Origin of the sequence: Flagellimonas okinawensis (assembly GCF_029194005.1) — a bacterium.
Lineage (GTDB): Bacteria > Bacteroidota > Bacteroidia > Flavobacteriales > Flavobacteriaceae > Flagellimonas > Flagellimonas okinawensis.
Window position 1 is genome coordinate 1,095,025 of sequence record NZ_JARFVA010000001.1, and the last position, 115,343, is coordinate 1,210,367.

Annotated in this window: 112 protein-coding genes and 1 pseudogene (1 of these 113 running past the window's edge); 60 read left to right on the top strand and 53 right to left on the bottom strand. The window is 41.4% G+C overall.

What is annotated here, in order from left to right:
• The 6 genes from PY091_RS05245 to PY091_RS05270 form a co-directional block, all read right to left on the bottom strand.
• Positions 1-669 carry the start of a hypothetical protein gene (locus PY091_RS05245; RefSeq protein ID WP_275648645.1) on the bottom strand. The gene continues 1,527 nt to the left of window position 1, outside the view, so only the first 669 of its 2,196 coding nucleotides appear in the window; it begins with the start codon at positions 667-669; its stop codon lies beyond the left edge, outside the window.
• Positions 670-798: 129 nt separating this feature from the next.
• Positions 799-1,188: a hypothetical protein gene (locus tag PY091_RS05250; RefSeq protein ID WP_275648646.1), complete on the bottom strand. Its 390-nt coding sequence runs from the start codon at positions 1,186-1,188 to the stop codon at positions 799-801.
• Complete coding sequence (locus PY091_RS05255; protein WP_275648647.1) at positions 1,185-2,084, bottom strand: hypothetical protein; 900 nt, start codon at positions 2,082-2,084, stop codon at positions 1,185-1,187. The genes PY091_RS05250 and PY091_RS05255 overlap by 4 nt, the downstream gene beginning before the upstream one ends.
• A 91-nt stretch (positions 2,085-2,175) precedes the next feature.
• Positions 2,176-2,457 carry a MerR family transcriptional regulator gene (locus PY091_RS05260; protein ID WP_275648648.1) on the bottom strand — a complete coding sequence of 94 codons (282 nt, stop codon included), beginning with the start codon at positions 2,455-2,457 and terminating at the stop codon, positions 2,176-2,178.
• An 86-nt stretch (positions 2,458-2,543) separates the two neighbouring features.
• Positions 2,544-3,488: a hypothetical protein gene (locus PY091_RS05265; RefSeq protein ID WP_275648649.1), complete on the bottom strand. Its 945-nt coding sequence runs from the start codon at positions 3,486-3,488 to the stop codon at positions 2,544-2,546.
• A gap of 1 nt (position 3,489) precedes the next feature.
• Positions 3,490-4,773: a tyrosine-type recombinase/integrase gene (locus PY091_RS05270; protein ID WP_275648650.1), complete on the bottom strand. Its 1,284-nt coding sequence runs from the start codon at positions 4,771-4,773 to the stop codon at positions 3,490-3,492.
• A gap of 392 nt (positions 4,774-5,165) precedes the next feature.
• Between PY091_RS05270 and PY091_RS05275 the strand changes: the two genes are divergently transcribed.
• Positions 5,166-5,432 (top strand): Arm DNA-binding domain-containing protein, encoded by a 267-nt coding sequence (locus PY091_RS05275; protein WP_417956672.1) that lies wholly within the window; start codon positions 5,166-5,168, stop codon positions 5,430-5,432.
• 506 nt (positions 5,433-5,938) lie between these two features.
• On the opposite strand, the gene PY091_RS05280 is transcribed toward PY091_RS05275, so the two are convergent.
• The 3 genes from PY091_RS05280 to PY091_RS05290 are packed head-to-tail and all read right to left on the bottom strand — an operon-like array spanning position 5,939 to position 7,381.
• On the bottom strand, positions 5,939-6,862 hold the full coding sequence (locus tag PY091_RS05280; protein ID WP_275648652.1) for a HipA domain-containing protein: 924 nt from the start codon (positions 6,860-6,862) through the stop codon (positions 5,939-5,941).
• A complete protein-coding gene (locus PY091_RS05285; RefSeq protein ID WP_275648653.1) occupies positions 6,855-7,169 on the bottom strand; it encodes a HipA N-terminal domain-containing protein in 315 nt (104 codons plus the stop codon). The genes PY091_RS05280 and PY091_RS05285 overlap by 8 nt, the downstream gene beginning before the upstream one ends.
• Entirely contained in the window at positions 7,166-7,381 is a 216-nt protein-coding gene (locus PY091_RS05290) for a helix-turn-helix domain-containing protein (protein WP_275648654.1), read from the bottom strand. Before PY091_RS05290 ends, PY091_RS05285 begins: the two co-directional genes overlap by 4 nt.
• Before the next feature lie 449 nt (positions 7,382-7,830).
• On the opposite strand from PY091_RS05290, the pseudogene PY091_RS05295 reads away from it, so the two are divergent.
• Positions 7,831-8,229: pseudogene (locus PY091_RS05295) on the top strand (site-specific integrase); the annotation flags it as partial.
• A gap of 34 nt (positions 8,230-8,263) precedes the next feature.
• On the opposite strand, the gene PY091_RS05300 reads toward PY091_RS05295, so the two are convergent.
• The 9 genes from PY091_RS05300 to PY091_RS05340 all read right to left on the bottom strand — a co-directional run bounded on the left by PY091_RS05300 (position 8,264) and on the right by PY091_RS05340 (position 17,149).
• Positions 8,264-10,117 (bottom strand): SulP family inorganic anion transporter, encoded by a 1,854-nt coding sequence (locus PY091_RS05300; protein WP_275648655.1) that lies wholly within the window; start codon positions 10,115-10,117, stop codon positions 8,264-8,266.
• Between the two features lie 101 nt (positions 10,118-10,218).
• On the bottom strand, positions 10,219-10,620 hold the full coding sequence (locus tag PY091_RS05305) for a hypothetical protein (RefSeq protein WP_220114114.1): 402 nt from the start codon (positions 10,618-10,620) through the stop codon (positions 10,219-10,221).
• Positions 10,617-11,036, bottom strand: a complete 420-nt coding sequence (locus PY091_RS05310; protein WP_275648656.1) for a GreA/GreB family elongation factor — start codon at positions 11,034-11,036, stop codon at positions 10,617-10,619. The genes PY091_RS05305 and PY091_RS05310 overlap by 4 nt, the downstream gene beginning before the upstream one ends.
• A 72-nt stretch (positions 11,037-11,108) precedes the next feature.
• Positions 11,109-12,401 (bottom strand): Glu/Leu/Phe/Val family dehydrogenase, encoded by a 1,293-nt coding sequence (locus PY091_RS05315; protein WP_275648657.1) that lies wholly within the window; start codon positions 12,399-12,401, stop codon positions 11,109-11,111.
• Positions 12,402-12,634: 233 nt separating this feature from the next.
• Positions 12,635-13,237 carry an MCP four helix bundle domain-containing protein gene (locus PY091_RS05320; protein WP_275648658.1) on the bottom strand — a complete coding sequence of 201 codons (603 nt, stop codon included), beginning with the start codon at positions 13,235-13,237 and terminating at the stop codon, positions 12,635-12,637.
• 130 nt (positions 13,238-13,367) lie between these two features.
• Positions 13,368-13,835: a GreA/GreB family elongation factor gene (locus PY091_RS05325; protein ID WP_275648659.1), complete on the bottom strand. Its 468-nt coding sequence runs from the start codon at positions 13,833-13,835 to the stop codon at positions 13,368-13,370.
• A 206-nt stretch (positions 13,836-14,041) separates the two neighbouring features.
• Positions 14,042-15,370 carry a sigma-54-dependent transcriptional regulator gene (locus PY091_RS05330; protein ID WP_275648660.1) on the bottom strand — a complete coding sequence of 443 codons (1,329 nt, stop codon included), beginning with the start codon at positions 15,368-15,370 and terminating at the stop codon, positions 14,042-14,044.
• Positions 15,371-15,375: 5 nt separating this feature from the next.
• Positions 15,376-16,461: a sensor histidine kinase gene (locus PY091_RS05335; RefSeq protein WP_275648661.1), complete on the bottom strand. Its 1,086-nt coding sequence runs from the start codon at positions 16,459-16,461 to the stop codon at positions 15,376-15,378.
• A 256-nt stretch (positions 16,462-16,717) separates the two neighbouring features.
• A complete protein-coding gene (locus PY091_RS05340; protein WP_275648662.1) occupies positions 16,718-17,149 on the bottom strand; it encodes an RrF2 family transcriptional regulator in 432 nt (143 codons plus the stop codon).
• A gap of 114 nt (positions 17,150-17,263) precedes the next feature.
• Here PY091_RS05340 and PY091_RS05345 point away from each other — a divergent pair, with 114 nt between their 5' ends.
• From PY091_RS05345 to PY091_RS05410, 14 genes are all read left to right on the top strand, one after another.
• On the top strand, positions 17,264-17,776 hold the full coding sequence (locus tag PY091_RS05345; protein WP_275648663.1) for a c-type cytochrome: 513 nt from the start codon (positions 17,264-17,266) through the stop codon (positions 17,774-17,776).
• A gap of 5 nt (positions 17,777-17,781) precedes the next feature.
• Positions 17,782-18,363 (top strand): fasciclin domain-containing protein, encoded by a 582-nt coding sequence (locus PY091_RS05350; RefSeq protein WP_275648664.1) that lies wholly within the window; start codon positions 17,782-17,784, stop codon positions 18,361-18,363.
• Positions 18,364-18,402: 39 nt separating this feature from the next.
• A complete protein-coding gene (gene nosZ, locus PY091_RS05355; RefSeq protein WP_275648665.1) occupies positions 18,403-20,355 on the top strand; it encodes a Sec-dependent nitrous-oxide reductase in 1,953 nt (650 codons plus the stop codon).
• A gap of 125 nt (positions 20,356-20,480) precedes the next feature.
• Positions 20,481-21,092 carry a hypothetical protein gene (locus PY091_RS05360; protein WP_275648666.1) on the top strand — a complete coding sequence of 204 codons (612 nt, stop codon included), beginning with the start codon at positions 20,481-20,483 and terminating at the stop codon, positions 21,090-21,092.
• 10 nt (positions 21,093-21,102) lie between these two features.
• Positions 21,103-21,537, top strand: coding sequence for a nitrous oxide reductase accessory protein NosL (locus PY091_RS05365; protein WP_275648667.1), 435 nt, complete (start codon positions 21,103-21,105; stop codon positions 21,535-21,537).
• A gap of 18 nt (positions 21,538-21,555) precedes the next feature.
• Complete coding sequence (locus tag PY091_RS05370; RefSeq protein ID WP_275648668.1) at positions 21,556-21,849, top strand: cupin domain-containing protein; 294 nt, start codon at positions 21,556-21,558, stop codon at positions 21,847-21,849.
• Between the two features lie 97 nt (positions 21,850-21,946).
• A complete protein-coding gene (locus tag PY091_RS05375; RefSeq protein WP_275648772.1) occupies positions 21,947-23,158 on the top strand; it encodes a nitrous oxide reductase family maturation protein NosD in 1,212 nt (403 codons plus the stop codon).
• Positions 23,155-23,868 (top strand): ABC transporter ATP-binding protein, encoded by a 714-nt coding sequence (locus tag PY091_RS05380; protein ID WP_275648669.1) that lies wholly within the window; start codon positions 23,155-23,157, stop codon positions 23,866-23,868. Before PY091_RS05375 ends, PY091_RS05380 begins: the two co-directional genes overlap by 4 nt.
• On the top strand, positions 23,861-24,643 hold the full coding sequence (locus tag PY091_RS05385) for an ABC transporter permease (protein ID WP_275648670.1): 783 nt from the start codon (positions 23,861-23,863) through the stop codon (positions 24,641-24,643). The genes PY091_RS05380 and PY091_RS05385 overlap by 8 nt, the downstream gene beginning before the upstream one ends.
• 20 nt (positions 24,644-24,663) lie before the next feature.
• A complete protein-coding gene (locus tag PY091_RS05390; protein ID WP_275648671.1) occupies positions 24,664-25,866 on the top strand; it encodes a hypothetical protein in 1,203 nt (400 codons plus the stop codon).
• Positions 25,867-26,013: 147 nt separating this feature from the next.
• A complete protein-coding gene (locus PY091_RS05395; protein ID WP_275648773.1) occupies positions 26,014-26,448 on the top strand; it encodes an RrF2 family transcriptional regulator in 435 nt (144 codons plus the stop codon).
• Positions 26,449-26,500: 52 nt separating this feature from the next.
• Entirely contained in the window at positions 26,501-27,229 is a 729-nt protein-coding gene (ric, locus tag PY091_RS05400) for an iron-sulfur cluster repair di-iron protein (protein WP_275648672.1), read from the top strand.
• Between the two features lie 7 nt (positions 27,230-27,236).
• Positions 27,237-27,698, top strand: a complete 462-nt coding sequence (locus PY091_RS05405; RefSeq protein WP_275648673.1) for a hemerythrin domain-containing protein — start codon at positions 27,237-27,239, stop codon at positions 27,696-27,698.
• Between the two features lie 16 nt (positions 27,699-27,714).
• Entirely contained in the window at positions 27,715-28,002 is a 288-nt protein-coding gene (locus PY091_RS05410) for a hypothetical protein (RefSeq protein WP_275648674.1), read from the top strand.
• A gap of 11 nt (positions 28,003-28,013) precedes the next feature.
• On the opposite strand, the gene PY091_RS05415 is transcribed toward PY091_RS05410, so the two are convergent.
• The gene (locus tag PY091_RS05415; RefSeq protein ID WP_275648675.1) at positions 28,014-28,592 is read right to left on the bottom strand and encodes a 5-formyltetrahydrofolate cyclo-ligase; all 579 of its coding nucleotides are present in this window, start codon (positions 28,590-28,592) and stop codon (positions 28,014-28,016) included.
• A 131-nt stretch (positions 28,593-28,723) separates the two neighbouring features.
• On the opposite strand from PY091_RS05415, the gene PY091_RS05420 reads away from it, so the two are divergent.
• The 7 genes from PY091_RS05420 to PY091_RS05450 all read left to right on the top strand — a co-directional run bounded on the left by PY091_RS05420 (position 28,724) and on the right by PY091_RS05450 (position 34,631).
• Positions 28,724-29,104 carry a group III truncated hemoglobin gene (locus PY091_RS05420; protein WP_275648676.1) on the top strand — a complete coding sequence of 127 codons (381 nt, stop codon included), beginning with the start codon at positions 28,724-28,726 and terminating at the stop codon, positions 29,102-29,104.
• A 10-nt stretch (positions 29,105-29,114) separates the two neighbouring features.
• Entirely contained in the window at positions 29,115-29,411 is a 297-nt protein-coding gene (locus PY091_RS05425) for a hypothetical protein (protein WP_275648677.1), read from the top strand.
• 317 nt (positions 29,412-29,728) lie between these two features.
• Entirely contained in the window at positions 29,729-30,670 is a 942-nt protein-coding gene (locus tag PY091_RS05430) for a tryptophan 2,3-dioxygenase family protein (RefSeq protein WP_275648678.1), read from the top strand.
• Between the two features lie 2 nt (positions 30,671-30,672).
• Complete coding sequence (locus PY091_RS05435) at positions 30,673-30,966, top strand: cupin domain-containing protein (protein WP_275648679.1); 294 nt, start codon at positions 30,673-30,675, stop codon at positions 30,964-30,966.
• A 157-nt stretch (positions 30,967-31,123) separates the two neighbouring features.
• Positions 31,124-31,426: a carboxymuconolactone decarboxylase family protein gene (locus PY091_RS05440; RefSeq protein ID WP_275648680.1), complete on the top strand. Its 303-nt coding sequence runs from the start codon at positions 31,124-31,126 to the stop codon at positions 31,424-31,426.
• 305 nt (positions 31,427-31,731) lie between these two features.
• The gene (locus PY091_RS05445) at positions 31,732-32,355 is read left to right on the top strand and encodes an HPP family protein (protein WP_275648681.1); all 624 of its coding nucleotides are present in this window, start codon (positions 31,732-31,734) and stop codon (positions 32,353-32,355) included.
• A gap of 293 nt (positions 32,356-32,648) precedes the next feature.
• A complete protein-coding gene (locus PY091_RS05450; protein ID WP_275648682.1) occupies positions 32,649-34,631 on the top strand; it encodes a monovalent cation:proton antiporter family protein in 1,983 nt (660 codons plus the stop codon).
• A 136-nt stretch (positions 34,632-34,767) separates the two neighbouring features.
• Here PY091_RS05450 and PY091_RS05455 read toward each other — a convergent pair whose 3' ends face one another.
• From PY091_RS05455 to PY091_RS05470, 4 genes are all read right to left on the bottom strand, one after another.
• Positions 34,768-35,181: a DUF4138 domain-containing protein gene (locus PY091_RS05455; RefSeq protein WP_289623473.1), complete on the bottom strand. Its 414-nt coding sequence runs from the start codon at positions 35,179-35,181 to the stop codon at positions 34,768-34,770.
• Positions 35,182-35,415: 234 nt separating this feature from the next.
• The gene (istB, locus tag PY091_RS05460; protein WP_275648684.1) at positions 35,416-36,153 is read right to left on the bottom strand and encodes an IS21-like element helper ATPase IstB; all 738 of its coding nucleotides are present in this window, start codon (positions 36,151-36,153) and stop codon (positions 35,416-35,418) included.
• A 23-nt stretch (positions 36,154-36,176) separates the two neighbouring features.
• Positions 36,177-37,550, bottom strand: a complete 1,374-nt coding sequence (istA, locus tag PY091_RS05465) for an IS21 family transposase (RefSeq protein WP_275648685.1) — start codon at positions 37,548-37,550, stop codon at positions 36,177-36,179.
• The gene (locus PY091_RS05470) at positions 37,547-37,720 is read right to left on the bottom strand and encodes a helix-turn-helix domain-containing protein (RefSeq protein WP_275648686.1); all 174 of its coding nucleotides are present in this window, start codon (positions 37,718-37,720) and stop codon (positions 37,547-37,549) included. Before PY091_RS05470 ends, istA begins: the two co-directional genes overlap by 4 nt.
• 1,491 nt (positions 37,721-39,211) lie before the next feature.
• Here PY091_RS05470 and PY091_RS05475 point away from each other — a divergent pair.
• The 5 genes from PY091_RS05475 (at position 39,212) to PY091_RS05495 (ending at position 43,877) form a co-directional block, all read left to right on the top strand.
• Complete coding sequence (locus PY091_RS05475; RefSeq protein ID WP_275648687.1) at positions 39,212-40,327, top strand: ATP-binding protein; 1,116 nt, start codon at positions 39,212-39,214, stop codon at positions 40,325-40,327.
• Between the two features lie 443 nt (positions 40,328-40,770).
• Positions 40,771-41,487: a VIT1/CCC1 transporter family protein gene (locus tag PY091_RS05480; protein ID WP_275648688.1), complete on the top strand. Its 717-nt coding sequence runs from the start codon at positions 40,771-40,773 to the stop codon at positions 41,485-41,487.
• Positions 41,488-41,764: 277 nt separating this feature from the next.
• Positions 41,765-43,012 carry a type III sulfide quinone reductase, selenoprotein subtype gene (gene sqr, locus PY091_RS05485; RefSeq protein WP_275648689.1) on the top strand — a complete coding sequence of 416 codons (1,248 nt, stop codon included), beginning with the start codon at positions 41,765-41,767 and terminating at the stop codon, positions 43,010-43,012.
• A 24-nt stretch (positions 43,013-43,036) separates the two neighbouring features.
• Positions 43,037-43,345 carry a TusE/DsrC/DsvC family sulfur relay protein gene (locus PY091_RS05490; protein ID WP_275648690.1) on the top strand — a complete coding sequence of 103 codons (309 nt, stop codon included), beginning with the start codon at positions 43,037-43,039 and terminating at the stop codon, positions 43,343-43,345.
• 55 nt (positions 43,346-43,400) lie between these two features.
• Positions 43,401-43,877 (top strand): DsrE/DsrF/DrsH-like family protein, encoded by a 477-nt coding sequence (locus tag PY091_RS05495; RefSeq protein ID WP_275648691.1) that lies wholly within the window; start codon positions 43,401-43,403, stop codon positions 43,875-43,877.
• Positions 43,878-43,993: 116 nt separating this feature from the next.
• Here the strand turns inward: PY091_RS05495 and PY091_RS05500 are convergent, their stop codons facing one another.
• Genes PY091_RS05500 through hypA form a run of 5 tightly spaced genes read right to left on the bottom strand, consistent with a single transcriptional unit; the run spans position 43,994 to position 47,962 of the window.
• Positions 43,994-45,736 (bottom strand): tetratricopeptide repeat protein, encoded by a 1,743-nt coding sequence (locus tag PY091_RS05500; RefSeq protein ID WP_275648692.1) that lies wholly within the window; start codon positions 45,734-45,736, stop codon positions 43,994-43,996.
• Between the two features lie 16 nt (positions 45,737-45,752).
• Positions 45,753-46,433, bottom strand: coding sequence for a leucyl/phenylalanyl-tRNA--protein transferase (locus PY091_RS05505; RefSeq protein ID WP_275648693.1), 681 nt, complete (start codon positions 46,431-46,433; stop codon positions 45,753-45,755).
• A gap of 16 nt (positions 46,434-46,449) precedes the next feature.
• Positions 46,450-46,713 (bottom strand): HypC/HybG/HupF family hydrogenase formation chaperone, encoded by a 264-nt coding sequence (locus PY091_RS05510; protein WP_275648694.1) that lies wholly within the window; start codon positions 46,711-46,713, stop codon positions 46,450-46,452.
• A 12-nt stretch (positions 46,714-46,725) separates the two neighbouring features.
• A complete protein-coding gene (gene hypB / locus PY091_RS05515) occupies positions 46,726-47,604 on the bottom strand; it encodes a hydrogenase nickel incorporation protein HypB (protein ID WP_275648695.1) in 879 nt (292 codons plus the stop codon).
• A gap of 16 nt (positions 47,605-47,620) precedes the next feature.
• Entirely contained in the window at positions 47,621-47,962 is a 342-nt protein-coding gene (gene hypA / locus PY091_RS05520) for a hydrogenase maturation nickel metallochaperone HypA (protein WP_275648696.1), read from the bottom strand.
• Positions 47,963-48,125: 163 nt separating this feature from the next.
• Here hypA and PY091_RS05525 point away from each other — a divergent pair, with 163 nt between their 5' ends.
• From PY091_RS05525 to hypE, 7 genes are read left to right on the top strand one after another with little or no spacing between them, the layout of a single operon-like run.
• Positions 48,126-49,250 carry a hydrogenase small subunit gene (locus tag PY091_RS05525; protein ID WP_275648697.1) on the top strand — a complete coding sequence of 375 codons (1,125 nt, stop codon included), beginning with the start codon at positions 48,126-48,128 and terminating at the stop codon, positions 49,248-49,250.
• Positions 49,251-49,260: 10 nt separating this feature from the next.
• Positions 49,261-50,994, top strand: coding sequence for a nickel-dependent hydrogenase large subunit (locus PY091_RS05530; RefSeq protein ID WP_275648698.1), 1,734 nt, complete (start codon positions 49,261-49,263; stop codon positions 50,992-50,994).
• A 13-nt stretch (positions 50,995-51,007) separates the two neighbouring features.
• A complete protein-coding gene (cybH, locus tag PY091_RS05535) occupies positions 51,008-51,757 on the top strand; it encodes a Ni/Fe-hydrogenase, b-type cytochrome subunit (protein WP_275648699.1) in 750 nt (249 codons plus the stop codon).
• A gap of 10 nt (positions 51,758-51,767) precedes the next feature.
• Positions 51,768-52,322 (top strand): hydrogenase maturation protease, encoded by a 555-nt coding sequence (locus PY091_RS05540; protein WP_275648700.1) that lies wholly within the window; start codon positions 51,768-51,770, stop codon positions 52,320-52,322.
• Between the two features lies 1 nt (position 52,323).
• On the top strand, positions 52,324-54,579 hold the full coding sequence (gene hypF, locus PY091_RS05545; RefSeq protein ID WP_275648701.1) for a carbamoyltransferase HypF: 2,256 nt from the start codon (positions 52,324-52,326) through the stop codon (positions 54,577-54,579).
• A gap of 3 nt (positions 54,580-54,582) precedes the next feature.
• Positions 54,583-55,677 (top strand): hydrogenase formation protein HypD, encoded by a 1,095-nt coding sequence (gene hypD / locus PY091_RS05550; RefSeq protein WP_275648702.1) that lies wholly within the window; start codon positions 54,583-54,585, stop codon positions 55,675-55,677.
• A gap of 2 nt (positions 55,678-55,679) precedes the next feature.
• Positions 55,680-56,705: a hydrogenase expression/formation protein HypE gene (gene hypE / locus PY091_RS05555; protein ID WP_275648703.1), complete on the top strand. Its 1,026-nt coding sequence runs from the start codon at positions 55,680-55,682 to the stop codon at positions 56,703-56,705.
• Here the strand turns inward: hypE and PY091_RS05560 are convergent.
• Positions 56,702-57,406 carry an urease accessory protein UreH domain-containing protein gene (locus PY091_RS05560; RefSeq protein ID WP_275648704.1) on the bottom strand — a complete coding sequence of 235 codons (705 nt, stop codon included), beginning with the start codon at positions 57,404-57,406 and terminating at the stop codon, positions 56,702-56,704. The genes hypE and PY091_RS05560 overlap by 4 nt on opposite strands.
• 293 nt (positions 57,407-57,699) lie before the next feature.
• Between PY091_RS05560 and PY091_RS05565 the strand changes: the two genes are divergently transcribed.
• From PY091_RS05565 to PY091_RS05585, 5 genes are all read left to right on the top strand, one after another.
• A complete protein-coding gene (locus PY091_RS05565; RefSeq protein ID WP_275648705.1) occupies positions 57,700-58,701 on the top strand; it encodes a DUF6340 family protein in 1,002 nt (333 codons plus the stop codon).
• Positions 58,702-58,734: 33 nt separating this feature from the next.
• A complete protein-coding gene (locus tag PY091_RS05570; RefSeq protein ID WP_275648706.1) occupies positions 58,735-59,880 on the top strand; it encodes a helix-turn-helix domain-containing protein in 1,146 nt (381 codons plus the stop codon).
• Between the two features lie 37 nt (positions 59,881-59,917).
• A complete protein-coding gene (locus PY091_RS05575) occupies positions 59,918-61,315 on the top strand; it encodes a S41 family peptidase (protein ID WP_275648707.1) in 1,398 nt (465 codons plus the stop codon).
• A gap of 100 nt (positions 61,316-61,415) precedes the next feature.
• Positions 61,416-63,005 carry a BCCT family transporter gene (locus tag PY091_RS05580; RefSeq protein ID WP_275648708.1) on the top strand — a complete coding sequence of 530 codons (1,590 nt, stop codon included), beginning with the start codon at positions 61,416-61,418 and terminating at the stop codon, positions 63,003-63,005.
• Entirely contained in the window at positions 62,995-63,876 is an 882-nt protein-coding gene (locus PY091_RS05585; RefSeq protein ID WP_275648709.1) for a universal stress protein, read from the top strand. Before PY091_RS05580 ends, PY091_RS05585 begins: the two co-directional genes overlap by 11 nt.
• On the opposite strand, the gene PY091_RS05590 is transcribed toward PY091_RS05585, so the two are convergent.
• Positions 63,877-64,641 carry a 3-keto-disaccharide hydrolase gene (locus tag PY091_RS05590; protein WP_275648710.1) on the bottom strand — a complete coding sequence of 255 codons (765 nt, stop codon included), beginning with the start codon at positions 64,639-64,641 and terminating at the stop codon, positions 63,877-63,879.
• 164 nt (positions 64,642-64,805) lie between these two features.
• Between PY091_RS05590 and trxA the strand changes: the two genes are divergently transcribed.
• Positions 64,806-65,105, top strand: a complete 300-nt coding sequence (gene trxA, locus PY091_RS05595) for a thioredoxin (protein ID WP_275648711.1) — start codon at positions 64,806-64,808, stop codon at positions 65,103-65,105.
• Positions 65,106-65,112: 7 nt separating this feature from the next.
• Here trxA and PY091_RS05600 read toward each other — a convergent pair whose 3' ends face one another.
• Together PY091_RS05600 and PY091_RS05605 are read right to left on the bottom strand one after the other, a co-directional pair.
• Complete coding sequence (locus PY091_RS05600; RefSeq protein ID WP_275648712.1) at positions 65,113-65,973, bottom strand: universal stress protein; 861 nt, start codon at positions 65,971-65,973, stop codon at positions 65,113-65,115.
• 5 nt (positions 65,974-65,978) lie between these two features.
• Positions 65,979-66,824, bottom strand: coding sequence for a universal stress protein (locus PY091_RS05605; RefSeq protein WP_275648713.1), 846 nt, complete (start codon positions 66,822-66,824; stop codon positions 65,979-65,981).
• Between the two features lie 269 nt (positions 66,825-67,093).
• Between PY091_RS05605 and PY091_RS05610 the strand changes: the two genes are divergently transcribed.
• From PY091_RS05610 to PY091_RS05625, 4 genes are all read left to right on the top strand, one after another.
• Positions 67,094-68,167 (top strand): efflux RND transporter periplasmic adaptor subunit, encoded by a 1,074-nt coding sequence (locus PY091_RS05610; protein ID WP_275648714.1) that lies wholly within the window; start codon positions 67,094-67,096, stop codon positions 68,165-68,167.
• Entirely contained in the window at positions 68,167-71,253 is a 3,087-nt protein-coding gene (locus PY091_RS05615; protein WP_275648715.1) for an efflux RND transporter permease subunit, read from the top strand. Before PY091_RS05610 ends, PY091_RS05615 begins: the two co-directional genes overlap by 1 nt.
• Position 71,254: 1 nt before the next feature.
• Complete coding sequence (locus PY091_RS05620) at positions 71,255-72,565, top strand: TolC family protein (RefSeq protein WP_275648716.1); 1,311 nt, start codon at positions 71,255-71,257, stop codon at positions 72,563-72,565.
• A 163-nt stretch (positions 72,566-72,728) separates the two neighbouring features.
• Positions 72,729-73,460 carry an NUDIX hydrolase gene (locus PY091_RS05625; RefSeq protein ID WP_275648717.1) on the top strand — a complete coding sequence of 244 codons (732 nt, stop codon included), beginning with the start codon at positions 72,729-72,731 and terminating at the stop codon, positions 73,458-73,460.
• 56 nt (positions 73,461-73,516) lie between these two features.
• On the opposite strand, the gene PY091_RS05630 is transcribed toward PY091_RS05625, so the two are convergent.
• Genes PY091_RS05630 through PY091_RS05650 form a run of 5 tightly spaced genes read right to left on the bottom strand, consistent with a single transcriptional unit; the run spans position 73,517 to position 81,817 of the window.
• A complete protein-coding gene (locus tag PY091_RS05630; protein ID WP_275648718.1) occupies positions 73,517-75,214 on the bottom strand; it encodes a DUF885 family protein in 1,698 nt (565 codons plus the stop codon).
• 45 nt (positions 75,215-75,259) lie between these two features.
• On the bottom strand, positions 75,260-78,307 hold the full coding sequence (locus PY091_RS05635; RefSeq protein WP_275648719.1) for a beta-L-arabinofuranosidase domain-containing protein: 3,048 nt from the start codon (positions 78,305-78,307) through the stop codon (positions 75,260-75,262).
• A 55-nt stretch (positions 78,308-78,362) separates the two neighbouring features.
• Positions 78,363-79,370 (bottom strand): 4-hydroxyproline epimerase, encoded by a 1,008-nt coding sequence (locus PY091_RS05640; RefSeq protein WP_275648720.1) that lies wholly within the window; start codon positions 79,368-79,370, stop codon positions 78,363-78,365.
• 6 nt (positions 79,371-79,376) lie between these two features.
• Positions 79,377-80,897, bottom strand: a complete 1,521-nt coding sequence (locus PY091_RS05645; RefSeq protein WP_275648721.1) for an aldehyde dehydrogenase (NADP(+)) — start codon at positions 80,895-80,897, stop codon at positions 79,377-79,379.
• Positions 80,894-81,817, bottom strand: a complete 924-nt coding sequence (locus PY091_RS05650; RefSeq protein WP_275648722.1) for a dihydrodipicolinate synthase family protein — start codon at positions 81,815-81,817, stop codon at positions 80,894-80,896. The genes PY091_RS05645 and PY091_RS05650 overlap by 4 nt, the downstream gene beginning before the upstream one ends.
• A 132-nt stretch (positions 81,818-81,949) precedes the next feature.
• Between PY091_RS05650 and PY091_RS05655 the strand changes: the two genes are divergently transcribed.
• A complete protein-coding gene (locus tag PY091_RS05655; RefSeq protein WP_275648723.1) occupies positions 81,950-82,792 on the top strand; it encodes an AraC family transcriptional regulator in 843 nt (280 codons plus the stop codon).
• Between the two features lie 2 nt (positions 82,793-82,794).
• On the opposite strand, the gene PY091_RS05660 is transcribed toward PY091_RS05655, so the two are convergent.
• Positions 82,795-84,372: a M61 family metallopeptidase gene (locus tag PY091_RS05660; protein WP_275648724.1), complete on the bottom strand. Its 1,578-nt coding sequence runs from the start codon at positions 84,370-84,372 to the stop codon at positions 82,795-82,797.
• Positions 84,373-84,634: 262 nt separating this feature from the next.
• Here PY091_RS05660 and PY091_RS05665 point away from each other — a divergent pair, with 262 nt between their 5' ends.
• Positions 84,635-86,011 (top strand): exonuclease domain-containing protein, encoded by a 1,377-nt coding sequence (locus PY091_RS05665; protein WP_275648725.1) that lies wholly within the window; start codon positions 84,635-84,637, stop codon positions 86,009-86,011.
• 62 nt (positions 86,012-86,073) lie between these two features.
• Here PY091_RS05665 and aceA read toward each other — a convergent pair whose 3' ends face one another.
• Both aceA and aceB read right to left on the bottom strand, forming a co-directional pair.
• Positions 86,074-87,354: an isocitrate lyase gene (gene aceA, locus PY091_RS05670; RefSeq protein WP_289623474.1), complete on the bottom strand. Its 1,281-nt coding sequence runs from the start codon at positions 87,352-87,354 to the stop codon at positions 86,074-86,076.
• Between the two features lie 86 nt (positions 87,355-87,440).
• Positions 87,441-89,039: a malate synthase A gene (gene aceB, locus PY091_RS05675; protein WP_275648726.1), complete on the bottom strand. Its 1,599-nt coding sequence runs from the start codon at positions 89,037-89,039 to the stop codon at positions 87,441-87,443.
• A gap of 127 nt (positions 89,040-89,166) precedes the next feature.
• On the opposite strand from aceB, the gene PY091_RS05680 reads away from it, so the two are divergent.
• Positions 89,167-90,642, top strand: a complete 1,476-nt coding sequence (locus tag PY091_RS05680; RefSeq protein WP_275648727.1) for a helix-turn-helix domain-containing protein — start codon at positions 89,167-89,169, stop codon at positions 90,640-90,642.
• On the opposite strand, the gene PY091_RS05685 is transcribed toward PY091_RS05680, so the two are convergent.
• The 3 genes from PY091_RS05685 to PY091_RS05695 form a co-directional block, all read right to left on the bottom strand.
• A complete protein-coding gene (locus tag PY091_RS05685; protein ID WP_275648728.1) occupies positions 90,643-91,419 on the bottom strand; it encodes an aldose epimerase family protein in 777 nt (258 codons plus the stop codon).
• Entirely contained in the window at positions 91,419-92,717 is a 1,299-nt protein-coding gene (locus tag PY091_RS05690; protein WP_275648729.1) for a M20/M25/M40 family metallo-hydrolase, read from the bottom strand. Before PY091_RS05690 ends, PY091_RS05685 begins: the two co-directional genes overlap by 1 nt.
• 65 nt (positions 92,718-92,782) lie before the next feature.
• A complete protein-coding gene (locus PY091_RS05695) occupies positions 92,783-94,024 on the bottom strand; it encodes an ABC transporter permease (protein ID WP_275648730.1) in 1,242 nt (413 codons plus the stop codon).
• A 3-nt stretch (positions 94,025-94,027) separates the two neighbouring features.
• Between PY091_RS05695 and PY091_RS05700 the strand changes: the two genes are divergently transcribed.
• Positions 94,028-95,251, top strand: coding sequence for an exo-beta-N-acetylmuramidase NamZ family protein (locus PY091_RS05700; RefSeq protein WP_275648731.1), 1,224 nt, complete (start codon positions 94,028-94,030; stop codon positions 95,249-95,251).
• A gap of 114 nt (positions 95,252-95,365) precedes the next feature.
• Here the strand turns inward: PY091_RS05700 and PY091_RS05705 are convergent, their stop codons facing one another.
• Positions 95,366-96,196 carry a sterol desaturase family protein gene (locus PY091_RS05705; RefSeq protein ID WP_275648732.1) on the bottom strand — a complete coding sequence of 277 codons (831 nt, stop codon included), beginning with the start codon at positions 96,194-96,196 and terminating at the stop codon, positions 95,366-95,368.
• Positions 96,197-96,217: 21 nt separating this feature from the next.
• A complete protein-coding gene (locus tag PY091_RS05710) occupies positions 96,218-96,712 on the bottom strand; it encodes a YkgJ family cysteine cluster protein (RefSeq protein ID WP_275648733.1) in 495 nt (164 codons plus the stop codon).
• A 72-nt stretch (positions 96,713-96,784) separates the two neighbouring features.
• Between PY091_RS05710 and PY091_RS05715 the strand changes: the two genes are divergently transcribed.
• Genes PY091_RS05715 through PY091_RS05725 form a run of 3 tightly spaced genes read left to right on the top strand, consistent with a single transcriptional unit; the run spans position 96,785 to position 99,006 of the window.
• Entirely contained in the window at positions 96,785-97,495 is a 711-nt protein-coding gene (locus PY091_RS05715) for a class I SAM-dependent methyltransferase (protein WP_275648734.1), read from the top strand.
• Positions 97,496-97,536: 41 nt separating this feature from the next.
• Complete coding sequence (locus PY091_RS05720; RefSeq protein WP_275648735.1) at positions 97,537-98,337, top strand: hypothetical protein; 801 nt, start codon at positions 97,537-97,539, stop codon at positions 98,335-98,337.
• Between the two features lie 24 nt (positions 98,338-98,361).
• Positions 98,362-99,006 carry a hypothetical protein gene (locus PY091_RS05725; RefSeq protein WP_275648736.1) on the top strand — a complete coding sequence of 215 codons (645 nt, stop codon included), beginning with the start codon at positions 98,362-98,364 and terminating at the stop codon, positions 99,004-99,006.
• Positions 99,007-99,067: 61 nt separating this feature from the next.
• Here the strand turns inward: PY091_RS05725 and PY091_RS05730 are convergent, their stop codons facing one another.
• Both PY091_RS05730 and PY091_RS05735 read right to left on the bottom strand, forming a co-directional pair.
• Complete coding sequence (locus PY091_RS05730) at positions 99,068-99,700, bottom strand: 7-carboxy-7-deazaguanine synthase QueE (protein WP_275648737.1); 633 nt, start codon at positions 99,698-99,700, stop codon at positions 99,068-99,070.
• Between the two features lie 34 nt (positions 99,701-99,734).
• Positions 99,735-100,187, bottom strand: a complete 453-nt coding sequence (locus PY091_RS05735; RefSeq protein ID WP_275648738.1) for a Rid family detoxifying hydrolase — start codon at positions 100,185-100,187, stop codon at positions 99,735-99,737.
• A gap of 56 nt (positions 100,188-100,243) precedes the next feature.
• Here PY091_RS05735 and PY091_RS05740 point away from each other — a divergent pair, with 56 nt between their 5' ends.
• Genes PY091_RS05740 through PY091_RS05755 form a run of 4 tightly spaced genes read left to right on the top strand, consistent with a single transcriptional unit; the run spans position 100,244 to position 103,623 of the window.
• Positions 100,244-101,752: a helicase HerA-like domain-containing protein gene (locus PY091_RS05740; protein ID WP_275648739.1), complete on the top strand. Its 1,509-nt coding sequence runs from the start codon at positions 100,244-100,246 to the stop codon at positions 101,750-101,752.
• A gap of 5 nt (positions 101,753-101,757) precedes the next feature.
• On the top strand, positions 101,758-102,306 hold the full coding sequence (locus PY091_RS05745) for a hypothetical protein (RefSeq protein ID WP_275648740.1): 549 nt from the start codon (positions 101,758-101,760) through the stop codon (positions 102,304-102,306).
• A gap of 21 nt (positions 102,307-102,327) precedes the next feature.
• The gene (locus tag PY091_RS05750; RefSeq protein ID WP_275648741.1) at positions 102,328-103,167 is read left to right on the top strand and encodes an alpha/beta hydrolase; all 840 of its coding nucleotides are present in this window, start codon (positions 102,328-102,330) and stop codon (positions 103,165-103,167) included.
• A 33-nt stretch (positions 103,168-103,200) separates the two neighbouring features.
• On the top strand, positions 103,201-103,623 hold the full coding sequence (locus PY091_RS05755) for a VOC family protein (RefSeq protein WP_275648742.1): 423 nt from the start codon (positions 103,201-103,203) through the stop codon (positions 103,621-103,623).
• A gap of 1 nt (position 103,624) precedes the next feature.
• Here PY091_RS05755 and PY091_RS05760 read toward each other — a convergent pair whose 3' ends face one another.
• Complete coding sequence (locus PY091_RS05760) at positions 103,625-104,251, bottom strand: DUF2306 domain-containing protein (RefSeq protein ID WP_275648743.1); 627 nt, start codon at positions 104,249-104,251, stop codon at positions 103,625-103,627.
• Between the two features lie 120 nt (positions 104,252-104,371).
• On the opposite strand from PY091_RS05760, the gene PY091_RS05765 reads away from it, so the two are divergent.
• Positions 104,372-104,524, top strand: a complete 153-nt coding sequence (locus PY091_RS05765; protein WP_275648744.1) for a hypothetical protein — start codon at positions 104,372-104,374, stop codon at positions 104,522-104,524.
• On the opposite strand, the gene folD is transcribed toward PY091_RS05765, so the two are convergent.
• The 4 genes from folD to PY091_RS05785 all read right to left on the bottom strand — a co-directional run bounded on the left by folD (position 104,521) and on the right by PY091_RS05785 (position 109,189).
• The gene (folD, locus tag PY091_RS05770) at positions 104,521-105,408 is read right to left on the bottom strand and encodes a bifunctional methylenetetrahydrofolate dehydrogenase/methenyltetrahydrofolate cyclohydrolase FolD (protein ID WP_275648745.1); all 888 of its coding nucleotides are present in this window, start codon (positions 105,406-105,408) and stop codon (positions 104,521-104,523) included. The two genes, PY091_RS05765 and folD, sit on opposite strands and share 4 nt — an antisense overlap.
• Positions 105,409-105,445: 37 nt before the next feature.
• Positions 105,446-106,774 carry a signal recognition particle protein gene (gene ffh, locus PY091_RS05775; protein ID WP_275648746.1) on the bottom strand — a complete coding sequence of 443 codons (1,329 nt, stop codon included), beginning with the start codon at positions 106,772-106,774 and terminating at the stop codon, positions 105,446-105,448.
• A 105-nt stretch (positions 106,775-106,879) separates the two neighbouring features.
• Complete coding sequence (locus PY091_RS05780; protein ID WP_275648747.1) at positions 106,880-107,371, bottom strand: hypothetical protein; 492 nt, start codon at positions 107,369-107,371, stop codon at positions 106,880-106,882.
• Positions 107,372-107,416: 45 nt separating this feature from the next.
• A complete protein-coding gene (locus PY091_RS05785; protein ID WP_275648748.1) occupies positions 107,417-109,189 on the bottom strand; it encodes a hypothetical protein in 1,773 nt (590 codons plus the stop codon).
• Between the two features lie 114 nt (positions 109,190-109,303).
• On the opposite strand from PY091_RS05785, the gene PY091_RS05790 reads away from it, so the two are divergent.
• The 3 genes from PY091_RS05790 (at position 109,304) to PY091_RS05800 (ending at position 113,341) form a co-directional block, all read left to right on the top strand.
• Complete coding sequence (locus PY091_RS05790) at positions 109,304-109,804, top strand: RNA polymerase sigma factor (protein ID WP_275648749.1); 501 nt, start codon at positions 109,304-109,306, stop codon at positions 109,802-109,804.
• 77 nt (positions 109,805-109,881) lie between these two features.
• Positions 109,882-110,796: a FecR family protein gene (locus PY091_RS05795; protein ID WP_275648750.1), complete on the top strand. Its 915-nt coding sequence runs from the start codon at positions 109,882-109,884 to the stop codon at positions 110,794-110,796.
• A gap of 37 nt (positions 110,797-110,833) precedes the next feature.
• Positions 110,834-113,341 (top strand): TonB-dependent receptor, encoded by a 2,508-nt coding sequence (locus tag PY091_RS05800; RefSeq protein WP_275648751.1) that lies wholly within the window; start codon positions 110,834-110,836, stop codon positions 113,339-113,341.
• Between the two features lie 158 nt (positions 113,342-113,499).
• Here the strand turns inward: PY091_RS05800 and argS are convergent, their stop codons facing one another.
• Positions 113,500-115,278, bottom strand: a complete 1,779-nt coding sequence (gene argS, locus PY091_RS05805; protein WP_275648752.1) for an arginine--tRNA ligase — start codon at positions 115,276-115,278, stop codon at positions 113,500-113,502.
• Positions 115,279-115,343: the final 65 nt, after the last annotated feature.

Sequence of the window (115,343 nt, forward strand, 5' to 3'; positions counted from 1 at the left end):
AATGAAATTGGCCCATGTATCATTAGCAATTCCCCAACGATATTCAAATACACTTTGAAGATCTACCTTATCAGAGTTTTCATAGATATTGAATGGAACCGTTTTGGCTTCGGTAGTATCGCCTCCACTCACTGGATGGTTTACCCTAGTTCCATCTTCAACTTCCATTTTTGAGATTCTCAAGATATCCCTGCCATCCACTTGAACAGTAGTTCTGTTCAAGTCAGGTAAAATCTTTCCGTTTGAGGCCGTATTATCAACTAAATCAAATTCATCAGATTTTTTGGAGTCAATTACTTTATACAAACCTCCTTCTGTTGCCTTCACTTTAGCCGTGTTCCTGTTAAAGCTTAGTTCACCCAGGTTTAAATATGTTTCAGAAATGGTTCTCCAACGTTCATCAAGTCTGTACTTTGATTTAATGTTACGTTGTAGTATCAAATCTTCGGTAACTCCCTTTGATGCGTATTGCCTGATAAGATATTCCCTACCCTCATTATAAAATTCAAGGTTATTGGATTTTGTTTTTAGAAATCCTTTGGAATTACCATCCCTTTCATAAATATTACGGATTCCATCATCATAGTTGATGGGTTCCGGAATAGACACCTTACCCAAGGTCTTGGATATGAATTTGTAATCGACGTTGTTGGAATATCCTTGATTCATATTTCTAATTTTTGATTTAAAGCACGGTTCAATACATCCCGACTATTGTTTACACTATTTATTTCACTAATTTTCAATCTCTTATATTTTTGGTTGACGTTTTAGTGGATATGATTCCATTTTTTAGGGCTATCTATACAAATCATCATTATCACTTTTATTCCATGCAAAGCTCAATTCTATCTCCAGTAATCTTCTTTGTTCCTCCAAGCCTCTTATTTTGGAGCTTACAAGGTTAGTAGCATATCGCTGTAATCGAATAGCAGTATCACTCCTTAACCTAAAACCTATCGCAATCACTTCATTCAAGTCGTAAACTTCCGTTTTGTACTGTTTGCCATCATTAGCAGTATGGCGGATTTTCGCCCCACTGATTAAGCCGTCTTGTTTAAGGGTGTTAATGTTATCTGCTAATGTCTTTCTCGGGACCTCGTACAATTGTTCTATCTGTACTCGAGTAGCATAAGTCTCTTTACCGGACTTGATTCCGAAGTTTTCAAACGCTTTTATCTCCTTCATTTCTCAACTTGCTTTTTTTTGTTACCTACTGTAAGCATATCTATAGGGGTAATGATTGGACTACCTTCTAGAACAATACCTTTATAACCTTGAAACAATCCTCCATAAAGCAAAAAGTCCTTTTCATTTGCTAAAAACTTGGAATCCCTAACATTTGGATATTTCAACTTAAACTGTCTCTCTTGTTTGATCATTCCCAGTTCCATAAGTTTCGTTTTGAAGTTTTTACCACTATTGATATTACAATCCGAAGCTAAAACACTATCTTTGAGTATCTTATGAAAGGACAGATTGGAGATTGTGCTAGTTGAACGGTATTTGTTTTGTAATCCCCTCAACGTTATTCCTTTGCGATACAACTTTTTCCACAACCTGTAATCGCTTTTGGATAGACGTCTGTTCCGGGAACATGCTTCCAGTACCTCTATCCGTTTAGCCTTCTTTCCAATCTGCCTCTCTTGTTTTCTTAATCTTGAATGCACCCGTACATAAGCGACACAAATCTTAGTGTCCGTAAATTTTTCGTGTACCTGGATAGGGATTATTTTCCTCCTTCCTAATCGTGGTAGGTTTGTATCGCTCCATTTTCGGCTTCTTATTGCTATGTTGCCATTTTCATGGATTTGAAGCAGACCAATTTCCTGCAATTGTGGTAGGTACTTACCGATAGTAGTGCGGGACAGACCCGTAACATCTTGTATCAATGCAACCGGGCCTTTCTTCCCCACTTTCTTTATGACTTCGTTTGATTTGTAAGCTCTTAGTGTCGCTAAGAATGCAACTAATCCATCACCACCTTCACAAAAGAGAAAATCATACTCAATATTGGTTAATAAAACCCTTTTGAAATCGAGTTGTTTTTTTTGCGTAAATCCTTTACTATCTGTATCTTGCACTTGTAATTAATGATTTATTAATAACGACTTTACGGGTTTGACCCCTAAGGAATACTAGATGGACACAAAAGGCTGCTTCGGCAGTCTTTTTTTATGCAGTTCGTTTATATTTTAGGGATTTAGCCTCTTTACAGACCCTATTGAATTCTTCAGCGGTTATGAAGTACTTTCTACCCAGCTGTTTTGCGTTAATAACTCCCTCTTTGATTTTCCTGCGGATAGTTTGTACTCCCATCGGAGTATTATCCGCTAAATCCTGTGGTGAATAATGTTTGATTTCTTGTTCTTCGGGAAGCCTATCCACTATTAACTGGATTGAAGATTTTAGGCCCCGGATTTCTTGAAGTAACTCTAAATGTGGATTGTATTCCATTTTTCCTCGAATTTTTGTTCTTATTCGAGGTCTAAAGTATAATAGGGGTTATTGAGTGATTTGTATTTCTGTATTAATACAAAAATTTAAATAAAAGAGAAGTCAAATTTATCTTTATTGTAGAACCATTCACCTTCTTTAAAATCAGAGAAAGGCTTCATGTTGTTCTCTTTGTAGTCTTGATTGAAGTTTTCGTTAATCAATCGAGCATATTCTTTATTGGTAAGATTTACAAGCATACCTTTTTCATGACAAATACAAAGAAATTTAGTCCAAAACATTTTCTTCTTTTTATCAAACCCATCTTTAAAATGATGCTTAATCAAATCAGATTCTATTTTTTCTCCATGTGATGAAAACATATCAGAAAATTTCTCAACTCCTTTCTTAGGCCCACGCCCCACCTTCTTTCTTTTGAATTTATCAGGAAATTTTTCCATTAAATTTTCGATATACCATACAACACATGAATGAAAACCGTATTCATATAATACCTCTGGCATTCCTTTAGTGGGCACATAAGACTTAACAAATACAGAACCTTTTTGAACACCTTCAATTAAACTAACTTCTTTTTTGTTGTAGAAATACAAGATAGATTCTAGATACTCGGGTGAATAGTTCTTAAGAAAACGCTCTTCACTTAATTCCAAATTTTCAATACAATACACCATACCCCTGGTATATCCAGCTACATAGGCTGATTTAAAATATCCTATTGATGATATACTCATATGCCCATCAACAATATCCCCGGAAAAAATGGAATTATCATTCTCAAAAAGACAAGCTACCTTGGGGTGATATATTGGTGTTCCTTTTTGATTATAAGTCTGGGGTTTGCTATTGTTTTGGATATAGTAACACGCCTTTCCTTGAGCATGAAGTTTTTCCCATTCATTATACTTTTCGTTTGTAATATGTTCAGGTCTAGCATAAAATTTTCTCAAATCCACAAAGTGATCAGGGCTTCTCAAAAATGTTGACATTTTTTCATCCATTTCTTTTAAGAGAGGTTCAAACTCTGACATATTAATCCACTTTTTTCAATGGTTCATAACTAACTTTAAATACATCTTTAACCGCCTCTGACCTTGCAGCATCATCTACCTGATAATACTGGTTAAGTGTTTTCATATCGCTGTGGCCGCTTATAGAGGCTATAAGCTTATCACTAAAGCCTTTTTTCTTCATCATGGTAATAAATGTTCTTCTGGCTGTATGTGAGCTTATACGCTTATAAAATGGCATAACTTCTCTAATGCTTTCTTTTCCTTTGGTGACTACCTTTTCAACATCATGGGTGTATCCGGCAGCCTCAAAAACATCCTTAATGTACTCGTTATGTTTTTGATTAGCTATTAACGGCAAATCGTAGTTGTATTTCTTTAAAATGAATAAAGCTAGGTCGTTCAAAGGAATCCTTCTAACTTCTTTCTCTGAATTCTTTTCCTCTTTAAGGTGTACCTGTCCATCAACGATATTTTCCAGTGATATAAGCTTTAATTCACCAAATCGCATCCCTGTAACACAAGCAAAGACAAATACATCCCTTATCCTTTCTAGACTCTTCTTTTTAAAGTCATGTTTCATGAGCTTGTCAAGATCCTTTAAGTCAAGTGCTATTTGGTTGGTTATTACCACTTTCATCTTTTTTAATTTTTTAAAATCATCTTTGTAGGTGTATCCATTACCCAAAGCCCAGCCCATAAATGTCTTAAATAGTCCAACATTTCGGGAAAAGGTATTATTTATCTGATTTTTTTGATTGATGCAATAATCCGTAAACTCAGCATGAAATTTATTATCAATAGAATTAAAGGACAAAGTAAACTTCCTATCCCTTTCAAATTCTTGAAGTATATTTTTGATATTATCATACCTTTTAACTGTGCTTGGCGACCAATCTCCGATTTTCTTCTTAAAGTCCATGAATTCATCATAAGCATCGAAGAATGAGTTCCCCGCATTCTTCAATCGCTTGAATTCTTTATCAAATTCATCCTTTAGGACTTTGGAAGTGAAATCCCTATCCATCGACTTACAAATGGCCTGTAGTTCCTCAAATTTATCCTTGTAACGGTTTATCTGCATCCGAATGGATGAAGCTACCTTTGAGCGGTTGGAACCATGTAAAAGTGGTTGACGGTTCTTAAAGTCCCAACTTTTTGGGGCTATACGTTCACCTGTAGAATAGATAAAACGTTTACCCTCATTCTTGAAGTTACACCTGAAAAGTATTAGTGTTTCTTTGTTTGAGGTTTTCCCCTTGCCCTGTGGTTCCTTTAAAACGAATGTTGATCTTAATGTTGACATACCAGTTGTCTTTTTAGTTGACCTTTTTTTTATAATTAAATATAAAAGCCAACCATAATAAAGATAGTTAAGACCCTGTTTTTAGGCTATTTAAAGGCTTGGTATTTATCAAACCTTTATCAACATTTAAATGTTACAATACCCTCCGGCTCCACTAAAACACCATCAAAACAACACATTAAACCTGTAAATCGCTGATTTGCAGGTTTTTTTATTTTATTTAGTTTCATTTAAACTCAAATGAAATCAGTTTAAAAGGAACCAAATCGATACCCATTCTAAAAATTAAAAAAAGGTATCGATTTCTCTGTAATTTATTCTTTTTTAATAGTTTACAAAACTCCATAGAGTTATTTTTCATACCTTTATTGACATAAATCGATACCCAAAATATGTCAAATTCATTTGCAGTCTTATTTTACCTTAAAGACAAACGGCTCGACAAGAACGGTAAAGCCGGACTATACCTAAGATTAACAGTGAATGGGCAGAGATCTGTCATTAGTCTCCACAGAAAGATTGACCCTGAAAAATGGGAACATAGAAATTTTTGTTGCAAACAATGGAAGTCCCTTACCAGAAGTTTTCCAATATGGCACTGGACTTCAAAACACCATAAAAAGATTGCAAAACCTTTATGGAAACAACTATTCGTTTAGTATCAATAATCAATTGTCCCAAAAAGGGGTAATCACAAAACTTGCATTCCCAATAAAAACCAATGGATAAATTTGGCCTGTTATTTAAGTCCGATTCAAGGAATAATTACAATGCCTTTCAATCTAAAACTTAGATTGATCATTTAACCAAAAACACTTCTTACCTACCCCTTGGTTCTCTTTTGATTTTTTGATGGCATCAGGGTGTTTCTAAAACAAGCTGCCATTATAAATTCCATCTTGCAGAGTGTCCTTATAATTTACAAACCACCTGGACACTGTAGGGATCATGCAAATCCATGAAACCTCATTTTCAAATACATTAAATACATCCTTGCTGATGTACACTTGTTACCACCCTCCATACAGTTGTTACAAAAAGCATACATAATCGGAAAAAATCCGATTATCTAATAATGAAATGACAATGTGAAGTTGTATATATGGAACAAAAACTTCATTGGAAAGTACATCGATTTGATCTTAAGACACCAATAAATGAATCGTTAAAACAATTTCAACCGAAGATCCAGGATTTGCAAATACTTTTCCTTCATGTCATCGGAAAGAAAAGAAATCGATATTAAATCCTTCCATTCCTGTTTTGCCTGAAACACATCCTGAAGTATGGTTTCAATGGTTTTTTCGTTCAATTGCAATCGCTCCTTCGCATAATAATCCGTAAAGTCCGATGCCTTTAAATTACTTTTTTTTCCTTTCAGGGTCAATGCAATTTCTTCTTCAGGACTATTGATCGCAATGGAGGAGTTCAACAAATCGTAAGCAGGTGCCAGCGTCGTTTTGCCATTCTTTGTAATTAGGGAAAAGTTTTTAAGGTGCATGTCCTCGTTTCCAGTCACAAAACAAAAAACTATTCTTTTGAAGAATTCCACTTTCTCAACCACAGGAAACGTACAAAATTCCTCAATAACGGGTACCAATTTCTCCATACTAAAACGATACTTGGTATCTCTGGTATTTCCAGTCAATTGGGCAAAATCTTCCGTTGCATATTTTTTCCCTTGAGCATATCTGTCAAAACGCTTGATAAAATAGGACAGACTGCCATCCTTGCCATAAACCATTCCATGAAAGGGGACATTGATACCAAAAATCTTGGCCATGCGCATGGTCAAGTCCTCATTCTGAGGTAATTCCGGAAAGATATCATTTTGGGGTTTTATGATATAAGTACCAAATTGGTCAACAACTTTAAACTCTTGGTCGACTATGGAAATATTCGCACTTAATTTAGGCTGTACTCCCTGTATGGATAATTTCTTTGCCCTGTTTGCTGCCTCTCTCCTCAATTCCGAGGCTGTATAGGGCAAATCATTTAAACCGGTTAACTTGGCAGCAATCATTTTGAGACCTTTCTCACTATATTTTGCCGTACCGCAAGGTTCATATGTGATAGGGCACCTATTCATCTTCCATAGGTTTTACGGTTACTGCACCTACCAAATCAGCACCGGTGGCCATTAATTGGGAGAAATAATCATTGTGGTCAATTTTGGAAATCTTAAGTAGTCCTTCCAACATAATACCTTCAGGCAACAATCCTTCAAAAAAGGGAGGGAACCCATTAAAACTGAATTCCTTTTGATCAACGGGCATGGTCAATGAAATCGCCTGACCACTGTAATCATCATCATAGGTAAACATATACTCCTGAGGAGAGATTTCCGTTAAAACACCAGCCCTTTTTCCATGGGCATATACCACTGCCTTTCTCATACGTTTTCAGTCAATGGGCTTTTAAATTCCACTTCTATGTTCAATACCTGGAGCACGGCAAGGATGTTGCTCCAACGAACAGTCTCCTTATTTTTTTCGATATCAAAGACGGTTGTCTTACCTATACCGGCCAAATTGGCCAGTTCAAGCTGCGTCAGCCCTGCTTTCTTGCGGTGGTTTTTAACCATCAAACCTAAATCAAAATCCAACATTTTTTACCGTTTAAACAGTAAATATACGTATTTTATCAATTAAACAGTTGTTGAAAACAATTAATTTGATTATATTTACCGTTATAGCAGTAATTTCACCAATTAATATCAAGTTCTCAAGTTAAACTAGTGCAATGGCTAAATATTACCGCTAAAACAGTAATTTTACGAGATACTCATCTTTCCAAATCCTTATTTGAAAAAATTGACTAGAGGGGAAACACTGTATAATCGCACTTCCAGCCAAAGCTTACTATTGAACAGATTATTTATACTGTTTAAATAGACAGCATTTAAAAGAACCAATATTTAGACCATATGAATTCGGTCATTTTAAATCATATTTAATTGATAATTAAATATTTAATAATAAATTAACCTATTCGGTGAGCATAAAATTTCAAATGCCTTGAAACCCCAGCAAATAAAGGGTTTCCAGCGATAGGTTCTGGTGCCTCCGGACCAAAACAAAATCCAGATTGGGAATTCCACTACTCCCAACAGCCTTGGCCATCATTGAAAAATATGAAGATCATCCCAAAGTAGCCAATGGAGGTTGCGTGCTTCCAGTATTAAGCAACCAGAAATCCAATGCATATCTCAAAGAGATTGCCGACCTCTGTGCCATTAAAAAGAATTTGACGACCCATTTGGCCAGACATACTTTTGCTACAACCGTGACACTATCCAATGGCGTACCCATTGAAACTGTTGGGCAAATGCTTGGTCACAAAAATCTTCGTACGACCCAACATTATGCCAAAATCATTGATAGAAAAGTTAGCGAAGATATGGCTGTATTGAAAGAGGTTTTAGGTAAACCAGAATCGCCCTGCCTTGATTTTTAAATCCATGAAGGACAACTATCAACCATATCCTATTCTATGCATTTTTCTTAATGTAGGCAGTACATGCTGCAAAATCATCGAATATTTGGTCCTCGGGAATCAAAGACGGAATCAATTTCACCCGTTCCATCATATACTTGGGTTGTACCAAGACATGTACAAAAAGTACGGTGATACCTGCATTTTTAAGGTCGATCAATAAGTCTTCAAGGATATATAGCCCCGATTGGTCCAAATACTGCATGCGATCCATTCTGATCACTACTGTGGAAGCAGTTTTTGGTATTTGCTTCGCCAACTGTTGAAATTCACTTGTAAAGCCAAAAAACAAAGGGCCTTTCAAATGCTTAATAAAGACCTTTTTTTTGAGGTCCTCCGGAAAATCGACTTCGTCCGCCCAACCCTTTTCTTCCAACAGAGTTTTGACATCCGATCTTTTTGCTGTTAAGTCTCCCATTTTTTTCATGAACATTAAGGAAGCGATAACCAGGCCGATGCCGACGGCATATACCAAGTTCCATATGGATGACAATACCATGACCACCAACATGATCACTACTTCAGAACTAATTTTCAAAGGTCCGAACTTGATATCCCTCGGCAAATATGGCATTGCCCTAAGTCCTTTATAATCAATCACCCCTATACCTACGGTCACCAGAATACCCGCAAGTACAGCTGCAGGAATCTTGGATGCCACCGGGCCCAGTGCCAACAATACGATCAGCAAGAGAATCCCGGCAATCATACCCGACAATCTGGTCTTACCACCGGCATTGATATTGACCACGGTACGGATAGTCGCACCTGCACCGGGGATACCTCCAAAAATGGCAGCTATACTGTTACCTATACCTTGCCCCATCAATTCCTTATTGGGCTTATGCTGTGTTTTGGTCATGTTGTCCGCGACCACGGAAGTCAACAGTGAATCTATGGCTCCTAAAAGAGCCAGGGTCAAGGCCGTGAAAATATAGGGAGTTACCGAGGTCAATTTAAATTCACTAAAGATGTCCAAATGGGGAACGGGAAAACCGCTGGGGATTTGTTGGATAGGCCTGTAATCCAATCCAAATCCATAGGCCACCCCTGAAACGACCAACAAGGCCACTAATGCACTGGGAATGGCAGTCGTAATTCTTTTAAAGCCATAGATAATCAAAATAGTGGCCAAAGCCAGGGCAAGTTCCAACCAATCTATTTGCTGTAAAGCCCTTGGCAATACCTTGATCGTACCGATGACCCCGGAAGCATCTTTATTGGCCAAGGTTTGGGCCTCTTTCAGGATATTTTCCTCAGAGACCTCCCCGGCCCTATCCAGCGTTTCTTGAAAATCTTCAAGGACCAGTATACCTTCGTTCGATTCCTCATTTAGAATATTCTTGAGGATAACCTCTTCCGCCCGAGGTCTAAATTGATCTACAAATGCGGCATCCTCCTTTGGATAATAGCCAATGGAAGGTAACATTTGGGTGACAAGGATAATCACTCCGATGGCCGTCATAAAACCTGAAACCACGGGATATGGGATATAGCGAATGTATTTTCCAAGCCCTGCAAGGCCCAATATAATCTGTAGTAGTCCGGCCAATAGAAATACCAACAAAATGGCCGGCAATGCTTTCTCAAGATCACCATCGTTCATGGCTACGATACTGGCTACCACCACCATACTCACGGCGGTCATAGGTGCCGTGGGACCAGATATCTGGGTATTGGTACCACCAAACAAGGCGGCAAAAAAACTAATGAATATGGCACCGTACAGACCTGCACTGGGGCCCATGCCCGAGCTGACCCCAAAGGCCAGAGCCAAGGGCAGGGCCACAATGCCCGCCGTGATACCACCAAATAAATCTCCTTTAAAATTGGAAAAAAAATGCTTCATAAATATTTTGATTGTTTATCTAATGGACGAATGCCGCGGATATTTTTCCGAAGGCCTATCCCCCGGACATTCAAATTCTTGCTATCCGCTTATCAGTCCTTTTATTTTGGTCTTCTGTTAAACCGTTCCAAGATCTTGGAGAACAGCAATAATTTCATTTGTGCATAGCTTTTTAAATGCCCCATATAACCATCTCGATTTTTCTCATGGGTATTGAGATAATAGGCATCACATTCCATGGTATCGCATTCGATGGCATTCAACATGGTACGTTCGTAGCGGTACAATGTCCCCAATCGAAGTTGATTCTCCCTTTGGATCACCAAAAGCCTCTGATGCATGGAGGGATTCCCTAAAAACCGTTTTTCCAATTGGATCAAGTACTGCAGTTCTTCATTTATCCCTTCCATGGTCTCGGTCCAATTGGTTATTTCCAATTTGTCCTTTTTACTGATAATCCGGCTTATGGATTCATGAAAGTAGGGTCTGTTCACTGATTTCATAATACCATATTTATGTTGATGGACTCATTTTCCTGTTCGATATGCTCAATGGTCAATTTCTGGTTTCCCGATGGAAACTCCCATACCAAGGAATCCCCTTTGGCATAACCCATCACCGCGGCCCCCATAGGGGTCAAAATGGATATACGATTGTTCTTGACATCGCTTTTGCTGGGCAGGACCAACTTGAATTTCTTATGCCATCCATTTTCAGAGACAATGGTGACATTTGAGTTGAACCGTATGACATCCTTGGGCATATCATCCTCGTCTAAGATCTTGGCAGCCTCCAATTCACCAGCCAGCTTCCTTACAGATTTTCTCCACGTATTGTCCTGATGGTACCCAGAAAGGTTCATTAACCTTTTGAGAAGGACATATTCTTTTTTTTCAATCAACAAACTACTGTATTTCATAGTATCAATTTTAAAGCGTTATGGGATTTTGCCGATGTACTCCAGCCCTACCCTTGTTTTTTTATAAGTCCATTATGGAAAAATCCCCCTTTGGACATAGGTATCCTCTAGTCGCTCTATGGCAATGACAAAGGCAGCCGTACGCATGTCCAGATGCTTTGTTTCTGTTTTCTGTATAACCTTATTGAACGACTCCCGCATTTTTCTTTCCAGTTTCTCCAATACTTCGTCCAAATGCCATATTTCACCATTGCGGTTTTGCAACCATTCAAAATAACTACCTATCACACCACCAGAATTGCATAGGATATCCGGTATGATATCAATTCCACGCTTTAGTAAGATCTCCTCTGCCTGAACATCTGTTGGGCCATTGGCACCTTCGGCAATCAGGCTGGCCTTAATATGATGAGCATTGTTCACTGTGATTTGGTTACCCAAGGCCGCTGGAATACAAATGTCACAGTCCAAACCAAAGAACTCGGAATTCTCTATGGGACTTGCCCCTGCAAAGCCAGAGATACTGTCCTTATTTGCCTTTGCATAATCCAAGAGATCCTCCGGAGAAATGCCCTCATCGTTGTGGATACTTCCATAAGCGTCCTGTACGGCTGTCAGTATAGCTCCTTCTTTTTTCAGGAAATGAGCCGCCCAATAACCCACATTTCCAAATCCCTGTACAATGAATTTTTTATCCTTTAAATCAATCTTTTTATGTTGCGCCCAAAATTTTATGGTCAAGAAAACACCATAGCCCGTCGCCCGATCCCTTCCTTCGGAACCGCCGGCACCAATGGGTTTTCCCGTGACCACATGCAAGTTTTTCGAGCGTTCATTGGGAGATTTGGTAGACATATAGGTATCCAAGATCCAAGCCATGGTCTGAGGGTTGGTATTTACGTCCGGGGCAGGAATATCGAGTTCCGGTCCAATATTGTCCCCCAAAGCATAGGTAAACCTTCTCGTGATTCGCTGCAGTTCATCCTGGGAATATTTGGTGGGATCCAATTGTATCCCGCCCTTGGCCCCACCATAGGGCAAACCGGCCAAGGAAGTCTTCCAGGTCATCCACATGGCCAATGCCCTGGCAGCGTCGATATCCACTGTAGGGTGGTAACGCAATCCACCCTTATAGGGACCCAATGCATTGTTGTGCTGAACACGGTAGCCGGTAAAGATCTTTACCTCCCCATTGTCCATACGCACTGGAAAATGCACCACGAATTCACTGTTCGTCACTTCAAGGATCTTTCTAATGTTGGTGTTCAATTCAATAATATCCGCGGCATTGTTGAATTGGCGCATCACGTTGTCCAACATCCCTTGTTTTGGTTGCTTCTTTTTCGATGTTAACGTTGTTGTCATATTCAAATATTTAAGGGTACTGTGTACCTTTTTTTTATCATTAATACATTTCATCCGAAACCACTATGGTAGGTTCATTACCATCATCCATATGTTGGCGATATTCGTTACATAAGTTGATATTTGATCTATTACGGCTCAAAGCGCAATACGATCGGTGCGTACAGGTGGAGCATAAGCTCCGTACAAATTCATTCATGGGACTGTTTTTCATGTTTACTTTTAATTATTGATCAACGAATGGGATACAGTGTTTTGATGGGCTGAAAAACCAACATCAAAATAGACACCCCTATGACAATCATAAAGGCGATTTCCAGATTGGACAACATCTTATTGACGCTCAATGATTTTTCTGAGATCTGGGTGAGGTGTCCACTTTCTTCAATTTGAATTTCCTCAAGGGCATCCAAGGTTTTTTTGGTGCTGTGGATATGCACCAAAATTTTTGATTCGTTATCCTCCCCGTATATGCTCGATAGGCCTGCGGGACCATAAAATTGTTGACGCAAGCGCTTTAAAAAAGTTGCTTCTTCACGGGTCAGTTCGGTCGCGGCAAAATCGTCAAGGATGGCCTTGATTTGCCTATCCTGTTCATTGCTTTTTTCAATGTTTCCCGTTTCCAGCACCTCCACTTCCGTATCGTGCAGAAAATTTCTCAACTGATAGATATAGTCCTGAACGACCACACGATCGTCATGGATGGATTCAATCATTTTTTGTATCGTCGAAAAATGCCTACGGTCCACCAAATTGGATCCCAGCACCAAGAAAAAAGCCAATGCCAGTACAAACCCTACCAGTATGCGTTGTTTTAATGTCAATTTTGCGCTCATATCTTCCTTTTTTTTTAGGTACATCCTTTGTTTACAACTAGAGAACAACTACTTCCAGTATTGATCTTTCCAATGACCAATGTCAATTACACCTCCGGTTCATCAAGTGTTTCTTCCGTCGAATCCCATTTCAAAATATCACTAATTCCTTCTCGGAAATCGTCAGTCCGTTCCTGGCATCAACTTGCTGGACCTTGGTCAAACGCAAGGAAACAACATCGCTTGGCACCCCAAACCTAATAGTATCCCCTTTTGATAATCCCATCACGGTGCAGCCCAAACTGCTGAGTACTGAGACCTTGTCCCTCTCCAAATCAACTTCATCCGGTGGCACCAATTGAAAACACGCTTCGATACCCGATGAGCTGACAATCGAAACAATGGAATACAGTCGTACAATTTCGGATGGCATATTTGTTTCATTCATAATAGTGGCTTTCTGTAAATTTTCCCGCAACAAGGCCAATACATTGTCATGGGTATAATCTTCCACACCCAGTCCTCCTAGCAAGTACTTTTTAATCATCAAGAAATCATCCCTTTCCAAAACGAGGTTACCATATTTCAAAGAGTTTCTGACCATCATAAGTGTTTTCATATTACAGTGGTTAGGGAGGTTTTACCTCTGCCCAATCTGACTTAAAACTATTTGGTACACTACATGGCAAATGACATGCCTCAACGGACAAAAAGAAATAAACTCAATGTACACCCTTGATTATCAAGGATGAACGGGATTGAATAAAAAAGAATAAAAAATGAGTATCGGGTAATTTCTACCCACTTGGTAAGAAGTTGACCAAGTCAATCGAGCTTGTCCCGAAGTGTTTTTCGACTGATCTGTAAAATCTCCGCAGCTCTGGTCTTGTTTCCTTTGGCATGGAGCAGTACCCGTTTGATATATTTTCGTTCCATGTCCCTTAAGGGTATGAACCCCTCCTCGGGAAAGTCTATATCATATTTTAAAAAGTCAGGTAAGTCTTTGACATCAATCGGTCCATCCGCCATAATAACCGCTCGTTGTACCACATTTTCAAGTTCCCTTATATTTCCCGGCCAAGGATAGCGTTCCAATATCTTTAAGGCTTCGGTATCGATTCGCAATAAACGGTCCCTATACTCCATACCGTATTTTTGGAGGAACCGATCTACAAGTAAGGAAATATCGGATTTTCGTTGGCGCAGCGGGGGTACCTTTATCTCCACAACGGTCAAACGGTAATAGAGATCCTCTCGAAAGTTTTTTTTCTTGATTTCTTCCAAGAGATCCATATTGGTGGCCGCAACAATGCGGAGATCAACCTTTTCCGAAGTTCTGGAACCCACCTTGGTAATTTCCTTTTCTTGCAATGCCCTCAATAATTTGGTCTGCACACCCAAACAGGCGGTCCCTATTTCGTCCAAAAAGAGCGTACCCCCGGATGCTGCCTGAAAAAAACCGCTGCGGTCTTGGTCAGCACCGGTAAATGCCCCTTTGGTATATCCAAACAATTCCGCTTCTTGCAGGTTGTCCGGAATGGCCCCGCAGTTCACGGCAATAAAGGGGCCTTTACTGTATTTTCCCGAATAATGGATGGCCCGCGCCACCAGTTCCTTACCAGTGCCGCTCTCACCATGTATCAATACCGTTGCCCGGTTATCCTTGACCCTGTCTATAATGGAAAGTACTTGATTGAAGGCTGGGGATTCGCCCACCATGTCCTTGAACGGTAGGTTTTTCTTCTGGGATGGAACTGTTACAAGGGATACCTGTTGCACTCTCCCCTGTTCCAATGCTCTTTCCACGGCCATTTTGAGTTCTGCTTTTGTAAAAGGCTTGGTCATATAATCCATGGCACCGGACTTGATTACTTCCAAGGCGCCGTCAACGGATGGATATCCCGTAACCACCAATTTTGGCATACTGGGATAATGTTCGTTGACATACTTCAATAATTGAATGCCATCGACTTCCGGCATTTGAATATCCGTAATCAACAGGTCTATAGGGGTATCCTTTAATATAAACAAGGCTTCCTTAACCGATATCGCCTTAAAAACATGGTAGTCGAACTCTTTGAGCCTTCTTGCCAACAACTCTAAGATCTTGATGTCATCATCTACGATAAGAATGTTCTCTTTGTTCAATGGCATAGGCATCAATTTGGAAACTCCATGGTAAAAATAGTACCTTTTGGCACATTGGGCCTATGTACAATACTACCCTTATAACTTTTGATGATACCGTGAACGACGCTCAGACCAAGGCCGGTCCCTTCCCCGATTGGTTTAGTAGTATAAAAAGGTTCAAATATCTTGTTTTCTTGACCAGGTGCAATCCCTTCTCCTTGATCGACGATATTGATGATGATTTTTTGCTTCGTGCTAAGCACCTCCACCTTGATCTCTCCGCGTACGGGTGAGTAGTAGGCCGCATTCATAATGAGGTTGAACATAACCTGGGTCAATTGGACGGTATTGGCCCGAATCCTTAAATCGTCGTTGTCGTAGGATTTGATGACCGATAATTGTTTAGCTCTAAGTGAGGGTCCCATCAGACGTATCACACTGTCCACTACTTTATTGAGCTCGACCAATTCCATCTGTTGCGGCATTTCACAGGTAAAGAACATCAATTTTTTTACGATTTCCCTACTGAAGATGGCATTGTCCAAAATCGTTTGTAAATCCCTTTTGGTCCCCGTATCGGTAGCTTCATCCATCAATAATTCGGCAAAACCCAAAATATTGGCCAAGGGGGTATTCAGTTCATGGGCTATTCCGGCAGTAATCTCTCCCATAATATGCAAGCGATCGTTGCGCTCCATTTGTCTTTTCGTTTCCGCTTCGCTGTCATGGATCTGTTTACGTTCCATGAGGTTGCCCACGGCAAGGCACACATTCTTGAGCAGGGTCTTTTCTTCTGGAAGAAAGTCTTCATCGGAATAGGCTGAAGCCGGGTATCCCACGGATATGCCCCCTTCTATCTTATTGAACACAATGACATCACAAGATAGCAGATTCATTTGCTCGTCGAACCCACTGGTCTGCACCTGATAAGTACCAATGGATACTGCAGCTTCGGCATCTTCAGGAAACCGCCACCCCCTTTTCAAACAATAGGCAATAGCTTCCAGGGAAGTGGACAGTTCATCATAGCCGGAATTCACGATAATCGAAGTGACCTCGTAGAGACAGGTCAACTCTTTAACCCTCTCCTTTAATTTCTGCTCAGTATTTATCATAGCGCTTGAAACGTTTTGACCATAAAGGTACATGGGTCTTTCAATTGATGTCCCATAGTTCTGAAAATTTCATTAAAGATCTCTTCACATAACACACCATTACATAATAGATCGAGATTATGGGTTCCCACCAATTTTTCCCTTTACCTCCACTATTCCATCATAAAAAAGTGAAGGTTTGGGTACAAAATTAAAAAATAAAAGACATTTTTATCCTCTTTATGATAATTATCATATTGCTTCCTATAACCGGTACTTAATTAGGGAAGAACTCCTCAATATCTTGTTTCCCCTTGATTAAATCCAAAATGGTGGTGTTTTCGAGCACACGGATAAATTTGGTCTTGTTGGACCCCACAAGTTTATGGAGCACACAAGGGTTGTTCATGTCGCAGTTACGAATGCCCATGACACACGAGTTCACTCTTTTTTCTCCATCAATGACCTTCACAATGTCCATAAGGGTACGCTTGCGATCATCTTTACTCAAATAAAATCCTCCCCTAGGGCCTCTTGTGGAGGAAATAATATCATGTCTAGAGAGCTCTTGTAACAATTTAGCCAAATAAGCCTCTGGTACATGAACCACCTTATATATATCCCTGACCAAGATTTTATGGTCCTCATTGGAATTCAATGCTAAATAAAGCACACCTTTAATGGCATATTTGGAAGAATTGGAAAGCATTTTTCTTAAGTTACAACAAAGATTAAAAGACATTTTTATCCTTTTTATGATTAATATCATGTTATACATTTTTTCACCTATTTACATTTGAACAAAATTTTAAAGGATCATTACATGATAACAATACAAAAAGGAATAGGACTACTCTTTGCGATAGCGTTAATAAGCTGTGGAGGAAAAGACAAAGAAAAAAAGGAGGAAGGCTTTAGCGTACAACGTAAAAAGGCGCCTACCGAACAGCCTGCGGAAACCACTTCCACCAATGAAGTGAAAGCCTCTGAACGTGTGGACATGACCACGAAAGGGGTAGGCCCGATCAAATCGGTGGAATTGCCAGATGAAATCGACCAAGCTATGGCTGCTAAGGGTAAGGAGGTCTATGACCAAATGTGTTTGGCATGTCACCGGGTCGGCAAAAAATTCATAGGCCCGGCACCGAACGGGGTATTGGAACGAAGAACACCGGAATGGATCATGAACATGATCTTGAACCCTCAGGAAATGGTACAGCAAGACCCTTTGGCCAAAGACCTGCTCCAAGAGTTCAATGGATCGCCCATGTCCAACCAAGGCTTGACCGAAGATCAGGCCCGGGCCATACTCGAATACTTTAGAACCTTAAAATAAACCGTATGAGATCAACCATTAAACTAAGTACCCTGGGACTGATCTTACTTCTCGCCCTCAACAGCGGCTGTAAGGATGGTGCCCAAAACAAAACGACCACTACTGACCAGAGTACATCTGAGGCAGTAATTGAAAGTAACAAGGGGCAGGCCTTTATCACGGACGATGAGTCCACCCCTACTGTATTGAGCATTGCCATCAATTCCCCCGACCACACTACCCTGGTAGCAGCTGTTCAAGCAGCCAGTCTTGAAAATGCTTTGGTCAACGCTGGTCCCCTAATGGTATTCGCCCCCACCAATGACGCCTTTGATGCACTGCCCGAAGGGACCGTGGAAGATTTGTTGAAGCCGGAAAACAAAGATGCCCTGGCCAACATCCTCAAATACCATGTGACCCCGGGCAACTATTCCAAGGACTTTTTGAAAAATTTCAAAAAATTGGGGCAGGCCAACGACCAAAATGTCCCTGTTGAAGTAAAGGGAGATGATGTGTTTATAGGAGGCGCTAAAATAATCGCTAGCGTGAAGGCAGGAAATGGCATCGTCCATGTGGTGGACAAGGTCATCCTACCTCCTACCCAATGATCAAGACAACAACCATAAAAACAAATAAATCCTAACATAATGAAAATTTATAACCATTTACTAATGACCATGGGAGCGGCCCTAATGCTGGTTTCCTGTGGCCAACAGAACCAAAATTCGACCGGGGCCCTTTCCTCCAGTGCCGCCGAAAAAGTTTATGTTGCCCCAGGGGAACAAGATGAATTTTATGCTTTTTTATCAGGGGGATATAGTGGCAACCTCACTGTTTATGGGTTGCCATCTGGTAGAATGTTCAAGGAAATTCCTGTATTCTCACAATTCCCAACTTCGGGTTACGGCTATTCAGAAGAAACCAAACCGATGCTCAACACATCCCATGGATTTGTGCCTTGGGATGATGCCCACCACCCGGACATATCCCAGACCAATGGGGAGTTGGATGGTCGTTGGATATTCATCAACGGTAACAATACCCCTAGAATTGCCCGTATCAATTTAAGCACTTTTGAAACTGAAGAAATCATAGAGGTACCCAACAGTGCAGGTAACCACAGTTCTTCCTTTATTACGGAGAACACAGAATACGTAGTGGCCGGTACCCGTTTCTCTGTTCCCATTCCACAAAGGGACATGCCCATAAATGAATACAAAAGCAACTTTAAAGGATCATTGTCCTTTATCAGTGTAGATCCAGAGCATGGTCACATGGATTTAAAATTCCAACTGTTGATGCCCGGTTTCAACTATGACCTTTCGCACCCTGGTAGGGGAAAATCCCACGGTTGGTTCTTTTTTACCACCTACAATACGGAGGAAGCTCACACTTTACAAGAGGTGAACGCCTCACAAAACGACAAGGACTTTATTGCCGCTGTTAATTGGAAGAAAATCGAAGAATACGTCAATAATGGAGGAGGCACCAAAATGCCGGCCAATTATGCACACAATCTTTATGATGAAGGCACACATACGGCCACAACTACCATGTATAAAGAAGTATTGACGGTAGATCCGTTAAAAGTTCCCGGAGCCGTATACTTTTTGCCAACTCCAAAATCACCCCATGGTTGTGATGTAGATCCAACTGGACAATACATTATTGGAAACGGTAAACTGTCAGCGGATCTGACCGTACACTCCTTTGATAAAATGATTGCTGCCATTGAGGGTGAAAAATTTGATGGGGAAGCCTATGGAATCCCGATCTTGAAGTTTGAGGATGTATTGGCCGGACAGGTAAAAAGTGGAGGTCTCGGCCCATTGCACACCGAGTTTGATGGAAATGGCAATGCCTATACCACCTTCTTCATCTCCTCCGAAGTGGTCAAATGGAAATTGGGAACTTGGGAGGTCATCGATAGAAAACCAACCTACTACTCGGTCGGACACTTGATGATTCCCGGAGGGAACTCAAGAAAACCATTTGGCAAGTACGTGGTGGCCATGAACAAAATCACCAAGGATCGTTATTTGCCCACTGGTCCGGAAATGGAGCACTCCGCTCAGATCTACGATATCTCTGGAGATAAAATGGAATTGATCTATGATTTCCCCACCCATGGTGAACCCCACTATGCAGCAGGAATACCCGCCGAAATATTGGCACCAAAGTCACAGAAAATTTACCGATTGGATGAAAACGAGCACCCCTATGTCGTTAAAACCCCAACAGATGCCAAGGTGGTAAGGGATGGAAATGAGGTGCATATCTATATGTCCACCATCAGGAGCCACTTTACCCCCGACAACATCGAAGGAGTCAAGGTCGGAGACAAGGTATATTTTCACATAACCAATCACGAACAGGATTTCGATGTACCGCACGGTTTTGCCATGATTGGCCAGAACACTTCCGAGCTTCTTGTCATGCCGGGCCAGACCAAAACCTCTCTTTGGGAACCTAAGCAAGTCGGTGTATGGCCGTTCTACTGTACGGATTTCTGTTCAGCATTGCATCAAGAGATGCAAGGGTATGTTAGGGTTTCCCCCGCCAATTCGGATGTTGAACTGAAATGGTCCCTTGGTGAATAATTCGGATTGATACACCAAGGAACAAAGCGGGCTGTGTCCATGACCTGCCCGCTTTTTTTTACAAATTGAAATACAACCATCGACCAAAAAACCGCACTCAATTTGTAACCTTTAAATAGAAAAAAATGAAAAAGGCTAGTTTACTAATGATCATTGGCCCGCTCTTCTTGTTGGGATTATATGTTTTCCCACTCTGGAACATCATGTTGGGGGCACCACAATATCCAGATCCTTTGGGTCTGAATATCCATATCAGTGGGCTGCAGGGCGCCAATGAATTTGATATTCAGAACATTGATGGCCTGAACCATTATATTGGAATGCAAACATTGCCCAAACCTGAGGACATGTGGGAGTTCGGCACCTTTCCCATAATCATAGGGATCATGGTGGCCATTGGCGTATTGATCGGGTTCTTGGGATACTTGGGCAAAGTAAATTACAAATGGTTCATCGGTTGGTTTACGTTGATGTCCATAATGGGTGTTTTGGGCATGTACGATTTCAATCAATGGTTAGTGGATTATGGTACCAACCTCGACCCCAATGCAATCATGAAGTTGACCAATCCCGATGGAACACCCATGACCTATAAACCACCATTATTGGGACATGTAAAAATGTTGAATTTTGATGTGACCTCCATGCCAGCCTCTGGGGGATGGCTCATGTTCCTGGGAATGACACTTACCCTAACGGCCGGCTTTTTGGGGTGGAAAAACACTAAAAAACAATAATTCATTTCTTATGAAACCATCTATTTTCCTTTTTCTTGCAATCCTCACTGGTAGCATGGGTTGCTCCGTAGGACCAAAACCCATTGATTACGGTCGTGTAGGTTGCCATTATTGCAGTATGACCATTGTGGACAAGCAGCATGCAGCTCAATTGGTAACCAAGAAAGGCAAGGTCTTTAATTTTGATGCCGTTGAATGTATGATGAACCAATTAAAGGAAGAGGATGAATCGACAATAGGCCTCTTATTGGTCAATGATTTTGACCGTCCAGGAGAACTCGTGGACGCCACAAAGGCCACCTATTTGATCAGTGAGAACATACCCAGTCCGATGGGTGCATTTCTAAGCGCCTTTTCCGAGGAACAGGCAGCGGAACATACATTGGAGGCCAATGGTGGGAAACTCCTTACCTGGTCCGAATTAAAAGAACAATATAACCAATAAAAAAATAAATCCATGTATATGATCGATATTGACAATACCATTGCCCAACAACCCTTTGATGGGCTTCAAGTAGAACAATTGGTCAAGACCAATGCCTTGGAAATATTGAGCATTAGCTTGGCAAAGAATGCCGTCTTTCCAAAACATACCTCACCAAAAGATGCCCATTTGATCGTATTGGAGGGGTCCATTGATTTTTATATTGAAAACCAAAGTGTCACTTTATTGCCACAGCAACACTTTGGTTTTTCCAAGGAAGTGGAACATTGGGTAAAGGCTCTAGCAGATGCCAAATTTTTGATTATCCGGTAAAGAAATCATAGATTCATAACGTATATGGTTGCCATTGGGCATACCAAGCAATAACTTTATTAAATTGAAAACTCCATATCGCCAACTCATCCTATGGATGTTCTTATTTATGGTATGTCAAGGAACTTGGGCCAAAACTTGGACCATATGCCCGACTTGTGAACATAGTTCCATAAAGCAGACCATTCAAGAGGCCAATGCCCATGATACCCTTTTGATCCAAAAAGGCACCTATCGGGAATTTGAAATTTTGGTCGACAAACCTCTGGTGATCAAGGGAATCAATTACCCAATTGTTGACGGTGAAAAAAAAGGGGAGATCTTTAGGATCACTTCGGACAGTGTGACCCTGGACGGTCTGTTCATTATCAATGTCGGGGTCAGTTATACCAAGGACAACGCTGCCATACGAGTAGTGCAGAGTAAAAATTTCAGTATCCAGAATATGGTATTGGAACAGTTGTTCTTTGGTATCTATTTGGAAAAATCATCACATGGCAAAGTGTACCACAATAGAATTATCGGAGATGCCGTGGACGAATATAATTCAGGCAATGGCATCCAGCTTTGGTACTCCTCTGATGTAGAAGTGCGCAAAAACCATGTACAAGGTACTCGAGATGGTATCTATTTGGAATTTTCCGATCGAATTACCATCACCGATAATGTAAGTATGGACAATCTTCGATACGGACTTCATTTCATGTTCTCGAACAACGATATCTATACCAACAATACTTTTGAGAACAATGGTGCCGGGGTCGCAGTCATGTTCTCAAAGTTCATTACCATGAAAAACAACACTTTTCGAAAAAATTGGGGAACGGCGGCCTATGGCATGTTATTGAAAGAAATCAACGATGCTGAAATAAGTGACAACACTTTTGAGGAAAATACCATTGGGATCAATATCGAAGGTTCGAACCGAATAAAGTACATCAATAACGATTTTGTGGGAAATGGTTGGGCCATTCGCGTGGTAGGAGCCTGTTACACCAATAGTTTCAAGGGAAATAATTTCCTCTACAATTCCTTTGACATTTCCTATAACAGTAAATTGAACGATAATGTATTCGAGGGTAATTTTTGGAGCAGTTATACCGGTTATGACCTAGACAAGGATGGTGTTGGGGATGTCCCCTACCGACCTGTAAAGTTATTTTCTTATGTTGTGAACCGTACCCCTGAAACCATTGTGCTATTGCGGAGCCTATTCATGGATATCATTGATTTTTCAGAACGGGTTTCTCCTGTTTTTACTCCCGATAATTTAAAAGATGCACAACCATTAATGAAAATACGACCATGACCATTGAAATTAACAACCTTCATAAGAAATTTGGAAAAAACAAGGTGCTGAAAGGCGTTGACCTATCTATCGACCAAGGCCGCATCTATGCCATACTTGGCCCCAACGGTTCGGGCAAGACCACTTTGATCAAGAGTATTTTGGGGATGGTTATTCCCGAAAAGGGGAACATTTCTGTACTGAACAGTCCCATCAAAAAGGATTGGAAATACCGTAAAAAAATAGATTACCTACCCCAGATTGCCAATTTCCCCCCTAATATCAAGGTCAAGGAACTGATTCGGATGATAAAGGACCTTCGAAACAGTCCCAGTGAGGAGGCATCACTGATTTCACTATTTGGCATACAAACCTTTCTGGACAAAAAATTATCGACCTTATCAGGCGGTACCAAACAAAAGGTCAACATTGTACTGACCTTTATGTTCGACAGTCCCTTGATCATTTTGGATGAGCCCACCACCGGATTAGATCCCAAAGCTTTGATCTGTTTAAAAGGATTGATCCAAAATGAAAAGGCAAAGGGCAAGACCATTCTCATTACCTCCCATATCATGCAGTTTGTGGAAGAAATGGCCGATGAAATCCTTTATCTATTGGAAGGTGAGATTTATTTTAAAGGAACCGTCGGAATATTGATGGAGCAAACTGGTCAACATGATTTTGAACATGCCATTGCGGCCCTAACCAGCACTGAAAACCATGCTTAAAATTCTTAAATACAGTTTTTACGATTTGATACGCAGCCGTTGGAGCTACGTTTATTTTTTGTTTTATCTCACTTTGGGGTTTGTACTCTTGTTCCTGAACAATGATGTTTCCAAGGCTGTGATCACGATGATGAACGTGATCATAGTCCTGATTCCCCTGATAGGAACCATTTTTGGGGTGATGTATTATTATAACTCCCGCGAGTTTACTGAGCTTTTGTTGGCACAGCCCGTCAAACGCAGCTCTATTTTCCTAGGACAATTTTTTGGGGTTGCAGGCTCGTTGACCTTAAGTTTGATATTGGGCCTGGGCATTCCATTTTTATTGTATGGCCTGATGCGGAGCAATGCCATTTTTGACTTCTCCCTATTACTGGTCACAGGGGCTTTTTTGACATTCATCTTCGTGGGACTATCCTTTTTGATCGCCATTTCCAATGAAAATAAGATCAAAGGTTTTGGTTATGCCGTATTGTTATGGCTCTTTTTGGCGGTCATTTATGATGGTCTTTTTCTGATGTCACTTATTGTTTTTGAGGAATATCCGTTGGATACTTTTTCCTTGATTGCCACGGCACTCAATCCAATCGATCTTTCCCGCATATTGATATTGCTCAAATTGGATATCTCCGCACTCTTGGGGTATACCGGTGCCATTTTCAAAAAGTTCTTTGGCACACAGTTGGGATTTGTCGTTTCCATGGCCATATTATTGTTTTGGACCATTTGGCCCGTTTTGGGGTTGCGGTACAAAGCGAATAGAAAGGATTTCTAAGCACTTGGACAAAGAAACGCTTGATACGGGAAAAGAAATATCAACACCATTTACAAATTGCCCTGGGCTATTTTATCATAGCCGCCCTATTGGGCATGTTGCTCCGCTCCTATCCCATCTTCTCCTTCAAGTTCAACTACAGGTATATGGTCCATGCCCATTCCCACATTGCCCTATTAGGATGGGTGTATCTGGCGTTGACCACCCTCCTTCATTATTGCTTTGTAAATAAAACAAGCTCAAAAAATAATTATAAAAAGATTTTCTGGGGTACTCAGATTACCCTTGTTGGAATGTTGTTAACGTTTCCATTTCAGGGGTATGGCTTATTTTCCATCATTTTTTCCACGCTTTTCCTAATTGCTTCATATATCTATACTTATCACTTTTGGAAAAGCATTGACCCAAAACTTAAGGAAAGTAACGGCTTAAAATGTGTAAAAGTAGCCCTTGCCTATATGGTTATTTCCAGTTTGGGACCTTGGGCTTTAGGCATTATAATGAATACCTTGGGAGCCCAGTCCATATGGTATCGGCTCTCCATTTATTTTTATCTCCACTTTCAGTACAATGGCTGGATGATCTTGGCCCTGGTCGGTTTGTTCGTATATGTATTGGAACTCAGTGGCCAAGAATTTCCAAAAAAAGGGTTCAACCGCTTTTTCCTGTTCCTTAACTTAGGCGTTATACTTACCTTTTTCCTGTCCACCCTATGGACAGAACCATCACTGGTACTGTATATACTGGCCGGCCTCGGAGCGGTGGCACAGCTCTATGCTTTTGCCCACTTGTGGGGAACGATCAAGTCCCAGTTGCAAGCATTGAAACTTTTGAAGGTACCGTCCGCTTTCTTAAAACTGGTCATCGTTTTACTTATGGCCAAAATAGTTTTACAGTTACTGACCGCATTCCCCTATTTTGCTGTACTGGCGACCACCTATATTGACTTAACCATCGGTTACCTGCACTTGACCTTTTTGGGAATTGTCAGCATTGGCCTGTTCTTCTTCATGGATCTGTTCGGGTTGTTGCGCATATCCAAAAAAGGATTTTATTGGTACCTGCTAGGTTTTATGGTCACGGAGCTATTGCTATTCTATAAAGGGATTGCTGCCTGGCAACAGTGGAGCCCTTTACCCAGATATCCCGAAATATTGGCCATAAGCAGCCTATGTATCCCCATTGGGCTGTTGATTATATCGATAGAACAACGAAGGATTTGAACCATTTTATCCCTAACGAACCATTCCAGTTCCCTAATGTGTTATCTATAGTCCAATGAAAAAAAGATTCTTCCAAAAAAAATAATAAAGGACTTTTTTATCCCATATATTTTTGTCATATCTTTGTATTGATAAAAAGATACTATGATGTTTTCCAAAGCTTGTGAATATGGTATACGTGCAGCAGTCTATATTGCCCTGCAATCCCTGGATGGAAGACGTGTGAGCGTTACCGAAATAGCAGAGGAAATAGATTCACCCGTTGCCTTTACCGCCAAAATACTACAACAGCTTACCCGGAACAACATCGTCCATTCCGTAAAAGGCCCCACGGGGGGGTTTGAAATCGAAAGAGAAGATATGGATACCGTAAACTTGAGTATGATAGTCAAGGCCATTGATGGGGATAAGATTTATGTTGGCTGTGGTCTGGGGCTCAAGGAATGCAATGCCAGTAAACCCTGTCCCCTCCACGATAAATTCGTCGATATCCGAAATGATCTGAGTACGATGTTGAAAAGCACCAGTCTGTATGAACTGGCCACTGGACTGGAAGTCGGTTTGACCTATTTAAAAAGATAAAAAATTTACCCTAATAAAGGACATTTTTGTCCTATTTATAAAGTGACATATTATGAACGACACCACGGAAAAAACAATTGGAGAACTGGTAGCAGAGGACTACCGAACAGCGCAAGTCTTTAAGGCTCATAACATTGACTTTTGCTGCAAAGGGAACAGAACCCTGGCCGAAGTCAGCGCTAGGAAGGGACTGGATTTGGATGCGTTAAAGAAAGAACTTGCTTCGCTCCAATCGAACATTAAGGAGGATCTGCCCGATTTCAAGACCTGGCCATTGGATCTTCTGGCCGACTATATCGAAAAAAAACACCATCGATATGTTGAGAAGCAAATCCCGGTGCTACAACAATATCTGAACAAACTATGCAAGGTACACGGGGAACGCCACCCTGAACTGTTCGATATCCTGGAACAGTTCAACATTTCAGCAGGGGAACTGACCATGCACATGAAAAAAGAAGAATTGGTCCTGTTTCCTTGGGTCCGTAAAATGGTAGCTGGGACAACAGAGACCTCAACATTGGAGGCGCCCCACTTTGGGACGGTGAGAAACCCCATTCAAATGATGATGCAAGAACATGACAATGAAGGGGAACGCTACCGTAAAATTTCAGAATTGAGCAACGCCTATACCCCTCCTGCGGATGCCTGCAATACTTATCGGGTAGCATTCTCCCTATTACAGGAATTTGAAGAGGACCTCCATCGTCATATCCATCTGGAGAACAATATCCTTTTTCCAAAGTCCGAGCATCTTGAAAAAAGTTTGTTGAACACATAATCCTCCTATGGGACGCCCACCTATCAAACGTCACAATGCCCTTCAAGGAGTGAGCCGTGAGCATCATCATGGTTTGCTCCTCTGTTGGAAAATCAGAACGGGACTGTCAAAAAACATTCCCTTGGAACGTATCAAGGTGTATGTGGATTGGTTTTACACCAACTATCTGGTCCCTCATTTCGAACTCGAGGAAACATATATCTTTCCCATTATAGGAAATAATCATCCCTGGGTAAAAAAGGCAATTTCAGATCACAGAAGGCTGAACCGTCTGTTCACTGCGCCCAAAGCCAGCCTAAAGACCTTGGGGCAAATCGAAGAAACACTGGAGGAGCACATACGGTTCGAGGAAAGACAGCTTTTTAAACATATCCAACAAGTAGCCACCGATACGCAAATGAACATCATAGCAAAACAGCACAACAATGAAAAATTCAACGACAATACCAACGACCCATTCTGGGAGTAAAAACACGACAAGCGCAATGAAAAAAATATATGATAGGGCGTTCACCGAGTTCAAAAAAAATCAACTGGGATATTCGACCATCGCCATCATCGGGCAGAGCTGCATCGGTTCAGCAGCAGCCATGGTCCTTTTGATGGGGACCATGGACACGGTCTTACAAATGGTCCTACTTTTTTTGGTGACCATATCCTGCATGGCATTCAACGGAGCTGTATTGGCACAGTTAAAACCCCTGACCACCTTTAATCTTTTGATACTGAGTATTGTGTTCAACACCTTGGTAATCATGTTCCATATATGGTAAACCATCCATGTTTACCAAATCCGTTTCCCTTCGAGAGGATACTTGCTCACTACTTTGTCCAATCGGATATCATGGGCCTCTTTTGGTAGGTTTTCCTTTTTTTGAAAAGGATAGAAGATGCCAATTTTGAATGCCTTCATTTGGTTGGCCAGAAAAGTGTCATAATACCCTCCCCCATACCCGAGTCGATAGCCCTCACCGTCACAGGCTAACCCCGGTACGACAATCATGTCATAAGTACCTTGAAAAATATGGTTTCCGGAAGGATATCTGGTTCCAAAAACACCGCTTTCCAAATCACATAAGGAAGTTAAGATCAGGTTTTCGAACCTTCTTTTAGATAAGGTTTTGGGCACAACCACCACTAGGTCTTTCTCAAGACATTTTTCAATAAATGGTGTAATATCGATTTCAGAACCCATGGGAAGGTAGGTATGTAATGTTTTAACTTGATGTGCCTTAACTGCTTCCCATAAGCGTTCACAGACCCACTTATCATAGATTATCTTTTTTGATCTTGGCATTCGTTCCCGTTGTTGTAACATTTGATTCCTTATGCGTATTTTTTCCATTTTAATGGCCGATTCCATAAATTCATCTTTAATTCGGATAAATTTATCCTAAATATCCGGAATCTTCATAACTTTGAGCATTTACTATCAGGTATCCAGGGGATGTCTGACAAAAGACAGTAAGATAATTTAGCATTGGATATAAGCATATGAAAGCAATGAAGCAGATTGAAACCTTGGAAGACATTAGACTATTGGTGGATTGTTTTTATGGGAAAGTCCGTCAAGATGAACTCTTAGCGGACATTTTCAAGAAGGTCATAGGAAATCATTGGCCAGACCATTTGGAAAAAATGTACCGTTTCTGGCAAACGGTGCTATTGGAGGAACATACCTATAATGGGAGTCCATTCGCCCCACATGTTAAACTACCGGTCCAAGGCAAACATTTTGAGCGTTGGAAACTTCTTTTTTATGAAACCGTTGATCAAAACTTTACCGGGGGGAAGGCTGAAGAAGCCAAATTCAGAGCGACAAAAATGGCAGAGATGTTCCAATTAAAAATCGAATATTTTCAGAACAAAATATAAGGAACATTCCATGACGGTCAAGCTTTCGGAAATATTCATCAAAAAGTCCAGTACATCCACGTATTCGAAGGACGAACTGTCCTCTCTGGATATAAAAAAGGAATTTATAAAACGCCTGTCCAAGTATTATGATATACCTTATAAGGCGGAAGGCTCCAAGGAGAACAACTTATGCTACGCTAACAGTGGTCCAGTTCGCTTTGTATATCGATCAACCTTTTCAAAAAAGGATATCAAAGCCCATCTGTTCACCTCACTAAATAAAGACACCTTCCATTTGGATACAACCAAAGTGACCTTCTATTGATCATGGAACGACCTTTTTTCCAACTAAAAACCAAATCCTATAATTCAGGCCAAAGAAATGTCCATTAGGGCCATCCCCTTTAGATACCCACTTAAACCAGACAAAATAATCCTGCCTTGATTAACACTATCTTAACCTTTAAAATTAATTTCGGATAAAATTATCTGAAATTAATTAAATACTATATTTGTCAATACCATTGTAAAGCGTTTTTTGAATATATCCATATAAGGGCAAAAGATCCATTGAGCCACAACAAAAAATGTATTATGAAAAAGTTTTTTTATTAACCAAGCATCTAAGAAGCCATCTGATTCATGAAACAACAACCCAACAAGCACGACTATGTGTCCAAAACCATCGATCGACTCAATGACAAATATCGAGACATGGGGGAAAACCTACAAACCCATTTGGAAGGACTGCTTCACGCGGACCCCATAACTTACTGGGACTACATTGAAGTCGACACCTTACTGAGCTTGCAAAGACCACGTACCCCATTTAAAGATGAAGCCATATTCATCATGTACCATCAAGTCACCGAGCTATTTTTGAAAATGATCCGGCATGAACTTGAACAGCTAGTGGACAGAAGTGAGATCAATGAGAATTATATGCTCACCAAAATAAAGCGTTGTATACGATATACCTCCATGCTCATCGGTTCCTTTGATATTATGAAGGATGGAATGGACTACGGTGAATATCAGGAGTTCCGCAAAACATTGACCCCTGCAAGCGGTTTTCAAAGTGTTCAGTTCCGATATATAGAAATCCTGTGCACTCCATTGGCAAACCTTGTAAACGAAGTAGACAAAAAAAGACTTCCCGAGGCTCCTTCCATCAAAGATTATTTCGATCATATCTATTGGAGAGCTGCGGGATATGACCATAAAACTGGTAAAAGGACATGGACCCTAAAAAAGTTCGAGGAAAGGTATCTTGAGGATTTGAAGAGCTTTGCCAAAAAAATCCATGGACGGACCCTGCACGATAGGATAGGTGACACACAGGGGATTTCTTCCCTACTGCTGGACAGTCTCAAGGAATTTGACCATCTCTATAACGTGAAATGGCCCATGGTGCACTTGCGGACCGCAGCCCACTATTTGGATCGTGATAAAGGTGAAGGGGCGGCTACCGGTGGATCCCAATGGAAAACCTATTTACATCCAAAGTTCCAACAGCGGATATTTTTCCCTACGCTATGGACAAAGACGGAAAAAGAACAATGGGGAACGTCACAAAGCTTTTGAATATGGAAACAATGAATAGACCTCGATTAAAGAATTTGTCACATGGTGAAAGCCATAAGGTTTTGGAGATTGAAGGGAATCACGGCATGTTCATGCCCCCACACCACAGTACCGGGGAAGCGGTCATTGTCATCAAGAAGGGATCGGTTCTTATAAAAATGCCCGATACCGAACACAAACTTGAAGTAGGCAATATACTTATCATTCCCGCCAAAAAAGAACACACCCTTACCGCACTCAAAGAGTTCAAAGCACTTGTTATCATGGCCCTGGACTCTGAAATATATTTTATTTAAATAGGGGGCAGCATATGCCATGTGAACAACAGACCACGATATCCGGATAATTTGATTGCTTGGTGAAAGTTTCGTTATGCAGGTCACTTTATCTCAATACATACATCATAACCTCGGATGTCGAACTAAATTGTTCCATCCCTTAAATTAAATTATAATGGACAAGAAAAAGGAAATAGCAAAAAAGAAAGCCGACCTCACCCCTGAGCAACATAAAGCTTGGCGTAATTTTAGCCGCTCCGTGTTCAAGGATGGTGTTTTGGATGAAAAGACCAAACAGCTCATAGCAGTCGCTGTGGCTCATGTCACCCAATGCCCCTGGTGCATCAAAGCGCATACCCCTATGGCATTGCGCAAAGGCGCAAGCAAGGAGGAAATTATGGAGGCCATCTGGGTTGCAGCCGAAATGCGGGCAGGTGCTGCCTATTCAAATGCCAACATTGCCTTGGAGGAAATGTAAGCTTGGACAAACCATTTTTTGAACAAAATAATGTTTTCTGTTGGTCAAGTATTGTTGGCATCCAACTCAAAACTACTGGTTTCATTAAACGGAGGGATCTAAATACGTAACAGAAAACAAGTATTTTGTAACATTCGTAATAGCATTGTATTTACACCATTTATACATTTATCGTGCAAGTCCCATGAATACTACACACAAAGCATGATCGGTACAATTCGGTGCAACGTTCGGTCCTTGGGAAACAGATCAGTTTATACTTGAAATCGGTATGCATTCCTATATTTGCTGGACAAAACCGGCCTATGATCAAGGAAAAAATCAAGCGTAATTATAGAATTAGCAAGTATATCATCTATAAGGAAACCCTGGTGGACCGCAAAGAAACTTTTTGGTCATTTATCAGTTCGTTTATGGGTGTGGCCCTAATAGGTTACCTACAAAGCCTGTATTTGTTGCCCTTGGAAAATGTTTTCCTTATCGGTTCTTTCGGCGCTACCTGTGTTTTGATCTATGGGGCCATTCAAAGTCCCCTGGCCCAACCCAGAAATTTGATCGGGGGACACCTGATTTCCGCAATTATTGGGGTCACGGTATATAAAATGATACCTGAACCTATCTGGATCAGTGCTCCTTTGGCTGTATCCCTGTCGATCATAGCCATGCAATTCACAAAAAGCCTCCACCCACCTGGTGGAGCAACAGCCTTGATCGCAGTAATAGGTACGGACCATATCAAATCGCTAGGCTACCTGTATGTCTTGTTTCCTGTATTGTCGGGAGTGGTCATCCTGCTATTGGTGGCCCTGATATTCAACAATATCACACACCAAAGAAAGTATCCCAACAATGGAAGGTTTTCAAGAAGTATTCAATGGATGGTCCACCCTACCAAAAGCCAAATCCAAAGGTTAAGAAAAAAATGGTAAGAAGCTGAAAAGAACACGTTTTTGTAACCTGTACATGCAGCACCTTTTAATACATGGAATCCGATGGGACTGTTCTGAATAAAACAAAAGGACAGGACCATTAAGGATCAATCTACCCCAATACCAAGGAAAGCAATCATATAACAGCCACATTTCCAACAATGAAGTGGCTTATCAGGAACCAGGCCCCTTCCAATTGAAAGAAGGACGATCCGTTTATATTTGTAACTACTTTTGAGCTGGAACCTTTAGGCCATAAAAAGTAGATCAACGGATAAATACAACAAACATCTATGCACATACCTTTATTGCAGGACATCCTAATTCTTCTCGGTTTCTCCACGATCATTGTTTTTGTGTTGCAAAAACTCAAACTACCTTCTATCATAGGATTTTTGTTGACCGGGATCATCATAGGTCCCTTTGGACTGAGTTTGATCACTGCCGTGGAACAAGTTGAGATCCTATCCGAGATCGGTGTTATCCTGTTGCTTTTTGTAATTGGTATGGAACTTTCCCTAAAACAGTTGGCATCAATAAAGAAAACGGTGATGGTCGGTGGGCTTTTACAAGTTGGGCTTACAGCAATCATCACGGGAGCCATCTATTATTTACTCGGTTACTCCTGGAACGAATCGGTCTTTGTTGGCTTTATGTTTTCCTTGTCCAGTACAGCCGTTGTGCTCAAAACATTGCAGGACCGAAATGAAATTTCCGCCCCGCACGGTAAAAATGCCCTGGCCATCTTGATCTTTCAGGATATCATAGTAGTTCCCATTATGCTCATCACCCCATTGATCGCTGGAGTATCCGACAATGTTGCCCTCAGTGTCCTTTCCCTTATATTAAAATTTGCTGTCGTATTGGTGATTACTGTTATCAGTACACGCTATGTCGTGCCCAACTTGATGCATGCAGTGGCCAAATCGAACAGTAAGGAACTGTTCTTATTGGTCACCATTACTTTCTGTTTTGCCGTTGCCTTTCTCACATCTGAAATTGGATTATCCCTGGCATTGGGAGCTTTTATAGCAGGACTGATCATATCGGAATCCGAATACAGCCATCAAGCCACCAGTGTCATCCTGCCATTTCGGGAGCTTTTTACCAGTTTTTTCTTTGTGTCGGTGGGCATGTTGCTCGACCTCAACTTTTTTCTGGGCAATATTCCATTGATACTGCTCTTGGTATTGGGGGTGCTCGTTATCAAGTCAATCGTTGCAGGGCTGGCTGTTGCGGTATTGAATTATCCCACAAGAACGGTACTGCTCACCGGACTTTCACTTTTTCAAATTGGGGAATTTGCCTTTATATTATCAAGGGTTGGAATCGAATACGGGTTGATCAATGAACAAACGAATCAATATTTCCTGTCGGTATCCATCGTTTCCATGATACTGACCCCCTTTATCATCATTTTTTCGGAAAGAATTGCTAATAAGTTTATCGGGGTATCCAAAAAAATAGGCTTTGACCCCACATTGGTTTCCGATAAAAGCATATCCGAATTGCACGAAAATAAGCTGGAAAACCATCTGGTCATTATCGGGTATGGTATCAATGGCAGCAATCTGGCGAAGGCGGCAGCGGCCAATAACATTCCCCATATCATTATCGAGATGAATGCCGAAGCTGTGCGCCAACAGAAAGCCAAAGGGGTGCCCATCCTTTATGGTGACGCTACGCAGGACCACATTCTCCAAGCGGTCAACCTCCCCGATGCCAGGGCAGCCGTAATTGCTATTTCCGACAACCAAGCCACCGAGATCATCATTAAAAATATAAGGTCTTACTCCGACTCCATATACCTTGTGGTGCGAACAAGGTACGTCAAAGAAACTTCAGAACTCATCGCATTGGGTGCCGATGATGTAATACCGGAAGAGTTTGAAACCTCCGTACAGATATTTGCACACGTGCTTCAAAACTTCCTTGTTCCTGAGAATGACATCGATCAACTCGTGGATAAAGTGCGTGCGGACAATTATCAATTGTTCAAAAGTGAACTAAAGCTTCAAAAAAGTTATCGTCCCAAAAACATTGCCGATTTCAATATTACCTGCTTAAGAATTGTTTCGGACAGCAATAAGTTTTTAGGAAAGCCACTGAACAAGTTAAATTTAAGAGCGAACTACGGGATAACCATTTTAGCAATCAAACGAAAGAATGTAATGTTGGATACCGTACGGCCTGATCAAATATTGAAACAAGGGGATATTGTTTACATACAAGGGGAGCAAAGCAAGGTATCGCAATTTCATAAAATGGTCAATTGACCCGTATCAAAACCAAGACCATGCCCAAAAAGCCATACAAGGCGTAGTATTCTTTTTTAAAAAATTCTGTAAAATTTAAGGACACGGGTTGGCGCATTCGCATCATCTTCGTACACCAGAAACAAAAGCTCCCTGCTCATGGCTTTATCAATGAAAGAAGCCTATTTCCGTTTAACTCATATAAAGTCACCTGTAATCGTTCTTTGTCGCCCAATACGAACTTGGGCACAACGTAAACAAACCGATTCATTTTTCCTTTCTTGACAATCTCTGGACGGTTATAAACATAGGAAATCCCCAGAGGATTTTCCTGATAGGCGGTTCTTTTTTTCTGACTTCCGGAAATGATATTCAAGTCTAAGGTATCCACCTCAAAATCAATTCCGGACCGGTTTCTGATTTGAAAGACAAAATATACTTGCTTCCCTTGATAAATCATATGCTCCAGTCTAAAAAGCATTCCTTTTTTACGGTGGACAGCCAAACGTCCTGGGTTTTTCGTCAGGAGTATTTCACTTATCTTTTGATATGATTCCCTTTCTTGGGTCAATGCATCCTTTTCCTGATAGGATTTGTTTTAGGTTTCATACAAGGGGCGTGCGAGTCCTACATGACCATCGGGTCCTATAAAGTAATTATATCTGGGAATATCCTTGGAATACGCAAGGTTATAACTGTAAACCGATTCATCAGTGGATGAGCCGGGTAAACTGAGCCACCCGCGCCGGATGAAAGTGAGCAGTGTAAATCAACTGCTTGGATTTGACCTGTCCGTGGTTTAAACTTAGTTTTTATTTTTCAATTTTCTTCTCATTGATTCACCTTTTATGTCGATTCTGTGCGCTGTAAGCACCAGACGGTCGAGTATGGCATCGGCCAGTGTTCTCTCCCCGATGATATCGTGCCATTTTGATACGGGCAATTGTGATGCAATAATGGTCGATCTCTGTCCGTGGCGGTCCTCGATGATCTCCATGAGCGCATGCCTGTTGATGTTGTCCAGTGGCTTTAGTCCAAAGTCATCAAGTATCAGTAGGTCCTGTTTTTCAAGCTTGCCTATCTGTTTTGGATAGGAACCGTCCGCTTTTGAGGTCTTCAACATGGTAAAGAGCTTGGCCGTGTTGAAGTACATTACTTTTTTCCCCATGGAACAGGCCTGCTGGCCGATAGCGGAGGCCAGATAGCTTTTGCCGACCCCGGTGCTCCCGGTAATGAGGACATTCTCCCTCTTTTTGATAAAACCGCAGTTGCCAAGGCGATGTACCTGGTTCTTGTCCAATTGTCTGGAAGGCCTGTAATCCACCGCCTCCATAACGGCAGCGTACCTAAAGCGCGCCGATCTGGTCAGGCGTTCTATCCTGCGGTTGTGGCGGTCGTCCCACTCGCATTGTACGAGGTAGGCAATGATCTCGTCATTGGTATAGTCGGTGTCCGTTCCGCTGGGTCCCAAGGTCGTTTCAAATGCCCTGTGCATGCCATGGAGCCTGAGCTCCTTCATCTGTTGTATTGTCCTTTCGTTCATATGTGGTATTTAAGTATTTGTCCTTATTCATAATATTTTCCGCCCCGTATGTTCTGGTGCTCGGGCATTTCCAGATTGTCATCGGCGCCCTCATCAAGCTTGTCCCAGCCATTTTTTAGGATGCGCTCGACCATATTGTAATTATATGCACCATATTCCGTTGCCCTTCTACAGGCGTTGTCAAGACGGTCCCTGCCATATTTCTTGGCAAGGTGCAGTACGCCAAGACAGGATTTATAGGATTGTTCGGGATGCTGCTTCTTGTCCAATATGGCCATGATGTAGCCTTGGCAGCTTTCCCCTATGTTTCCGGCCCAGGCAATGAACCTTTCGCTGCTCCATTCGCTGACGAAGCGGTGGTGGGAGGGCATGTGCCCGGCCAAAGTGGTATAGCCGTAACGTTTCCTGTTCCTTCGGTGCACGGCCAGCCTTTCATGTTTATGGTAGACCTCGACCATACTGTCGGTATAGACGAGCTTTACCTGTTTGCCGATATGCCTGTAGTGTACGCTGTAATAGTGCTTGTCCCTGCCAAGGTAGATATGGCTGTTCTTGTGCACGGTGGCCTGGGCGTACCGTTTTATCTCATAGCGTTTTTCGGGCAGGGGCATCAGTTCCCGGCTTTCCACCTCGAGGAACAGTGAACGTCGGGAGTATTCCCTTCCCCTGAAGGACATGTCGTTGTGCTTTTCCAGAAGTTCCCGGATCGCGGTGTTGATATCGGCCACACTGTGAAAGGTCTCGTTCCGTAAGGGCGCGAACACCCTTGTGTATATGATGCGCACGGCGTTCTCCACTATGGCCTTGTCCCTTGGCCTATAGGTGCGCGTGGGAAGGACCGCCGTTTCGTAGTGCTCGGCAAAGTCGGCGAACACCTCGTTGACCTTTGGTTCATAGCGGCTGCTCTTGGTAACGGCCGATTTAAGGTTGTCGGGCACCAGTGCCCTCGGCACACCGCCGTAGAACCATAGTGCGTTCTCGGTGCAGCGGATGAAGTCCTCGAGCTTCTGGCTGGCACCGGCCTCCACGTAGGTATACTGGCTGCTGCCCAATATGCAGACGAACACTTCCAGTTCCTTGAGCTCCCCGGTGTCCCTGTCGGCAATGGTGAGTTTCTTGCCCGTAAAATCGATGAAAAGCTTGTCGCCGGCCTTGTGCTCCATCCGCATAACGGGGGAGGCCTCCTTTTGCCATTCGGCGTACCAATACTTGAACTGTGAGAGCCTGAACCCATCGGGATGCTTGGCATAATATTCCTCCCAGAGCGACTGTCGGGTCACCCCGGTCTTTCTTATCTCCTTGTCAAAGTAGGGAAAGTACCGCTGTAGCTCGACCAGTCTTGGGCTCTTTGGCCTTTGGTCGGCCTTGAAAAGGCCGTGCAGTTCCTCCAGGGTCATCTTCTCCCCTCATAGGCCGTCAGGCGGTAGCGCTTGAAGAAATCGATGTACTTGGCCACCGTGTTGCGGGAGATGCCCAACTGCTGGCTTATCCGCCGCTTGCTCACACCCGAGGTGTGGAGCTTGAATATCCGTTTTATTTTTCGCATGTCTATCTGCTTGTTCGCCATGGTCCTTTTTCACAAAAAAAGACCTTTGGCGCATTACAGACAGATCAGGCCCAAAAGTGGCTCACTTTCATCCGGCGCGGGTGGCTCACTTTCACCGGCCAGCTATGCTCACTTTGGCCCGGCGAAGGTGGTATACTATGTCCGGCGTTTCCACTTTGTGTAGCCTTACCCCTTTTTATTCTATGTAATAATCGGAGTTTTTAATCAAGAATCGGCATACTTATGATTGTTCGAGAAATAAAATTATATATTTCTGTTTTTACAGTGTCTTATAAATAATTTATAGTAAAGTGACCAATTAGGTTAGCATAAAAATTTCAAAGGCCCAAAACCCTTAGTCTACAAGAGTTTCAAAAGGTAGGTTCTAGTGATCCCGACCTTCATTGTCCAATGCATCAAATAAATCTTTACTGATGTACAATTGTAACCACTTCAATACAGTTGTAACAAAAACAATGAGCTCATATCCATTATAAGGGGACTGTATCTCAAAGGGCCAGAAATGAATCCACCATCACCGGAACATTTTCCAATAGCAAATCACCTAAGGGGATTCAGTTATGTTTCACTGGAAGCTGCACTATTCTACTGTAAATTAATACCATAGAGAATTTGTGAGATAAGTTCGGCAACTAAAAGCCTCAAAAACATATAAAACCCCAGTTGGAAGGTTTAGTTACAATCAACTAAAGTTACCCCTATTACTCCTACAGAATAAAAAGTATAGTATACTCCCCTAAACAAACAGCTCTGATGGTTTCTCCTGAAAAGGCATTGTGCGATAAAATCGTGTTGACACCAAGGGTCAATCCCAGAAGCATCAAACAAACGCAACAATTCCTATTCCACGGTCTTCGAATGGATAGTGAAATATTGAATCCATATCATTTAAAAACATCAAGGAAGATGTTGTCAGATTTATTAAAAATGATGATGTTTTAAGTATTTGGAGCCCGGAATATTTCCATGATCTAGTTGGGAATATCAGATTCAAAAATGAGTAAAGTCAAAGCAAGTCAATTATCCTTTACTTATTGGCACCATCACTAAGGTGGAAATTTGAGATTGGGATTCATCAAATCTTCAATCATTTACAACCTATTGTTTATCAGGGTATCCGGAGGTAGGTTCCAGTACTATAAACAAATGACACAGGTTCAAATATCTTCGTGATTGCGCCTGTTTTTTACAAAAAATCACTTTTGCGCCTATTTTTTTGTCCTACACTTACTATTTAATATAACTTGCGCCTATATTGTTTTGAACAATGATAAAAAGCGCCCACTTTTCATTTATTGCGCCCGTTTTTAACGGTGTGGCCCTACCAGAAGAAGGTATCATCTCCGGCTAAGCAGCCATTATACACAAGCCAAGGCTAGCTGTCCCATAAAAGAAAATTATAAACTGTAGCTGGTATAATTTTTTTCCAAATTCCCTTTCAGTGTATTTATTCACCAAAAAGACGTATTTTTAGTGAATACATTCACTAAAATGATAAAAAGACAACTTGAAGAAACCATTTCCAATAAATTGGATAAGGGTAAGGCAATTATTCTGATAGGTCCAAGACAAGTAGGCAAGACAACTCTTATCAATTCAATCCTTGAGAGTAGGCCATATTTATTTCTAAACGGTGATGACCCTACTGTAAGAAACCTATTGACGGACCCCAATACAGAGCAATTGAGACAGATCATTGGAAGCAATACTACCCTATTTATTGATGAAGCACAACGAATTGAAAATATAGGACTCACATTAAAGTTGATTACCGATCAATTTAAAAATGTACAGTTGTTGGTAAGTGGATCTTCCGCCTTTGAATTAAATAACCAGACAAGCGAACCGCTAACAGGAAGAAAGTGGGAATATCGTCTTTATCCCATTTCTTGGGTAGAATTGGAAAACGACATTGGCTATTTAAAATCCGAACAACAATTCGAATTACGTATTCTATATGGAATGTATCCTGACGTCATCAATAATTTGGGTAATGAAATTGAGGTATTGAAAGAGCTCACCAATAGTTATCTTTACAAGGATATTTTGGCCTATGGCGGCATTAGAAAACCACAGGTCCTAGAAAAATTGTTGAGGGCCCTTGCACTACAAATAGGAAATGAAGTCAGTTATAATGAATTGTCCCAATTGGTGGGTGTGGATAAAAACACAGTAAGTAATTACATTGATATATTGGAAAAAGGTTACGTGGTTTTCAGATTGACAAGTTTTAGCAGGAACTTAAGGAATGAAATCAAAACGAACCAAAAGATCTATTTCTACGACACTGGCGTACGAAATGCCCTAATCGGGAATTTCAATGCATTGAACAGCAGAACTGATCTGGGAAACCTTTGGGAAAATTTTCTTATCAGTGAGCGGGTTAAGAAATTGAGTTACCAAAATTCATTTGCCAACCCTTATTTCTGGAGAACCAAAAACCAACAAGAAATAGATTATGTAGAGGAAGTCTCTGGTGAAATAACTGCCTATGAGTTCAAATGGAACCCAAAAATAAAAGTAAAAATTCCAAAATCATTTACCGAAACCTATAGCTCAAATGTTAAAGTAATCAATAGTAGTAATTTCAGAGATTTTTTGATGTAGTTTCCTATTCAAATTTTTCTTGCACTGCTTTGTTATTAAAAGGTAAGTTGTGTTTACTATTTGTACCATATTCCTTTATGGGACAATTTAACTTCATCTAAGGTCAAAGGTAAATTCCTGTTTAGCCTTCTGAAAACAACCATTATTTACACTGTTGATATTCAATTAATTATGAATCAGGTAACCTATTCGGTGAGCATAAAATGTTGAAAAGTTCTAAACCCTAATGAATAAAAGGCTTCCAGCGATAGGTTCTAGTGCCTCCGGCTCCACTAAAATACTATTAGAACAACAAACCTGTAAATTTTAGATTTACAGGTTTTTTATTTATGACTAAAATTTTCTTCCCAATCCATATGGGTATGTGACTGATAAAAATCACTTCCTCAGTTCTTCATTATTATTATCTTGAAACAATTTATTTTAAGCTCCAATCCATAATTATGAAGGATAACGGTACACCACTAGAAAGTTATTTAGATCCACACTTTATCACCCGTAGCAATTGGCTGCGCGCTGCCGTCCTTGGCGCAAACGACGGCATTCTTTCAACGACCAGTATTGCCATAGGTGTGGCAGCTGCCAGTGACAGTAAAGAACCAATTATTTTGGCGACCTTGGCCGGACTTGTCGCCGGGGCACTTTCCATGGCAGCAGGGGAATATGTTTCAGTAAGCTCGCAGACCGATGTGGAAAAAGCGGATATTGAGCGAGAACAAAAGGAACTTGAAGAAATGCCCGAGATGGAACTGGAAATGCTTACCCAGATTTATCAAGAAAGGGGACTAAAAAGGGAAACCGCACAATTAGTGGCCAAGGAACTTACCGAGAAAGATGCCCTTGCCGCCCATGTTAGGGACGAACTTGGAATTAATGACATAAGTCAGGCCAAACCCATTCAGGCAGCACTTGCCTCTGGCGCATCCTTTACCATTGGAGCCCTATTGCCTCTGGCAGTTGCATTATTTTTACCTCTCAAAAATTTGGAATACTATTTATACGGGTTTGGAATATTCTTTCTTATTTCTCTCGGAGCAATGGCTGCAAAAGCAGGTGGGTCCAGTATCTTAAAAGCAACTGCCCGCATAACTTTTTGGGGAACCATTGCCATGGGAATAACTGCTTTGGTCGGTTATTTGTTCGATGTGACCGTAGGTTAAAGCTCCTGCATATCAAAATATAAAACGGTGACCCTTACACCTTAAATTTTTCAGTAATTTTTTACCATTTTTTGCGGAAAGACACACTTTATCCATAATACTGGATAAATCTCGACAGGCTGTATCAATACTAGGGCCTCAACAATCTATTTACTTATACTACAGCTACTTATGTAACCTAAGTTACACAGAAAATGGGTGAAAACTGACAATAGTCATATTTGACGATTATACCTTTGACTACTTTTACTTCAGTAAATCACAGAATCTAGAAGTCATGAAAAATTTAGTCATATTAGGTGCAGGAACGGCCGGAACAATGATGTCTAACCATCTTGTATCAAAGCTTCCTAAAAATGAATGGCAAATCACAGTGGTGGACCAATATAAGACCCATTATTACCAACCCGGGTTTTTGTTCCTTCCCTTTGACATCTATACTACCAAACAAGTAAAGAAAAAAGGTGCCAAGTTTATTCCAAAAGGAGTCAATTACATTAATGAAAAAATTGAATTGATCCAACCTGAAGATAACAAGGTTTTATTGGAAAATGGTACAGAACTTCCATATGACATTCTGATTATTGCAACAGGCACCAAAATAGCTCCGGAAGAAATAGAGGGCATGAAAAGTCCTGAATGGCACAAAAGTGTGTTCGACTTTTACACTTACGAAGGTGCAAAGGCACTACGTGACAAATTCCGTGAATGGGAAGGCGGTAAATTGGTAGTACATATTACCGAAATGCCCATAAAATGCCCCGTGGCTCCTTTGGAGTTCGCCTTCTTGGCCGACTCTTATTTTAAGAACAAAGGAATGCGCGACAAAGTAGATATCACTTTTGTGACTCCGTTGGGCGGTGCTTTTACCAAACCAAAAGCCACACAAGCATTGCACCACCTGTTAACCGATAAAGGCATAAAAGAGGTGACCGATTTTAATATTGAACGTGTGGATTATGAGAACAATAAGATCATAGATTATGCAGAAACCGAAGTTCCATACGATATCTTGGTGACCGTACCAACAAATATGGGGGATGCATTGATAGAAAGATCGGGAATGGGAGATGACCTCAACTTTGTTCCCACCAACAAGGCAACCCTACAAACCGAGGAACATGAAAATATTTTTGCAATAGGCGACGCCACAAATCTACCTGCCTCCAAAGCTGGTTCCGTGGCACACTTTGAGGCCGAAATATTGACCGATAACATTCTAAGGTACATTAATGGGGAACCGTTAAAAGAAGAATTCGATGGACATGCCAACTGTTTTATAGAAACTGGAGGAGGTAAAGCCCTTTTGATAGACTTTAACTATACTCACGAACCTGTTGAAGGAACATTCCCCTTCCCTGGTGTTGGACCATTGAACCTGTTAAAAGAGAGTAGAACAAACCACATGGGAAAAATGGCCTTTAGATGGATCTATTGGAACATGTTGATCAAAGGAATCCACATTCCTTTTGTATCCGCGACCATGAGCGAAAAGGGAAAACATTTTGAAGAAACAGAAGCTTAATTATAACACCTAAAAACAAATAAAATGGACAAGACAATAGCACAAGCAACAATTTCAGTGGACCAAGAAGGATACCTAACCGATTTTTCACAATGGAACAAAGAAATTGGCACAGAGATAGCAAAAGAACAAGGCATTGAAATGACAGACAAGCACTGGGAAGTTATTGATTACATCCAGGATCAGTTTAAAAATGAACATCCATTATCCATTAGGGGAATCAAAAAAAGCGGTGTGCTGAACATTAAAGAGTTCTATGCACTTTTCCCAGGAGGACCATTAAAAAAAGCCACAATGATTGCTGGTATTCCAAAACCAAAAAGCTGTATTTAATCTCGAGTACAGAACTGGATATACCTAATTGAGAGAATAATTTAAAAATACGGACATGAGCAATACAAAAGTTAAAAAAATGCTTTTTATCCTCTCCAAGGCCACTCTGGAAAATGTGTACGCCGCATTTGTAATGGCAAACGGAGCACGAATGGAAGGCATTGAGTCGGAAATATTCTTTACGTTCTTTGGATTGGAAGCCATTCAAAAGAAGAAACTGGAGCACCTACACGTGGCAACAGTGGGCAACCCTGCCATGCATATGCCAACCATGTTGGGTGGCTTACCTGGGGTTGAAGCATTGGCCTCCAAAATGATGAAAAAAGAAATGGACAAACTTGATATGCCCCCAGTGGGCGAGTTTCTGGAAATCCTTTCCGACTCCGGATGTAAGCTCTGGGCATGTAAATTGGCAGTGGATATGTTCCACTTAGAAGAAAAAGACCTTATTGATGATTTGGATGGCATCTTGACCATCGGTGATTTTTACAGTAGGGCCGATCAAGAAGGAACACAATTACTGTTCATCTAGTGAAATAGACAAACGATACCTTTTTTATATTCGATTGGAGCCGTCCAAAAAGTGTAGCTCTGTTTTAAAAAACAGAAACCTTTTTTGGGCGGTTCCTTTTTAAAGTTCTTAGGTATTTAATCCAATTGCTCCACTACCATTTCAAAACTTTCGCAAGCTATCCCATCTCTCTTTAAGATCTCAAAATCCTTTAAAATTATCGACTTATAACTTTCGTTCTGATCATTGACAATCGTAGAGATTTCTTTGTAGCGCTGTAACGCACCTGTAAAGTCGCCTTGTATTAATAAGCAATGTGCATAGTTACAGGTCAAAGATGGAAGTGCCCTTACCGTTTGAGGTACTTTCAACAAGGTTTGTTCGGCCGCGCCAAAATCCTTTAATCTTAGGTGAAGCCAACTCAAATTAACGTGGGACAACATCAATTCCTGTTTTAGACGATCATTGCTGGTATACTTTTCAAGACTCTTTTGAAGCAGTTCCATTATCTGGTTTTGAAATACTATTTTCTCACTAGGATAAATTGTTTCATCAATTTGATCTTTTAGATGGTTCACCTTCCTTAGCACATGGTGCAGCGATAAATCCTCTTCTTGTATGTCGTTAAAGTAATTTAAATAATGCTCACAATCGTTTTTCATGTTTTTGAGCACCGGTAAATCGCTACCATACTTTTTCAAACGTAATTCAACCTCTGATAAAAGCTCCAAAGCCCTTTCCTTAAAGCTAAAATCTACCTTGTTTTCCAACTCGGACTGATAGAGTTCTACCAAGTTCAATGAGGTGGCACAAAAATCGGCGTCAAATTCCTCTGGTTGTTCATTGGCTAAGGTTGTTCTTATATCAAGTGCCTGACGAAAATATTCTTGTGCCCTCTCCAAATCCCTTAGTTCAAAATGGAACAATCCCAAATTATGAAGCCCCGTGGCCAGGTAATGGGTAAATTCACTTGGCCTTGCATCGGCAAGGTCATTATATCGGTTAACAGATTCGATTATATTTTGGATCGCCTTATCAAAATCTCCCATTTCCGAATGCACAATTCCAATACTGTTAAAAGTAGAGGCCACATACGGTTGAAAGATTGCATAATTTAGATCGGACAATTCTTGGTATGCCTTAAGTGCTTCGTTATAAAATTGTACAGACTTCTCCGGCTCCTCCATTGAATTGAATGTGACGGCCAGATTATTGAGAACGGCGGCCAGATATGGTTTGAGGGCTTCCTCCCCCTCTCCTATCAAACCTTCAAAAAGTTTTTGTGCCTTGAGATAATGTACTTTGGCATCGAATAAATTGAACTCTTCTGTGTAAATATTTCCCAATTGATAATGGGCACTTGCCCTGAGTTTTAGGAAATCCCTGGAATTCAAGCCTTCATAAACCTTAATAGCCTCCTTATAATACTTTTTGGCAAAGTAATAATCCCTTTTTCGTGCATAAACCTCGGCAAGGGCAAATTGTGTATTTGCAAAATGGGGTTCATATTCCTTCTTTCCCTGTTGCAATATTTCGGTATAAATGGCCAATGCCTTTTTGTATTCGTCAATGGCTCGTGCACTATCCTTTTCAGAAAGGATGGCGGCAACATTATTGACTATAGAGGCCTTTTCTACCAAAGTTCCCAAACCGGGATTTGTCTCCATCAAGGCCAAGGAATTCTCAAAAGACACCATAGCCTTATCCGGATTTTTTGTTCTCTGGTACAACCTGCCCAAAACATTGTTCAAATGTAATTTTTGTTCCGGGGTAGAAGCAATCGACAATGCTTCTTGATAATTTTCTATGGACTTTTCAACTTCGTTTTCGTGCAAAAGCACATTGGCATATTGTATTTGTTCGGCAAAGGAAAGTTTCATAGCTGTAATTGTTTAGTTAAAATACGGAAGGAACATCCTTGTATTTCGAGGCGTTATCCTTGCATATGTCCACATATTCCAGTCTCGGCATTTCATCGTACTCGATACCTGGAAGAAAAAAAGTTTGTTTTTGCATGTCGAGCAATCTGTATTCACGATTTTTCAATCTTCGAATCAAATGCCTTACAGCAAGCTCATCGGCTCCTGGAACAATAGAGAACAAATATTCCCCAAAGAACAATTTACCAATGGCAACGCCAAACAAGCCTCCCACGAGCTTGCCATTATTCCGTACTTCCACAGAATGGGCAAGTCCCTTGGCGTGCAGTTCCAAAAATATTCGTAGCATGCGCTCGGTCAACCAACGATTGTCCATTTGCCCATCTACATTGTATATCTGTTGACATCCACGAAGAACTTCCTCAAAAGCGGTGTCCGCAGTAACCTTAAATTCTTTATCATCAACCCTCCACTCTTCCGGCATTTTAAAAGAATCGAGCCGAATGACTATTCTAGGGTCGGGCGACCACCATTTAATATGTTTTAGTGGATAGTGCCAATAGAAAATTCCATTGTTGTAAGCCAACATCAATCGCTCAACGGACATACCTCCGCCCACCGCCAAGAGTCCCTCGATATCTGCGAAATAGGCGGGCGGGAAATTTTTATCGTCTTTTTTTAGCTCAAAATATGGCACTTTTATAAAGGTGTTATTATCCTAATTCCGATTGCTCGTTCAACTCGTCCAGTTCACCCAATTGAGATAGCACCTCAAACGTTTTGTTCGCTTCTTCCTCATCCACCACGCTTATGGCGGCACCAACGTGAACCATTACATAATCATCTACTTTTGCCTCTGGCACAAGGGCCAAGCTAACATCCTTTTTAACCCCTCCAAAAGACACTTTTCCAATACGGAAAGTCTCATCTAGGGCAGAGGTGATCTCCAATAATTTTCCAGGTATCGCCAAGCACATGGTTAGTTGTTTTTATTGATTTTCAGGAATCAGTTTCAAGTTTTCTTTAAGCCAGTCGTACCATTGTTCCATTCCGGTCCCCTTGGTGGCGGAAACTTCGAAGAACACCAGATTCGGATTTACCTGCAGTGCATTCTTTTTGAGCTCTTCAATGTTTGTATCCAAATAAGGAGCAAGGTCAATTTTATTGATAATACAGATATCCGAAGTATGGAACATATCCGGGTACTTTATCGGTTTATCATCGCCCTCGGTTGTACTTACAATTACGATACGCTTGTGTTCCCCCAAGTTGAACATGGACGGGCATACGAGATTGCCAACATTTTCGATCATCAATACCGAATTGTTCGCAATATTCAATTTCTTAACGGCATCATGTATCATATCACTTTCCAAATGGCAGCCTTTTCCTGTATTAATCTGAATCACAGGCACATCCAATGCGGCTATCCGATTGGCATCATTTAAGGTTTGTTGGTCACCCTCGATCACATAAAAGGGTATTTTGTCCTTCATATCTTTCAAGGTACGCTCCAACAGTGAGGTTTTTCCCGATCCTGGCGAACTCACCAAATTAAGGGCAAATACATCCTTGGCATCAAAGTAACCCCTGTTTCTTGCCGCCATGATTTCATTTTGCTGCAAGATGTCACGCTCCACTTCCAATACTGTTTTATGATGGTGGTCATGATCGTGTGAATGATCATGATGATGATGATGGTGACCGTTTTGATGGTGGTGATGGTGTCCATGTGTATGATCGTGATCATGACTATGGCCGTGTGTATGATGCCCCCCATGATCGTGATCATGGTTTTCCTTACCAATAGTAGGGGTCAAAATTTTTGGCCCATTTTCTTCACTGCCACATCCGCAAGTTCCGCACATAATTATATTTTTAAATTTAAACTACCTCGAGGGCCTTCACCCTTAGTTCTTTACCTTGTATAATTCCTTTTAAATTACTGCCACAGTTAGGGCAGGAATCGTAAAAATGATGAATCTCAAAAACCGAGTCACAGTCAGCACATTTTCCCAATCCATCCTTCACATCAATTTTTCTTTCCGCACTCTCAAGTACCGTATTTTTCACCGCTGCCGGCCAAACAAAATCCAATGACTCAAACTCGATTCCGGCCAACTTGCCAATTTCCAGTTCGATCAATGTCACCTTTTTGGCCTTGGCCTTTTTGGTTTCATCCTCGGCAATTTTCACGATTCCCATTGCTACGGAAAGCTCATGCATACGACTTTCTTTTTACTAGTTGACAATTAGCAACATAAGACACAATATTATCGAAAATCATTTTTCAATAACATGACATTTGTCATTCCCAAGGCGTTGATTATTAGGTACTTTTAGTGCTAAACCCTTTAAAAACGAATAATTAGGTTTAAATAATTGGGCCATGGCAACAGAAAAATCAGTAAAAGAAACCTATTACGAAAGCATTATAAAACAGGGGTATAGCAGGCGTGACTTTATGAAGTTTGCCACCTATATCGCTGCTTATATGGGCTTAGAAACTTCTATGATCGGCCAAGTGGCCAAATCCTTGGAAAACACGTACAGAATCCCTGTTATTTGGGAGCACTATCAAGAATGTACTTGCTGTAGTGAATCGTTCATTAGATCGGACCACCCTATTGTTTCGGATATCATTCTGGACAAAATCTCGTTGGACTATACCTTGACACTGATGGCCGCATCCGGACACCAAGCTGAAGCTGCCAAACATGCAACAATGGAAAAATACAAGGGAGAGTACATTCTTTGCGTGGAAGGTTCCGTACCACTCGGCGACGATGGGAATTATTGTTGTATTGCGGGTAGATCGGCAAAAGACCTACTGATTGAGGCCGCTGAAGGAGCCAAGGCAATAATTGCCTGGGGAAGTTGCGCATCCAACGGATGTGTACAAGCAGCCTATCCCAACCCAACAGAGGCGACACCCATACACAAGATCATAAAGAACAAACCTATAATCAGGGTCCCTGGCTGCCCTCCCATTGGCGAGGTAATGGCAGGAATAATTGTTCACATGATCACATTTGGACGCTTACCTGAATTGGACGGACTGGGAAGACCCAAAGCATTTTATTCAAAAAGAGTGCATGATTCCTGTTACCGAAGACCGTATTACGATGCCGGTCTGTTTGCAGAAAGTTTCGACGATCAAAATGCAAAAGACGGCTACTGCCTATATAAAGTAGGTTGCCGCGGACCAATGACCTATAATTCCTGTGGTACCATCAAATGGAACAATGGGGTAAGTTACCCGATACAATCCGGTCATGGTTGTATTGGCTGCAGCGAAGAGGACTTTTGGGACAACGGCCCTTTCTATGAAAGACTCACAGGTTTGGCAGGTTTCGGAATCGAAAGTACGGCCGACACCATTGGTAAAGTCGCAGCAGGTGTTGTAGCGGGCGGATTGGCAGTTCACGCCGTGGCCGCCAATATTTCAAAAAGAAAAGAACTGAACAGCCGCACAACCCGCGGTAAGCAAAACGAAAAGAAACTAGATTCTTAATAAAGGTATCATGGCAAATAGAATAGTAGTAGATCCCATTACCAGGATCGAAGGGCACTTAAGAATTGAGGTTGAGGTAAAAGATGGTAAAATAACCGATGCCTATAGCTCTAGCCCCATGGTTCGGGGTCTGGAAAACATTGTCAAAGGAAGAGATCCCAGGGATGTCTGGGCATTTGTTCAGCGAGCATGTGGGGTGTGTACCACCATACACGCACTAACATCCGTAAGATCTGTGGAAGATGCTTTGGGAATTGAGGTTCCACCAAATGCTGAAATGGTACGGAACATTATGGAGGGAGCACTATACATGCACGACCATACCGTACACTTTTATCACCTGCACGCCTTGGATTGGGTGGATGTAGTCAATGCACTAAAGGCAGATCCTGCTGAAACTTCCAAATTGGCACAAAGTATATCGAGCTGGCCTAAAAGTTCGCCCGGCTATTTTTCAGATATCAAAAAAAGAATCACAAAGTTTGTGGAAAGTGGGCAACTGGGAATATTTGCAAATGGCTATTGGGGCCACCCCCAAATGAAACTTCCCCCAGAAGTCAACCTTTTGGCAGTTGCCCACTATCTTGAAGCTTTAGAGTGGCAAAAAGAAATTGTAAAGGTCCACACCATTTTTGGAGGTAAGAACCCACACCCCAACTACTTGGTAGGAGGTATGGCCTGTGCCATTAACACCGAAAGTCCCGGTGGTATAAATGCTGAGCGTTTGGCCTATGTAGGACGACTTCTGGAAGAAGGCAAAAAATTTGTGGAACAAGTGTACATTCCAGACTTGCTGGCCATTGCATCTTTCTACAAAGATTGGGGTTCTATTGGCAAAGGTTTCGGCAATTATATGTCCTATGGTGATTTCCCTACCAATGGCTACGCTGATATTTCCAACTTTAAATTCCCACAAGGGATTATTTTGGACAGAGATCTATCTAAAGTTTATGATGTTGACCATAGGAACGATGATATCGCAGAGTTCATAAATAATTCATGGTACGACGAGTATTCCGAAGGAAAAGACCATGGAAAACACCCTTGGGACGGTGAGACCAATATTAATTATTCAGGTCCCAAACCACCCTATGACCAATTGGATGTCAATCAAAAATATAGCTTTATCAAAACTCCAAGATGGAGGGGCAAACCCATGGAAGTTGGACCGCTAGCACGGTTATTGGTCGGCTATGCGCGCGGCAACAAAGAAATACAAGATGCCGTAAATGGTGCTTTAGGTCATTTAGATGTTCCTGTAGAGGCATTGTTCTCCACATTGGGAAGAACAGCGGCCAGAGGTATAGAAACACAATTGGTCGCCAATTGGACCATGGAATTTTACGATACCTTATTACAAAACATCAAAAATGGAGATACCCGCATGGCCAATATGGCCAAATGGGAACCTGAATTATGGCCTGCGGAATCCAAAGGAGTTGGTTTTGCAGAGGCACCACGTGGAGCCCTAGGTCATTGGATACAAATCAAAGACGGAAAAACGGAAAATTACCAGTTGGTTGTTCCATCGACCTGGAATGCATCTCCACGAGATCCCAAAGGACAACGTTCGGCATATGAATCCACCCTGTTGGGCACTCCTGTTGCCGACCCCGAGCTACCATTGGAAATCATTAGGACCATACATTCATTTGATCCATGTATAGCGTGTGCAGTTCATTTGTACGATGAACATGGCAAGCATATTTCCCAAGTGCAAAATGTATCGAGCTGCGAAATATAGAAAATAAAAAAACATGAAAGCACGAAGTTTTAAACGGGTTTATGTTTGGGAACTACCAGTCAGGTTTTTCCATTGGATCAATGCATTATCGATTACCGTATTGGCGGTCACTGGTTTTATTATTGCGAATCCACCTGCGATCATGTCCAATGCGGAGGCCAGTGATGTATATTGGTTCGGTACAGTTCGATTCATTCACTTTGCAACGGCCTATGTTTTCTTTTTTAACATGATTCTAAGGGTCTACTGGTCTTTTGTTGGCAACCGGTTTTCCAGTTGGCGGGCATTTTGGCCGTTCAGCAAAAAAATGTGGCACAACTTTTTGCATGTGATCAAGGTAGATGTTTTCCTTGCCAATGAGAAACGGCCAGACATAAAGGATATCAGCATTGGTCATAACAGTGTGGCCGCTTTCTCCTATGTTGTTCTGTTCCTTTTGGCCTTGGTTCAAGTGTTTACCGGTTTTGGCCTTTACTCGGCAACATCCAGTTGGTGGCTTCCAAAATTGTTTAGTTGGGTGGTACCGTTTATGGGCGGGGATTTTATTGTGAGAACCATTCACCATGCGACCACATGGCTTTTTATACTGTTTACTTTGATTCATGTATACTTGGTCTTCTATCATGATTGGCTAGAGGGAAGAGGTGAAGTTTCTTCCATGTTCGGTGGATATAAATTCGTTTGTGAAGAACGCCTCAAAAAAATTGAAGAAGAGGAACTCGAAGCTCCGGTTGATGAAGAGGAGTTGGAGATCATAGATTAATAACCGAAAAATGACACAATCAACAAAGACCAAATCAGATTTGGACAAAAAACCTATTGCTATAAGCAGTGATGCCTTTTACTTTGAAAAGGATAAGTCGCGGAGTATTTTGGTTTTAGGGGTGGGCAACTATCTTATGGGAGATGAAGGTGTTGGCGTACATTTGATTCAGGAAATGGATAAAATGCAGTTGCCCCCCCATGTTGACATTTTGGATGGTGGTACAGGAGGCTTCTTGCTCCTTAATTGCTTTGAAAGCTACAAGAAAATCATTTTTGTCGATGCCACCATGGATGGTAAGGAAGAAGGCACGATTTCTTCAATTCGGCCAAAATTTGCCAGCGATTTTCCTTCGGCACTTAGCGTACACGATGTTGGGCTCAAAGATATGATCGAGGCAGTCTACCTTATGGAAAGCACTCCGGACCTTTATCTTTACACCATATCGATAGAGCAGGTGATACCAATGACCACACAATTGGCCCCAGCTGTAAAAGAAGCCATTCCAGAAACTATCGAGCAAATATTATCTCTTTCTGAAACCTTGCACGAACAACTCAAATAACGTGCAAAAAACTTTCAAAATACAAATTACCGGCCGTGTTCAGGGAGTTGGTTTTCGCCCTCAAGTGTTCAAACTGGCAAATGCCCATAATTTGACCGGAACCGTTTCCAACAACGAAAATGGCGTGATAATCCACCTCACCGGTAACCCTGATGCCATCCAATCCTTTTATGACGCGTTGATCAAAAATCCACCGGTGGCATCAAAAATTTTGGAACATGATATTGGTCCATCCAATTTTACGGCGTTTAAAGAATTTACTATTTCCCCATCTCAAAAATCAGGAAAACTAAACTTACAATTGACGCCCGATTTTGCTATTTGTGATGATTGCAAAACAGAGATAACCGATAAACACAACAGGCGTTACCATTACCCTTTTACCACCTGTGTAAACTGTGGCCCAAGATGGGCAATCACCAATACTTTTCCATTTGAGCGGGACCACACCCATATGGTATCCTTTCCAATGTGCGAAACTTGCAGCAATGAGTATGGTACTCCAACAGATAGGCGATTCCACTCCCAAACAAACACTTGCCCTGAATGTGGGATACAACTTCGAATGTCCACATCCGATGGTACCATAATCAATGCCGATTATTTGATCGAAAAAACTGCAGACCTCATCAAAGAAGGTAACATTTTGGCCATCAAAAACACGAGCGGTTATCTCTTATGTTGTGATGCCAATAATGCAGAGGCCATCAAAAAACTAAGGGAAAGAAAAAATAGACCTACAAAACCCTTCGCCATTTTATATCCTTCCTTACATCTGTTGAAACAACATTTGAAAATAAATTCGGTCCAAGAAGAAACCCTGACATCTCCAGAAAGTCCCATTGTCATTATTCAAAAAAAAGACTTTAAGGGGCAACTGGCATTGGAAGAACTTGCTCCCAGGCTCAACCAACTTGGAGTAATGCTCCCCTACTCCGGAATTCTACATTTGTTGGCTACGGAACTGGAAATACCCATCGTGGCTACCAGCGGAAACATACACGCATCGCCCATCATCAGTTATGAAAACACGGCTCACAGTGAGCTGTGCGAAGTAGCGGATTATTTTCTGGACCATAATCTAAAAATTGCCAATCCACAGGACGACTCTGTGTTAAAGTTCAGCAATCGATACAGCGAAAAAATAATCTTTCGAAGATCCAGGGGATTGAGTCCCAACTTTGATGCGGTAGTAAAAACGGATAAGAAAATCATTGCAATGGGCGGACATTTAAAAAGTACAGTTGCCTTTTTCCCCAATGATTATCTCTACATCAGTCAGTATTTGGGAAACTTGGACCATTTTGATGTGTTCGAGCGCTATACGCAGACCGTGCAAAAGTTCATTGATCTGTTTGAGGAAACACCCGAGGTAGTTTTGGTTGACAAACACCAGGGCTATAACAGTACCCGACATGGTTTAGAGATTGCCAGGGAACTTCATTTGGAAATCCATCAAATACAACACCATAAAGCACACTTTGCCTCGGTACTTGGAGAGCATGGGCTCTTCAATGGGAATTCCAGAATTCTTGGTGTGGTTTGGGACGGAACAGGCTACGGGGACGATTCCCAAATTTGGGGCGGTGAATTTTTCGTTTATCAAAAGGGAAAAATAGCACGTACAGGACATTTTGATTATTACGATTGGTTAGCGGGAGACAAAATGGCCAAAGAACCAAGGTTATCCTTTTTCTCATTGGCAACAAGCACAATGAAGGAAGAAATAAAACAAAAATTCACCGATGAGGAAATTGCCGTTTACAACCATCTAAAGAAAAAAGAAACTTTGAAAACCTCATCGGTAGGACGACTTTTTGATGCTGTTGCTTCACTCCTGAACCTTTGCGACCATAATACCTACGAAGGGGAGGCTGCCATTTTAATGGAAAACAAAATAGATGGTTATGATCTGTCAAAATGCAAAAGCTACGCACCCGAAATAATCAATGGCAATGTTTCCACTAAGGAACTGTTCCAAAATCTGTACAGCGATTTTTCCAATGGGGCCGAAAAGTGTGATGTCATCATTAACTTTCTATACACGCTGGCGAATATCATCATCAAAAGTGCACAACATGCAAACGTAAAAGAAATCGCCCTGAGCGGAGGTGTATTTCAAAATACCATTTTAGTGGATATGATCAAAGAGTTATCCGGAAGTGAATACAAGCTATATTTTAATCGTAACTTAAGTCCTAACGACGAGAACATTTCTTTTGGCCAGTTGATGTACCATCTGCATATAAAAAATTGAACAATGAAGTATTTGAGCGAATATAGAAACCTCGAGGCCACCAAAAAATATTTGGACCTGATTGCCAAAACAGCCACAAAAACATGGAACATCATGGAAATATGTGGCGGACAGACCCATGGTTTGGTGAAAAATGGCATTATCAACCTGCTACCGGATAATGTCCGAATGATACACGGACCTGGCTGCCCCGTATGCGTTACTCCTCTAAATTTAATAGACAAGGCCATTGAACTTTTGGAAAACGGGGTTATTGTTTGCTCATTTGGTGATATGGTTCGAGTGCCGGGCAGCAAAAAAAGTTTGTTGGAAGCAAAAGCGAATGGCGGAGATCTCCGTATACTTTATTCCCCTCTGGAAGCGGTAAACATTGCCAAACAAAACCCCGATAAAGAAGTGGTCTTCTTTGCTGTTGGTTTTGAAACCACTGCACCTGCAAATGCCCTTTCCGTACTGCACGCTAAAAAAGAGAACCTAAAAAACTATTCCATTTTGGTATCCCATGTTTTGGTGCCCCCGGCCATGGAAGGAATTTTGGATGACGAGCTATGTACGATTGATGCATTTTTAGGTGCAGGACATGTTTGTGCCATAATGGGCATGAAGGAATATTACCCATTGGTAGAAAAATACAACATACCCATTGTGATCACCGGATTTGAACCATTAGATCTTGCACAGGGAATTTATATGGCCGTATTACAACTGGAACAAGGCATCTACAAATTGGAAAACCAATATGCACGGGTAGTAAAGGAAGAAGGAAACCTGGAGGCCAAGAAAATGATGCGAACCGTCTTCGAGATAGCTGATCGGGAATGGCGCGGCATTGGAACAATACCCGAGAGTGGATATCGCTTAAAAAAAGAATTCGCTGCATTTGATGCAGAAACAAAGTTTGGAATACAGTCGATTGTAACCCCCGAAAATTCCGCTTGTATTGCGGGTCAAATTTTAAAGGGGATCAAAAAACCGCACCAGTGCAAACAATTTGGAAAATCCTGCACACCTTCTAACCCTTTGGGAGCTCCAATGGTATCTTCCGAGGGTGCCTGTGCAGCGTACTATCATTTTTCTAATAACCTAATTACGTCTTAACCATGAGCAATAAAGACCTTGGATACGAAGCCATTAATTTGGGACATGGCAGCGGAGGATTGATGACACGAAATTTGTTGGACAGTATCATTTTTGAGACTTTCAACAACCCTTACCTCAATAAAAAACACGATGGTTCCATTATAAAAGTAGATGGTGAAATGGCCATTTCCACAGATAGCTTTGTGGTATCCCCCATATTTTTCAAAGGAGGCAACATCGGGGAATTGGCCGTAAATGGAACGGTAAACGACGTAGCCATGTGTGGCGCGGTTCCCAAATTTCTATCACTGGCATTTATAGTGGAAGAAGGACTGCCCATGGAAGAATTTAAAACCATTGTACATTCCATAAAAGAGACGGCCGATAAAGCTGGTGTCCAGATCATAACCGGAGACACCAAGGTGGTTGAACGTGGCAAGGGCGATAAAATTTTTATAAACACAACAGGTTTTGGGAAAGTTCATCCTAATGCCCACATCTCACCCGACAAAATAAAATCTAGCGATAAAATAATAATAAGCGGACCTGTTGCCCAACATGGTATGGCGATCATGTCCCAAAGAGATGGTTTGGAATTTGAGTCCACAATAGAAAGTGACACCACCAATCTTAACTTTTTGGTGAACGACCTTTTGGATGTATTCGGGAATAAGATCCATCTGTTCCGTGACCCCACGCGAGGTGGTGTGGCAAGTGTACTGTCGGAACTGGCCGACGATACCAATTTGGGCATTTCGCTCAAAGAGACAGATATACCCTTGGATGACCAAGTAGCGGCAGCCTGTGAAATTTTGGGCTTGGACCCACTTTTTGTGGCAAACGAAGGTATTTTTATCACCATTGTCGATGGTGAAATCGCCGAGGCCGCAGTTGCATTGATGAAAAAACATGAGAAAAGTCCGCGGGCAGCCTGTATCGGTGAATTTACCTCAGAACATCCCAAAAAAGTAGTAATGCACAGTGTAATTGGAGGCAAACGTATGGTAACACCTTTATTGGGAGAACAGTTACCGAGAATCTGCTAAAAACTAAAAATCCAGTAAACACCTATGATAATGGCAAAAAGTCCACCTGCCATTCGGATACCATTAAAAAACATATCGCTGTGACCATTTTTTGCTAAGGCCGAGACCTTGCCTATCACAAAGGCAAATGTTATCATGGCCACCAATATACCCGCTCCAAAACCAATGATATAGGCAATAGAGTCTGATTGGGTTTCAAAACCCAAAACGGGCAGGAACAACAAAAAATGGGAAACACCTGCCAGACCATGCAAAATACCGATGGAAAAAGATGCTAAATTATTCTGTTTGATTTTTTCGTTGTGTACATGATGGTGCGAACCAGAACCATCATGGCGGTGTTCATGAGAGTGTATGACCGGTTGATTTTCTGTATGTAGGTGTAAATGTTTGTGCTTTTTTCTTTTCTGGAAAATTCGAAACAAAGCCCAACAACCGATTCCTACCAACACCACACCGACCAGTTGCTCACTGTACAATGAAATTTCCTCTACGGGAATCACCTCTTTAAAAATGGCAAAGAGCAAACCGATAGCAATCATTCCCACTAAATGACCAATTCCCCAAAAAAGCCCAATTTTCCAAGCCCTTCGCTTAGATTCAATAGCAAAAGGAGCAACCGCCGCCAAATGGTCCGGGCCTGCAATAACATGTAAAATCGAGGCAATTAAACCAGCGGTCAGCGGAAAGGTTGTATCCATTTATTACAGAAAAATGATTTAAGTAAATCTACAAATTTCGAAGGTTGCATAGAACTTAATCAGCTATGAATTATAATCAAGTTTACCGATTAAAATGAAATCGATTTATATGCCATCACCCAAACCCAATCAAACAAATAATAAAATTTCGGTCAACTCATGAATCTTTGCACCAAAGCTATAAACTACTGAAAATAAAAGCTCTGATCCTACGTTGAAACATACGGAACCATCCATTTGGATAGGCATTGGCACGGATGTTGTATTCTATGCTCTCCCAAAACCTTACAACGATGAAAAACTTTAACCTTTTACTGATTTCCATTTGCGCCATAAGTTTAGTTTCCTGTGCCAGTTCAGGATTTGTTTACCTGGATTACCCACAAGAACCTGAACTCGTTCTGCCACAAGAAATAGGAAAAATAGCGGTTGTCAACCGATCCTTGACCAAAGAAGAGGATAAAAGCAATAAAACATTGGAATCCATTGCCACCGGCGAAATAGCTGGCTCGGACAAGCTGGCCTCCGATGAGGCCGTAAAAGGAATTTTTGATGGTTTACAGAACAGCAATCACCTTAAAGCTGTGATACCGCCAACAGTCCGTATTTATGGTACAGGCACCAGAAAAATGCCGGAAACCCTTAGCTGGGACAAAGTGAATGAAATCTGTGAATCCGCCAATGCAGATGTGCTTTTGGTCTTGGAAAACTTTGACTCCAATTCCGATTTTGTAATTGCCAATGCAGTAAACCAAGTTACCTCAGTACTGGAAACAGGAAGAACCAATACACGGTTCCCGAGACGTGCCCGAGTCAATGTTAGAAGCTTCTGGAGATTGTACGATCCACAAACAAAAACGATCATGGATCAATATCAACAAACCTATTTCATGGACTTTGACCTTTTTAGCGGGGCAGCTCCCCTATCCGCACTCCCCGAGACGGCATATGCCGCTGGAATGGATTACACCAATCGCTTTTTTACCAGTTATTACCGGGTGAGAAGGGACATGTACAAAAAAGGAAAGGGAAGGGATAAAAACCAATTTGCCGCAGGTTGGCGAAGCAGTGAAGTGGCCAATTGGGACAATGCAATAAATATGTGGACCCAAGTAGCGAACAATCGTGGAAAATCTGCAGGTAGGGCGGCACATAATGTCGCAGTTGCCTACGAAGTGAAGGGTGAAACCGACCTTGCATTGGAATGGGCCCAACGTGCCTATCAAGAATTTGGGGATAAAATGGCACGGGACTATGCCAAAGTCCTTTTGAACAGGAAGAGGCTGGAGTATTAAGTTGCACTGTTAAATGGTTAACTTAGCGCTTGTATGAGTGCTCCCAATCCTATATTAACCACCATCATATTTGTATTTGCCCTACAGGCCATAATATTGGGAGGTATGTTGCTGTCCAAACGCCAACAAAACCCTTCCCATATATTTTTATCGCTCCTGATATTCTTTTTTGCTCTTATGGCATTGAACATTGCCTTAGTCAATGTGCTGAGAAGCCATAACATGATGGATACCTTTAGGTATGTGCAACTGGAACTCTTGTTTGGGATAGGTCCTGCGTTATACTTTTATACGAAAAGCGTCACCGATAGGGATTTTAGGTTTTCAAAGAAAGACTACATTCATTTTGTTCCCCTACTGCTGGAGTTCATCTTTTACCGGACTGCATTTTACAGATTGGGTGCAGATGGCCTGTACCAAACTCCCCATCATCCGTACACCAACATATATCTGGTGGAGCAATGGCTGGGAATCCTGTCCATTACCATTTACACCATTATCTCGCTTTTGGTTCTTTACCGATATCAAACATGGTTGAAACAGCATTTTTCCAATTTGGAGAACAAATCTTTGAATTGGTTAAAAGCACCAATTTTAATCTATTCGGCATTTTGGATAGGCTGGATGATCTTAACAGAAATCGACCGTTTTGTTTTTGATCGAGAATTGAGGGAATCCTATTTTCTCCCAACTTTTGTTGGATTGGCCATTGTAACCTATTGGATTGGCTTTAAAGGGTACCTAAGATCACGTACCAAAACCTCCGGTTATTTAACCAAGAAATCGACATCCGAAGAGCTAAATCAAAATCTTGAATGGGCAAAAAAAATTGAATCGACCATGATAAATGAGCGACCCTACCTGGATTCCGAACTTGACCTTGCCAAGTTATCCGAGCTAGTGGACCTCAACCCAAAACAAGTCTCCCAAACCATCAACCGTAGTTTTTCCAAAAACTTCTATGAGTTTGTGAACGGTTATCGCATCGAAGAATTTAAAAGACGTACTACCCTTCCGGAAAATAAAAAACTGACCTTGCTCGGTCTCGCCTACGAGTGTGGGTTTAAATCAAAATCTACGTTCAACGACGTCTTTAAAAAAACCACTGGAAAAACGCCGAGCCAGTTCGTGGAGCAAGAAAAAAAGAAGTCCGAAAAGAAGCATTCGGTCGCGCGTTAGACCACTGCCATCTAGTTTTGCGGCAAATAAATATTTGATGAAAGCTATTTTAATACACAAAATCAAAATTTGTCTCGTTTCCTTATTGTTTGGACTTTTACTAATAGGTCAACTTAAAGCACAAACAAGGTTCTCCAAAAACGCTGTATTGGAAGACTTGGAGTTTCTGAGAATATCTTTGGAACAAACACATTACGATTTGTACGCCTACACTCCAAAATCCGAGTTCATCGACAATTACCTACACGTAAAACAGACGATTAAAAAGGACAGTTTTAGTTTATTGGAAACCACAACACTCTTTCAAAGAGTAATATCAAAAGTTAACAACGGCCATACCGAAATTGGATTCCCCGGGACCTCGTACGGTCAATATGCCTATTCTGGAGGAACAATTTTTCCTTTGGAAATTGCCTTTGAGAACGGCAAGGCCCTTATACGCAAAAACTGGTCGAACAACAATAATATCCAAATAGGTTCTGAAGTACTTCGTATAAATGAAACATCCATTTCAGAAATACTATCCGACATTTGCCCTCTGGTTTCAGCCGAACGCCCTTATTTTAAAAACGCAAAAATTGAGTTGTTTTCTTTCCCAAGGCTCTATTGGCAACTATACGGTGAACAGGAAAGTTTTGAGATAGCCGTTGCGCTGGATGGTGATGTGGAAACTCATACAGTCGATGCCGTTGACTTAATCCAAGGTTTCGAAATGAAGCGAACAGAAATTTTCAATTCAGGTCGAGAGCTAAAATTCATTGATGGATTCGCATATCTCAACCCCGGTAATTTTAATGGTGACGAGACAAAATTCAAAAAATTCATTGATTCGGCCTTTACTCAAATAAAAGCAAACAAGAACACCAACCTGATCATTGACCTTAGGAACAATCTTGGTGGCAATGACTCTTTCAGTGATTATTTGGTCTCCTATATTGCGGACAAACCATTTAAGTGGCACTCCAAGTTTTATGTTAAGACGAGTAAAATCCTAAAAGAACAATCCCGTAAAAACAACGATACCACACAGATCTATTTTAAGGAAATCCTGAATCATAAAAATGGGGAGTCCTATGAATTTGTTTTTGATGAATATCCGCCACAACCCAGAGAAAAACGATTTCCGGGCAAGGTTTATGTTCTGGTGAACAGGCAATCGCATTCACAGGCTGCAGTGACCGCGGCCCAGATTCAGGACAATGGGTTTGCGACCATTGTTGGAGAAGAAACAGGTGAATACCCGACACTTTTTGCTTCACAGTTTCAATATCCATTGCCAAATACGGGAATAACCATCAATGTTTCAAAAGGATACAGCATCCGCCTAAATGGAAGTACAAAAAAAGAGGGCGTTGTTCCCGATATAATTATACAAGATCATTTACTGGACGAAAAAGATGAGATACTGAACGGACTTCTTCATAAAATCGAATAATATACCACTGGGGCAATTATAGAAAATGCTGTTTTTTAAAACAGCATTTTTTTTATTCGGGCAATTTCATTATTCTACCCTGCTCAAACAGCAATCGTCCATGGCCAGAAAAGGAGATAAAAAGTATTTTGATATTCATGCCCCGGTATTCTATCCAGCAGCAGTAATTATATTGGCCACTATACTAGTTTCATTTTTTTACAGCGAATCATTGGTGGAATCCTTTGGATATTTTCAAGAAAAAACATCGGAATATGCGGGTTGGTTTTTTATACTTTCCATGAACATTTTTGTGGTGGCCGCATTATGGTTCGCCTTCAGCAAATTTGGAAAAATCCGATTGGGAGGTCCAAAGGCACGACCACAATTCTCGACTTTTTCTTGGTTTTCCATGTTGTTTTCGGCAGGATTGGGCATTGGCCTCATGTTTTACGGGGTAGCGGAACCTATGTTCCATTTTGACAACCCTCCCCTGCCAGTCGATACTGTTGCCGAACGAGCCGAAAACGCCATGCTCTTTACATTTCTCCACTATGGCTTCCATGGATGGGCCCCTTATGTGATCATTGGTTTGGCTCTGGCCTTTTTCACCTTTAACAAAGGCTATCCATTAACCATAAGTTCCTTGTTCAGACCGCTGATCGGCAACAAGGTTGATGGCTTTTGGGGACATCTTATCGATGTACTAGCCGTAATCGCCACCTTATTTGGCCTGGCCACGACATTGGGTATCGGAGTACAACAAATCGGTTCGGGACTCGAGTTTCTTTTCGGTATTGAGAATACAACAAAAACACATATCACCCTTATCATATGCATTACATTGGCAGCGACCACTTCGGTGGTATTTGGTCTGGACAAGGGCGTTCGTTTTTTAAGTGTGGTCAATATGAGGCTTGCCCTGCTCTTCCTGATCTTTATCCTGTTCATAGGTCCGACCTCATTTATTATGGACGGACTAGTTCAAAATGTCGGGAACTATTTGAATTCCCTGATCAAGGTGGGTACATGGGCAGAAACATATCAAAACAACAATTGGCAGCATAGCTGGACGGTTTTTTATTGGGCCTGGTGGATCAGTTGGTCACCTTTTGTAGGTATGTTCATAGCACGGGTTTCCAAAGGAAGAACGGTAAAAGAGTTTATACTGGGTGTGCTCTTGGTTCCATCGTTGTTGGTGTTCGTATGGATGTCCGTTTTTGGCGGAGCGGCCATTTTTGTGGAATCTCAAGGGTTGGCGCCTATTGCACAAAGTGTATCCGAGGACCTTTCTACGGCCTTGTTTGTTTTACTAGGGGAATTTCCATTATCCTCCATAACATCCTTTATTGGAATAGTGCTGGTCACAATTTTCTTTGTGACTTCGTCCGACTCCGGCTCCTTGGTCATCGACAGCATTACTTCTGGCGGAAAATTGGATGCCCCTGTGGGCCAACGTATATTTTGGGCCCTATTGGAAGGGGGTGTGGCGGCTTCACTTTTATTTGCAGGTGGATTAAAAGCGTTACAGTCCGCAGTAATATCTGCCGGACTTCCGTTTGCCATTATTATCTTGCTTATCATTTACTCACTGGCCAAAGAGTTCACCAAAACCACTCATAGAATGTGGCTCAAGGCCAAGGAAAAGGAAAGAAACGCATATCTGGAGCAACTCAAAACAATTATCAATTCTGAAGACGATGAAGATTGACAAACTATTTATTGGCCTGGATTTATCCAATTATGACATTGCCTGTATAAACAATGCCTATTATCTGCTGGATCATATTTCCACTATTGAATCCGTAGTGCTTTTTCACAATATAAAATTTGATTTTATCGGGGCTCTTGATGAATTTACGGCGCTAAGCAGTGAGCAATTGAGAGAAAAAATCCTGAAGCATATCAAAAAAAATTACATTCCATTGTTCAAAGAACATTCGGAAAAGGTAATACCTACTGTAACCGATGACAACAATACCATAAATGCCATAAAAAACCAATTACCCTACAATACGGATTCCACACTATTTATTTTTGGAAGCAAATCACAAGAAGATGGAACGGGAGATGTGCCCATGAAATCAGTATCCCTTAAAATGTTCAATGCTCCGGTATTGTTCTGCCCTCAAAAGACACAATTCCCATTTGAATCTTTGTTTGCCGCTATTGATCTAAAAACCAAAGGAAGGGACAAGAAAGTGATTGCCTGGGCCAATAACTTTAGGGGATATTTCCCCGACCTGGAAGTAACGGGGTTGTATGTAAACCAAACGCCATTGGGTTATTTCCCATACATAGAACAAGAGGATGATGAAATTGCCGAAGAATTATGGCAAAATTGTGAAACCAAATTCAAAAAGCTCTCGGAGAACCATCAAAAACATTTAAAAGAATGGCACTTTAAACTATTAAAGGGCAAAGGCGTGGTGCAGCACATTAAAACAGCCATCAAAAAGAAAAAACCCGACTTATTGATCATGGGCCGAAATTCCACCTTTTTACGTAACTCCAATGTTTATGGGAGCACGACCAGAAAATTATTGTTGAGCAAGCCCAAGGTTCCCGTATTGGTGATCTGATTACAGTTCCCTGATCTTAATATTTCGGAAGGAGGTTTCAAAATACCAGTACTGCAATGCTATTTTTCCTTCGGTGGTCTTTCCAAATTCAGGATATTTAGAAAAGTGGGTCGCGGCTATTTTTTTCTGCCACTCGGGTGAACCTAGATCTTCTTCCGCCGTCAAAACCCCGTTAAGGTAAAATTCGATTTTACCGTCCACCTGTTTAATTCTGGTCTTGTTCCAGTCTCCTTGCTTTATTTCCACGCTGTTCTGTTGTGGCAAGAAAACATATAAACAACCGGGGCGTTTTTCAGGTACGTTATAATCCATATGTTCCGCTCCCAAAATTTGGTATTCTGGACCACTCTGCCATGCGGTCGGTACTTCGGGCAATTCCTGTACGTTTATAAAAATACCGCTATTGCCATTTCCCGATATTTTCCATTCCAGTGTCAGTTCATAATTTTCAAAGGCCCTGTCGGTTACCAAATCGCCTGCTGTTAAAGACTCATCATTGGCATTACTGTGCAATTCACCGTCAACCACTTCCCATACCGATTTTGAGCCCGGGTTGTTGTAAAGATGCCATCCGTTCAAAGTCTCTCCATCGAACAGTAACTTCCAGCCTTGCTCTTTTTCCACCTCCAACAATTGGTTGTGCACGGCATTTTCCACGGCTGCCTTTTTTGTGCGCCATGTTTCCGTTTCCTCTTTTTTCTTTTCGCTTTTACAGGATACCAACATTACAAGGACCAATGCAAAGCCCGTTATTTTTCCGAACATCTGAAATATTGTTTGTTTAGTTGTGCAGTGACTAAAGATAGAAAAAGAAATCGACCTCCTGTACAACCAAACTTTTCGTTTACAATATGGATGGTGTTGGTGACTTTGGTCACTTAAGAAAACTTGGCATTTTTATAAATTGCGCTTATAAATTTTAGGATATCATGAAAGGAAATTTTGCAAATTTGATCAACAGCGACCAGTTAACGCTTATCGACTTTTCTGCAGAGTGGTGCGGTCCTTGTAAAATGTTGGCCCCAATATTAAAGCAGGTTAAGGATGAAATGGGTGATTCCTTGAAAATTGTAAAAATCGATGTCGATAAAAATCAGAGTCTTGCCAACACCTATCAAGTACGCGGTGTACCAACAATGATTTTCTTTAAGAACGGAGAACAATTATGGAGAAAATCCGGCGTACTGCAAAAAGGAGAATTGGTGCAATTGGCCAAATCATTTTTATAGTTTGCCCCTACTCAAATAAATGAACTACCAAAAATGGGACCTTGGTATTAAAGGTTACCTTTTTTATGACCGGTTCACGTGTTAACCGCTCAAAAAATGTATGGTCTTGGTTGATCATAACAACCATATCTATGGCTCTATCTTGATCGATCACCTTTTGAATGGTCTGATTGACTGATGCATCCCTTGCTACTTCCAAAAACTCAAAATTGATGGATCTCAACCTTTTTTCCAGTGAGATTTTTGAGGCCTTTTGAGCGGTAGACAGTTCTTCCAAACTACCTACATGGGCAATCCATAATTTGGCATTAAAATGTTCAGCAAGGTTTAAAATCGGTTTTAGCTCATAATTTTCAAAAAGATGCTCGTACCCTGTAGCCAATAGCATAGAGTCTATTTTCCCGTCGGTTTTATAATCATCGGGAACCGCTATGATCGGACAAAAATCTATTTGATTGATAATAGTGAAGGTATTACTGCCAATGAAAACTTCCTTTAGGCCAGAGGCACCTTTGGTGCCCATAATTATGTAGTCTATCTCTTCATTGTACACCGTTTTACCTATAGCATTGACCAAACTACCTGCCACAGACCTCAAATTAAAAGTATGATCTGGATTTTTATCCAGTTCTTTGATTTTTGCCAATTCTCTTTTAAGATCACGATTGGATTGTTCTTTGATCAAATTGTACAATCGGGTATCATTGGCACCGGCCATTTTATGGGATAGCCCCGAAGCACCGACCTGATAGGAATTCAGAAGAAAAAAATCGCAGGGAACGTCTTTGAACAGCTTTAATGCATAGCTAATGGCGTTCCAAGAATTTTTGGAAAAATCGGTGGGCAATATGATACGTTTCTTTTTCATATTTGCTATCGCTTCAGGTTTTGCATAACCATGAATGGAATTTTAATCTTTAATCCCAACAGGTCCACTGTAGACCTGTAAAGCATATCTTCAAAAAAGGAATGTCTGGAATTCATCATCACCAACATACCTGCTTCTTTCTTGTCAATATGTTCCAGAATAACCTCTGCCTTATTTTTTACGGGAGCCGTTTCAAAATACAGATAAGGTTTGGTAAGGGTCTCTTCCAAAAATAATTTATTATCCTCTTGTCTGGGGCTCAGTTCATCAAAATCCGTAATATAAAGGCAATGCACTTTGGATTTGAATTTACCCGCCAGATCGCCCAAAAGCTTTAATTCCCTTCGCTTGTAGGGCAGCAGATAATCCGTTGGAAAAAGAATGGCCTTTGGCTGGCGGTACTCAAAATCTTCAGGAACGGCCAACACCGGGCATTTTACATACTTAAATACTTCGATGGTAAAACTGCCAAAAGTAGTCTTATGATCACTGGTTGCCCCTTTGGTTCCCATTACCACTAGATCAATGTTCATATCGTCCACAAAATCATTGACGCCATCTACAAGGTTATTGAAACAGGCTACCGCCTCAAAATTGTGAAGGGGATTGGGAGGTTCACCTTGAACCAAGTCCAATAATTCGTCCAATTTTCTCTCGGTTTCTTGCTTTTTTTCCTCCTTCAGTTTTTCTACATCTTCTTTGGCCACGGTATTGTATTCACCATAAACTTCTTCTCCAAATGCATGCATCACAAAAAAGCAGGCACGTTCACATTTATACAGCTCTTGTGCATACTGCAGGGCATGTAGGGCATTCTTGGAAAAATCAGTTGGAATTAATACGGTTTTCATGGTCTATGGGCTTTTACCAAAGATAAATCGATGCTTTCTTGTAAAAAATGACATAGGTCAATCGTTGATATGCATCCAATTTTAACATACCATCGACCACATTTCACCTTTTACACTCATTTACATGTCGTTAACCCCCATTATATCGCTGTTCAGGGGATTGCTGTGTTAAAATGACCGATGTCGCTTTCATTGAACAATGGTCTGGCTTTATCTTTGAAAAGAGTCTGTTTTTATTAAAAAACAGCACCACCAACCACCAAACCAAAATGAAAGTTAAGCACATTGTCTACACGCTATTAGTAGTTGGAGTAGGTATTCTTATAGCCTACAGAATTAAATCCAACTCCGAGATTGGCAAATCAGGAGGTTCAGGCCCCAGGATTGCCACGGTTTCTGGCATGGTCCTGCAGCCTCAAATTTTTAATGATAACATTTCCATTTCCGGAACATTGGAAGCTGATGAACAAATCGAGATCAGAAGTGAAGTCTCCGGCATGGTGGAAAGCATCAACTTTAAGGAAGGTAGTAAAGTAACCGAAGGCCAAGTTTTGATAAAGGTCAACGATATTGAGCTACAGGCACAATTATCCAAAGCATTGACTGCCAAAAAATTGGCCGCAGAAAACGAAAGAAGGGCCAAACTTTTGCTAGAAAAACAAGCCATCAGCCAAGAAGAGTATGATATTGCAAGTGCAGATTATGCTTCTGCGAACGCAGAGGCCGAATTAATCGCTGCACAGCTTTCCAAAACCACTTTAAGAGCTCCTTTTTCGGGAACCATTGGGCTTCGATCAATTTCTAAAGGAACCTATGTTACACCGGCTACCGTAATCGCCAAGTTGGTGAATACGGATGACCTTAAGATCACATTTTCCGTACCCGAAAAATATGCCCCACAAGTTAAGGTGGGCACTGTTTTGAATTTCACTACATCCGATTCAAAAAAAGAATATGATGCCACTATTTATGCCATTGACCCAGAAATTGAGATTACCACCAGGACCTTAAGAGTACGTGCCATAATGGATAACCGTGGAAAAAATCTTTATCCCGGGGGATTCGCCAATGTAATTCTCCCATTAGAAACCGTAAACGATGCGTTATTGGTTCCAACAGAGTCCTTGATTCCCGTACAAAATGGTAAAAGAGTATTTATCACCAACAACGGTATAGCCAAGGAAATTGATGTGGAAACAGGTTCTCGAACAGGGAGCTCCGTTAGGGTTATCTCTGGTTTAAAAGCAGGTGATACCATTATCACCTATGGGGTTATGGCCGTTCAAAACGGTAATCCCGTTCAAGTAAAACTACAAGAAACCAGAACCCTTAACGCAGAATAATGAATTTATCCACCCTAAGTATTAAAAGACCGGTACTGGCAATTGTGATGAATATTGCCATAGTACTGTTTGGAGCTATAGGATATACATTTTTGGGTATTCGTGAATACCCTTCCATTGATCCTGCACAAGTTTCGGTACGTACCAATTACTCCGGAGCCAACGCCGACATTATTGAGTCGCAAATAACGGAGCCATTGGAAAAGGCCATCAACTCCATAGATGGTATTCGAAACATAAGCTCTTCAAGTGTTCAAGGTTCCAGCTCCATAAGTATCGAGTTTAACTTGGATAAAGACCTGGAAGAGGCAGCCAATGACGTTAGGGACAAGGTATCACAAGCGGTAAGAAGTTTGCCCGATGATTTGGATGCGCCCCCAGTGGTTTCCAAATCCGACTCCAATGCGGAACGGATCCTGTCCATGACCATTGAAAGTGACAATGAAAATATTTTAGAACTCTCGGATTATGCCGAAAATGTAATCGCACAGCGACTGGAGACCATTCCAGGGGTAAGTAGTATCCAAATTTGGGGACAGCGAAGGTATGCCATGCGTTTATGGATCGATCCAATCCGATTGGCTTCGTATGGATTGACGGTGGCCGATGTACGAAATGCGCTTTTGGCGCAGAATATTGAACTGCCTTCGGGAAAGTTAACAGGAGACAATACAGAACTTACCGTAAAAACCATTGGCAACCTGAATACGGAAGAACAGTTCAACAATATCGTGATCATGGCCGATGGCGAAAAGCTCGTTCATTTGAGCGATATCGGAAATGCATCATTGGAGGCCGAGAACATGGAGACCAAAATGACGAATCTTGGCCAGCCCATGGTAGCAACAGCCATAATACCGCAACCGGGAACCAATTATTTGGAGATAGCCGATGCTTTTTACGAGGAGTACGAACAACTCAAAAAAGACCTTCCGGAAGGGTATAAGCTCAACATTGTAGTGGATGACACCGTATTTGTTCGAAAAGCAATTACGGAAGTTGCGGAAACCTTGCTTATTTCCATCGTCCTCGTAATATTGGTAATTTATCTTTTCTTTAGAAACTGGTCCATGGCACTTAGACCTTTGATCGATATCCCAGTTTCTTTGATCGCCACCTTCTTCATCATGTGGTTGTTTGGATTTTCCATCAACGTACTTACCCTTTTGGCCATTGTACTGGCAACCGGATTGGTAGTGGATGATGGAATTGTGGTCACGGAAAACATCTATAAAAAAGTAGAAGAAGGAATGAGTCCCATCGAGGCGGCCATAAAAGGTTCCAAAGAAATTTTCTTTGCGGTAATCTCCATTTCGGTGACTTTGGCGGCCGTATTCCTTCCTATCATCTTCTTGGAAGGGTTTGTAGGCAGGCTCTTCAGGGAGTTTGGAGTGGTTCTGAGTGCGGCGGTCCTTGTTTCTGCCTTTGTATCCCTCTCACTGACGCCGATGTTGAATGCGTATTTGATTAAACCCGGTAAACAAAAGCAATCCAAGTTTTACCACGTCACGGAAAAGTTCTTCCTAAGGATGAACGAAGCCTACGAAAAATCGCTTCGCAGTTTCATTGCAAAAAAATGGATGAGCATCCCCATATTATTTGGTTGTATAGGGGTTATTGTCCTGTTTTACATGTTACTACAAAAGGAAACCGCACCCTATGATGACAGAAGCTACGTTAGGTTGGTGGTAAAGGCACCTGAAGGTTCCTCGTATGATTATATGGAACGTTATATGGAAGAGATTACCGATTTGGTCCTCGATTCCATCCCAGAAAGAAAAGTAGGGTTGATCATTACTTCTCCCGGATTCGGAGTGTCTTCCGTGAACAGTGGTAGGGCCAGTATACTATTGTCCGACCCAAGCGAAAGGGAACGTTCCCAAGCAGAAATAGCCCAAGACTTTGGCAACTGGGCCAAGAGCTATGTTGGGGGAAAAGCCAGTGTATTCCAGCGGCCCACGATTTCAGTAAACAAACGTGGAGGAGCACCATTGCAATTCATAATTCAGGCGAAAAATTTTGAAAAACTTGAAGAAAGTATTCCGGCATTTATGGCCGAAGCAGAAAAGGACCCCACTTTCTCCTTTGTGGATGTCAACTTAAAATTCAACAAACCGGAAATATACGTATCCATTGATCGTGAGAAAGCCGAAAGTCTCGGTGTATCGGTAAGGGATGTGGCACAGACCCTACAATTGTCTTTGAGCGGACAGCGCTTCGGTTACTTTTTGATGAATGGCAAACAATACCAGGTTATAGGCCAGTTTGATAAACAAGATCGTGACGAACCTATGGACCTTACCTCCATTTTTGTCAAAAATAATGAGGGGCAGCTAATCCAATTGGATAATTTGGTGACCACAGAAGAACACAGTAGTCCACCTCAGCTATTTCATAACAACAGATACATGTCGGCCACGGTTTCTGCAAACCTGGCACCCGGTAAAAGTATGGGTGACGGTATCGATGCAATGAACGCTATAAAAGAAAGGGTACTGGACGAGACCTTTACCACCGATCTTGGTGGGGAATCAAGAGACTTTGTAGAAAGTAGCTCCAATACCGCATTTGCCTTTGGACTTGCTTTTGTATTGATCTTTTTGATTCTAGCGGCACAATTCGAGAGTTTCATTGACCCGTTCATTATTATCCTAACGGTTCCATTGGCCGTTGCAGGTGCGATGTTCTCACTCTGGTTATTTGGTGAGACATGGAACATTTTCAGCCAGATAGGAACCATTATGCTTATTGGTCTTGTAACCAAAAACGGAATTCTAATTGTGGAATTTGCCAACCAATTACAGGAAGAGGACGAAAACATCACAAAGATGCAAGCTATTATGAAGGCCTCCGTATCGAGGTTGCGACCAATTTTGATGACCAGTCTCACGGTTGCACTTGGCGCACTGCCCATTGCCCTGTCTTTGGGTGCTGCATCCACCAGTAGAACGGGCATGGGAGTGGTTATCATCGGAGGAACCATGTTCTCCTTGGTTCTTACATTGTTCGTAATCCCGGCCTTGTATCTTATGTGGTCCAGAAAAAAAGTCCTAAGACCAGAATTCAAAACCCTCGAGCTTTCGTAATATGAACATTATAAAACGAATCAACCTATTTTTATTGATCATCGGCGGTTTTGTTGTTAGTAATGCCCAAGAGGTATTGACCGTTGAAGAAGCCGTGAAAATTGCACTGGAAAACAATTATCAGATCAAAACGGCCAAAAACGAACTTAGAATGGACGAGGAAGGCGTGAGTCCGGGACAAGCTGGAATGCTGCCCCAAGTTACCGCCAATATTGTTGACAACAACAGTGTGCAGAATTTATCGCAAACCCGTGTGGACGGCACTGAAGTTGAACGGGACAATGCCAAGAATACCAGCCTGAATTATGGTGTGGCCCTGGAATGGACCATTTTTGATGGATTGCGCATGTTTGCCAACCACGAAGAACTCAAGGAAACCCAAAAATTGGGAGAAGCCGAACTAAGACAGGCTATTTTGGGCAAAGTGGGCGAAATAATGACCACATATTACGATTTGGTTCAACAGCAGCAGCAGTTATCCGCTTTGGACAGTACTTTGTTGATATCGGAACAACGTGTAGAACTGGCCCAAAACCGATTTACCATTGGTAAGGCCTCAAAATTAGAGGTGCTCAACGCACAAGTGGATCTAAATACGGACAAAACCGAAATGCAGCGTCAGCAGGAATTGCACAAAAACACCAAAATTCTATTGAATGAGCAGCTGGCCCGTGACCTAAAGATCGAATTTAAAGTGATCCCCGAAATTTTTGTGGATCAAAGTTTGAATTTGGAAGAACTTGAAAATCGAGTGGTCGAGGAGAATCCACAGTTACAGGCCGAAAAAATAAACAAAAGAATCAGCGAACTGCAGCTTAAACAGATCAAAGCATCACGATATCCATCAGTCTATGTGACCACTGGTTATAATGTGGGACGGTCCACTTCGGAACTGGGTTTTAGCACACGGTCGCAATCCAATGGTTTCAACTACGGTTTTGGGGCATCGCTCAACCTATTCGACGGTTTTAATCAAAATAGAAACGAAAAAATAGGGAAGATCGCTCTTGAAAATGCTGAACTGGCCATTGCCGAACAGGAACAGACACTGACATCGATGGTAAATACAACCTATCAAACCTATCTTACTAACATCAGTTTAATGGAACTGGAGGAAAAAAATGAGTTGATTGCCAAAGAAAACCTTGACATTACAGTAGAAAAGTATCGAATTGGTATCATCCCTACGATTGAATTCAGAACGGCCCAGTTGAATTACATCAACGCAAGGGTAAGAAACAGCAATGCAAAATATCAGGCCAAAGTTTCAGAAATCCTATTAAAACAATTGGCGGGCAATCTAAAAATTTAGATCCATTGATTAGGGAGGACCGGTTTTGATAAGCTTCCTATGTTTTGCCCAGCTTCATAAAACAAATTGTAAGATATTGATTTACTGATATTTACTAAATCTTAAGTTTTGATTGGTCAAATGTCCCTATTTTTGTTCTCGAACGTTTTGATTTTCTGAGAGAATGGAAAAAGATTTAGATGAGGACAACAACCTATTCGGCAAGTCCAATTATTTCCAAGAAGAAGACCCGGTACTCCTAGCTGTCGACTGCATTATTTTTGGGTTTGACAAAAAAAACCTGAAAATCCTTTTGGTTAAAAGGAGCTTTGAACCAGACATGGGGAAATGGTCACTGATCGGCGGGTTTCTCAAGAAAAATGAAAACCTCGATCAAACTACATCCAGGGTACTCGAAAACCTAACAGGCCTAAACGACATCTATCTTGAACAACTTTATACGTATAGCAGGATTGACCGTGACCCTGCCCAACGAATTATTTCGGTTGCCTACTACGCCCTTATCGATGTAAACGACTCCAGATACAATGGAATTAAAGTGGATTCGGCCCAATGGTTCGATATTGACAAGGCTCCAAATTTGATATTGGACCACAATGAGATGGTTGAAAAAGCCAAGTCATCTTTAAAAAAGTATGCCTTGAACAGACCCATCGGTTTTGAGCTACTTCCAGAAAAATTTACAATGAGGCAGCTCCAAGATCTTTATGAATCCATTTTGGGCAAAAAGTTGGACAAACGAAATTTCATCAATAAAATAAATTCCTTTGATATTCTAGTTAAACTGGACGAAAAAGACATGAGTGTTTCCAGAAAAGGAGCTTATCTCTATATCTTTGACAAGGACAAATACAATAAAAAAGTAGAGGAAGACGGGTTTATATTTAAATTATAAACCCGTTTTCAATTTCCTCTGCCAAGGTTTGGCAATTGGGGGAATTACCCTGATTATCAGTTAAATTCGGTAGAAAACTTCCATTTGGTCTTATAGTTCCTGTTTAAAGGAAGGTCCTGTAACAAAGCCCTTAATATTTCAACCGGCATTCTGCCTTCTACCATTACCCTATCGTGGAATTCTTTTTCCGTCCAACCCTTTTCCAACATTTCATTTCTAAGGGCATAAAACTGTAGACCTCCCATCATATAGGCCAATTGGTACAATGGAGGATAGTTGGTAGTAAAGGAACGTCTCACTTCTGCTTCTGCATTGGCATACTCATGCCCCACTTCATCCACCAAAAGATCAATACACTCTTGGGGCGTCATTTCACCCAAATGGAATTTCAACGAAAATATGATTCGTGCACATCTATGGATTCTCCAAAAAAGCATCCCCAGTTTCTGTTCTGGAGTTTGCGGAAATTCTTTGTTCCACAGAATTATCTCCCAGTACAAGGACCAACCTTCCGTCCAAAATGGATTATAAAATGGTCTGCGATAACTCTTATGGCGACTGGTCATAAAATATTGTAGGTTATGCCCGGGAAGCAACTCGTGCTGTACCGTTGGAAAAGAAAAGTTTGGATTGTTGCCACGCATGCTCATCAACTTGTCGTTGTGGTCCATTTCCATGGTCGGGTACGAAATAATGATATCCCTTCCTCCCAAAAAGAAAGGACTCACCTTTTGTCTTTCTGGGCTCATCATCTTCATTCCCCAAGTTTCCTTGGCAAGAGCGGGCAGTGTAATAAGGTCTCTTTCCTCGATAAAATCAACGGAATGTGAATATAGGTCCATGATGGCCTGTGGCTGTTCCCCTGCCGGAACATAAGTGTTCTTTACATGCTCCAATGCCTTCTTCCAGTCATCTCCATAGCCCAATTCCCTTGAAGCTTTGATCATTTCATTTTTGCACCACTCAAACTGCTCTTCGGCAGTTTTGATCAGTTCTGCCGGCGTATACGGTATAAATTCCAGTGCCAAGCTTTCCTTTAAAGCCTCCTCACCAATTGGTTTTCCGATAATTCCACTACCATCATCCTTTACGCTCCCTTCTGAATAGTTTTCTTTTAAGAATTCAGCGTAGGCCGTAAGTTTTTTGTTTAATTTTTCATAGGGCTTTTCCACCCACCAAGTAAAATCGGGATCGTATCCGTAGTAAAAATTATAGGCTTCTTCCAGTCCTTTTTGGAAAGAAACAACCAATTCGGCAGCTTTATCGGCAGTTTGCCAATCTTTAAAAGGTTTGGCTTTCCACGATTCCATTTCGGAATCGATGGTCTTGGTGGCATCCTGCAGGGTTTGGGCCAATTTTTTGGAATCGGGCTTTTTACCTCTTCTACGCTCTTTTATAAATGGAAATATTTCAGTTGCAAAATTGCCTACTTCTTCCACTTCTTTAAATGCATTATAATCCTGATCTAGAAAGTAAGATCTCTTAGACATCAAACTCTTTAAAAGGATATAATCCACTTTGCCTTGTTGGGACAACGAGGCAAAGTCAATATCGGCCATCTTTTTTTGCCAATCCGAATAGAACTTGGTAAAACGCTGATAGTACTCATCGGACTCATCAACAATATAAGTGCGATCCAATGCCCAGTTATCTGCTTCAAACTCTGTTACCAAATCTGCCAATTTACTTGTTTGTGCGGTTGCCAACGAGCCGATCAGAGCCACTATTATGATTCCTGCTTTTTGTAATCCCATACTATTTCTATTTAATTTTTGATGCTACCTAAAGGTAACACCTGATTATTTCAATGTTACATCCAGATAGACTGAGTGTCGCCCATAAGTGTCATAAAACGGTTTAAACATTACACCATCAATGGTGAAATTCAATGTATTTGAATCTCCCTGAATGGTTTTGGCCAAGTCATCTGCGTCCAAGCTTATTTTTCGCCATTCATTTCGGGATTCTTCTTCTTGGGCCACCAACAAAATGGGACCATAGAAAAGACTTGCAATATTTTGCTGATCCATAACCGGATCCAAATAAAATTGGAACGGCAACTGCAATTCAATGGTGTCCCCATTTCTCCATTCCCTGGCAATAGCAAGGTAGGTTCCTGGAACGGCCTCCACGGGCTCCATATCCCCATTTATTTTTATGGTCACTCCTTTATCGGCCCATTCCGGTATGCGCAGGTTCAAACTAAACTCGCCATCGCCGGCCACAATCAATTTGGTGGACTCCGATTTTGGAAAATCGGTTACCTGGCGAAGGGTAATATTTTTTTCGGTCCACGCAAGTGTCGAAGGAACAAAAAGGTTTACATAGAGCTCTTTGTTGTCCCTGGATTTAAAGTAAATGGAATTCTGAAGCTTTGTACTACTTTCCAAAGCGGTTCCATTACAACAGGTAAAACCGGTCATTTCGGAATTTCCAAACCGTTTTACCGAGCCTGGCCGCAAAGGCACGTGATATGTATTTGCAGGACTGTCCTCGGCGACCGATGCCAATATATGATTGTACAACCCACGCTCGTAATAATCCATATATTCCGTTCGTTGATCGAATAGAAACAGATTTCTGGTAAGTTTGAGCATGTTATATGTGGCACAGGTCTCGTTTTGACCTCCTGATGAAAATCCATTTTCATACAAAGTGGCCGGTTGACCAATAAAACATTCGGCATTGGTGGGATTCCGAGCACCTGCCACCCCACCGATACTGTACGTGTAATCGTTTTTGACCTTATACCAAAAATTGTCGGCCACTTGGTAGTACTCAGGTAAGTTTGAATCTCGATATATTTCCAGGGCACCCATGATTTGGGGAATATGCTGATTGGCATGCAGTCCTCGGAACGTATCCACATTTTTTGCTAAACCATGGGAATGTTCTGCATCACCATAAAACATCTTTATGTTATCGAACAAGCGCGCAACCACCAAATAACGGGGTTCGTCTGCAATTCTGTCCAATCTGGCCATTGCTTCGTTCATGCCGCCAAACTCACCTGCGATGTAGGTGTTCCACATGGTTATCAGGGTATCGGTTGGCAATTGGCTCAACCGTGCATAAACCCAATCCCCCATACCTTTAGCAATCTCTAATGCCTTTTTGTTCCCGCTTACTTCATAAACATCCATTAAACCCGCAAGTATTTTATGAAGGGTATAATAAGGTGCCCATACTTGAGTAGGTTGTGTGCCGTAAGTAGCCCCGTTCTCCAACATGATAAATTGATCGGGAGGATAGGCACTGATGAATCCCTTGCCCCAATTCCAATAATCCGTTCGGATACCATTTTCGCTCAAATCGGAATCAAAGATTGATTTTCCAGGGCCCGGTGGCACGGCCACTGGGTCTTCTTCAAATTCTTCTCCATTTTTTTGAGGTCTGCCCGAAAGTTGTGAAAGTCCATAAAGTACTTCCACCATATAATCCATTTTATTGGCAAAATTGGTTTGCAATTTTTTATCATGACCAGTACTGGCGTACGCCTGCGCAATAGAACTCAGGTAATGTCCAGTGGCATGCCCTCTTAATTTGGTTTCTTGACTGTCCCATACCCCTAGAGGGTTTGCCCCCTCTGGTTGTTCTTGCCCAAAGGCATTTCTAAACATATAAAGGAAAGAGTCCGGATTGGTTTGTGCCAGTGTATTTATGAATTTGTCCCGGTTCTCCATAAATTTTGTTGGCTCACCTTTGGTGGTTTTGTCCAGAGATACCTGATCAAGTGAGAAAACTTCTAAATTACGTTCCGGGCCATCCTGCCTGTTAACAGGCTTTACTTTTACTTTGGCTTTTGGTTGAAATGCTGTTCCGGGTACTTTACCTGTGATTACATATTCCCCTGATCGCAAAACATCCTTATTATCTGTTGGGGCAGGCCAGATCACTCTTACCTTTTTCTCTTGAATGCCGTTCGAGAAACTTGCTTTCACATATCTCGGGAGACGAGGCAAGGTGCCAATTTCCGTTTCAACCTCAATATCTGCAACATCAACAAGATATTTAATGTACAATTGGGGAGTTTCAGGTTTAAAATCGGGCAGGTCGTCCGTTGGTTTTTCCTCTTTTACCACTGTATTTTCACCACTTAAACCATGGGCATAAATTAGGCCGATATGTTTTTCGCTCAAAGGAATTCGGTACAATCTAAAATCGTGAAGTTTGGCACTGAGGTATGGGCTTCCCAATGTAATTGCCCTACCCAAATAGAGTATGTTTTCGTGGGTGAACATTTCACTTAATTCCAGCTCCGTATTTTCCAATGCACCTACTTGCTCTCCATCCAAAAATAAATCGATGGATTTTGAAGGAATATCAAAAACCAGGGATAACTGAACCCATTTGCCCATTTCAATTTTGGTATCTGGTAAAGCGATCTCATAAGCTTTCCTGCCATCTTTGATGACTTGCATTTGAATATGTTCCTTTCCCCTGACCCCAGCTAGGGCCATAAAAAAATGCGTTCGGCCGTCTTTTCCAAAATCAAAAAGCATTTGCCCTGTTTGTAAGGATTTAAAATTCACCCAAGTTGAAATACTCAATGACTCCTCACCTTCTAAAGATTCTCCCGGAATGGACATATAGGATTTGCCCTCTGAGGTCAATGAAAGAACACTGCCAAATTGATCGTCTGCCACAAACTTGGTATCCGCACCATAAATTCTTGCATGAAGATTATTTCTAGACCAATCTTTGGCATCTCCATCCAAAACATATCGCGCTATCATGCCTGTTTCCCCGATTCCATCCAAAATCTGATTTCCTCTCTGTGCAATTATCGGGTTTACCGAGCAACTGAAGAGAATCAGTATTGCAACGATTATTTTTATTGGTTTCATACCTGTTGGTCCATGTGTAGCATCAAAATTCGATACTATTCTTATCGATGATACCCTACAACACCTGAAAACCATGTGCATAAGGATCATCATCATCTATAATTATATTGTTATATCCTGTTACCTGTGCCCATCCCTGAATACTTGGGACTATGGCCTGTTTTCCATCCAAGGTGGTCTCTGCCTCTACCTTGCCAACAAATTTGCTGCCTATAAAGCTTTCATGAACAAATGGTTTGCCCAACCCTAATTTTCCCTTGGCATATAATTGTGCCATTCGTGCCGAAGTACCGGTTCCACAAGGCGACCGATCTATGGCCTTGTCCCCATAAAAAACAGCATTTCTTCCAGAGGAGGAACCATCCAAGGGACTGCCTGTCCACATCATATGGCTTACATCCCTAATGGTAGGGTTCTCCGGATGGATGAATTTGTTGGGGTATTTATCATTGATTGCCTTTCGCACCACTTGGGAATATTGGATGATCTGGCCTGCAGTGTAATCTTGTAATCCGGTAAAATTTTGCTGTGGATCTACAATGGCATAATAATTACCTCCATAGGCCACATCAAAAGTAAGTTGCCCCAACCCTGGACATTCTACGGTTAGGTCAACTGCTGCCAAATATGATTTTACATTCACCAATTTTACCCAATCTACCTTTTTACCGGTCACCTGATATTCAATTTCGACAAGTCCCGCAGGTGCCTCCATCCTGATTTTTCCGGGTGTTTTTGGTACAACCAGGCCTTCTTCTATGGCAACCGTAATCGTACCAATTGTACCGTGGCCGCACATGGGCAAACAACCTGATGTTTCAATAAAGAGAATGGCAAAATCATTTTCTGGACTATGTGGTGCCATTAAAATGCTTCCACTCATCATATCATGTCCACGCGGCTCGAACATTAACCCGCGTCTGATCCAATCATACTCTTTTAAAAAATGTTGACGCTTTTCGCTCATATTGGCTCCCACTAAATTGGGACCTCCCCCTGCGACAACCCGTACCGGGTTGCCACAGGTATGCGCATCAACACAAAAAAATGTTTTTCTGGCCACTCGATATTATTTTAAATGGTCTGGCAATAATTCCATTGGAAAAGATTGATAACTGATAGGTCTTACCCAACGCTTTATGGAATGGATGCCCACAGCGGTAAACCTTGAATCGGTTGATGCTGGATAGGGCCCTCCGTGCTGCATGGACGGACACACCTCGACTCCTGTAGGAACTCCATTATATATAATTCTTCCAACCCTATTTTGTAAGGCTTCCACAATTTCCGGCAGATTGGCGGCATCTCCTTTTTCGGCTATCAAGGTACCTGTCAATTGGCCTTCCAAACCTTCTATGATTTTAATAAGCTCTGCTTCATCCTCACATTGCACTACCATGGAAAAAGGACCAAAAACCTCCTGATGCATTTTGGGGTTCTTCAAAAATGCCGAACCTGAAACACTGGCAATGATCGAAGCTGCGTCGTTGGCACTTAACTCACCATCATACTTTCCAACTACCTCAACTCCTTCTTGGGCAACAACATCCTCACCTTTGGACTCATAACCCTTTTTGATATTTGGGTGCAACATGGTCTGTGGTGCTATGGCAACGGTTTCCTTGGCCAATTCTTGAACAAAGTCTTCCGTATCCCCACTTTTAACTGTTAACAAAAGTCCAGGATTGGTACAAAACTGCCCTGTACCCAATGTAATGGAACCTGCATAGGTTTTTGCGAGCTCACCACCTCTTTTGGAAATGGCATCTGCTGTCATGATCACAGGATTTATGCTTCCCATTTCTGCAAAAACAGGAATAGGCTCATCGCGTTTGGCCGCAAGATCAAAGAGTGCCCTTCCACCTCCAATACTTCCCGTAAAACCAACCGCTTTTACTTTTGGATGGTTTACCAAATCAATACCGGCCTGCACAGCTCCATTGATGCTGGAAAAAACGCCCTGTGGCATACCAGTCTTCTCCGCAGCCTTAACAATGGCAGAGGCCACCAATTCATTGGTACCCGCATGCATAGGGTGACCTTTAACGATCACTGGGCAACCAGCGGCCAAGGCACTGGCCGTATCGCCACCGGCCGTGGAATAGGCCAATGGAAAATTACTGGCGCCAAAAACGGCAACCGGGCCCAAAGGAATCATTGTTTTTCTTAAGTCCGCCTTTGGCAAGGGTTTTCTATCCGGTTGGGCAGCGTCAAAAGTGTTTTCCCGCCAGTCTTCACTGGCCACCAACTCAGCAAAAGAACGTAACTGAAATACGGTTCTACCCCTTTCCCCAATGGCTCTTCCTTCTGGCAAACCGGACTCCAACATATAAGTTGATATCAATTCCTGGTCGAGTGCCAAAATTTCATCTGCAATGGTATTTAAAAATTCTGCTCTTTGTGTTCCTGGCACTTTTCGGAATACCTTAAATGCATCCCAAGCCATTTCAACGGCTGTGTCTATCTCTTCTTTAGTGGCCTCTTTGAATATGGTTGGGTTCTCCACATTTTCTTTGGGGTCGATTGTTCTGAACTCGATGGATCCGTCGGCCTTAAATTGTCCTGCAATACAGTTTTTACCTGTAATCATACTACACTGTTTATGTTTTTATATTCCGGAAGTTCCGGTCTGTTCTTCATTGCGGTTTCTATCACATTCAATACTCTTTGTCTTTCTGCACCTTGCAATGGTAGCCTTGGTGGCCTTACATGTTCGGTACCGATTCCAGTGGCCACTTCTGCCAATTTTATGTTTTGAACCAATTGGGGGCTAATATCCAACTCCAACAAAGGCATAAACCATCGATAGATATCCAGCGCCTCCTGAATTCTTCCCGCTTTTACCAACTCATAGATGGCAACGGTTTCGGCCGGGTATGCGCAAACCAATCCTGCCACCCATCCAACGGCACCGATTACAAGACTCTCCAGTCCCAAGGTATCTACGCCCGTAAAAACTTTAACGCGATCGCCAAACCTGTTTTGGATTCGAATTACGTTGGTGATATCCCGAGTCGACTCTTTTATGGCTTGGATATTCTCACATTCGATCAGCTCTTCCAACATATCCAGCGTAACCTCGATCTTATAGTCCACTGGGTTGTTATATAGCATTATGGGGAGCGATGTACTGTTGGCAACGGCCTTAAAATAAGCTACGGTTTCATAATCGGTTGATTTGTACCTCATCGGTGGCAATAGCATCAACCCATGGGCTCCGGCATTTTCGGCATGTTGGGCTGCCGCAATAGCTCCTTTTGTACTTTGTTCCGCTACATTCATGATTACCGGAATCTTGCCATTGGCCAATTCCACGGACTTTTTGATGAGGATTTCCTTTTCCTCTTGTTCCAAAGTACTGGCCTCTCCTAAGGTTCCCCCTAAGATAATCCCATGTACGCCTGCTTCTATCTGTGCTTTGATGTTCTTTTCGAACATTTCAAGATCTAAGGTATCATCCTTTGTAAACTTTGTTGTCACAGCTGGCATTACGCCTTCCCACTTTACCATATGCTTTCTGATTATTTTAATCTAAAATTACAAATTGCACATTGCTATCCTTTATATGATTATTAGCTCATTCTTATACTATATTATCCTAAATTAGCACCTAACATAATTTTTGAATTAATTTAGGCATACATGAAGGTCCTCCCCTTTAAAATCCCAAAACCTAAAAATGAGGCACTGGTTTATCAAATTGACCGTGAGCAGGTGTTTTACGACCAATTGCACCAGCATGGAGAGATTCAGATAAGCTTTGTGGAAAAAGGATCGGGATCCTTGATTGTGGGCGATAGTATCAATGAATATAAAGCTGGGGATATTTTGGTCATTGGAAGTTATATTCCCCATGTGTTCCGAAGTGATACACGAATAAAGGAAGAGTCCCTAATGCATACCTTATTTTTTAACAAAGACTCTTTTGGAAAGGATTTTTTTCAACTGACGGATTTATCCGCTATCCAAAACTTCTTTAAAAAATCAGAATTTGGAATGAGGGTCACCTCCAGAAATACCAAAATTATTCCACTGTTCCAATCCCTTGCCAAACAAAGTAAAGTAGAGCAGATTGCTTCCCTTTTAATGATCATTCACCAAATCAATAGATCAAGAACAACGCCACTATCTTCTTTTGTTTACCGCAAATCCTTTAGTGATGATGAAGGTAAGCGTATGAGCAAGGTATATGATTATACCATGGAGAAATTTCAAGAACCCATTACTTTGGATGAGATTGCCGAAAAGGCCAATATGAGTAAAAATGCTTTTTGCAGATACTTTAAAAAACGTACGAACAAAACATTTTTTCAGTTTCTGATTGAAATTCGGATTGAAAATGCCTGCAAGCTCATCATCAAGAATCCCGAACTATCGATAGCGGTCATTGCAGAGCAATGCGGTTTTAACAATATTGCCAATTTCAACAGGAAATTCAAAGAGATTAAATGTTGTACTCCTACGCAGTACCGCACTCAATTCTAACATTAGTTTGATGATGGATATAAAAGCGATTTTCGAATGGCCAACTGCTTTTTATCGGGTTTTGCCATCTCCATTATTTTAAATGATCGCTTTACCAACTTGGAATCGCTTTCCAATTCGCTCAAATCAATTTTTAGCCCTGCGTAATCCAAATATTTTTGATAGTCAATTTGGGCCACTGTTTCTACATAATCCTTGATCTCATCAAGCGGTGTGCCGGCCAACTCTTCAGAAATTGCCCAAAACTCCTCTTTTTTAAAACCTCTGTTTTCCTTCAAATAATATTCATTGTAGAGAAAACGCATAACATCATCCAAAGAATTCTGGTTGTTCGAACCATTTCTTATGGCCAAGTCCAGTAGCAGTCCTATTATAGGTCCTTTGTTATAATATGAGATAGTGGTTTCTTGGGCATTTTCCTCCATATTTAGAAAGTTGAGCCAAATATCAAAGCTCGACCTAGAAAGTGACATATGGTCCTTACCCTCTATATTCTCGTATCGCCGGATGGAATCTGACAAATAATCCAATGCGGCATTGGGATGCAAAAGTCCTGCCCTTAGCATTATTATATACTCATAATAAACTGTAAGCCCTTCCGAGACCCATAGCATATCGGTATAATTTTCCTTGCTATAATCGAACGGCCCCAACTCAATGGGCCTAATAGCCTTTACATTATAAAGGTGAAAATATTCATGGGTTATAAAATTCAGGTAATCCACATAATTTTCCCGAGATGCAAACTCAAATGTACCTCCCGTAAATACTGCTTGCGAGTTCCAGTGCTCCAGACCACCCCCTCCAGCTTCCATCATAATAAAACAGTAATTATCATAGGGCACATGCTTCATTAAATCGGTCGATGCATCCATTATTTTTTTTAAATCACCAATAAACTCCTGCTCTTTAAGTCCTTCTGGCGTTGCTACTGCCAAATGATAGGATTTTCCTCTATGTTCAAAATCATACGTATTGTGGTTTCCCATATATACCGGGCTATCATAAAGAATATCAAAATTTTCGGCGTAATAGGTTCCGTTATCTTCCTTTTGCATTCCGGTGGATATGGATTGCCATTGGCCATACGGTGAAAAATCGATGGTCACGGACATATCAATTTTACCAGCGAGGTGCATAAACAAGGTATTGGGCATAATAAATGCCCTCTTTTCATTTATATTGGATTCTGCAACAGATTTATGGTTTGCAAATACCCGGTAAGTTATTTCGATATTGGAATTTGTACCATTTTCCACTTCCCATGTACTCTTTGTTGTCTTTTGCCAATTCAGGATTTTCCCTGAGTCATCATTAGCCTGAAAATCTACTATATACTTTGGAAAGTCCATTATTTTATAATAACCTGGTGACCAAACGGGCAGTTCAAAACTATTTTTTTCACCCTGTAGACCACTACAGATCAATTTCACCTCTGCATAATGTTTTTGGGGCTCCACAAAACTGACTTCATAGTGCATTTTTTGGCCAAATGTTATGGAACAGGTTAACATCCAGGCAAGAACCACCCAATTGACCAAGGTGGTTTTACTTACATTGTGTGGTTTTGGAACACCCATATTTTTTTTGAATTTATTATAATCAAAGGATGCATAAAGTTACGTCTATCAGGTATAGTCAATTAGATATTATTATCCATTTTTGATAGTATGTTAACCTTCTTGCGGATACTCCATCGACAATGGGTCCATTTAATATCAATGGTACCGATTGCCCTAAGGTTTGCAATGTGCGCATGATACTATTTTTTGTTTGTACGACGGGCAGTAATTTGGACACTTTTCAGTTTATCTCTAATTTCAATATTTATTCAATAGCGATTTGTACACCATAATAGACATAGAGACCACTGGAAATGGAATCAAGGGCAATAAGATTACCGAGATTTCCATTTTTAAATATGATGGAGACCAGATTGTGGATGAATTCACATCATTGGTGAACCCACAATGTCCCATCCCCTATTTTATTACCGGGCTTACTGGAATAGACGATCAAATGGTGCAGCACGCACCTACTTTTGATGAGATTGCAGATAACATCCAGAACATTACGGAGGGCTGTATTTTTGTGGCGCACTCGGTCAATTTTGATTATGGGGTAATCAAAGAGGAATTCAGGCAAATCGGTATTGATTTCACAAGAAAGAAACTCTGTACCGTACGATTGTCCAGAACATTGATTCCTGGGCTTCGTTCTTACAGTTTGGGCAAACTCTGCTCGGCTATTGAGATACCGTTATCGGACCGTCACCGGGCCCGTGGGGATGCTCATGCTACGGTACTTCTGTTCGAAAAGCTCTTGAGAAACCCAGCCTCGGACGAAGTATTCAAAAAATTCCTGAACGCCCGTAGCCAAGAGGCCACCCTACCACCTCATTTACCCAAATCTGTATTTGACAATATTCCCCAAAAACCTGGTATATATTATTTCTTGAACCAAAAAGGGGAAATTATTTACGTTGGCAAGGCCATTAACCTGAAGAAGCGGGTTCTGGGACATTTTTATGACAAAAGCAGAAAGGAGATTCAGATGTGCGGAGAAACAACCCATATAGATTTTAAACTATCGGGGAGTGAATTGGTCGCGCTGCTTATGGAATCTGCAGAAATAAAAAGGCTTTTCCCCCCGTATAATCGTGCTCAAAAAAGAACAGGAAAACAATACGCCATTTTTGCCTACGAAGACAGAAACGGTATAATGCACCTAGCTTATAACATCATAAAGGGTATTCCGAATCCGCTCAAGATTTTTCATAATCAGACCGAATGCAGATTGTATCTAGAGGAGGTATGCAAAACCTTTGCACTTTGCCCAAGATATTGTCATTTACAACAAACGAATACCGCTTGCTCGCATCATGAAATAAATACGTGTGAGGGCATATGCAGGGGAGAAGAAACTTTAGAACATTATAACCATAAGGTAAGCACGGCCATTGAACATATGAAAATGTTGGCTTCGGAAATACGCATTATCAAAGAAAAGGGAAGGGACAGTAATGAAAATGCGGTGGTTTTAATTGCAGATGGGATATACAAGGGGTTTGGTTTTATAGACAGGGACATGGAAATATCTTCGCTTGAAGATATTGAAGCCTTTATAACCCCACAAAAACATACCGTGGAAACCGATAGTATTCTTACCCAGTATCTTTTGAAACATTCGGATACCCATATCATGAACGTGCCCTCATAAAAAATGCCCCCAAAATTGAGGGCACTTCATATGAACAAATAACTACAGGTTGAAAAAATACATTATTTGAACTGAGCAGTTTCGGTACTATCTTTCATGGCCATGGTACTCGCCTTACCGGCAGTCACCACATTTTGAACCATGTCAAAGTAAGAGGTTCCAACAAAACCTTGATGTTTTACAGCTTTAAAACCATCCTTCTGCAGGGCAAACTCCCGCTCCTGCAGTTCAGAATATCCGGCCATTCCCCTTTCCTTGTAGGACCTGGAAAGTTCGAACATACTTGTATTCAGTGCATGGAAACCGGCAAGGGTGATAAATTGGAACCTATACCCCATAGCGGCCAGTTCCTCCCTAAAACTCTCCATTTCCTTTACGCTCAATTTCGCTGCCCAGTTAAATGATGGCGAACAATTATAAGCCAACATTTTATTAGGGAATTTACTATGAATGCCCTCCGCAAACTTTTTGGCCTGCTCCAAATCTGGGTTGGAGGTTTCCAACCAGATCAGGTCTGCAAAAGGAGCATAGCTCAATCCACGGTCTATCCCTTGCTCCAAACCATTGTTCACATAAAAGAAACCTTCCGGGGAACGTTCTCCTGTCAAGAATTGATGGTCTCTCTCATCTATATCACTGGTCAATAGATTGGCCGCATCGGCATCCGTTCTGGCAATGATTATGGTCGGTACTCCCATAACATCCGCAGCCAATCTGGCCGCAATTAATTTATTTATGGCTTCTTGGGTGGGTACCAACACCTTGCCTCCCAAGTGACCGCATTTTTTGGCAGAGCTCAACTGGTCTTCAAAATGAACACCGGAGGCTCCGTTCTCAATCATGGATTTCATCAGCTCAAAGGCATTTAGATTGCCTCCAAAACCAGCTTCGGCATCCGCAACAATAGGAACCAGATAATCCTTTTTTGGAGCAGCTCCATTTACGGTCTGTATTTGATCGGCCCTCAACAAGGCATTATTGATACGCTTTACCACCATGGGAACACTATTGGCAGGATACAGGGATTGATCGGGATACATTTCCCCCGATAAGTTCGCATCGGCAGCAACTTGCCAACCACTTAAATAAATGGCATCGAGACCGGCTTCAACTTCCTGTATGGCCTGATTACCTGTCAATGCTCCCAAACCTGCCACAAAATCTTGGCTGTTCAATTTGTTCCAAAGCTTCTCGGCGCCGATTCTTGCAATGGAATGATCAATTTCATAGGATCCACGAAGTTTGATCACTTCCTCTGCGGTATAGGGGCGTTCCACACCTTTCCATCTCGGATTTACTGTCCAATCCGTTACAAGAGCTTGAATTTTTTCCTTTTTTTCCATAATTTTATAATTCGAAATTTGACTTGAATCCCATGTAATGTTCGCGCATTCTTGGGATTTTTTTATTGATTCTGTATGTGTGCTGTTTAAATTTCCCGATAAGCCTTGGTGGTCAAGAACTCTTCAAACTTTTTGGTCCTCACCAATTTATCGAACAATGCGGTGGCTTCCTCAAACTTGGTATTGTGCATGTTTCCTTCACCGACCAGATGTCGTATTTTGGTGATTTCCTCATTTAAAATGGATTGATAGAGCTCATCGGTCAATTTTCTGCCATCGTCCAACCTGACATTGAATTTGAGCCATTGCCAGATCTGTGTTCTGGATATTTCCGCGGTAGCCGCATCCTCCATCAAATTATTGATAGCGACACAACCGTTGCCCCTCAACCAAGATTCCAGGTACATGATCCCAACGGAGATATTCTTTCGAATACCTTTTTCGGTGATCGTTCCCTCGGGCACCGCAATAAGATCATCCGCTGTGATCACATCATCGGCACGTAGTTTGTCCAATTGGTTGGGCCCGGGCATATACTGATCAAAGATGTCCTTAGCAATCTTTACCAGTCCTGGGTGTGCCACCCATGTTCCATCGTGCCCGTTTTTAACTTCCCTTTCCTTGTCCAAACGAACTTTCTGCAATGCCTTCTCATTGGCAATCGGGTCGTTGTTTATTGGAATTTGTGCAGCCATGCCTCCCATGGCGTGTATTCCCCTTTTATGGCACCGTTGAATTACCAACTTGGAATAAGCATCCATAAACGGCACTGTCATGGTCACCTGATCTCTGTCCGGCATAATAAACTCCGGATGGTTCTTAAACTTCTTGATATAGGAAAATATATAATCCCATCTTCCACAATTAAGTCCCACGATATGGTTTTTGAGCTCGTAGATGATCTCATCCAACTGAAAACTTGCGGTTATGGTCTCAATTAACACCGTGGCCTTGAAGGTACCTACGGGAATTCCCAAATACTCTTCGGCAAAGGTCATTACCTCGTTCCACCACCGTGCCTCCAAATAATGCTCTAATTTGGGCAAATAAAAATAGGGTGCCGATTTTCTACGTCGGAGTGTTCCCGTATTGTGGAAAACATACAAAGCAAAATCTACCAAGCTACCGGAAGTCTCTTCGCCGTTGATCAATATATGGCGTTCGTTTAAATGAAGCCCTCTTGGACGCACAAGCAATACAGCTACCTCATCGTTCAGTTTATAATCCTTCCCTTTTTTGGAGTCGTGATAGGTTATGGTCCTTTCATTGGCATCAATCAAGTTTTGCTGTCCCTGCATACAATTATACCAAGATGGGGCATTGCTGTCTTCAAAATCCGCCATAAAAGTCTTGGCTCCGGAATTCAATGCATTGATGACCATTTTCCGATCCACTGGTCCGGTTATTTCCACACGTCTATCCAACAAGTCTTCGGGAATACCCTTCACTTTCCAATCAGCCGTTCTGGTCTGTTGGGTTTCTTCAGAAAATTCTGGAAAAACACCTAGGTCAAATTGTATTTGCCTTTTAGTTCTCTCTTCCAGCAATTGCAATCTGGATCGGTTGAATTTTTGATGTAGCTCAATCAAAAACTCCAAAGCTTGATCCGTCAACAATTCTGGATAATAATTCGTTACCTCCTTTGCAAACTGCAATGTTGTTCTGGTCATTATTGCTTCTTCCATAATAGATTTCATTTTGTTAAACAAGATTAACGCAAACGTTTGAGAAAATCAAGCGAACGTTCGCTTTTTTATGTTTATTCGCTATTTTTAATAGATTCGCAAAAAAACATATCTTTGATCACGAAAAATGGAAGAAGAATACATCAAATTAATATTTGGGCTGAAGCTCAAGCAGATAAGAACCAAGAGAAAGTTATCCTTGTTTGGGCTTTCCAAGCTTTCCGGACTTTCAAAATCGTATTTGAACGAGATTGAAAAAGGGAAAAAATACCCCAAAACAGATAAGATTGCGCTCTTGGCGGAAAAATTAGAGGTACCCTACGATAGTATGGTGTCCCTAAAATTGGACAAGAACTTGGCTCCGGTCGGTGAACTCCTAAAATCCAAAGTGCTAAAAGAGTTACCACTGGAACTCTTTGGTATCAAGGAGAGTGACCTTATTGATATCGTAGCCAATGCGCCAACTAAAGTGAATGCCTTTATCAGCACCATAATAGAAATTGCGAAGCACTACAATTTTGGAAAGGAAAATTTTTACCTGGCTTCGCTACGTTCCTTCCAAGAGGCGAGCAACAACTTTTTCCCTGATCTGGAAGAAGCAGTTCAAAATTTTGCCAAAGCTTATCAGGTCAACTTAAAAAAGTCTCCTACTTCTGAAGAGTTGGAGGAAATATTGATCGAGGAATATGGGTACACCATAAACAACGATGAGCTGACCAAATATAAAGAGCTCGATAAACTGCGGTCCATTTTTGTACCAAAGACCAAAACACTTTTGATTGCCGATCATATTGATGAGGCGCAGAGGGCTTTTATCTACGCCAAAGAAATCGGTTACAATTATTTACAGATCGAGGAACGCCTATATACCTTTACTTGGATCAAATTCAACAATTTTGACCAGGTACTCAACAACTTTTACGCCTCCTACTTTGCCGGCGCACTGGTAATTCCGCGTGGTTTGATCAAAAAAAATATAGATGCGTTTTTATCCAAGCCCCATTTCGACAAAACATTCTTGGCTGGTATAAAAAACAACTACAACGCTTCGCCCGAATCACTGTATCAACGTTTGACCAATATTTTGCCCAACGACTACCAATTGGAAAATCTATTTTTCTTGCGATTGAGCCATAAAGGGGGAAGCAACCATTTTGAGATCACCAAAGAGTTGCACCTTACCCATCAACATTCACCGCACGGAAACGAAACCAACGAAAAGTATTGTAGGAGATGGGTATCCATTCGGGTGTTACAGGATATTGCCAAAGGCACGGAAGACCATCTTATGGATGTACAGATTTCGCATTATCCCAATGACGGATTGTCCTATCTCATTTTTTCCAGTGCTACGGCAGACCCATTTAAGAAAGAGGAATACCGGAGTGTAAGCCTTGGTCTATTGATCAATGACCAACTCAAAAAAAAGGTGGAATTTTTAAACGACCCGAACATTAAACCCTATGATGTAGGGGTAACCTGCGAGCGATGTGCCATTGCGGATTGCAAGGTGAGGCAATCCGCTCCCGTAATCTTAAATAGACAACAGCAGTACATAAAAACCGAATCCGTTGTTGATGAACTTCAAAAAAAGTTCAGTTAACTATGCGTTGGGCTTAAGGACAACCTTGAAAGTGGATATATTGTCCAGCTGTTGAAAACCCTCATGCAGTTTGTTCTGCTCAACAGCGTAGGGATAAAAAGAAATAGGCTCTATACACACCATGTTCCTAACTTCTGTCCAGCACATAAAATTGCCAAATTCCTCTGTCTCTATGGTAATCTCTTTTTTATCCTTAAATGTTATGCTAGTACAATCGGCCACTTGGAGCGCCCGGCTTCCCACTGCCAGAACCTCATCCAAAGCAATCTCTTCACCATTGGCAACAATTACCGGTGACTCCGTGTAAATCTTAAATGCTGGATGGTACCCCAACATAAATGGCATACCCTTTTCCCCGGTAATACTAAAATGTACTTCCAGACCATCCTTTGTAAGCAAAAAGGATTTTTCGAACCTGAAGTCGTAGGGCCATGTAAGTGCTTCTTCTGTTGACTTTTCGGGAAACTTGGAGTTGTACACCTCGGTTCCTGCTCGGTAATCCTTTACATATACCACTGATGTATCGGTTTGGTGCTCCAATTGATATTCCATTTGGCGCAAATGTCCGTGCTGGTCCTGAACGGCAATACTCTTGGGTGTTTCAACACGGAAACCTGCCTCATTTACAGGTCCGATGATCGGAAACATTTCGGTATCCGCACTTCCCCACCCTGGGCTTCCCTTTTGGTGTATAAACTCATGTCCGTCAACTTCGAAACTTACCAATTCCCCTGCATCTATACTCACACGGGAATTATCTTTTTTAAGTGTTACCATTACTTGGTGTTTATCAATCTGTAGATTAGAATCGCGGTACGTTTGGTCAATGCCTCAATTGTGTTGAGATTAACTGTTTCTTGTGGGGTATGGGCATTTGTTCCCATGGTTCCCAATCCATCCAATCCATCTACATATTCTGCTACAAAGGATACATCGGCCGCTCCTCTTTTACCCGGATCGTACGCTATAACTTCCCCTTGCTTTAGATCAAGGCTCACTTCGTTCAATGTTTGCAGCAATTGAAGATTCCCTTCCGTGGGCTGCATGGCCGGATAACTATCCGTAAAACTTACGGTTGCCGAAGTCTTGGGTAGGTTATTGGCGACGATTTCCCTCATTTTGTTCCGTGCACGCTCTTTTTGTTCTTCAGAAATAAACCTGAGCCCTCCTTTAACCACTGCTTTTTGAGCTACCACATTACTCTTGCCGAAAGCATCTCCCTTACTTTTTAGCTCATCGTAATTCACGAAAGTTCCTCCAAGAAGTACTCCTGGGTTAAAGGTCAGTAGATCCTCTCCTTTGACATCCGTATAAAATTCATGCAGGATCCTTGACATTTCAAAAATCGCACCAGCACCTGTTCCTTCGCTAAAAATTCCTGAAGAATGGGCTCGTTTTCCGTCAACTTCCACGGACCATCCCGACGAACCTCTTCTAGCTACTGTGGCGTAGTTAAAACCAGTTGAATTTTCGAAACCCAATGCTATATCGCTTCGCTTGGCAGCATCTATCAAATCTTTTCGACTAATGGAAAGTGGACTGCCGGTACTCTCTTCATCACCTGTAAAAGCGACAATGATCTGGGCATCATTCAAAAGTCCATTGTCGTGCAAGGCTTTCAACGCATATAGTACAATTACGTCGCCGCCTTTCATATCGTTCCCACCTGGGGCATGGGCAATGCTATCGTTGACCATTTCAAAGGTCTGAAAAGGACTGTCTTCTTCAAAAACCGTATCCAGGTGCCCTATGAGCAACAACTTTTTTCCTTTTTTACCAGAAGTTTCTGCAAACAAATGACCAGAACGGTTCATTTCTGCAGGCATTTCTATCCAAGTCGTTTCAAATCCTATATCATCAAAGGCATCTTTAAAGACCATACCAACCTTTTTGACCCCTTCGGCATTTAGGGTTCCACTGTTGATATTGACTACTTTCTCAAGAAAACCGATTGCTTCCTGATTGTTTTTCTCGATAGTGGAAACTATCTTTTTTTCTGTCCTGGAAAGTTTTTGGGCACTTAAGGAAGTAACTAGAATCAGTGCCAAAATGGTCGAAAAATATCTTATTGTCATGGTGGGTTATTTTGCAGGACAAGTTATCAAAATAGATTGACAAAGCCTGCAAAACCAAGCATCTTCTACTCGAACTGAATCGCCTTTACCGGAGTTATTTTCGTGATGATGTAAGAAGGTACCAAAAGCATGAGCAAACAAAGCAACATGACCCCGATATTCAAGAGTAAAATGGTGGGTGCATCCATATGGACCGGAATGTATTCGATATAATATTCTTCCGGATTGGGAAATTTAAACATTCGGTAGCGGTCCTGAAGAAAAATCAACCCAAGACCGATCAGGTTGCCCCAGAACAGACCAATGGCAATTAAATAGGCCGCATTGTACAGGAACACTTTGCGGATACTCCAATTTGCCGACCCCAATGCTTTTAAAATTCCGATCATTTGGGTACGTTCCAAGATAAGCACAAGCAAGGCCGTGATCATATTTATACCGCCAACTATAATCATTATTCCTATGATCAGGGCTATGTTAAAATCAAAAAGACCTATCCATTCAAAAATGCGAAAGTATTTGGACTTTATATTTTGCGTATCCAGCACAGAAATGGTGCTATTATAAATCTCATTTGTTTTTTCTTCAATTTGGTCAAAGTCGTACAAAAAGACCTCGAAATTCCCAATTTGGTCATCCTCCCAACGGTTCATCAATTGAATATGCCGGATATCCACGAAGACATAGGTTTCATCAAACTCCTCAAAACCGCTATCATATATCCCAACAATTTCGAACCTTCTATTGTTCGGTGGTTTGGAAGCATCTCCGTCCCTTAAAAAAAATGAAAAGAAACTATCCCCTACCTTTAACTGTAACCGATTGGCCATTAAACTTGATATAAGTACCTCTTCGTTGAGTTTGCCGGTATAGTCGGGCAACCTTCCATCCACCAAATACTCTTTAAAGGTGGTCCAGTCGTAGTCCGTACCCACCCCTTTGGCCAACATGCCCTCAAAAGTATCTGCCGTTCTAATAATTCCACCTTTGGTGGCTACCGCCTGCACATGCTTTATACCATCAACACTTTCGAAATCGGGATAAAAGTTTTGATCTTTGGAAATAGGAATCAGGGAAACCTCCGAGTTATTGTTATTGAAGTTGGAAATTTGAATATGCCCATTGAAGGCCGCTACCTTTTCGCGTATCTTATTTTTAAGGCCCACACCTGTAGCAATGGCAATGAGCATCATTACCACACCTATTGCAATCGCAGTGATGGCAATTTTTATTATCGGGGCGGAAATACTAATTTTATGTTCCTTCCCTGTAACAAGGCGTTTGGCAATAAATAATTCTAAATTCAACGAATGCCCATTTTATCTAGATTCAAAAGTACAGTTTTATTGTTGTTTTTGATGTTTTCCGCATGCAAGGGACAACAAAAAGAACCAAATTCAACTTCAGAAACAAAAATAGAAGCACCTGCACCCATAAAAGTGGCAGCGAACAAGACCGAAGTTTACTTGCCTTTGTTAAAGGGAAAAACCGTAGGTGTTGTGGCCAATCCAACAAGTGTGATTTTTAAGGAAAAGGGATATACGCATTTGGTAGACACCTTGCTATCTTCTGGAATTGATGTAAAAAAAGTGTTCGCTCCCGAACATGGATTTAGAGGTACAGCAGATGCTGGAGAACACGTAAAGGACGGAATGGACACCCAAACGGGTTTACCCATAATTTCACTGTATGGTAAAAACCGAAAACCTTCCCAAGAGCAATTGAGCGAGTTGGATATAATTGTTTTTGATATACAGGACGTGGGGGTCAGGTTCTACACTTTTATAGCATCCTTACAGCTGGTTATGGAAGCTTGTGCCGAAAACAATGTTCCTATTCTTGTGCTGGACCGACCCAATCCCAACGGACATTATGTGGACGGCCCCACCATGTTGAAGGAACATGCCGGTTATTTGGGCATGAACACGATTCCCTTGGTATATGGGATGACCATGGGCGAATATGCCCAAATGTTGAATGGTGAAGGATGGTTGGAAAATGGCATCAAAGCCGATTTAACGGTAATTAAACTGGAGAACTACACTCACGAATCCGAATACCATTTACCCATTCGACCCTCCCCTAACCTACCCAACGACACATCGATTACATTATATCCCAGTTTAGGGCTGTTTGAAGGCACCAATGTTAATGCTGGACGGGGCACAGAATTCCAGTTTCAACGTTACGGAGCTTCTTTTATGGATAGTACAGCTTATGACTTTAGCTACGTGCCCGAGCCCAACTTCGGTTCCAAATACCCCAAAGAAGAAGGCAAAACCTGTTATGGCAATGACCTCTCAAACACACCTAGAATGAGCGAGGTGACCATGCAATGGATTATTGATGCTTACAACAACACTTCGGACAAATCCAAATTCTTTCTGACCAGCGGATTTACCAAACATGCGGGCACCCCCCTTCTACAACAACAAATTGAGCAAGGAATGACCAATGAAGAAATCAAAGCCACTTGGCAAAACGACTTAGAAAGTTTTAAAAAAATTAGAGAGAAGTATCTGATTTATGATTGAGCAAGTGGGTGTTGGTTATTGGTTTTTGGTTGATGGTTGGTATTCAGGAAAGCGTTCTCGACTGCGCTCGAACTGACAAGCGATAATTATGACTGCCTACTTTTTAAATACATCCTATCCCTCGGTAGTTGGTCTTCGATACTTATGGAAAGGTTGTTTTAGCAACCCTTTGATGCTACTGTTCTCCTTTTCATCAGGGAAGGTATCCACTCCATAAACAATGTCTTTTGGATTCATTGTCATGTAAGTACCGAACAATCGATCCCAAATGGAGAAAATATTTCCGTAGTTGGAATCGGTATAGGGCAATTGATAATGATGATGTACTTTATGCATATCCGGACTCACAATAAACCAACTGATGGCATTATCCACTTTTTTGGGCAAACGGATATTGGCATGGTTGAATTGAGAGAACACCACCGACAAACTTTGATACAACATAATGATACCTATCGGGGCACCAACAATGAGCACACCGGCCAGTGTAAACGCATAACGAATCAAACTTTCCAATGGATGATGTCGGTTAGCGGTGGTAGTATCCACATTATGATCGGAATGGTGCACCAGATGAACCATCCATAGCGGCTTTACCTTATGTTCCACCCAATGGGCGGCATAGGCACCGATCAGGTCCAATAACATTACACCAAGGACCACATAGAGCCATAATGGCATCTCCGGCAACCAATTGATTATACCAAATTGGTTTTCCACTGCCCAATCGGAAGACTTGAGCAACAAAAACGCCAGTGGAAAGTTCACGATTATAGTGGTTAACGTGAAAAAGAAATTAGGGACCGAGTGCCGCCATTTTTTATAGGGCACATTGAACAAGGGCACCATCCCTTCCAAAATCCAGAAAAAAGTGATTCCTCCTACCAAAATAAGACTTCGGTGCAATGAAGGAATGGTCTCGAAATATGAAATAATCTGTTCCATTCCTTCAAATATAGCAAATCATTAAAATTTGATGTTTTTTTTCATCTCCTCCACAATATTGTATGCCGCAGGGCAAATGGCAACATTCTTCATTGTGAGATTAGAAATCTGTTGGAACTTTTTTCGGTCTGTGTGGGGAAACTCTCGGCAGGCTTTGGGCCTAACATCATAAATGGAACAATAATTATCGGCTCCCAAAAAAGTACAGGGCACCTGTTGCAACACATAATCGTTTTCCTCATCAACCCTTAAAAACTCATTAATAAACTGGGAAGGCTTCATCCTAAAGTGCTTAGCAATCCTTTCAATATCAGCGTTGGTGAACAAGGGACCCGTTGTTTTACAGCAATTGGCACAGCTTAGACAGTCCGTTCTCTCAAACTCTGCATGGTGCAGCTCTTGCATGGTATAATCCAAATCTTTTGGGGGACGCTTTTTTAGCTTGCCAAAGAATTTTTTGTTCTCGGAATGCTTCTCCCTGGCCTTTTGCGGTAAATCCCTGAGTATTTCCTCCATAGTGCACAAACTTATCCATTTTAAACCTTTCTATGCAATTAAAGTCCCACCTTTGCACAAACAATACGAGCTATGGCAGACGTTTTTGGAATGGCCATCAAAGATTATCAAAGCGGCCATTATACAGAGGACATAAAAACGTATTCATCTTTAGATGAAGAAGATGTAATTCCCATTCCCTATTTGTTCAGGGGTTTTAAGGAAATGCCCGTAATTGAACAAAAAGCCTTGAAATTGGCAAAAGGAAAAGTCTTGGATATTGGGGCCGGAGCTGGCAGCCATGCACTATATCTTCAAAATAAAGGATTTGAGGTGACCGCTCTGGACAACTCAGAAGGATGTGTTGATGTATGTAAGGAGAGAGGCTTAACTTCTGTTGTCCTGAATACTATTTTAGATTACTCCGAAGAAAGGTACGACACCCTTCTTTTACTTATGAACGGTATCGGCCTAGCAGGGAAATTGAATAATTTAAGTCCATTTTTACAACATTTGGCTTCATTATTGCAACCCAATGGTCAGGTTCTGCTTGATTCCAGCGATATCATCTACATGTTCGAACAGGATGAGGATGGCGGTTATTGGATACCGAACGATGGTTCATACTATGGAGAGGTTTCTTTTGAAATGGAATATAAAGGAGTTAAAAGCGCCCCTTTTGATTGGGTTTATGTAGATTTTAATACCTTACAAAATGCCTGTGATTCAAATGGTTTTAATTGTGAACTTGTAATTTCAGGGGAGCATTACGACTATTTGGCAAAGCTTACGTTAAAGAAATAATAGAATCCAATGTGGATCGTTCTATTACATATTACTTTGTTATGAAAAAAATTGCTTTAATCACCCTCCTGAGCTTTGGCCTGCTGTTAAGTTGCTCCAAAGATTCCGATGTTACTTCATCACCCGATTCCAACACAAACTTAAAAGCTGGAAATCTGTTAACAACCGGGGCATCTGCCAGGGACTTACTTTCCAACGACAATTTCGACAAACTTTTGATCGAGATAGATTATGTGACGGGTTTTGCTCCAACTGCGGGTGCAATTGCCAATTTTGAAGAATTTTTATTGGCAAGGACCTTTAAACAAACGATAGAATTTCGGTATTCAGCTGTACCAGCGACCAATGAAGAAAGCTTAACCCTTCAGGAAGTTGTTGATTTGGAAGAGGAGAACAGGAACGAGTACAACAATGGTTCAACCTTGGCTGTTCACATATTTTTCGCAGATGCACCTTCGGAAGGCGATGCTGACAACAGCGACCTTGTAACATTGGGTGCTGTGTATAGAAACACCTCTATGGTAATTTATGAGTCAACCGTAAAGCAAATGGCAAGCAGCAGCGCTGCCATTACCACCGAAGAAATTGAGACTGCTACTTTGTTGCACGAATTTGGACATTTGTTCGGTTTGGTAAACTTGTCCACACAATCGGTCAATGATCATGAAGATGCAGAGGCGGAAAACCATTGCAATGTGGATGGTTGTTTAATGAGGGCCGAAATACAGTTTGGAGCATCCTTGCTAAAGCAAATGCAACAAAATGCTTCCAAAGGTTTAGAGTCCGTTCCCGATATAGGACCAGAATGCCTCTTGGACCTCCAAAAATATGGGGGACGCTAACCTCTTAAGAAACATCAACTGGCAATGAATCTGTTTGGAAAAGCAACTTTTAAAACGATACATTGCTTTATCCTGGTTTTCACCTTATTTGCCCTGTCCTGCACTCCTGAAGGTCAGCGAAGTGACTTAGAGGTCATCAATGCTTTTATTGAAGCACGAATCAATCAACAAAAAAGTGATATTCGAATATATCAACCTCCTCCCCCGCCTGAACTACAGGATAGCTTAGGTGTCGATGGCCGCACCAAACCAGGTTCTATCATCAACAAATTGCCTCCGCTCACTATCTACATAAATCCTGTGATTGAATATAATAAGGAGCCGATAGCCATTACCGACAACAGCTTAGGCGATTTATCATTTATAGGAGATGTCCGACCAACTGTTCGGAGATTGAATTCAATTCATTTCTCCCAAAAAAAAGGTGTTAGTTTACAACTGATTGATAGCGGGGATTTTTTTGCTTCGTACAAGAAACTTCGCCAGAAATCGGGATATGGCGGCTATTATAGTTTCCAGAACCTCTATTATTCTAAAAACCTTCAAAAGGCCTATTTCAAAATCTCACATTACAAAGGAAAACTTGGTGGGTCCACATATGCGGTTTTATGCACAAAGAATATGGATGGCACATGGACGTTTAAGATGCAACTTTTGAGTATTTCCTAATGGATAAAGATGCTCGGACACACCCTACTGAAACCATCAAAAAACGCGGAAACAAATTGTTTTAGGGAATATTCAAGTACTTATGCGTTTGCAGGGAAACTTTCCATTTAGGATTTTTCATCACATAATCCACGATCTGTGGCACCATTTTCTCCCTCACGCTCCATTCAGGCTGCAGATAAAGTATGCAATCTTCACCGACCTTGGATGCCTGCTCCTCCGCGAATATAAAATCGTGTTTATTGTAAACGATTACTTTGAGTTCGTGGGCTTTTTCATAAATATCACCCACGGGAAGCTTGTTCTTTTTAGGGGATAGGCAAATCCAATCCCAAACTCCGGTCAGTGGATAGGCGCCAGAAGTTTCAATATGGATTTTCATGTTCTTTGCCTTGAGCCCTTCGGTCAAAGGTCCCATATCCCACGTTAACGGCTCCCCTCCTGTAATTACAATGGTATCAGAGTATTTTTCTGCATTCGCCACAATGCTATCGATTGCCGTAGGCGGGTGTGTTTCTGCATTCCAACTTTCCTTTACATCGCACCAATGGCATCCCACATCGCATCCTCCTACCCTTATAAAATAAGCAGCTGTCCCTTTATGGTAACCTTCCCCTTGAATGGTATAAAATTCCTCCATAAGAGGCAGCATAAGGCCCTTTTCCACCAAATCCATCACGTTTTCTTCTACCATTTTGCAAAGATAGGCCTCTTCTGTGGTTTCACCTCTATTTTACGGCAATAACATCGATTTCTATGTTCCCATTGGCAGCTATGCCTTTTGCTGCAAAAGTTGTCCTTGCTGGTTTTTTGGTGAAATACTGGGTATATATTTCATTAAAAGCGGCAAAATCATTGATATCACTTAAAATCACCGTACACTTCACCACATTGTCCAAGGTTAAACCATGTTGCTTTAACACATCCTGAATATTTTTGATGGCCTGTTCGGTTTCAGCCTGAATGCCACCTTCCACCAAGGTTCTTGTTGTCTGGTCCATTCCCAATTGGCCGGCCAAAAAGAACATATTCCCCGCTTGCACTGCATCGCTATAAGGTGCACCTTGCTTTTTGGGCTCGTGCGACTTATGAAAAATAATCTCGGTGCTTTCTTGTGCGTATGTAGTTGTGATTGTCCCGCACATCAAAATAAACAGGAATAGATAGTGAAAAGGTTTCATGATCTCGTTTTTAGTTTTGCTTAAAATTACCCTATTTTTATCGGAAATTGAACGCAATGGGCAACAAAGAAAAATTCTTTGAGCATATAGAACAGGGCTACGCCATGAAAGGCGACTATATTACTATGGGCGCCGGGATGTTGGATGGCGAAACCATAACAAATGCCTACATAAAGGTTCCTTTAAAAACCATGAACCGCCACGGTTTGATCGCCGGGGCAACGGGTACTGGAAAGACCAAGACACTTCAGGTTTTGGCAGAAAACCTTTCGGACAAAGGTATTCCAGTTCTCCTAATGGATTTAAAAGGCGATTTGAGCGGTATTGCCCAACCAAGCCCAGGGCACCCAAAAATTGATGAACGCCACGAAAAAATAGGATTACCATTTGAGGCCAAGGGTTTTCCCGTTGAGATTCTATCGCTTTCCGAACAAAGCGGGGTCCGTTTACGGGCCACCGTATCAGAGTTTGGCCCCGTACTCTTATCAAGAATATTGGACCTGAGCGTTACGCAAGAAGGCATTGTGGCCGTTGTTTTTAAATACTGTGACGACCACAAGTTGCCCCTTTTGGACCTGAAGGACTTTAAAAAGGTATTACAATATGCCACAGGAGAAGGTAAGGATGAGTTTCAAAAAGCCTATGGCCGCATTTCCACAAGTTCCACTGGAACGATTTTAAGAAAGATTATTGAACTGGAACAACAGGGAGCAGATCTATTCTTTGGTGAAAAATCGTTCGATGTTGATGATTTGGTGCGAATTGATGAAAATGGTCGAGGCTACGTGAACATTATCCGTTTGACTGATATCCAAGACCGACCCAAACTGTTCTCAACATTTATGTTGAGCTTACTCGCCGAAATCTATTCCACTTTTCCCGAACAAGGGGATAGTGATAGACCTGAATTGGTGTTGTTCATTGACGAGGCGCATTTGATCTTTGATAATGCAAGCAAAGCCCTTCTAGACCAGATTGAAAGCATTGTAAAATTGATACGTTCCAAGGGTATAGGGCTCTATTTTGTGACCCAGAACCCAACAGACGTTCCCGACGATGTATTGGCACAGTTGGGATTAAAGGTACAGCATGCGTTACGGGCATTTACGGCCAAGGACAGAAAGGCCATTAAACTAACAGCACAAAATTACCCAATATCCGATTTTTATGATACCGCAGAAATCTTGACTTCGTTAGGTACTGGAGAAGCCCTTATTTCCGCTTTGGATGAAAAAGGAAGACCTACCCCACTGGCAGCGACCATGATGCGGGCACCAATGAGCCGTATGGATATTTTGAGCGATTCCGAAATAAAAGAAGTACTGGACAGTTCCAAATTGATAAAAAAATACAATGAGGAAATTGATCGTGAGAGTGCCTACGAAATACTCAACGAAAAAATAGAAAAAGTAGAGAAAGAGGCCGAAAAGGAAAAGGAAGTAAGAACAAGTAGTAGAAGGTCTACAAGTAGAAAAAGTACCCGAATGAACCCTGTGGTTAAAGTACTCACCAGTGCTACATTTATTCGCGGTGTATTAGGAGTATTAAAAAAAGTGATTCGATAAATTATATGAAAAAGACAACCAAAGTTATAACACTGATTATCGGTGTTGCCCTATTGCATTCGTGCCAAAATGATACAACATTTTTAATAACCGAATCCAGTGTTGGCCCTTTGACCCCGACCACCACGGTAAACGAATTGGAATCGACTTTTGTAAAGGATTCCGTAATTAGGGATACCACAAGGCTGAACCTGGGAAATGCTTCCAAAAAAATTGAGGTGTACGAAAAAGGAGGTAAACATTTGTTGACCCTTACGGCCAACTCCGACAGTATCCCTACCATAGAGAATATTAGGGTCATGGATAACCGATACCTTTCTGAAAAAGGAATTGGGCTTCAGAGTACTTTTAAGGATATCCAAAGTAAATACGACATAAAGAAAATAGTGACCACCTTGAACAGTATCGTGGTCTTCCCCAAAGGAAGCAACTTATATTTTACCATTGACAAAGAGGAACTTCCGGAGAACCTGCGCTTCTCCACTTCAGAAATCGAAGCAGTCCAGATTCCTGATGATGCCAAAATCAAATACTTGATGATCGGCTGGGAATAAGCACGATACAACGCTTCCGAGATGAAAAAGTTATTGAACAAGATAGTTCCATTGGCATATGGGCAGTATTATAATGCCTATACCCTTTTGGCTCCCAAAAAAGCTGCAGAAAGTGCTTTCCATGTTTTCTGCACGGTTAGAAAAGGAAGGATCAATCCGGAACAAGCGGAATATTTGGACGGCTTTAAGCTTGACACTGAAGAAGTTGTGGGACACAAAATACAATCGTACCATTGGCCCGGCAACAAAGAAACAGTGCTTCTTGTACATGGGTGGGAGAGCAATACGTTTAGATGGAGAAACCTCATCAAAAAACTGAGGGAAGCCGACTTTAACATCATAGCATTCGATGCGCCATCACATGGCTATTCTTCGGGAAAACATCTGTATGTCCCGCTTTATGAACAGGCGGTGAACTATATGGTGAAAAAATACAATCCGAAACACCTGATAGGCCACTCCGTGGGCGGGATGACAATTATCTATAACCAGTATAAAAACCCGAATGATCAAGTAGAGAAAATGGTGACCATTGGATCCCCGTCAGAATTTCACGAAATTATGGAGCACTTCCAAGATCTTCTAAAATTCAACAATAGGGTAATGCGCCATTTGGACCAATATGTGTACAATAGGTTCGGATTTAAGATCGATGAATTCTCCACCTCTGAATTTGCCCGTACCCTGAGCAAGAAAGGTTTGTTGTTTCACGACAAGCACGATAATATAACCCCATACCATGCCTCGGTTGCCGTAAACAACAATTGGAAAGACAGTACCTTGGTCAGCACCGAGGGGCTTGGGCATTCCATGCACCAAGATGATGTTAACGATCAGATTATTTCATTTTTGGAAGCTTGATAAAGTTGTCCTAATTTTCAGAAAAAATATACCATGCAAAAAATAACCCCCTTTCATGTAGCCGTTCCGGTCCACAATTTAGAAGAATGCAGAACTTTTTATCGAGATGTGCTTGGTTGCGAAGAAGGTAGAAGTGACGATCATTGGGTAGACTTTAATTTTTTCGGACACCAATTTGTGATTCATTACAAGCCAAAATCTGAAGATGATACGCACACCAATCCCGTCGATGGAAAAAATGTGCCCGTGCCACACTATGGGGTAGTTCTTCCTTGGGATACGTTCCAGAGCTTTTCCAAAGAACTTATTGAGAAAGGTATTGAGTTTGTAATTGAGCCCTATATTAGATTTGAGGGCAAACCAGGGGAACAAGCGACCATGTTTTTTTTAGATCCAGCAGGAAATGCATTGGAATTCAAAGCTTTCAAAGACATGGGACAACTTTTCGCCAAATAATTCAAACCAAGTTGAGTCCTTTTTTTCTTACCCATAAATGGGCAAAGATTATATTGGGAACCCAACAGAGCCAAGCCACTATTTTATAGGCCAGCAGAAATTCCCCAAGTACTATGGTAAGTGTGGGCAACCAAATTCTTAAGGTTACCGCTGCAAAGCAGGCGGCATAACTATAGACCATCATACCCTGGTGCAAGGAAATATCCCTTTTCTTAATTGCAAGGTAGGCCCTTAGCGTAGTGAATAACCAAATAACGCCCAAAGAGATAAACCCTAGGGAGGAAATCAGTCCACCGGTTGCATAAAAACCCAAGTAAATACTGCAAGCCCCACTGGCTAAAACAGAAACCACATATACTTTCCCTAGATTTTTATGAAGTTGTAGACGCTGTGTCCTTAATTTTTTGATGAATTGGGACCAACCTACGATTAAGGCCAAACCTCCAAAAGCAATGTGCCCATAGAATGCGATTTTCCATATGGTATCGGACAACAGATCCGATGATTTGCTTTGTAATAACCCGAAATCAGAAGAAGCAAAAAGGTAAACCAAAGGATAAAGACCAATACCTATGGCCAAAAAAACAAAAACCACCCAAGCCACTTTATTTCTTGCTGTCTGAGCCATATTGCAGGATTTAGCTTTGGGTAAGTTATCGATATTTTGATAATAAAAACAAGATTTTGACCCCTAATTCGTTATTAATGTATGTATTAGATCTTTAAGATCGGCCCAAATCCTACTATTATGAAGACAATTTTACTTTTTATTACCCTTATTTTTTCAGCGATGGCGGTATCCAGCTGCACCAATGATGAAAGCGACACAGAATTTGACATTCTGACACCGGAAGAAGAGCAACAAACAGCTTTAAAGACAGAACAGGATAACGTTAACTAAGATTTTTTTGTGTTATGGCGTTCTCTGGCCAAAAGAGTGTTCTTTAATAACATTGCTATGGTCATTGGGCCCACTCCACCGGGAACAGGAGTAATATATGAGGCTTTTTTACTTACAGCCTCATAATCCACATCGCCTGTAATGTAGTATCCCTTTTCTTTGGAATCGTCAGGGACTCGGGTTATACCCACATCGATTATGGTAACGCCTTCTTTGACCATATCTTCCTTTAAAAATTTAGGAACACCAAGAGCTGATATAACAATATCGGCCTGAAGCGTCAATTCCTTTAAATTTTTGGTTCTACTATGGGCAAGGGTCACTGTTGAGTTACCAGGGTTTCCTTTTTGGCTCATTAAAATACTGATGGGCCTACCTACGATATGACTTCTACCGATTACAACGGTATGTTTTCCTTCCGTTTCCACTTTGTATCGCTTCAGTAATTCCATTATCCCAAACGGGGTGGCTGAAATGAAGGTCTCCATATCCAAGGCCATTTTACCAAAGTTGGTAGGATGGAATCCATCCACATCTTTATCGGGGTCTACGGCCATGAGTACTTTTTCCTCATCAATATGATTGGGCAAAGGAAGCTGAACAATATATCCGTCAATGTCCGGGTCATTGTTCAGGTTATGGACCTGTTCCAACAGTTCCTCTTCCGTTGTTTCCTCAGGAAGGTGAATCAATGTGGAATCGAATCCTATTTTTTTACAGGAACGCACTTTACTTCCCACATAGGTAAGGCTTGCGCCATCGTTACCTACCAAAACAGCTGCCAAATGAGGGACCTTTTCGCCCCGCTCTTTCATTTGGGCCACCTCAACGGTGATTTCTTCTTTTATCTGATTGGATACTTTTTTTCCGTCAAGGATTTCCATGGGTCGTTGTGTTGGTTTTAAGTATTGTTGGTTAAAGTTATCTCATATTCTGCATCATCTGCATCATCTTCTTGCCTCCGCCGCCTTGCATCATCTTCATCATTTTGCTCATTTGATTGAATTGCTTGAGCAACTGATTTACTTCTTGGATGGAAGTTCCACTACCTGTGGCAATCCGTTTTTTGCGACTTGCGTTCAACATAGCAGGGGTAGATCGTTCTTCGGGCGTCATGGAATGGATAATGGCCTCAATGTGTTTAAAGGCATCATCATCGATATCCAATCCTTTTAAGGCTTTTCCAGCTCCGGGAATCATTCCCATGAGGTCCTTCATGTTCCCCATTTTCTTGATTTGCTGAATCTGGCTCAAGAAATCATCGAAACCGAATTTATTCTTGGCAATCTTCTTTTGAATCTTACGTGCCTGTTCTTCGTCGAACTGTTCTTGGGCACGTTCCACCAAGGATACCACATCCCCCATTCCAAGGATACGATCGGCCATTCGGGATGGGTGGAAGACATCAATCGCTTCCATTTTTTCCCCGGTACCGATGAACTTAATGGGCTTGTCCACCACAGATTTAATGGAAATGGCCGCACCACCTCGGGTATCACCATCCAACTTGGTTAAAATGACCCCATCAAAATTGAGGACATCGTTAAAGGCCTTGGCTGTATTTACGGCATCTTGCCCTGTCATGGAATCCACAACAAACAATGTTTCCTGTGGCTCTATCGCTTTGTGGATGTTGGAGATTTCGTTCATCATCTGCTCATCCACAGCCAAACGACCCGCGGTATCGATTATCACCACATTGCAACCTAAACTCTTGGCATGTGCAATACCTGCTTTGGCAATGGCAACCGGATCATTATTCTCGCGATCGGAATATACTTCTACCCCAATTTGGTCCCCAACCACATGTAACTGGTCGATTGCCGCTGGACGGTACACATCACAGGCTACCAATAGAGGTTTTTTTGTTTTCTTTTTCTTAAGGTAGTTGGCCAGTTTACCGGAAAAGGTTGTTTTACCTGAACCTTGAAGACCGGACATTAAAATTATGGACGGATTCCCGGAGAGATCAATACCTTCTGCATCGCCCCCCATAAGTTCGGTAAGCTCATCCTTTACCAACTTTACCATTAGCTGCCCCGGTTGGAGGGAAGTCAGCACGTTTTGGCCCAATGCTTTTTCCTTTACCGTATTGGTAAATTCCTTTGCTATTTTAAAGTTGACATCGGCATCCAACAATGCTCTTCGCACCTCCTTAAGGGTCTCTGCTACATTGATTTCCGTTATCTGCCCATGTCCTTTGAGGACGTGGAGTGCCTTATCTAATTTTTCGCTTAAATTATCGAACATGTGTTCTTTGTTTTAAAGAGGGACAAATTTAAGAATAATATAAAAGAAAAAGGACGGCTTTGGGGAGAGCCGTCCTTCTTTTGGAAAAAAGATTGGGGAAATCTATTAATTCTTTTCAAAAACCAATTTATCGGTTCCTCCATTTCCACCGCTTATGTCTATAAGCTCTATTCTCACGGATGTGTAATCCACAATGTCCCAGTCATCTGTAAGGTCAGCAAAATCGGCTGGGGATGAAAAGGCAATGTTGAAATCCACATCATCATCGTCATCGGGGCTATCATCATCGCTAACGTCATCACTGTCATCAGAATCAGTAACGGACCATGTACCGTTTATGGTGGAAACCCCATCTGTGGCCGTCAAAGTTCCATCGGAATTAAAACTGAATTCATAACCGTTAAAATGGTCTGTTTCTTCCTTATCCGTATCGAAATAATACGCAATGGTCCAAGTTCCACTTGTTGCTATGCTGTTAAGTTCGGTCACCTGGGCAGGCGACAAACTGTTCAACATGTCATCTTCATCACTCTTGTCACAACCTACCACAATGATGGCAATCAGGATAGTGACGTATTTAAAAATTGAGGTTTTCATAACAAATTTTGGATATAAAATATAGTGTTCTCGTTATAGTTGTTGTTAAGGTTTCTCGAATACAAGGGTATCGGTACTTCCGTCATCGCTTTCATCGATAAGTTCGATTCTAGTAGATGTAATGGAAACTAGCTTCCAGTCATCGGTCAATTCGGCCAAATCATCACCTGTATCCAAGTTGATATAAAATTTCAGCCCTTCATCCGAGTCTCTTAATACTCTCCAAAGTCCATTGGCCAGTGGGTCCCCATTTTCGGACACTTCCAATTGATACATTGCATCGAAGTTGAAATCCAATCCTGCGTAAGAGGTGGTCATATCTACGTCTCCTTCTTTAAAAAGAGCCACATTCCAAAGACCTCCCATAGCTATGTTTCTAATTTCAGCCACGTCGGCATCGTCAGCGCTGTCGTTACAAACTTTTAGCAACACCATTTCGTGGTCTGTTTCCTCTATCTCAAATTTTAAACGGGTTTGAAGCATTTCCTTGATGGGCCATTCAAAACTAACCCCTGGCTCATCACCTATACTGATCATTAAGGAAAGTTGGAATTGACTGTTCATTCCTATTTCCCATGTTCCTTCCATGGTGTTTGTACCATCTCCATTACCAAGAGTAACTACTCCGTCTGTTCCAAATTGAAACTCGTATCCAAGAAGTCTTTCAATTTCTTCACCTTGGTTCTTGACCTTTTTTACTACCCATTCACATTCCTTCAACAAGGCTATAAATGCTTCTCTGTCAATCTCCTCGGAAGGTTCAATATCACATCTTTTCTTAAGTACAATTCTGTTGCCTCCGTCTTTGTATAATTTAATAACACCATCTTCGAGTTCATAAACATGTCCCTCCATGGAGAAGTCTGCAAAATTCTCAAACTCAAGATTGAGCATTACACCGCTATCTGTCATACTTGTACTCCAAGTACCCACTATCTCATCAGCAGTAAAAGTGGTAAAGTAAACCGTACCGTCTGCCATAAAAGTCAATAGACGCTCAATATATTGTTCCGTGCTATCCACTTCGTTTCGAATCACTTGTCGTACCTGAAGTGGACAGGACAATAAGAAGTCGTCAAGTTCTTCTTCCGTAAAGTCATCATCGTTGTAATCGTCATCGTCGTCCTCATCGCACTGGTTTTTGGCCAATTCGAGGGCAGCGGCCAATTCCGCATTGTTCTGAACCATTACTTCGGTACCGTCATGCTTTTTAAGTGTAATCGGGAATTCGATACTGATTAGATCATCATCTTCAAGCTCATCAAAAAATCTTCTCATAGCTCGATCACTCTCTACGATAACTGTTCCAGATTGTTGATTATCCAATCCAAAAGTGTACAAGGTAATAGGGTAAACAAAATCGATACACTCGATATCGTCATCATCACCACCTTCAAGGCAATCCCTGGCCAATAGTTCCAGCTCGTCTTGATCTTGGATGGTTATTTCGGTAAAATCAGAAAGGGTAATGGTGATGGGGAAAAGAATATCCAAGATATCATCATCATCATCAAGTTCATCGAAGATCTCTTCGACCACGTCCAAATCACTTTCGGAATCGATGGTCACTTCAACACCGTTTACGGTAACGGTATAAGGGAATTGGATGGCCAAACAACTTGCTCCATCCACGATATTATCATACGAACCATCATTGGAAGATGTTTTTTCAATCAATACCGCTGTTGTGGAATTTGCGGAAATAGTTTCATTTTGGGGGTCATCGCCAATTCTTTCAAATTCTTCCTGACATGCGGATAAACTAAAAATAAGTACAACAAGGGCTGCGCGCATCATGTTGTGAATCAACTTTTTCATAACAATTGAATTTTGGGGTTAGAATTCAACCTTAAAACAACCACAGAAAAGAAAACCCTACTTTTTTCTTAAAAATTTTCAAATATATTTGAGACCTTAAACAAACTCCCGTCCATGAGCAACGTATGTGAGGACCACATTTTCAGTAAAGTTTTCAAGACCCATTCCAAAACGGTCTTTAACTATATTTTTTACAAGTTCGGAAACGAGGAAAAGGCACATGATGCAGTTCAGGAGGCCTTTGTAAAACTCTGGCAAAACTGTGCCAAGGTAAGTCCAGAAAAAGCCAAGTCTTACGTCTATACGGTTGCAAACAACCTTTATTTAAATGTAATAAAGGCAGAAAAGGTGCGGCTAAAGCATGCGGACAGTATTGGAAATGACCGCACAAATGAATCCCCCGAGTTTTTAATGGAGGAAAAAGAATACAAAGAAAAATTGGACAACGCCCTGAATGCGCTACCAGAAAACCAAAGAACCACTTTTTTGCTCAATAGGATTGATGGAAAAAAGTATGCGGAAATTGCAGAAATGGAAGGTGTGAGCGTAAAGGCCATTGAAAAAAGGATGCATTTGGCACTAAAAAGCCTCAGGGAACATATTGACGGTATTTAGAATTTTTGAATTCTTATTAAATATAAGGTAGGGTATTTTAAAAGATAGTTGTTACTAACATGTAAAGCATAAAACCCATGCAAGAAAATTATTTGGCAAAATGGTTAAGCGGCGAGCTTTCTGAGGAGGAGCTTCAGGAGTTTAAAAACTCCGAAGAGTTTGCTTCCTACCAAAAACTTAAGGATGCTACCAGCAAATTGACAGCTCCTGAGTTTGATAGTGAAAAAGCTTTGCAACGACTTAAAGATGAGCATATTGAAAATGCGCCTAAAGTAATTACATTGAACCCGTTCAAGAAATTCCTCAAGGTTGCAGCTGCAATTGCTTTGCTACTTACCGCTTCTTTTTTCTACATGAGTACGCTGAACGAAAAAGTGACCACAAATTTTGCCGAACGCTCCGAAGTGCTTCTCCCCGATAACTCTGAAATCTTTTTGAATGCAGATTCCGAGGTAACCTACAGTGAAAAAAATTGGGACACCAAAAGAAATATCGACCTAAAGGGTGAGGCCTTCTTTAAAGTGGCCAAAGGAAAAAAATTCACAGTTTCCACAGATCACGGAACAGTTGCTGTACTGGGGACTCAATTTAATGTTGAAAACAGAGAAGGTTTCTTTGAAGTAACTTGCTACGAGGGCTTGGTTAGCGTTTCTTACAATAATGAAGAAACCAAATTACCAGCGGGAACATCTTTCCTACTAATTAATGGTAAAATCATAGATAGTGGAGCCCCCTCGGGCAGTCTTCCTGCTTGGATGAACAATGAAAGTAGTTTTGAAAGTATACCCCTAAAATATGTTTTTGCCGAGCTTGAACGACAGTTCGACATTACGGTAAAAACAAAAAATATTGACACAAACCTCTTATTTACAGGATCTTTTAACAACACAGACCTGAATATGGCGTTAAAAAGTATAAGTACCCCCTCCAAGACAAGTTTTACAATAGACGGAGACAACGTACTTTTTTATGCTGGGAACACACAACAATAAGCATCTAGGCCTGGTCCTTTCTTTTATGCTTTTCCTTATGTGCAACATAAATGCACAGGAAAAGCAAAAATCACCTATGGCGCTCATTTCCTATCTAAAGACATTGGAGGATGATTTTAATATCAAATTTTCCTTTATCAATGAAGACTTGGACGGACTTACCCTTACCGTACCCGAAAACATGGGATCTTTAGAGGAAATTCTAAAATATATAGAAGATAGGTTCCGTATTGAAGCTGAAAAACTGAACGATAGATATTACACCTTATCCACAAATAACAATGTGAATGTTTGCGGAACGGTCTTGGACAATTTTGCTAAAAACACTGTAATGGGTGCTACGGTAGAGGTGCTAGGGGCAGATATTGCCAAAATCACCGATACGAATGGTTCCTTTTCCCTGGATAATATTCCTCGCAATGCATCTTTACAGATCCGATACTTGGGGTATGTGACCAAATATGTAAAAGTTGAGGCTTTACTTCAGCAAAAAGGATGTCCCAAAATTTTATTGGCACCTTACTATGAGCAATTGGATGAAGTATTCGTGTACAAATACCTTACTTCTGGAATTATAAAAGAAAAGGATGCGAGCATTTCACTGAATACCGCTCAGTTTGGTATTTTACCAGGGCTTATAGAACCTGACATCCTACAAACCGTACAGGCGCTCCCCGGTATTAAAAGTATTGATGAAACCGTATCCGATATTAATGTACGAGGTGGAACCAATGATCAAAACTTGATACTTTGGAACGGAATAAAAATGTACCAGTCCGGACATTTTTTTGGTTTGATTTCGGCATTTAACCCGTACCAAACGGACAAAGTCACCATTTACAAAAATGGGACACCCGCCAATTTTGGTGATGGAGTGAGCAGTGTCATCCAAATGGAAACTGGAAACACTATTGCCGAATCCTTTAAAGGGGGTGGTGGATTTAATTTAATAAGTGGAGATGTTTATGCCGAATTACCTATCAGCAATAAACTTGGTGTGCAATTTTCCGCAAGAAGATCGGCAACCGATTTTTTAAGCACGCCCACCTACAAACAATTTATCAACAGGGCATTTCAGGATAGCGAAATCACACTACAGAACAACAATACGGTTGATGACGAATTTATAAGGGACGAGGATTTTTTCTTCTACGATTTTTCAGGTAAAATCCTTTACGACCTTAATGATAACCACAAAATTCGGGTTAGCGCCATTCACATTAAAAACAATTTAAAGTTTGAAGAAACCAATGTGTCGGCAAATGAGACCAATGTAAGCCTGCTAAAGCAAGACAATATTTCCGTAGGGGGGCAATTGCAGAGCAACTGGACGGATAAGTTCTCTTCACACCTCAACATTTATTATTCAAGGTACAACTTGGATGCTAAAAACGTCTTTGCCAACCAGGTCCAGCAACTGTTCCAGAACAATCAAGTTACAGAGAATGCATTAAAACTCGACACTCACTACACGCTCAACGACGAGTTTAGCTGGAACAATGGGTATCAATATATTGAAACCGGTATCGCTAACACTACAATTATCAACGAACCGAATTTTGAAAGTAGGATAAAAGGCGTTGTTAGGACGCATGCCCCATATACACAGTTCAATTATAGTTCTCCAAACAATAAATTCACCGGAAAGATTGGAGCCAGGTTCAATTTGATTGAAAACTTGGATACTTTTAAAAAATTCCTTTTAGAACCAAGAGTCAACCTAAACTTCAAATTGGCAAATTATATCAGGGCTGAAGTTTTGGGCGAATTCAAAAGCCAGACCACCAATCAGATCATTGACCTGGAACAAAACTTTTTAGGAATTGAAAAACGAAGATGGATCTTATCCAATGACAACTCTCTACCTGTGACCAAAAGTAAACAAGGGTCAGTCGGCATCAACTATGAGAAAAACAATTTCTATATCGGTGTGGAAGGTTTTTACAAAAATGTGGACGGTATCAGTACAAGCACCCAAGGTTTTCAAAACCCTTATCAATTTTCAGGGGAGATCGGCAGTTACAATGTAAAGGGAGTTGAACTGCTCATCAATAAAAAAGGAGACAATTACAGTACGTGGTTGAGCTATGCATACAACAAGAATGATTATACCTTTGATTCCATTGTACCTCAAAACTTCCCCAATAATTTGGACATAAGGCATACTGTTACATTTGCCAGCACCTACACTTATAAAGATTTAAAATTAAGTATTGGGCTTAACTACCGAACAGGTAAACCATTTACAGAACCTGTTGAAGGCGACGAGGGATTGGACCAAAATTATTATCCGCCGAGAATAAATTACCAAAGCCCGAACAACAGTCGATTGCCGGAATATTTTAGGGCAGATGCCTCGGCGATTTACAATTTTCAAATCAGTAGAAGGCTTCGGGCCAATGCAGGACTGTCGATTTTAAATATCACGGACAGAAAAAATACGCTCAACAAATATTACCGAGTCAACGAAAATGATGAAATCGAGACCATAGAAAACTTTTCTTTGGGCATAACCCCAAATGTGAGTTTCAGAGTGAACTTTTAAGATGTGGTTTCTCGACTGCGCTCGAAATGACCCAAGAAAATTTGTGAACATTCGAGAAATCGTATCAAAATACCGAAAGTACTTTTATAAAGCCTTCGACTCCGCTCAGGCTACCAACTCAAAATAATAAAAGATGTCATTCCTGCGAAAGCAGGAATCTACATCCGCTCAGGAACATCAATGCCCAATAAGCGGAACGCCGACTGAATCACCTCCCCTACCTTCTGGGACAATTGCACCCTAAAGTTTTTCTTATGCCCATCGGTCTCGCCCAAAATGGACACTTGTTGATAAAAGGAATTGAACTCCTTCACCAAATCGTAAGTGTAGTTCGCAATCAAGGCAGGACTAAAGTTTTCAGCAGCCAACTGAACCGTTTCAGGGAACAATTGAATCTGCTTTAACAACTCCTTTTCTTTTTCGTGCAAATCAAGAGAGGTCTCGACTGCGCTCGACCTGACATTGTCAGCCTTGCGCAAGATAGATTGAATCCTGGCGTAGGTATATTGAATAAAAGGCCCCGTGTTTCCTTGGAAATCCACCGACTCCTCAGGGTTAAAAAGAATACGCTTTTTAGGGTCCACCTTTAAAATATAATATTTTAGGGCACCCAAACCTATGGTTCGGTACAATTGCTTTTTCTCCTCTTCGGAATAACCGTCCAATTTGCCCAATTCTTGGGAAATGGACTCGGCCGTGTCCTCCATATTCTTGATAAGGTCATCCGCATCTACCACGGTACCTTCCCTACTCTTCATTTTACCACTGGGCAGGTCTACCATTCCATAGCTTAGATGGTACAACTGCTCTGCCCAAGAATAGCCCAATTTTTTAAGGATAAGGAACAAGACCTTAAAATGGTAATCTTGCTCATTACCTACGGTGTAAACCATTCCGTTAATATCGGGATGGTCGGTAACCCGTTGAATGGCCGTTCCAATATCCTGTGTCATGTACACCGCTGTACCATCCGAACGCAAAACAATTTTTTCATCCAATCCATCTTCGGTCAGGTCAATCCAAACACTGCCATCCTCTTTTTTAAAGAAAACGCCACGTTCCAATCCATCCTTGACCACATCACGACCCAACAAATAGGTATCGCTCTCGTAGTACAGGGTATCAAAATCTACACCCAGATTTTTGTAGGTAGTATCAAAGCCATCATACACCCAGCCGTTCATTTTCTTCCAAAGGGATACAACTTCATCATCACCAGCTTCCCATTTACGAAGCATTTCTTGGGCTTCCAATAAAATTGAGGCCTCTTTTTCTGCCTTTTCCTTAGGTGTACCAGCATCTACCAATTCAGCAATCTGCTCTTTATACGCTTTATCAAAAGCCACATAATATTTTCCCACCAAGTGGTCTCCTTTTAGCCCGGAAGATTCAGGGGTTTCGCCCTCCCCAAACTTTTGCCAGGCCAACATACTTTTACAGATATGAATACCACGGTCGTTGATAATCTGGGTTTTGTAAACCTTCTTGCCGGAAGCTTTTAAAATCTCTGCCACGGAATAGCCCAACAAATTGTTTCGGATATGCCCCAAGTGCAACGGCTTATTGGTGTTGGGTGAGGAATACTCCACCATTACCGCATCATCCGACTGGGTTTTTACGTAGCCAAAATCTTCTTGGTCAAAAATATTGTTGAAGAAATTAAGGTAATAACCATCCTCAATAACAATGTTCAAAAAGCCTTGTACCACATTACATTTGGACACCTCATCCACATGCTCAACCAAATATTCCCCGATTTTGGTTCCGATCTGAACTGGATTCCCTTTTACATGGCGTAACATAGGAAATACCACCACGGTAATGTCACCCTCAAAATCCTTGCGGGTAGGTTGAAATTCCACGGCGGGCAATTCAACTTGGTACAGTTGTTTTACCGCTTCGATCACTTTTTGGGTCAAATCGTTTTGCAAACTCATCTATAAAGGCTTTTCAGGGCGCAAAACTACGGATTTTTTAGGCTTTTCCCACACCTTAACCAAAC

Coding starts and splice junctions, on each gene's coding strand:
- PY091_RS05285 (WP_275648653.1), bottom strand. CDS start 7,169: ATGAGAAAGGCAGTGGTATATGCCCATGGAAAAAGGGCTGGTGTTTTA.
- PY091_RS05720 (WP_275648735.1), top strand. CDS start 97,537: ATGAAAAAAATTGCTTTAATCACCCTCCTGAGCTTTGGCCTGCTGTTA.
- PY091_RS05365 (WP_275648667.1), top strand. CDS start 21,103: ATGAAACCATCTATTTTCCTTTTTCTTGCAATCCTCACTGGTAGCATG.
- PY091_RS05600 (WP_275648712.1), bottom strand. CDS start 65,973: ATGAAAAAGAAACGTATCATATTGCCCACCGATTTTTCCAAAAATTCT.
- PY091_RS05730 (WP_275648737.1), bottom strand. CDS start 99,700: ATGGTAGAAGAAAACGTGATGGATTTGGTGGAAAAGGGCCTTATGCTG.
- PY091_RS05345 (WP_275648663.1), top strand. CDS start 17,264: ATGATAACAATACAAAAAGGAATAGGACTACTCTTTGCGATAGCGTTA.
- PY091_RS05380 (WP_275648669.1), top strand. CDS start 23,155: ATGACCATTGAAATTAACAACCTTCATAAGAAATTTGGAAAAAACAAG.
- PY091_RS05745 (WP_275648740.1), top strand. CDS start 101,758: ATGAAAAAGACAACCAAAGTTATAACACTGATTATCGGTGTTGCCCTA.
- PY091_RS05495 (WP_275648691.1), top strand. CDS start 43,401: ATGAGCAATACAAAAGTTAAAAAAATGCTTTTTATCCTCTCCAAGGCC.
- PY091_RS05415 (WP_275648675.1), bottom strand. CDS start 28,592: ATGGAATCGGCCATTAAAATGGAAAAAATACGCATAAGGAATCAAATG.
- PY091_RS05510 (WP_275648694.1), bottom strand. CDS start 46,713: ATGTGCTTGGCGATACCTGGAAAATTATTGGAGATCACCTCTGCCCTA.
- hypA (WP_275648696.1), bottom strand. CDS start 47,962: ATGCATGAGCTTTCCGTAGCAATGGGAATCGTGAAAATTGCCGAGGAT.
- PY091_RS05725 (WP_275648736.1), top strand. CDS start 98,362: ATGAATCTGTTTGGAAAAGCAACTTTTAAAACGATACATTGCTTTATC.
- PY091_RS05800 (WP_275648751.1), top strand. CDS start 110,834: ATGTGCAACATAAATGCACAGGAAAAGCAAAAATCACCTATGGCGCTC.
- istB (WP_275648684.1), bottom strand. CDS start 36,153: ATGAACGAAAGGACAATACAACAGATGAAGGAGCTCAGGCTCCATGGC.
- PY091_RS05385 (WP_275648670.1), top strand. CDS start 23,861: ATGCTTAAAATTCTTAAATACAGTTTTTACGATTTGATACGCAGCCGT.
- PY091_RS05450 (WP_275648682.1), top strand. CDS start 32,649: ATGCACATACCTTTATTGCAGGACATCCTAATTCTTCTCGGTTTCTCC.
- PY091_RS05315 (WP_275648657.1), bottom strand. CDS start 12,401: ATGACAACAACGTTAACATCGAAAAAGAAGCAACCAAAACAAGGGATG.
- PY091_RS05370 (WP_275648668.1), top strand. CDS start 21,556: ATGATCGATATTGACAATACCATTGCCCAACAACCCTTTGATGGGCTT.
- PY091_RS05290 (WP_275648654.1), bottom strand. CDS start 7,381: ATGTTGGATTTTGATTTAGGTTTGATGGTTAAAAACCACCGCAAGAAA.
- PY091_RS05575 (WP_275648707.1), top strand. CDS start 59,918: ATGAAAGCTATTTTAATACACAAAATCAAAATTTGTCTCGTTTCCTTA.
- PY091_RS05435 (WP_275648679.1), top strand. CDS start 30,673: ATGGAAACAATGAATAGACCTCGATTAAAGAATTTGTCACATGGTGAA.
- PY091_RS05410 (WP_275648674.1), top strand. CDS start 27,715: ATGAAAAAAATATATGATAGGGCGTTCACCGAGTTCAAAAAAAATCAA.
- PY091_RS05740 (WP_275648739.1), top strand. CDS start 100,244: ATGGGCAACAAAGAAAAATTCTTTGAGCATATAGAACAGGGCTACGCC.
- hypE (WP_275648703.1), top strand. CDS start 55,680: ATGAGCAATAAAGACCTTGGATACGAAGCCATTAATTTGGGACATGGC.
- PY091_RS05395 (WP_275648773.1), top strand. CDS start 26,014: ATGTTTTCCAAAGCTTGTGAATATGGTATACGTGCAGCAGTCTATATT.
- PY091_RS05565 (WP_275648705.1), top strand. CDS start 57,700: ATGAAAAACTTTAACCTTTTACTGATTTCCATTTGCGCCATAAGTTTA.
- PY091_RS05325 (WP_275648659.1), bottom strand. CDS start 13,835: ATGAAAACACTTATGATGGTCAGAAACTCTTTGAAATATGGTAACCTC.
- PY091_RS05560 (WP_275648704.1), bottom strand. CDS start 57,406: ATGGATACAACCTTTCCGCTGACCGCTGGTTTAATTGCCTCGATTTTA.
- PY091_RS05330 (WP_275648660.1), bottom strand. CDS start 15,370: ATGCCATTGAACAAAGAGAACATTCTTATCGTAGATGATGACATCAAG.
- PY091_RS05405 (WP_275648673.1), top strand. CDS start 27,237: ATGGGACGCCCACCTATCAAACGTCACAATGCCCTTCAAGGAGTGAGC.
- PY091_RS05645 (WP_275648721.1), bottom strand. CDS start 80,897: ATGATTACAGGTAAAAACTGTATTGCAGGACAATTTAAGGCCGACGGA.
- PY091_RS05445 (WP_275648681.1), top strand. CDS start 31,732: ATGATCAAGGAAAAAATCAAGCGTAATTATAGAATTAGCAAGTATATC.
- PY091_RS05280 (WP_275648652.1), bottom strand. CDS start 6,862: ATGAATAGGTGCCCTATCACATATGAACCTTGCGGTACGGCAAAATAT.
- PY091_RS05320 (WP_275648658.1), bottom strand. CDS start 13,237: ATGAGCGCAAAATTGACATTAAAACAACGCATACTGGTAGGGTTTGTA.
- PY091_RS05680 (WP_275648727.1), top strand. CDS start 89,167: ATGGAAGAAGAATACATCAAATTAATATTTGGGCTGAAGCTCAAGCAG.
- PY091_RS05660 (WP_275648724.1), bottom strand. CDS start 84,372: ATGGGTGTTCCAAAACCACACAATGTAAGTAAAACCACCTTGGTCAAT.
- PY091_RS05635 (WP_275648719.1), bottom strand. CDS start 78,307: ATGAAACCAATAAAAATAATCGTTGCAATACTGATTCTCTTCAGTTGC.
- PY091_RS05715 (WP_275648734.1), top strand. CDS start 96,785: ATGGCAGACGTTTTTGGAATGGCCATCAAAGATTATCAAAGCGGCCAT.
- PY091_RS05270 (WP_275648650.1), bottom strand. CDS start 4,773: ATGTCAACATTAAGATCAACATTCGTTTTAAAGGAACCACAGGGCAAG.
- PY091_RS05650 (WP_275648722.1), bottom strand. CDS start 81,817: ATGGTAAAGTGGGAAGGCGTAATGCCAGCTGTGACAACAAAGTTTACA.
- PY091_RS05590 (WP_275648710.1), bottom strand. CDS start 64,641: ATGTTCGGAAAAATAACGGGCTTTGCATTGGTCCTTGTAATGTTGGTA.
- hypB (WP_275648695.1), bottom strand. CDS start 47,604: ATGTGCGGAACTTGCGGATGTGGCAGTGAAGAAAATGGGCCAAAAATT.
- PY091_RS05470 (WP_275648686.1), bottom strand. CDS start 37,720: ATGGCGAACAAGCAGATAGACATGCGAAAAATAAAACGGATATTCAAG.
- PY091_RS05475 (WP_275648687.1), top strand. CDS start 39,212: ATGATAAAAAGACAACTTGAAGAAACCATTTCCAATAAATTGGATAAG.
- argS (WP_275648752.1), bottom strand. CDS start 115,278: ATGAGTTTGCAAAACGATTTGACCCAAAAAGTGATCGAAGCGGTAAAA.
- aceA (WP_289623474.1), bottom strand. CDS start 87,354: ATGGAAAAAAAGGAAAAAATTCAAGCTCTTGTAACGGATTGGACAGTA.
- PY091_RS05615 (WP_275648715.1), top strand. CDS start 68,167: ATGAATTTATCCACCCTAAGTATTAAAAGACCGGTACTGGCAATTGTG.
- PY091_RS05690 (WP_275648729.1), bottom strand. CDS start 92,717: ATGACAATAAGATATTTTTCGACCATTTTGGCACTGATTCTAGTTACT.
- PY091_RS05790 (WP_275648749.1), top strand. CDS start 109,304: ATGAGCAACGTATGTGAGGACCACATTTTCAGTAAAGTTTTCAAGACC.
- PY091_RS05780 (WP_275648747.1), bottom strand. CDS start 107,371: ATGAAAACCTCAATTTTTAAATACGTCACTATCCTGATTGCCATCATT.
- PY091_RS05785 (WP_275648748.1), bottom strand. CDS start 109,189: ATGAAAAAGTTGATTCACAACATGATGCGCGCAGCCCTTGTTGTACTT.
- PY091_RS05700 (WP_275648731.1), top strand. CDS start 94,028: ATGCCCATTTTATCTAGATTCAAAAGTACAGTTTTATTGTTGTTTTTG.
- PY091_RS05760 (WP_275648743.1), bottom strand. CDS start 104,251: ATGGCTCAGACAGCAAGAAATAAAGTGGCTTGGGTGGTTTTTGTTTTT.
- ric (WP_275648672.1), top strand. CDS start 26,501: ATGAACGACACCACGGAAAAAACAATTGGAGAACTGGTAGCAGAGGAC.
- PY091_RS05625 (WP_275648717.1), top strand. CDS start 72,729: ATGGAAAAAGATTTAGATGAGGACAACAACCTATTCGGCAAGTCCAAT.
- PY091_RS05620 (WP_275648716.1), top strand. CDS start 71,255: ATGAACATTATAAAACGAATCAACCTATTTTTATTGATCATCGGCGGT.
- PY091_RS05605 (WP_275648713.1), bottom strand. CDS start 66,824: ATGAAAACCGTATTAATTCCAACTGATTTTTCCAAGAATGCCCTACAT.
- PY091_RS05735 (WP_275648738.1), bottom strand. CDS start 100,187: ATGAAACCTTTTCACTATCTATTCCTGTTTATTTTGATGTGCGGGACA.
- PY091_RS05500 (WP_275648692.1), bottom strand. CDS start 45,736: ATGAAACTTTCCTTTGCCGAACAAATACAATATGCCAATGTGCTTTTG.
- PY091_RS05335 (WP_275648661.1), bottom strand. CDS start 16,461: ATGATAAATACTGAGCAGAAATTAAAGGAGAGGGTTAAAGAGTTGACC.
- PY091_RS05265 (WP_275648649.1), bottom strand. CDS start 3,488: ATGTCAGAGTTTGAACCTCTCTTAAAAGAAATGGATGAAAAAATGTCA.
- istA (WP_275648685.1), bottom strand. CDS start 37,550: ATGACCCTGGAGGAACTGCACGGCCTTTTCAAGGCCGACCAAAGGCCA.
- PY091_RS05275 (WP_417956672.1), top strand. CDS start 5,166: ATGTCAAATTCATTTGCAGTCTTATTTTACCTTAAAGACAAACGGCTC.
- PY091_RS05570 (WP_275648706.1), top strand. CDS start 58,735: ATGAGTGCTCCCAATCCTATATTAACCACCATCATATTTGTATTTGCC.
- PY091_RS05705 (WP_275648732.1), bottom strand. CDS start 96,196: ATGGAACAGATTATTTCATATTTCGAGACCATTCCTTCATTGCACCGA.
- PY091_RS05260 (WP_275648648.1), bottom strand. CDS start 2,457: ATGGAATACAATCCACATTTAGAGTTACTTCAAGAAATCCGGGGCCTA.
- PY091_RS05490 (WP_275648690.1), top strand. CDS start 43,037: ATGGACAAGACAATAGCACAAGCAACAATTTCAGTGGACCAAGAAGGA.
- PY091_RS05375 (WP_275648772.1), top strand. CDS start 21,947: ATGTTCTTATTTATGGTATGTCAAGGAACTTGGGCCAAAACTTGGACC.
- folD (WP_275648745.1), bottom strand. CDS start 105,408: ATGGAAATCCTTGACGGAAAAAAAGTATCCAATCAGATAAAAGAAGAA.
- trxA (WP_275648711.1), top strand. CDS start 64,806: ATGAAAGGAAATTTTGCAAATTTGATCAACAGCGACCAGTTAACGCTT.
- PY091_RS05530 (WP_275648698.1), top strand. CDS start 49,261: ATGGCAAATAGAATAGTAGTAGATCCCATTACCAGGATCGAAGGGCAC.
- PY091_RS05710 (WP_275648733.1), bottom strand. CDS start 96,712: ATGGAGGAAATACTCAGGGATTTACCGCAAAAGGCCAGGGAGAAGCAT.
- PY091_RS05340 (WP_275648662.1), bottom strand. CDS start 17,149: ATGCTTTCCAATTCTTCCAAATATGCCATTAAAGGTGTGCTTTATTTA.
- PY091_RS05360 (WP_275648666.1), top strand. CDS start 20,481: ATGAAAAAGGCTAGTTTACTAATGATCATTGGCCCGCTCTTCTTGTTG.
- PY091_RS05755 (WP_275648742.1), top strand. CDS start 103,201: ATGCAAAAAATAACCCCCTTTCATGTAGCCGTTCCGGTCCACAATTTA.
- PY091_RS05750 (WP_275648741.1), top strand. CDS start 102,328: ATGAAAAAGTTATTGAACAAGATAGTTCCATTGGCATATGGGCAGTAT.
- PY091_RS05250 (WP_275648646.1), bottom strand. CDS start 1,188: ATGAAGGAGATAAAAGCGTTTGAAAACTTCGGAATCAAGTCCGGTAAA.
- PY091_RS05585 (WP_275648709.1), top strand. CDS start 62,995: ATGAAGATTGACAAACTATTTATTGGCCTGGATTTATCCAATTATGAC.
- sqr (WP_275648689.1), top strand. CDS start 41,765: ATGAAAAATTTAGTCATATTAGGTGCAGGAACGGCCGGAACAATGATG.
- PY091_RS05305 (WP_220114114.1), bottom strand. CDS start 10,620: ATGAAATCAGTGAACAGACCCTACTTTCATGAATCCATAAGCCGGATT.
- PY091_RS05610 (WP_275648714.1), top strand. CDS start 67,094: ATGAAAGTTAAGCACATTGTCTACACGCTATTAGTAGTTGGAGTAGGT.
- PY091_RS05795 (WP_275648750.1), top strand. CDS start 109,882: ATGCAAGAAAATTATTTGGCAAAATGGTTAAGCGGCGAGCTTTCTGAG.
- PY091_RS05655 (WP_275648723.1), top strand. CDS start 81,950: ATGAAGGTCCTCCCCTTTAAAATCCCAAAACCTAAAAATGAGGCACTG.
- PY091_RS05685 (WP_275648728.1), bottom strand. CDS start 91,419: ATGGTAACACTTAAAAAAGATAATTCCCGTGTGAGTATAGATGCAGGG.
- PY091_RS05480 (WP_275648688.1), top strand. CDS start 40,771: ATGAAGGATAACGGTACACCACTAGAAAGTTATTTAGATCCACACTTT.
- nosZ (WP_275648665.1), top strand. CDS start 18,403: ATGAAAATTTATAACCATTTACTAATGACCATGGGAGCGGCCCTAATG.
- PY091_RS05350 (WP_275648664.1), top strand. CDS start 17,782: ATGAGATCAACCATTAAACTAAGTACCCTGGGACTGATCTTACTTCTC.
- ffh (WP_275648746.1), bottom strand. CDS start 106,774: ATGTTCGATAATTTAAGCGAAAAATTAGATAAGGCACTCCACGTCCTC.
- cybH (WP_275648699.1), top strand. CDS start 51,008: ATGAAAGCACGAAGTTTTAAACGGGTTTATGTTTGGGAACTACCAGTC.
- PY091_RS05425 (WP_275648677.1), top strand. CDS start 29,115: ATGACGGTCAAGCTTTCGGAAATATTCATCAAAAAGTCCAGTACATCC.
- PY091_RS05540 (WP_275648700.1), top strand. CDS start 51,768: ATGACACAATCAACAAAGACCAAATCAGATTTGGACAAAAAACCTATT.
- PY091_RS05630 (WP_275648718.1), bottom strand. CDS start 75,214: ATGGGATTACAAAAAGCAGGAATCATAATAGTGGCTCTGATCGGCTCG.
- PY091_RS05440 (WP_275648680.1), top strand. CDS start 31,124: ATGGACAAGAAAAAGGAAATAGCAAAAAAGAAAGCCGACCTCACCCCT.
- PY091_RS05765 (WP_275648744.1), top strand. CDS start 104,372: ATGAAGACAATTTTACTTTTTATTACCCTTATTTTTTCAGCGATGGCG.
- PY091_RS05420 (WP_275648676.1), top strand. CDS start 28,724: ATGAAAGCAATGAAGCAGATTGAAACCTTGGAAGACATTAGACTATTG.
- PY091_RS05580 (WP_275648708.1), top strand. CDS start 61,416: ATGGCCAGAAAAGGAGATAAAAAGTATTTTGATATTCATGCCCCGGTA.
- PY091_RS05300 (WP_275648655.1), bottom strand. CDS start 10,117: ATGAAGCATTTTTTTTCCAATTTTAAAGGAGATTTATTTGGTGGTATC.
- PY091_RS05430 (WP_275648678.1), top strand. CDS start 29,729: ATGAAACAACAACCCAACAAGCACGACTATGTGTCCAAAACCATCGAT.
- hypD (WP_275648702.1), top strand. CDS start 54,583: ATGAAGTATTTGAGCGAATATAGAAACCTCGAGGCCACCAAAAAATAT.
- PY091_RS05310 (WP_275648656.1), bottom strand. CDS start 11,036: ATGAAATACAGTAGTTTGTTGATTGAAAAAAAAGAATATGTCCTTCTC.
- aceB (WP_275648726.1), bottom strand. CDS start 89,039: ATGGAAGAAGCAATAATGACCAGAACAACATTGCAGTTTGCAAAGGAG.
- PY091_RS05525 (WP_275648697.1), top strand. CDS start 48,126: ATGGCAACAGAAAAATCAGTAAAAGAAACCTATTACGAAAGCATTATA.